Origin of the sequence: Terracoccus sp. 273MFTsu3.1, assembly GCF_000383675.1 — a bacterium.
GTDB lineage: Bacteria > Actinomycetota > Actinomycetes > Actinomycetales > Dermatophilaceae > Terrabacter.
The window spans coordinates 1-114151 of sequence record NZ_KB911828.1 but is presented as its reverse complement, the minus strand read 5'-3'; the positions used below and the strand labels follow the sequence as shown (position 1 = coordinate 114151).

At 70.9% G+C, this 114151-nt stretch carries 107 protein-coding genes and 3 tRNA genes; 59 read left to right on the top strand and 51 right to left on the bottom strand.

Features of this window, described 5'->3' with window-relative positions:
* The 4 genes from H283_RS28270 to H283_RS0121560 form a co-directional block, all read left to right on the top strand.
* Window positions 1-201, top strand: a 201-nt coding sequence (locus tag H283_RS28270; protein WP_028785562.1) for a hypothetical protein, incomplete at its 5' end; no start/stop codon positions are given.
* 288 nt (window positions 202-489) lie between these two features.
* Entirely contained in the window at window positions 490-1392 is a 903-nt protein-coding gene (locus H283_RS26970; protein ID WP_081633986.1) for a type 1 glutamine amidotransferase, read from the top strand.
* A gap of 237 nt (window positions 1393-1629) precedes the next feature.
* Entirely contained in the window at window positions 1630-1932 is a 303-nt protein-coding gene (locus tag H283_RS0121565; protein WP_231372343.1) for a PadR family transcriptional regulator, read from the top strand.
* A complete protein-coding gene (locus H283_RS0121560) occupies window positions 1929-2303 on the top strand; it encodes a hypothetical protein (protein WP_020145608.1) in 375 nt (124 codons plus the stop codon). Before H283_RS0121565 ends, H283_RS0121560 begins: the two co-directional genes overlap by 4 nt.
* Window positions 2304-2571: 268 nt before the next feature.
* Here H283_RS0121560 and H283_RS0121555 read toward each other — a convergent pair whose 3' ends face one another.
* A complete protein-coding gene (locus H283_RS0121555; RefSeq protein ID WP_020145607.1) occupies window positions 2572-2850 on the bottom strand; it encodes a hypothetical protein in 279 nt (92 codons plus the stop codon).
* 50 nt (window positions 2851-2900) lie between these two features.
* Here H283_RS0121555 and H283_RS0121550 point away from each other — a divergent pair, with 50 nt between their 5' ends.
* From H283_RS0121550 to H283_RS0121520, 6 genes are all read left to right on the top strand, one after another.
* Complete coding sequence (locus H283_RS0121550; protein WP_156023369.1) at window positions 2901-3467, top strand: AAA family ATPase; 567 nt, start codon at window positions 2901-2903, stop codon at window positions 3465-3467.
* A gap of 76 nt (window positions 3468-3543) precedes the next feature.
* A complete protein-coding gene (locus H283_RS0121545; RefSeq protein ID WP_020145605.1) occupies window positions 3544-3804 on the top strand; it encodes a hypothetical protein in 261 nt (86 codons plus the stop codon).
* 126 nt (window positions 3805-3930) lie between these two features.
* Complete coding sequence (locus tag H283_RS0121540; protein ID WP_020145604.1) at window positions 3931-4185, top strand: contact-dependent growth inhibition system immunity protein; 255 nt, start codon at window positions 3931-3933, stop codon at window positions 4183-4185.
* Window positions 4186-4380: 195 nt separating this feature from the next.
* Window positions 4381-4863: a hypothetical protein gene (locus tag H283_RS0121535; protein WP_020145603.1), complete on the top strand. Its 483-nt coding sequence runs from the start codon at window positions 4381-4383 to the stop codon at window positions 4861-4863.
* 163 nt (window positions 4864-5026) lie between these two features.
* Complete coding sequence (locus H283_RS0121530) at window positions 5027-6214, top strand: cytochrome P450 (RefSeq protein WP_020145602.1); 1188 nt, start codon at window positions 5027-5029, stop codon at window positions 6212-6214.
* 663 nt (window positions 6215-6877) lie between these two features.
* Window positions 6878-7378 carry an LURP-one-related/scramblase family protein gene (locus H283_RS0121520; protein ID WP_020145600.1) on the top strand — a complete coding sequence of 167 codons (501 nt, stop codon included), beginning with the start codon at window positions 6878-6880 and terminating at the stop codon, window positions 7376-7378.
* Between the two features lie 273 nt (window positions 7379-7651).
* Here the strand turns inward: H283_RS0121520 and H283_RS0121515 are convergent, their stop codons facing one another.
* A complete protein-coding gene (locus H283_RS0121515) occupies window positions 7652-8254 on the bottom strand; it encodes a DUF1269 domain-containing protein (RefSeq protein ID WP_020145599.1) in 603 nt (200 codons plus the stop codon).
* A gap of 637 nt (window positions 8255-8891) precedes the next feature.
* Here H283_RS0121515 and H283_RS0121510 point away from each other — a divergent pair.
* From H283_RS0121510 to H283_RS0121490, 5 genes are all read left to right on the top strand, one after another.
* A complete protein-coding gene (locus H283_RS0121510; RefSeq protein ID WP_028785814.1) occupies window positions 8892-9584 on the top strand; it encodes a hypothetical protein in 693 nt (230 codons plus the stop codon).
* Window positions 9585-9859: 275 nt separating this feature from the next.
* Window positions 9860-10696: a hypothetical protein gene (locus H283_RS0121505; RefSeq protein WP_020145597.1), complete on the top strand. Its 837-nt coding sequence runs from the start codon at window positions 9860-9862 to the stop codon at window positions 10694-10696.
* Window positions 10697-11031: 335 nt separating this feature from the next.
* A complete protein-coding gene (locus H283_RS26095) occupies window positions 11032-11658 on the top strand; it encodes an alpha/beta hydrolase-fold protein (RefSeq protein WP_020145596.1) in 627 nt (208 codons plus the stop codon).
* Window positions 11659-12198: 540 nt separating this feature from the next.
* Window positions 12199-12384: a hypothetical protein gene (locus H283_RS27955; protein ID WP_156023368.1), complete on the top strand. Its 186-nt coding sequence runs from the start codon at window positions 12199-12201 to the stop codon at window positions 12382-12384.
* Window positions 12385-12744: 360 nt separating this feature from the next.
* A complete protein-coding gene (locus H283_RS0121490; protein ID WP_028785812.1) occupies window positions 12745-13269 on the top strand; it encodes a GNAT family N-acetyltransferase in 525 nt (174 codons plus the stop codon).
* A gap of 107 nt (window positions 13270-13376) precedes the next feature.
* Here H283_RS0121490 and H283_RS0121485 read toward each other — a convergent pair whose 3' ends face one another.
* Window positions 13377-14984 (bottom strand): GntP family permease, encoded by a 1608-nt coding sequence (locus tag H283_RS0121485; protein WP_081633984.1) that lies wholly within the window; start codon window positions 14982-14984, stop codon window positions 13377-13379.
* Entirely contained in the window at window positions 14984-15523 is a 540-nt protein-coding gene (locus tag H283_RS0121480; protein ID WP_020145593.1) for a gluconokinase, read from the bottom strand. The genes H283_RS0121485 and H283_RS0121480 overlap by 1 nt, the downstream gene beginning before the upstream one ends.
* Window positions 15524-16039: 516 nt before the next feature.
* On the opposite strand from H283_RS0121480, the gene H283_RS27950 reads away from it, so the two are divergent.
* From H283_RS27950 to H283_RS0121470, 3 genes are all read left to right on the top strand, one after another.
* The gene (locus tag H283_RS27950) at window positions 16040-16219 is read left to right on the top strand and encodes a hypothetical protein (protein ID WP_020145592.1); all 180 of its coding nucleotides are present in this window, start codon (window positions 16040-16042) and stop codon (window positions 16217-16219) included.
* 136 nt (window positions 16220-16355) lie between these two features.
* On the top strand, window positions 16356-17297 hold the full coding sequence (locus H283_RS28650; protein ID WP_028785810.1) for a cold-shock protein: 942 nt from the start codon (window positions 16356-16358) through the stop codon (window positions 17295-17297).
* A gap of 227 nt (window positions 17298-17524) precedes the next feature.
* Window positions 17525-18493 carry an epimerase gene (locus H283_RS0121470; RefSeq protein WP_028785809.1) on the top strand — a complete coding sequence of 323 codons (969 nt, stop codon included), beginning with the start codon at window positions 17525-17527 and terminating at the stop codon, window positions 18491-18493.
* 857 nt (window positions 18494-19350) lie between these two features.
* Here H283_RS0121470 and H283_RS0121465 read toward each other — a convergent pair.
* Together H283_RS0121465 and H283_RS26090 are read right to left on the bottom strand one after the other, a co-directional pair.
* The gene (locus H283_RS0121465; RefSeq protein ID WP_020145590.1) at window positions 19351-19644 is read right to left on the bottom strand and encodes a hypothetical protein; all 294 of its coding nucleotides are present in this window, start codon (window positions 19642-19644) and stop codon (window positions 19351-19353) included.
* 75 nt (window positions 19645-19719) lie between these two features.
* Window positions 19720-19947 (bottom strand): three-helix bundle dimerization domain-containing protein, encoded by a 228-nt coding sequence (locus H283_RS26090; protein WP_020145589.1) that lies wholly within the window; start codon window positions 19945-19947, stop codon window positions 19720-19722.
* 501 nt (window positions 19948-20448) lie between these two features.
* Here H283_RS26090 and H283_RS27945 point away from each other — a divergent pair.
* From H283_RS27945 to H283_RS0121445, 3 genes are all read left to right on the top strand, one after another.
* Entirely contained in the window at window positions 20449-20766 is a 318-nt protein-coding gene (locus H283_RS27945) for a hypothetical protein (protein ID WP_156023367.1), read from the top strand.
* Window positions 20767-20919: 153 nt separating this feature from the next.
* Window positions 20920-22236, top strand: a complete 1317-nt coding sequence (locus tag H283_RS0121450) for an acyltransferase (protein ID WP_081633983.1) — start codon at window positions 20920-20922, stop codon at window positions 22234-22236.
* Window positions 22237-22333: 97 nt separating this feature from the next.
* Window positions 22334-22834 carry a GNAT family N-acetyltransferase gene (locus tag H283_RS0121445; protein ID WP_020145586.1) on the top strand — a complete coding sequence of 167 codons (501 nt, stop codon included), beginning with the start codon at window positions 22334-22336 and terminating at the stop codon, window positions 22832-22834.
* A 69-nt stretch (window positions 22835-22903) separates the two neighbouring features.
* Here the strand turns inward: H283_RS0121445 and H283_RS0121440 are convergent, their stop codons facing one another.
* The 5 genes from H283_RS0121440 to H283_RS26085 all read right to left on the bottom strand — a co-directional run bounded on the left by H283_RS0121440 (window position 22904) and on the right by H283_RS26085 (window position 25183).
* On the bottom strand, window positions 22904-23278 hold the full coding sequence (locus H283_RS0121440) for a DUF4333 domain-containing protein (protein ID WP_081633982.1): 375 nt from the start codon (window positions 23276-23278) through the stop codon (window positions 22904-22906).
* A gap of 310 nt (window positions 23279-23588) precedes the next feature.
* Window positions 23589-23663 (bottom strand) — tRNA-Val (locus tag H283_RS0121435).
* 34 nt (window positions 23664-23697) lie between these two features.
* Window positions 23698-23768: transfer RNA gene (locus tag H283_RS0121430), tRNA-Cys, on the bottom strand.
* Window positions 23769-23796: 28 nt separating this feature from the next.
* Window positions 23797-23869 (bottom strand) — tRNA-Gly (locus H283_RS0121425).
* Window positions 23870-23971: 102 nt separating this feature from the next.
* Window positions 23972-25183, bottom strand: a complete 1212-nt coding sequence (locus H283_RS26085) for a YihY/virulence factor BrkB family protein (RefSeq protein WP_231372344.1) — start codon at window positions 25181-25183, stop codon at window positions 23972-23974.
* A 121-nt stretch (window positions 25184-25304) separates the two neighbouring features.
* On the opposite strand from H283_RS26085, the gene H283_RS0121415 reads away from it, so the two are divergent.
* Complete coding sequence (locus H283_RS0121415) at window positions 25305-26945, top strand: acyl-CoA dehydrogenase family protein (protein ID WP_028785807.1); 1641 nt, start codon at window positions 25305-25307, stop codon at window positions 26943-26945.
* A 78-nt stretch (window positions 26946-27023) separates the two neighbouring features.
* Here the strand turns inward: H283_RS0121415 and H283_RS0121410 are convergent, their stop codons facing one another.
* Complete coding sequence (locus H283_RS0121410; protein ID WP_020145582.1) at window positions 27024-28010, bottom strand: polyphosphate kinase 2 family protein; 987 nt, start codon at window positions 28008-28010, stop codon at window positions 27024-27026.
* Window positions 28011-28100: 90 nt separating this feature from the next.
* Here H283_RS0121410 and H283_RS0121405 point away from each other — a divergent pair, with 90 nt between their 5' ends.
* Window positions 28101-28844, top strand: coding sequence for a dihydrofolate reductase family protein (locus tag H283_RS0121405; protein WP_020145581.1), 744 nt, complete (start codon window positions 28101-28103; stop codon window positions 28842-28844).
* Between the two features lie 10 nt (window positions 28845-28854).
* Here H283_RS0121405 and H283_RS0121400 read toward each other — a convergent pair whose 3' ends face one another.
* Window positions 28855-30036, bottom strand: coding sequence for a S9 family peptidase (locus H283_RS0121400; RefSeq protein ID WP_020145580.1), 1182 nt, complete (start codon window positions 30034-30036; stop codon window positions 28855-28857).
* A 289-nt stretch (window positions 30037-30325) separates the two neighbouring features.
* On the opposite strand from H283_RS0121400, the gene H283_RS26080 reads away from it, so the two are divergent.
* The 3 genes from H283_RS26080 to H283_RS0121380 all read left to right on the top strand — a co-directional run bounded on the left by H283_RS26080 (window position 30326) and on the right by H283_RS0121380 (window position 32676).
* The gene (locus H283_RS26080) at window positions 30326-31654 is read left to right on the top strand and encodes a vWA domain-containing protein (protein WP_020145579.1); all 1329 of its coding nucleotides are present in this window, start codon (window positions 30326-30328) and stop codon (window positions 31652-31654) included.
* A gap of 177 nt (window positions 31655-31831) precedes the next feature.
* The gene (msrB, locus tag H283_RS0121385; RefSeq protein ID WP_020145578.1) at window positions 31832-32275 is read left to right on the top strand and encodes a peptide-methionine (R)-S-oxide reductase MsrB; all 444 of its coding nucleotides are present in this window, start codon (window positions 31832-31834) and stop codon (window positions 32273-32275) included.
* 17 nt (window positions 32276-32292) lie between these two features.
* Window positions 32293-32676, top strand: a complete 384-nt coding sequence (locus tag H283_RS0121380; protein WP_020145577.1) for a DUF1707 domain-containing protein — start codon at window positions 32293-32295, stop codon at window positions 32674-32676.
* A gap of 75 nt (window positions 32677-32751) precedes the next feature.
* On the opposite strand, the gene hemQ is transcribed toward H283_RS0121380, so the two are convergent.
* Window positions 32752-33453, bottom strand: coding sequence for a hydrogen peroxide-dependent heme synthase (gene hemQ, locus H283_RS0121375; protein ID WP_020145576.1), 702 nt, complete (start codon window positions 33451-33453; stop codon window positions 32752-32754).
* A gap of 34 nt (window positions 33454-33487) precedes the next feature.
* Window positions 33488-34876 (bottom strand): protoporphyrinogen oxidase, encoded by a 1389-nt coding sequence (hemG, locus tag H283_RS0121370; protein WP_020145575.1) that lies wholly within the window; start codon window positions 34874-34876, stop codon window positions 33488-33490.
* 68 nt (window positions 34877-34944) lie between these two features.
* On the opposite strand from hemG, the gene H283_RS0121365 reads away from it, so the two are divergent.
* Together H283_RS0121365 and H283_RS0121360 are read left to right on the top strand one after the other, a co-directional pair.
* The gene (locus H283_RS0121365) at window positions 34945-35664 is read left to right on the top strand and encodes a DedA family protein (RefSeq protein WP_020145574.1); all 720 of its coding nucleotides are present in this window, start codon (window positions 34945-34947) and stop codon (window positions 35662-35664) included.
* A gap of 349 nt (window positions 35665-36013) precedes the next feature.
* Window positions 36014-36958, top strand: a complete 945-nt coding sequence (locus tag H283_RS0121360; protein ID WP_196806041.1) for a DUF4349 domain-containing protein — start codon at window positions 36014-36016, stop codon at window positions 36956-36958.
* Between the two features lie 41 nt (window positions 36959-36999).
* Here the strand turns inward: H283_RS0121360 and murJ are convergent, their stop codons facing one another.
* Window positions 37000-38685: a murein biosynthesis integral membrane protein MurJ gene (gene murJ / locus H283_RS0121355; RefSeq protein WP_043650485.1), complete on the bottom strand. Its 1686-nt coding sequence runs from the start codon at window positions 38683-38685 to the stop codon at window positions 37000-37002.
* The gene (gene hemE, locus H283_RS0121350) at window positions 38682-39734 is read right to left on the bottom strand and encodes a uroporphyrinogen decarboxylase (RefSeq protein ID WP_020145571.1); all 1053 of its coding nucleotides are present in this window, start codon (window positions 39732-39734) and stop codon (window positions 38682-38684) included. The genes murJ and hemE overlap by 4 nt, the downstream gene beginning before the upstream one ends.
* 95 nt (window positions 39735-39829) lie before the next feature.
* Here hemE and H283_RS27940 point away from each other — a divergent pair, with 95 nt between their 5' ends.
* From H283_RS27940 to H283_RS0121325, 5 genes are all read left to right on the top strand, one after another.
* Window positions 39830-40414, top strand: coding sequence for a DUF3000 domain-containing protein (locus H283_RS27940; protein WP_020145570.1), 585 nt, complete (start codon window positions 39830-39832; stop codon window positions 40412-40414).
* Window positions 40411-41700 (top strand): HRDC domain-containing protein, encoded by a 1290-nt coding sequence (locus H283_RS27935; RefSeq protein ID WP_020145569.1) that lies wholly within the window; start codon window positions 40411-40413, stop codon window positions 41698-41700. The genes H283_RS27940 and H283_RS27935 overlap by 4 nt, the downstream gene beginning before the upstream one ends.
* A gap of 180 nt (window positions 41701-41880) precedes the next feature.
* Window positions 41881-43110, top strand: coding sequence for a thiolase family protein (locus H283_RS26075; protein WP_043650482.1), 1230 nt, complete (start codon window positions 41881-41883; stop codon window positions 43108-43110).
* Window positions 43107-45236 (top strand): 3-hydroxyacyl-CoA dehydrogenase NAD-binding domain-containing protein, encoded by a 2130-nt coding sequence (locus tag H283_RS0121330; protein WP_020145567.1) that lies wholly within the window; start codon window positions 43107-43109, stop codon window positions 45234-45236. The genes H283_RS26075 and H283_RS0121330 overlap by 4 nt, the downstream gene beginning before the upstream one ends.
* A 120-nt stretch (window positions 45237-45356) precedes the next feature.
* The gene (locus tag H283_RS0121325; RefSeq protein WP_020145566.1) at window positions 45357-46886 is read left to right on the top strand and encodes a UDP-N-acetylglucosamine 1-carboxyvinyltransferase; all 1530 of its coding nucleotides are present in this window, start codon (window positions 45357-45359) and stop codon (window positions 46884-46886) included.
* 318 nt (window positions 46887-47204) lie between these two features.
* On the opposite strand, the gene H283_RS0121320 is transcribed toward H283_RS0121325, so the two are convergent.
* Complete coding sequence (locus H283_RS0121320) at window positions 47205-48272, bottom strand: SDR family oxidoreductase (protein WP_020145565.1); 1068 nt, start codon at window positions 48270-48272, stop codon at window positions 47205-47207.
* A gap of 372 nt (window positions 48273-48644) precedes the next feature.
* Between H283_RS0121320 and H283_RS0121315 the strand changes: the two genes are divergently transcribed.
* The 16 genes from H283_RS0121315 (at window position 48645) to H283_RS0121240 (ending at window position 67205) form a co-directional block, all read left to right on the top strand.
* The gene (locus tag H283_RS0121315) at window positions 48645-49346 is read left to right on the top strand and encodes a helix-turn-helix domain-containing protein (protein WP_020145564.1); all 702 of its coding nucleotides are present in this window, start codon (window positions 48645-48647) and stop codon (window positions 49344-49346) included.
* A 107-nt stretch (window positions 49347-49453) separates the two neighbouring features.
* Entirely contained in the window at window positions 49454-50434 is a 981-nt protein-coding gene (locus H283_RS0121310; protein ID WP_020145563.1) for a zinc-binding dehydrogenase, read from the top strand.
* A 19-nt stretch (window positions 50435-50453) separates the two neighbouring features.
* Complete coding sequence (locus H283_RS0121305) at window positions 50454-51518, top strand: zinc-binding dehydrogenase (protein ID WP_043650449.1); 1065 nt, start codon at window positions 50454-50456, stop codon at window positions 51516-51518.
* Window positions 51511-52419, top strand: a complete 909-nt coding sequence (locus H283_RS26070; protein ID WP_020145561.1) for an NAD(P)-dependent oxidoreductase — start codon at window positions 51511-51513, stop codon at window positions 52417-52419. The genes H283_RS0121305 and H283_RS26070 overlap by 8 nt, the downstream gene beginning before the upstream one ends.
* Before the next feature lie 183 nt (window positions 52420-52602).
* Window positions 52603-53613 (top strand): ABC transporter permease, encoded by a 1011-nt coding sequence (locus H283_RS0121295; RefSeq protein ID WP_020145560.1) that lies wholly within the window; start codon window positions 52603-52605, stop codon window positions 53611-53613.
* Window positions 53614-53668: 55 nt separating this feature from the next.
* Window positions 53669-54787 (top strand): substrate-binding domain-containing protein, encoded by a 1119-nt coding sequence (locus H283_RS0121290; RefSeq protein ID WP_020145559.1) that lies wholly within the window; start codon window positions 53669-53671, stop codon window positions 54785-54787.
* A gap of 113 nt (window positions 54788-54900) precedes the next feature.
* On the top strand, window positions 54901-57387 hold the full coding sequence (locus H283_RS0121285; RefSeq protein WP_028785806.1) for an ATP-binding cassette domain-containing protein: 2487 nt from the start codon (window positions 54901-54903) through the stop codon (window positions 57385-57387).
* Between the two features lie 98 nt (window positions 57388-57485).
* Complete coding sequence (locus H283_RS0121280; RefSeq protein WP_020145557.1) at window positions 57486-58562, top strand: 2,3-butanediol dehydrogenase; 1077 nt, start codon at window positions 57486-57488, stop codon at window positions 58560-58562.
* A gap of 14 nt (window positions 58563-58576) precedes the next feature.
* Entirely contained in the window at window positions 58577-59161 is a 585-nt protein-coding gene (locus H283_RS0121275) for a VOC family protein (RefSeq protein WP_051103716.1), read from the top strand.
* A 33-nt stretch (window positions 59162-59194) separates the two neighbouring features.
* Window positions 59195-60550, top strand: a complete 1356-nt coding sequence (locus H283_RS0121270) for a Xaa-Pro peptidase family protein (protein ID WP_020145555.1) — start codon at window positions 59195-59197, stop codon at window positions 60548-60550.
* Window positions 60547-61611, top strand: a complete 1065-nt coding sequence (locus tag H283_RS0121265; protein ID WP_020145554.1) for a thiamine pyrophosphate-dependent dehydrogenase E1 component subunit alpha — start codon at window positions 60547-60549, stop codon at window positions 61609-61611. The genes H283_RS0121270 and H283_RS0121265 overlap by 4 nt, the downstream gene beginning before the upstream one ends.
* Window positions 61599-62576 carry an alpha-ketoacid dehydrogenase subunit beta gene (locus H283_RS0121260; RefSeq protein ID WP_028785805.1) on the top strand — a complete coding sequence of 326 codons (978 nt, stop codon included), beginning with the start codon at window positions 61599-61601 and terminating at the stop codon, window positions 62574-62576. The genes H283_RS0121265 and H283_RS0121260 overlap by 13 nt, the downstream gene beginning before the upstream one ends.
* Entirely contained in the window at window positions 62573-63349 is a 777-nt protein-coding gene (locus H283_RS0121255; RefSeq protein WP_081633979.1) for an E3 binding domain-containing protein, read from the top strand. The genes H283_RS0121260 and H283_RS0121255 overlap by 4 nt, the downstream gene beginning before the upstream one ends.
* Window positions 63346-64566: a metabolite traffic protein EboE gene (eboE, locus tag H283_RS0121250; protein ID WP_020145551.1), complete on the top strand. Its 1221-nt coding sequence runs from the start codon at window positions 63346-63348 to the stop codon at window positions 64564-64566. Before H283_RS0121255 ends, eboE begins: the two co-directional genes overlap by 4 nt.
* On the top strand, window positions 64563-65582 hold the full coding sequence (locus H283_RS0121245; protein ID WP_020145550.1) for an alpha-hydroxy acid oxidase: 1020 nt from the start codon (window positions 64563-64565) through the stop codon (window positions 65580-65582). Before eboE ends, H283_RS0121245 begins: the two co-directional genes overlap by 4 nt.
* A gap of 105 nt (window positions 65583-65687) precedes the next feature.
* Complete coding sequence (locus H283_RS0121240) at window positions 65688-67205, top strand: NAD-dependent succinate-semialdehyde dehydrogenase (RefSeq protein WP_020145549.1); 1518 nt, start codon at window positions 65688-65690, stop codon at window positions 67203-67205.
* A gap of 421 nt (window positions 67206-67626) precedes the next feature.
* Here the strand turns inward: H283_RS0121240 and H283_RS0121235 are convergent, their stop codons facing one another.
* Together H283_RS0121235 and H283_RS0121230 are read right to left on the bottom strand one after the other, a co-directional pair.
* Complete coding sequence (locus H283_RS0121235) at window positions 67627-68496, bottom strand: 2-oxo acid dehydrogenase subunit E2 (protein WP_020145548.1); 870 nt, start codon at window positions 68494-68496, stop codon at window positions 67627-67629.
* Window positions 68493-70055 carry a carboxylesterase/lipase family protein gene (locus tag H283_RS0121230; RefSeq protein WP_231372341.1) on the bottom strand — a complete coding sequence of 521 codons (1563 nt, stop codon included), beginning with the start codon at window positions 70053-70055 and terminating at the stop codon, window positions 68493-68495. The genes H283_RS0121235 and H283_RS0121230 overlap by 4 nt, the downstream gene beginning before the upstream one ends.
* Before the next feature lie 210 nt (window positions 70056-70265).
* Between H283_RS0121230 and H283_RS0121225 the strand changes: the two genes are divergently transcribed.
* Entirely contained in the window at window positions 70266-71087 is an 822-nt protein-coding gene (locus H283_RS0121225) for a 3-hydroxybutyrate dehydrogenase (RefSeq protein ID WP_020145546.1), read from the top strand.
* A gap of 67 nt (window positions 71088-71154) precedes the next feature.
* A complete protein-coding gene (locus H283_RS0121220) occupies window positions 71155-73044 on the top strand; it encodes a helix-turn-helix domain-containing protein (RefSeq protein WP_020145545.1) in 1890 nt (629 codons plus the stop codon).
* A 160-nt stretch (window positions 73045-73204) separates the two neighbouring features.
* Here the strand turns inward: H283_RS0121220 and H283_RS0121210 are convergent, their stop codons facing one another.
* The 10 genes from H283_RS0121210 to H283_RS0121165 all read right to left on the bottom strand — a co-directional run bounded on the left by H283_RS0121210 (window position 73205) and on the right by H283_RS0121165 (window position 82762).
* Window positions 73205-74149: a DUF1254 domain-containing protein gene (locus tag H283_RS0121210; protein ID WP_020145543.1), complete on the bottom strand. Its 945-nt coding sequence runs from the start codon at window positions 74147-74149 to the stop codon at window positions 73205-73207.
* 70 nt (window positions 74150-74219) lie between these two features.
* Window positions 74220-75152: an alpha/beta fold hydrolase gene (locus tag H283_RS0121205; RefSeq protein WP_020145542.1), complete on the bottom strand. Its 933-nt coding sequence runs from the start codon at window positions 75150-75152 to the stop codon at window positions 74220-74222.
* On the bottom strand, window positions 75149-76291 hold the full coding sequence (locus H283_RS0121200) for a branched-chain amino acid ABC transporter permease (RefSeq protein WP_020145541.1): 1143 nt from the start codon (window positions 76289-76291) through the stop codon (window positions 75149-75151). The genes H283_RS0121205 and H283_RS0121200 overlap by 4 nt, the downstream gene beginning before the upstream one ends.
* Window positions 76288-77172, bottom strand: coding sequence for a branched-chain amino acid ABC transporter permease (locus H283_RS0121195; protein WP_020145540.1), 885 nt, complete (start codon window positions 77170-77172; stop codon window positions 76288-76290). Before H283_RS0121195 ends, H283_RS0121200 begins: the two co-directional genes overlap by 4 nt.
* Window positions 77169-77921 carry an ABC transporter ATP-binding protein gene (locus H283_RS0121190; RefSeq protein WP_020145539.1) on the bottom strand — a complete coding sequence of 251 codons (753 nt, stop codon included), beginning with the start codon at window positions 77919-77921 and terminating at the stop codon, window positions 77169-77171. The genes H283_RS0121195 and H283_RS0121190 overlap by 4 nt, the downstream gene beginning before the upstream one ends.
* Window positions 77918-78652 carry an ABC transporter ATP-binding protein gene (locus H283_RS0121185; RefSeq protein ID WP_020145538.1) on the bottom strand — a complete coding sequence of 245 codons (735 nt, stop codon included), beginning with the start codon at window positions 78650-78652 and terminating at the stop codon, window positions 77918-77920. Before H283_RS0121185 ends, H283_RS0121190 begins: the two co-directional genes overlap by 4 nt.
* Before the next feature lie 16 nt (window positions 78653-78668).
* On the bottom strand, window positions 78669-79889 hold the full coding sequence (locus H283_RS0121180; RefSeq protein ID WP_020145537.1) for a substrate-binding domain-containing protein: 1221 nt from the start codon (window positions 79887-79889) through the stop codon (window positions 78669-78671).
* A 139-nt stretch (window positions 79890-80028) separates the two neighbouring features.
* Window positions 80029-80358 (bottom strand): hypothetical protein, encoded by a 330-nt coding sequence (locus tag H283_RS0121175; protein ID WP_043650444.1) that lies wholly within the window; start codon window positions 80356-80358, stop codon window positions 80029-80031.
* Window position 80359: 1 nt separating this feature from the next.
* On the bottom strand, window positions 80360-82225 hold the full coding sequence (gene dxs / locus H283_RS0121170) for a 1-deoxy-D-xylulose-5-phosphate synthase (RefSeq protein WP_020145535.1): 1866 nt from the start codon (window positions 82223-82225) through the stop codon (window positions 80360-80362).
* Window positions 82226-82369: 144 nt separating this feature from the next.
* Window positions 82370-82762: a hypothetical protein gene (locus H283_RS0121165; RefSeq protein ID WP_156023365.1), complete on the bottom strand. Its 393-nt coding sequence runs from the start codon at window positions 82760-82762 to the stop codon at window positions 82370-82372.
* A gap of 31 nt (window positions 82763-82793) precedes the next feature.
* Between H283_RS0121165 and H283_RS0121160 the strand changes: the two genes are divergently transcribed.
* Window positions 82794-83561, top strand: coding sequence for a VOC family protein (locus tag H283_RS0121160; RefSeq protein ID WP_020145533.1), 768 nt, complete (start codon window positions 82794-82796; stop codon window positions 83559-83561).
* 31 nt (window positions 83562-83592) lie between these two features.
* On the opposite strand, the gene H283_RS0121155 is transcribed toward H283_RS0121160, so the two are convergent.
* The 7 genes from H283_RS0121155 to H283_RS28260 form a co-directional block, all read right to left on the bottom strand.
* Window positions 83593-84900, bottom strand: coding sequence for a peptidase C39 family protein (locus H283_RS0121155; protein ID WP_020145532.1), 1308 nt, complete (start codon window positions 84898-84900; stop codon window positions 83593-83595).
* A 115-nt stretch (window positions 84901-85015) separates the two neighbouring features.
* Window positions 85016-86167 (bottom strand): C39 family peptidase, encoded by a 1152-nt coding sequence (locus H283_RS26065; protein ID WP_020145531.1) that lies wholly within the window; start codon window positions 86165-86167, stop codon window positions 85016-85018.
* A gap of 124 nt (window positions 86168-86291) precedes the next feature.
* A complete protein-coding gene (acnA, locus tag H283_RS0121145) occupies window positions 86292-89096 on the bottom strand; it encodes an aconitate hydratase AcnA (protein WP_020145530.1) in 2805 nt (934 codons plus the stop codon).
* A gap of 97 nt (window positions 89097-89193) precedes the next feature.
* Window positions 89194-90558 (bottom strand): methyltransferase domain-containing protein, encoded by a 1365-nt coding sequence (locus H283_RS26060; protein WP_156023364.1) that lies wholly within the window; start codon window positions 90556-90558, stop codon window positions 89194-89196.
* Complete coding sequence (locus H283_RS26055; protein ID WP_020145528.1) at window positions 90528-90995, bottom strand: type VI secretion system tube protein Hcp; 468 nt, start codon at window positions 90993-90995, stop codon at window positions 90528-90530. Before H283_RS26055 ends, H283_RS26060 begins: the two co-directional genes overlap by 31 nt.
* Before the next feature lie 66 nt (window positions 90996-91061).
* Window positions 91062-91487, bottom strand: a complete 426-nt coding sequence (locus H283_RS28265) for a thioesterase family protein (RefSeq protein WP_020145527.1) — start codon at window positions 91485-91487, stop codon at window positions 91062-91064.
* Window positions 91488-91609: 122 nt separating this feature from the next.
* On the bottom strand, window positions 91610-93445 hold the full coding sequence (locus H283_RS28260) for an HNH endonuclease signature motif containing protein (protein ID WP_020145526.1): 1836 nt from the start codon (window positions 93443-93445) through the stop codon (window positions 91610-91612).
* A gap of 252 nt (window positions 93446-93697) precedes the next feature.
* Here H283_RS28260 and H283_RS27930 point away from each other — a divergent pair, with 252 nt between their 5' ends.
* Window positions 93698-93838, top strand: a complete 141-nt coding sequence (locus H283_RS27930) for a hypothetical protein (RefSeq protein WP_156023363.1) — start codon at window positions 93698-93700, stop codon at window positions 93836-93838.
* Between the two features lie 102 nt (window positions 93839-93940).
* Here H283_RS27930 and H283_RS0121115 read toward each other — a convergent pair whose 3' ends face one another.
* Entirely contained in the window at window positions 93941-95215 is a 1275-nt protein-coding gene (locus H283_RS0121115; RefSeq protein WP_020145524.1) for a class I SAM-dependent RNA methyltransferase, read from the bottom strand.
* Window positions 95212-97173: an APC family permease gene (locus H283_RS0121110; RefSeq protein ID WP_051103714.1), complete on the bottom strand. Its 1962-nt coding sequence runs from the start codon at window positions 97171-97173 to the stop codon at window positions 95212-95214. Before H283_RS0121110 ends, H283_RS0121115 begins: the two co-directional genes overlap by 4 nt.
* Before the next feature lie 204 nt (window positions 97174-97377).
* On the opposite strand from H283_RS0121110, the gene H283_RS0121105 reads away from it, so the two are divergent.
* Together H283_RS0121105 and H283_RS0121100 are read left to right on the top strand one after the other, a co-directional pair.
* A complete protein-coding gene (locus H283_RS0121105) occupies window positions 97378-98040 on the top strand; it encodes a TrkA family potassium uptake protein (protein ID WP_020145522.1) in 663 nt (220 codons plus the stop codon).
* A 23-nt stretch (window positions 98041-98063) separates the two neighbouring features.
* On the top strand, window positions 98064-98750 hold the full coding sequence (locus H283_RS0121100) for a TrkA family potassium uptake protein (RefSeq protein ID WP_020145521.1): 687 nt from the start codon (window positions 98064-98066) through the stop codon (window positions 98748-98750).
* A 23-nt stretch (window positions 98751-98773) separates the two neighbouring features.
* Here the strand turns inward: H283_RS0121100 and H283_RS0121095 are convergent, their stop codons facing one another.
* The 5 genes from H283_RS0121095 to H283_RS0121075 form a co-directional block, all read right to left on the bottom strand.
* Window positions 98774-99511, bottom strand: a complete 738-nt coding sequence (locus H283_RS0121095) for a DUF3159 domain-containing protein (RefSeq protein ID WP_020145520.1) — start codon at window positions 99509-99511, stop codon at window positions 98774-98776.
* Window positions 99504-99899 carry an OB-fold nucleic acid binding domain-containing protein gene (locus H283_RS0121090; protein WP_020145519.1) on the bottom strand — a complete coding sequence of 132 codons (396 nt, stop codon included), beginning with the start codon at window positions 99897-99899 and terminating at the stop codon, window positions 99504-99506. The genes H283_RS0121095 and H283_RS0121090 overlap by 8 nt, the downstream gene beginning before the upstream one ends.
* Window positions 99900-99942: 43 nt before the next feature.
* Window positions 99943-100701, bottom strand: a complete 759-nt coding sequence (locus H283_RS0121085) for a DUF3710 domain-containing protein (RefSeq protein WP_020145518.1) — start codon at window positions 100699-100701, stop codon at window positions 99943-99945.
* Window positions 100702-100796: 95 nt separating this feature from the next.
* Window positions 100797-101294, bottom strand: a complete 498-nt coding sequence (gene dut, locus H283_RS26045) for a dUTP diphosphatase (RefSeq protein WP_020145517.1) — start codon at window positions 101292-101294, stop codon at window positions 100797-100799.
* A gap of 53 nt (window positions 101295-101347) precedes the next feature.
* The gene (locus H283_RS0121075; RefSeq protein ID WP_020145516.1) at window positions 101348-101647 is read right to left on the bottom strand and encodes a DUF4193 domain-containing protein; all 300 of its coding nucleotides are present in this window, start codon (window positions 101645-101647) and stop codon (window positions 101348-101350) included.
* A gap of 347 nt (window positions 101648-101994) precedes the next feature.
* Between H283_RS0121075 and H283_RS0121070 the strand changes: the two genes are divergently transcribed.
* Entirely contained in the window at window positions 101995-102180 is a 186-nt protein-coding gene (locus tag H283_RS0121070; protein ID WP_020145515.1) for a hypothetical protein, read from the top strand.
* A 127-nt stretch (window positions 102181-102307) separates the two neighbouring features.
* On the opposite strand, the gene H283_RS0121065 is transcribed toward H283_RS0121070, so the two are convergent.
* The 3 genes from H283_RS0121065 to H283_RS0121055 are packed head-to-tail and all read right to left on the bottom strand — an operon-like array spanning window position 102308 to window position 105027.
* Window positions 102308-103195 (bottom strand): inositol monophosphatase family protein, encoded by an 888-nt coding sequence (locus H283_RS0121065; RefSeq protein ID WP_020145514.1) that lies wholly within the window; start codon window positions 103193-103195, stop codon window positions 102308-102310.
* Between the two features lie 10 nt (window positions 103196-103205).
* A complete protein-coding gene (locus tag H283_RS0121060) occupies window positions 103206-104333 on the bottom strand; it encodes a ferrochelatase (RefSeq protein ID WP_020145513.1) in 1128 nt (375 codons plus the stop codon).
* 58 nt (window positions 104334-104391) lie between these two features.
* A complete protein-coding gene (locus H283_RS0121055; RefSeq protein ID WP_020145512.1) occupies window positions 104392-105027 on the bottom strand; it encodes a trimeric intracellular cation channel family protein in 636 nt (211 codons plus the stop codon).
* 176 nt (window positions 105028-105203) lie between these two features.
* On the opposite strand from H283_RS0121055, the gene sepH reads away from it, so the two are divergent.
* On the top strand, window positions 105204-106787 hold the full coding sequence (gene sepH, locus H283_RS26965) for a septation protein SepH (RefSeq protein WP_020145511.1): 1584 nt from the start codon (window positions 105204-105206) through the stop codon (window positions 106785-106787).
* Window positions 106788-107154: 367 nt separating this feature from the next.
* Here the strand turns inward: sepH and H283_RS0121045 are convergent, their stop codons facing one another.
* The 4 genes from H283_RS0121045 to H283_RS0121030 are packed head-to-tail and all read right to left on the bottom strand — an operon-like array spanning window position 107155 to window position 112388.
* On the bottom strand, window positions 107155-107847 hold the full coding sequence (locus tag H283_RS0121045) for a thymidine kinase (RefSeq protein ID WP_020145510.1): 693 nt from the start codon (window positions 107845-107847) through the stop codon (window positions 107155-107157).
* A gap of 11 nt (window positions 107848-107858) precedes the next feature.
* On the bottom strand, window positions 107859-109019 hold the full coding sequence (locus H283_RS0121040) for an alkaline phosphatase family protein (protein ID WP_020145509.1): 1161 nt from the start codon (window positions 109017-109019) through the stop codon (window positions 107859-107861).
* A gap of 10 nt (window positions 109020-109029) precedes the next feature.
* Window positions 109030-109629 (bottom strand): DUF5998 family protein, encoded by a 600-nt coding sequence (locus H283_RS0121035; protein WP_020145508.1) that lies wholly within the window; start codon window positions 109627-109629, stop codon window positions 109030-109032.
* Between the two features lie 59 nt (window positions 109630-109688).
* Window positions 109689-112388: a bifunctional GNAT family N-acetyltransferase/acetate--CoA ligase family protein gene (locus H283_RS0121030; RefSeq protein ID WP_020145507.1), complete on the bottom strand. Its 2700-nt coding sequence runs from the start codon at window positions 112386-112388 to the stop codon at window positions 109689-109691.
* A gap of 55 nt (window positions 112389-112443) precedes the next feature.
* Here H283_RS0121030 and H283_RS0121025 point away from each other — a divergent pair, with 55 nt between their 5' ends.
* Complete coding sequence (locus tag H283_RS0121025) at window positions 112444-113064, top strand: nitroreductase family protein (protein ID WP_020145506.1); 621 nt, start codon at window positions 112444-112446, stop codon at window positions 113062-113064.
* Between the two features lie 56 nt (window positions 113065-113120).
* A partial coding sequence (locus tag H283_RS0121020; RefSeq protein WP_020145505.1) for a DNA gyrase subunit A occupies window positions 113121-114151 on the top strand: 1031 nt, incomplete at its 3' end.

Genomic DNA, 114151 nt, shown 5'->3' with positions numbered 1-114151 from the left:
GACATCAGCGCACCGGCCCTGGCCATCTACTCCCGCGGGGACGAGCGAGAGGGCCCCGAGGCGACGTGGCGGGCCGCCTGTCGTGACCGCTTCGCAGCCGAGACCGCACATGCTCACGTCATCGAGCTCCAGGCCAGCCACTACCTGTTCATCGACCGCCGCGACGACGTTCTCGCGGCATTGCGGGCGTTCCTGGCCTAGCCGTCCGGTCAGCACAGCTAGCCCCCACCCGCCCAGGTCTTGCGAACCTCTGTACCTGCCGGCGACGGCAGCACAGGAGGTGAACGTCTGCACAGCAACGTGAAGCGTTTACCGGATTTGCCGCGTTGAGCACGCTACGCCCGTCCGGTCATGCGAGCCACTGCGGCACGAGTACGGCCCCGCGGCTCGGGCCCGTCACACGTTGGGCCCGTGAATCGGCGTCGCCCTTCTAGCGTTGATCGGCGTCCCATGCTTGTACTCAAGCTAGGGGCTACGTAGAGTACAAGCATGGTGAATGCGCCCCGGATGACGATGGCGACCCAGTTGGCCCTTCGCGCGCCCCTCTCCCCTTCGGACCCGAACAGCTCAGCAACCAGGATTGGGCGCAAACCCGGCCGGCTGCTGGTGGTCCAGCACGTCTCCTTCGCGGTGCCCGGCCCGCTGCGCGCGCAGCTGGAGGCCGCCGGGCTCGTCCTTGACGTGATTGACGTCAGCACCGCCCCGGCTCTCCCCTCGACCCTCGAGCACTATGACGCACTGGTCGTCCTCGGCGGCCCCCAGTCGGTGCTCGACAGGCAGGGCTGGCCCACTCGCACCCAGGAAGCGGCGCTCGTGGCCGAGGCGCTCCGCAACGAGGTGCCCTACCTCGGCGTGTGCCTGGGTGCGCAGCTGCTGGGCGTCGCGGCCGGGGGCGTGGCCTATAGGGGCCCGGCGGCCGAAGTCGGATGGACCCCGGTCGCCACAACCGCGCAATGCGCCCTCGACCCCGTCTTCCGCGTGGTGCCGCGGCGCATACACGTGATGTCGTCACATGTCGACCACGTGAGCCTCCCCGGAGGAGCCACCCGCCTCATGTCCTCCAGCGCCTACCCGAACCAGGCCTTCCGGGTCGGCAGAATCGCGTGGGGCACGCAGTTCCACCCCGAGGCGGACGCCGCGTTCGCGGCGACCCGACGACGGCTCGTACCCGGTTGGGCAGAGGACGAGGTGCCGGCGAACGGCGAGGAGCGATTCTTCGAACGGCACGCCGGGGCCATCTTCGCAGCGGTCTTCTCGCGGTTCGCCGCCGTCGTCGTTGCCGCCGCCACCCGGCGCCGCGAGCCGAGTCCGGCGGGTCAGTTGGCAGCGCGAGGGCAGACGTGGCAGCGGATCGCCGATGAGCAACTTCGGTCATCCTGCGCGGTCCCGTGACCGCTCTGTGGGCTTACGCCGAGCACGAGGTCAGTGGCCAACGTCCAGGATGCCGTCTCGATCGTGCTGCGGTTCGGTTCTGGGGTCGCTGACGGAGTCGGGTCCCGCCACTAGATCTCGATCCAGGTCTTGACTGGCCGGTCGACCCGCAGCTTGGCGCCGCTGCGTGCCGGCGGTGGACTCTTGCGCCGGGCTGCCGACCCTAGGTAGAGTACGAGCATGCCACCACGGATGACCATGGCAACCCGATTGGTCCTCGACGTCCTGTTCAGCGACCTGGCGGCCGACTGGTACGGGTCGCAGATCGGCCGGCTCGCCGGGCTGCCGAGTGGCACGGTCCACCCGATCCTGGCCCGCCTGGAGAGAGTCGGCTGGCTGGAGTCCCGGTGGGAGGACATCGACCCGAGCAGGGAGGGCCGACCGGCGCGCAGGTACTACCGGCTCACGGAGTCGGGTGCCACGCAGGCGGGGAGGGCCTTGGCCTCCGCGCGCCGGCCGCGACCTGGCTTCGCTCCGATACCGCAGGAGGGCTGGTCATGAGAAGAAAGACTCAGAGGGCGTCGGTCCGCTTCGCGGCGTCGGCGATGGAGCGGGCCACCGTCGGCGTCCCCTCCGAGACCCGCGACCGCTACCACGATGAGCTGGTCGCCGAGATGCACGGGCTCGGCCGCCTGGCCGCGTGGCGGTATGCCGTCGGCGTAGCCCCATCGGCCTCGACGATGCACGCCGCCCTGACGGACGGCGGCCCGCAGCCGACGCCAGCCGTCCGACCGCCCCTTGGCTGCCGCATCAACACCCGCCACGTGTGGCAGACGACCCATACGCCGGACGGCGAGCTCTACCGTGCCTGCGCCCGGTGCGGCAAGGAGTACGTCCCCATGGGCCCAGGGGCCGGGTTCACCTGGGGCTGAGCTGGCTTTGGACGGCCCGGTCCGAGGTCGCCCTCGAAGAACTGGGCGCGGGCCTTCGGGTGAGCTCGTGACGAGAACGGTCTCCCGGTGCGATTGAACCCGAACCCGAGGCCGGTCTCGAGCCCGATGATCCGGCCCGCCGCCGACGACACGCACCGCGCAAGACGTCCCGGCCGACAGCTGGAGCGCTCACAGGCCAAGCTGGTTCTTGGCCAGATAGGTCCCCGGACCAGCCACCTCAGGACGCACGCTCATGCCGCGTTCGGCGCTACCCGGCGGACGCCCACGCCCGTTCGAACTCGTCCTCAGTGATGGACCACGATGCCCAGTCCTCGAACTCCTCGAGTCGAACTTGGCCGAGTCGGCCGTACTCGTCCTCCTCCCGCCCGGGGCCGTATCGCACGGTCGGACCGGCCTCGTAGTCCTCGATCTGACGAGTCGGCCACCCCTCGTCAGAAACCTCGAAGTAGTAGTCAGCTGCTCCCCAGGAGTCGAAGGCGTCGCCGCGGCCCTCGTCCCAGCGCCGTTTGAAGTACCGAGGTGACATGTGCGGCAGCCTGACAGAAGAAGCACGCTCATGCCGCTGGGAGTGCTGCCGTGGTTGGCACACGCTTGGATGAGCAGGTGAATGCCACACCGCCCCGGCCGCCCGAAGCGCTTGCCACCCTGACCGTCTTCGCTGGACGACCAGGCACTGGCAAGACCACGCTGGCCAAGGCTCTGGCCCAACGACTGCAGGCCTGCTACTTGCGCGTCGACGCGGTAGAGACAGCCCTTCAACGGACCGGCCGGCCCGTCGGCGTCGAGGCCTACGCCGTGATCCACGAGCTCGCGCTATCCAACCTCCTCCTCGGGCTTGATGTTGTCGTCGACGCCGTCAACCCCGTTCCCGAAGCTCGAGTGGGATGGCGTGAGACGGCCCTCCGCGGCAGGGCCCGACTGCTGCAGGTTGAGACCTGGCTTCCCGATCAGTCCGAGCATCGTCGACGCGTCGAAGCCCGGACACCCGACATCCCCGACCAGCGGGTCCCGTCCTGGCTCGAGGTCGAAAACCAAACCTGGGTGCCGTGGGAAACCGAGCGTGACGGACCCCGCACCCTCATCGAGACCAGCGACTCGGGCGAAGCCCTCACCACGCTTCTCGCGCTGCACGCGCCCGTCTAGCGGCGTCCGCTATTGCCGCAGACAGCAACGTGCACGTCGGGGTGCCCACGCCCGTGCGCTCCAGCATGATGAGCACGTGGACATCTCCCTTGCCCCGGTCGCTGCGAAGGCGTATGTCGCCTGGGTCGGTGACGGCGAGCGATGGAGCGCTCACGTCGAACGCAGCGAAGACGACCCAACCGGTGAGTCCAGCGAGCACGACACTGCAGCCGACGCTGTGGTCTGGGCACGCGAGCGCACGGACTGGGTGCTGGTCGTCACCGAGCCGCTGCTATGGGCAGGGGCACCAGAGAAGCAGCCATCCGATGTCGACCAGATCTGGCGACAGGGAACCTGATCGACGAGGGTAGGCAGGCAATCGCGAAGCGTCGTAGCCGGGCTGGCCTGCCCACTCTCATGGCCGCTCGTCGGACGTAGCGGTGAGCCCGCGTCGCCACTGACGTACTTGGGGCACGATGAGGGCGTGACCCATCAGCTGGAGCACCTTGCCAAGGCGTACTTCCATCAGGACTACGACCTGGACTCGGGATCAGTGAGCCTGGTCATCGACTCGTTACGGAAAGGCGAGGGCGAAGCCTCGGCGGCCGAGTTGGTCTCGGAGATCGATCGCCTGCTCGCCTCACACCAGTCCGACCGCAACCTGCGCGACCTGTGGTCGTCGAATGGGGCGCCGCCTACGATCCTCACGACGCCGGTAACAGCATGCGCGACTGGTTGACCCAAGTCCGAGATCGGCTTTCGCACGAGCCACTCTGACGTTCGGCCATAGCCGTCCGCACCTGCCGCGCACCGGACGTTGATGCGCGCGGAACTCGCGACGTGAACCAACGGCACCCGGCCGCCTCACCGGGCAGGATCAGGGGTGGATGACCTCCGTCCCCACCGACGCCACCGCACCAAACAGGAGCCGACAATGACCGACACCCCTTCGACGCAGCCCGTCGAGCTACCCGCGTCCGCTGAAGGCAGCACACCAACCTCGCCGGCCGAAACGCATGGCGCCACCGAGTTCACCGATGCTGAGCACAACACCCTGCGCTCGGCCGCGATGCTGGCAAGCGCATGGGTGTCACGCGCGGAGAAGGGCATGTTCGACAGCATCAAGGAGTCCTTCGCCGCCTCCAAGGCGATCGCGGGCTCACCCCCGGAAGTCGCCGCCCTAGTCGGCAAGGGCGGGTTCCCCGAGATGCCGAAGGGTACGTCCGCGGACGTCGAAGCCCGTACCTTGGCGCTACTAGGCGAAGCGGTGTCGCTGTTGAAAACAAAGGCTCCCCAGCTCGTCGACGGTTACCGCGCCATGGTCCTACAAAGCTGTCGCGACGCCGCGGCTGCAGCCGACGACACCTCACCCAACGAGACGGCTGTCATCGCCAAGGTAGAGGCCGCGCTGGCTTGACCACGCCAGCGGCCACTGGATGCAAAGATCCGATACGCCCAACGGTGGCCGTCGCAGCTCCTACCGAGACGCCATCTCGCCGTTCTCAGATGTTGATGCGCGAACGTCCGCTTTGCCGCGTTAGGTCATTGCGTCTGGCGGCTTAGGGTTCCACGATCGGAGCATGGAGCAGGACCGGGACGCTGGATCCGCGGCGCAGGAGCAGGCACTCATGACCGCTCTGTTCACTCCTGCCGGACGGGACGATCCTGCAGTAACAGCGCGCTCGACGCCTGTCGTGGGGTGCGGTTATGCCTTCGCGACCGCGGCCCTGCACGACCGGCGCCTGACGGCGACGCCGATCCCGCCGTCGGCCGACCTCATGTTCCAGGTCGTGGCGCGATTCCTGTCCCGCATGAACGACGAGCGCCACAGCCTCGTCCGCACGGCGTTCACCGGGCTGTTCTCGCCGCGACGGATCGAGCGCTACCGCGGCCAGATCGAGTCCACCTCCGCCATGCTGATCGACGCGTTGCCGTCGACGGGACCGCTGGACATCGTTCGCGCGTTCGCGCGACCGCTGCCGTTCACCGTCATCTGCAACGTGCTCGGCGTCCCCGCCGAGCGACAGCCATGGCTGGCCGAGCGCATGGAGGCCTTCGGCCGCGCCGTGGCAGGACAACGCGATCACACCAACGTGCAGGCCGGGAACACCGCCACCCGAGAGATGCTCGCCTTCTTCGATGACCTGCTGAGCAACCGTCAACACCGGCCACTCGATGACGTGGTGTCCCTCCTTGCCGCCAGCGGGCAGGCCCACGAGCATCGCGACGACCTGCTCGCCAACTGCATCTTCTTCATCCTGGCCGGTCACGCCACGACAACGACCCTCATAACAGCGGGAGTCCACCTGCTGTCCACTCACCCCGCCCAGCTCGCCAGCGTGCAACGCGACCCGAGCACCTGGCCCGACGCCGTCGAGGAACTGCTCCGACTCATTTCACCCGCCACCCTGACAGGGGTCACAGCCACCGAGGACACCAAGGTGGCGAACTGCCCTGTCCCTGAAGGCGCGACCCGCGCCATCGTCTTCGCCGCCGCCAACCGCGACCCCACGGTGTTCGCTGAGCCCGACACCTTCGATGTGACACGAACCCCAAACCCCCACTTGGCGTTCTCCGCCGGAGCCCGGTATTGCCTCGGCGCACCCCTGGCACGACTGCACGCCGAAGTCGCACTCACGATGCTCTTCACACGCCTTCCGGGACTTCACACCATCGGTGAACCGACATGGCTGGGCAGCGTCCCCATCCGTCAGGTTGCCAGACTCGACGTCGACTGGTCACCCCCGCGTGGTGACACGACGCAGTGATCCAACACTGAGGACGACGCGATCCGACCACAACGTCTAGCCCTGGCCGGGCAGGCGACGGTCCGTGGGATGTGTTTCTTGGGATGTGTTTCTTGGGATGTGTTTCTTGTGTGGCACGTACCTCGCTCGCACCGTTGACGGCTCGCCCACCGACCACCGTGACCGTGACGGCGACGTCCCCCGACGACGACTTCTACGATCTGAAGATCATCGGCGTCTAGCCGGATGAACCAACCGCTGAGGCTGCTGTTGCTTGAGCCCGGCGGCTTGGTTTCCGATACGAAGCAAAGTGCTTCATGGTCGACGGCTACACCGTGGGCGCAGACCGTTGGACTCACGGCTTTGTCAGCCATGCATGACGGGGTGTTCGCGAGCAGCCAAGAGGCCGGCCGCCCGGTGCGAATGTGGGACCGGGCGGCTGGGCTGTCGAGATTTCTCGTGGACCGATGAGAAGAGACGGGGCAGTGGGTCAGACTGAAACTGCTGGGTGATGCCTCAGCCGACCCGGAATGCCAGTACCTGATCACCGCGACTGGAGAGCGGGCGCGGAGCGAACCGCGAGCACGCTGTCGCGGGGACACCCACGACCGAGTCCTCAGCCCGTTATGACCCGGACAAATCAGTCGCACAGGTCGACAGGCCTGAGCTAGGAAAGGACACGCGATGGGACTGCGTCATCATGGCCTCGACGGCCCGACGTTCCAGATGCGCGAGAAGGTCTTCGCGATCGGGGACGACTTCTGGGTCGAGGACGACAACGGCAACCGAGCGTTCAAGGTCAACGGGAAGGCGGCGCGGCTGCGCGACACCTTCATTCTGGAAGACGCGCACGGCAACGAGCTCTTCAAGATCCAGGAGAAGAAGCTCAGCGTCCGCGACAAGATGACAATCGAGCGAGGGTCGACCGAGGCCACCGTCCACAAGCGGCTGATCGGCATTCGTGATCACTACGTCATCGACGTCGACGGCGGACACGACCTCAAAGCGCACGGGAACATCGTGGACCACGAGTACGAGATCGAGCGCGACGGCGAGAAGGTCGCCGAGGTCTCCAAGAAGTGGTTCCGCGTCCGGGACACCTACGGGGTGCACATGGCTCAAGGAGAGGACGTGCCTCTTATTCTTGCGATCACCGTCTGCGTGGACCACATGGCGCGCGGATAACCCGGAAAACCGTAGCCTGCGTCCCTGGCGCCGTTCGGCGCCTGGCAAGATCCTGCATGCTCGACCGTTCTGAACGCGCTCGTGCCGCGGAGCGGTTCTACCGACGGGCACCGAGGCAGCCTCGGTGCTGGGCTGGTCGCTGGCGCTTGGAACGGGACACCCGGAAATGCCGCGTTGAGGGCGAATGGTCCTCCACCCGTGCCGGAAGCGGGAAAGAGTCGCACGTGGAAGAGCGGCGATCGGCTCGCGCGCCGACTCCCGGTAGAGGCCCGCCTACTGCGCCGCGTTGCCGTTTGACTCGGCGGCTTGCTCTTCGGCCTCTTCGGCTTCCTTGGCGGCAGCCTTGACGTCCTTGGCGACGACATCGTCGATAGCGGTCATCACGATCGTGTTGGCCATCTCAAGGGCTCGTCGAAGTTCGACAGCTGCAGGGTCGGAGACCAGAGCCACGATGCCGGAGTGGCCCGGCTCGATCGCGGCCTCCAGCTCGTCCGCCAGTTCATGCCGATGCCGCAGCTGCCCCACCTTGCCGGCCGCAGCCCCTGCCGCTCCCAGCACCGCCGCGCTCCCGAGGATGGACGGGGGGAAGATGAGCCCCAGAGCCGCCCCGCCGACGATGCCCCAGGTGAGGCCGTGACGGGTCGTGTGGTCAGTGGCCCGCTGGACTTCGACCTTCCCGTCCGTCTCGCGTTTCACCACGATGACGCCCTCGATCTCGACATGTCTGCCGTCCACGGCCTCTTTCAGGGCGGCGTATGCCTCCTGCGCGCTCGTCGTGTCCGCGAAGTCCGCAACCAGCAAGGTGTACGCCCCGTCGGACACGGCTCCAACGACCGTGACCGCTGGCTCCGGGGCCTTGCTCGCATCTTCTGACATGGGCGTCTCCTCATCCGAAGGGGTTTCAGCTGCAGCGACCGAAGTCGCGATGCCCGGCCTCTCGCACGCTACTCCCCCGCTGGTGCACCCGAAGGCCTCTCGAGGACGGCACGTCTCAGCCGAGCCGCCCGGCGACACTGAGCACTCGCTTCGGACACTCGGCCTCCGGTGTTTCCACTCCCCGCCGGCCCGAACGGGACGTCCGACATGCCGCCGAGCGGTCGTGCCGAGTAGCGGACGTCCTCGGCTCCGCTGGGAATCGGCTTTCAGTGGGGACACAAGTCCCCCGCCTCTGGGCCCTGTTCCCTCCGGGCCCCTGACCACCTCACCGGCTCATACCGCGGTCGTACGCCGCCTCGCTTGAGAGTCGACCAGGGCCTGATGTGCCGGCCTGCCCCGCACGGCGAGGGTTGGTGCCGTGAGCTACGACCACCCCTCCCGTACGCCGGCGGCTGTCCACCGCGCGGACGCGAGGAGCAAGGGCCCGCTCGCCCTCCGCCACGTGGGGGCCGGGCACACCCAAGGAACAGTCGTCGTCACCGTCTGACGACGTGACCGACGAGCACGACCTGGCCCGTGCGCATGCACGCCCACACGTGGCCACTCCGGCCATCCGACCGAATCGAAGGAGTCAGAGGTGAGCTCACCGCAGGACACCGCCACCCCGCCAGCCCGTACGGGGGACGTTCGCCGGCTCGTCGGCGCCGCGGCGATCGTGTTCGCGGTGTTGGTGGTGACGGAGAACGCGTTGCTTGCAGTGACGGGCGCGCCAGGCTACGGCGCTCCGATCGGGGAGGTACTGGCCTACTACGCGGCCAACCGCGACGCGGTCGCGATCGCGTCCGGTCTGGTGGCCGTGTACCTGCCGCTGCTACTCCTGTTCGTGACGGGCCTGCATGGCCTCGTGGAGCGGCGCGGCGGGGCGGGCGCCGACTGGTCACGCCTCGCCGTGGCCGCTGGCGCGACGTTGTCGGCCATCTTCGTGCTCGTCAACGTCCTTCAGGTCGGGCTCGCGCTCTCCGCCGGCCCGCTCGCCGAGCCGACGCCCTCGTTCGAGCTCGTCTGGCAGGTTCACGCGGCGGCCTTCGCTCTGGCGCTGCCGATGCTCGGCAGCACCTGCATCGGCGCGGCCCTCGCCGCGCACGCGAGCGGGCTGACTGCGCCGTGGCAGCGCCTGCTGGGCCTCGTGGGCGGGAGCCTGCTGCTCGCCGCAGGGCTCTGCAACCTCGCGATCGTCGACGGCTCGGCGCTGATCTTCGTCGGGCTCCTGGGTTTCACCACCTGGCTGGTGTGGACGATCTCGACCGGCGTACGCCTCACCCGGTCGTGACCGATGCACGGTGCATGGCATCCGGCGCGTGGTGAAGGGGCTCCGCCTTCGGTCGCTGAGGAGACGTCGGGTGGATCCCGCGCCTGTCGCAGCATCCTTGTCCCGCTTGGGCGTCGATCCCATCCAGTGCCTGACCGACCCACAGACCGCCTGCCAGATCGATATTCCACAACCACCGGACGTGCGATGAGGCAGGCAGAAGGGCCCCTCGGGCCCACACCAACGGGGCCGCATTTCGACAACTACGCGCCCACCCACCATCGAGAGGTATCACTATGAACACCACCGCACCTGCTCTCACTGGCTCGGCTGGGCCGCGCCACCTGCGAGCGCTGACGGCGGCGACTGCGCTGCTCGTCACCCTCGTGGCTCTGGCGCCGTTTCCGCTGGCCTCGGCGCTGTCCGGGGGTCGCTATGGGGACCTGGGCGCGCTGCGCACCGGTGTCACCAACGGGTTCGTGCAGCTCTGGGCCATGGGTGACGGCCGGCTGGGCGAGCTCTCGGCGACAGCGGACTTCTGGGCGCGGTTCCACCTCGTGAAAGCGACGCTCTCGACGGTGCTTCTCGTCGTGCTCTGCGTCCTGCTCGCGAGGGTATGGCGAGCGAGCACGGATGCCGGCAGCCGTGGTCGGCGATGGGGCCTCGCGGGGCTCGGCCTAGGCGCCAGCGGGCTGGCCGTGGTGTCGCTGTTGGTGGTCGTCGCCAACCTGCAGGGTGCCGTGGCTCCGCTGTCATCGGTGCTGGGGGTGTTGTCGTTCGCGGACGCGGGTGGCCCGCTGGCACCGGTTGTAGAGCAGGCCCGGCAGGTGGTTGGAAGCGGTGCTTCGACGCCTGCAGCGCAGGTGCTGCGAGCTGACTTCGTGCGCTACCACGCGGTCATGGCGATGCTGGGGACGGCTGTGACCTTGGGTCTGATCGTGGGTGCGGTGGTGCTGTGGCGCCGGCGGCTTCGCACGGCCCGGACCCAGCGATCGTGGCGGCGGGTGCTCACCGCGGGAAGCATCGGCCTGCTGTTGCTCGCCTCAGCGTTCGCGGTCGTCACTGCGGCAAACACCTCGACCGCACTCCACCCCTCCGTCGCACTACTCGGCTTTCTCGCCGGGGGCGCCTGAAACCCGACCCCTGCGGCGGCCGTTGGGCGAGGCCGCTCCGAGGGGCCGGCCGGGAGGTGGGGCCGGACCACTCAGGAGGTCGCTCGTGGGCGTCCACGAGACGAGTCCTGCTGGTGAGGATCCGACACAAACATGGTTGACCGGCGCTCTTTCCCGTGGCTATCAGCTGTTGACGGATGACCAGTGCGCGATCGCGGGCTGCGACGTGGAACGGCGATCTTGGTGGGTCCGGGTGGCCCTGTGATTGGCGCGCGTCCTGTTGTGGCGGGCCATCCTGCCGATGTGCGGGGCGGGCAATGATCCGCGGGCTGACCTCTCGATGCGACGATCTGGGAGTGGAGCACCGATCACGCGCCGACGCAGCTTCGGGCGAGTTCATCACCGAGACGTTCGAATACGACGGTGGTCGACAAGCGACGGTATACGTCCCTCCCGACCGGCCCGAGGCGATCGTCTTCGCCGGGGACGGGGAGAGTCTCTCGCGTTGGGGCGCTGACCTGGCAGGGACCGGGCTCCCGGCCACGATGGTTGTGGGCGTCCACCGGCACGCCGATGAGACTCTGCGGATCCACGAATACTCACCAGGGTTCGACCCAGACCGGTTCGCGGCGCACGAGGCATTCCTCATGCAGGATGTGAGGGCTTGGGTGGCGACGCGGTGGGGACTGGCCATGCCCGCTGAGCGCACCGCGATGCTGGGCGTCTCTGCGAGCGGTGAGTTGGCCTTGGCCATGGGTCTGCGGCACCCCGACATCTTCGGCTCCGTGATGTGCGCCTCGCCGGGCGCGGGCTATCCACCACCGGAGAAGCTGCCGGCGCACGTGCCGCGTGCGTACCTGGTTGGAGGCACCCAAGAGCCGTTCTTTCTCAGGAACGCAACGCTGTGGGCAGCGGCGCTGGTGAAAGCGGGCGCGACCGTTGCCATGAAGGAGCGTTCTGGCTCACACGGCGACATCTTCTGACGGCGTGAGTTTCCCCTGATGGTGGCCTGGGCGTTCGGAGGATGAGGTGTGCGAAACGCACTAGTGCCGCTCTCCGATTCTGCCGCGGTGGTAAGGGTCCACCGTGCCGACAATCGGGCATCGCAGCGGACGTCTTCCGGCACGATGACGTGTCCGAGCGCGACCTGCTCGACCTGTGGGTTGGCTACCGGGGCGCGTCCTACGATCCCACATCGGCGGTCACGACATACGCGGTCGGTTCACCTCCCTTGGTATCGGCTATCGAACAGATAGCCGATACCAGAGCGAATGGACGTCCGCAGGCCCCCTTGAGGACGGCACGTCCGACCTTGCCGCTGTCAGGGCAGCCGCGGGCGCCGAGGAGGTCGCAATCGGGCACGTGTCACGACGGTGAGAGCACTGTCGGGGGACGGGCATCGACGGAAGGCCGCCGACGGGTGAAAGGGAACATCCTTCAGAGCGCCTGCGCGCGGCAGGCCTCGGAGGGACGATGGGGGTGCGACAGAGGATCAGCTCACCCCTTGAAAGGAGTGGCCCTCGATGACCACAACCACCGGACCGAACCCGGTTCAAGCACCAGCTGAAGACGACGTCCCGCCGCCGGCCACGGCGGAGAAGCGGCCATGGCTCATCCCCGTCGTGGTCGGCGTCGTCGCCTTCGGCGCCGGTGTCGGTGTCGGCTCGAAGCTGTCCTGGCGGTTCTCGACCTGGTGGAAGCCGACCTGACGGCAGGAACGTCAGCGTTCTGCAGCCTCCTGTCGAAGATGGTCGAAGCTCAGCGCGCTGCGACAGGCGCGCTAGGTCTACCGGACACGTGCACGCTCCCCCACGTGACCGCTGCTGTGGGCGTCTCGCGAGGTCAGTGCAGCGCCGGGTTGGCCTTGGGCGGTGGATCGCCCACACCCGCCCGGCCAAGGCGGTCTGCGCGATGACCGATGGGATGCTCGACCCCCATCACTGATCCGATCCACTCATCCGTTCATGCCGCGTTGAGGACGGGACGTCCGACCATGCCGCATGACGGTCGTACCGAGAAGCGGACGTCGCCTCAAGTGGTGGCGGGCGCGCCGCGAGTAGATTGCCGAGGTGCCCCGGCAACCCGTTCGCCTCGTGACCGCACGGTTGTCGTTACGACAGCCGGCGCAGGTGGATGCCGCAGCAATCCTCGGGATCCTGTCGAATCCGTCGGTCGTCCAGCACAACCCGTCGGATCTGGTCGAGGAGCTTCAGGACGTCGAGACGCTGGTGAGGCACTGGCAGGGACATTGGGAGCGGCACGGGTTCGGGAACTGTTGCGTCTTCGAGGAGAAGACCGGTCGACTGGTAGGCAACTGCGGTGTCCGGTGGATGACGATCCACGGGGACCGGGTTCTCAACCTCATGTACCGCTTTCATCCCTCGGCCTGGGGACAGGGCTACGCCACGGAGGCCGCGGAGGCCCTGTTGCAGTGGGCGCAGGAGTGGCTTCCTGCCGAGCTCGTCGTCGCCCGTATCCGTCCCACGAATCTGGCCAGTCAGAAGGTCGCCACGAAGATCGGCCTGCGACGACATCCCGCCTTCGACGACCAGGGCGAGGACGGCGTGGAATGGGCGTTCACCAAACGTTCGTGAACCCGATGGGAGCACCGTTCGCCAGTCCAGTGGAGGTGGCTCGGCGGACTCGCTCCTGACCGTCATGGAGCACCCGATCGGGTCCCTTCGCCACTCACCCCTGATGATCAGGTGACGATGACGCTGGCCATCATCACGAGGGCGAAGCCGAACACCGAGATGACGGTCTCCATCACCGACCAGGACTTGATCGTCTCGCCCACGGTCAGTCCGAAGTACTCCTTGACGAGCCAGAACCCCGCGTCGTTGACATGGGAGAAGAACAGCGACCCGCAGCCGATCGCCAGCACGAGCAGCGCGAGGTGGTTGGCTGACAGAGTCGGCGCGAGCGGCGCGACGATTCCGGCGGCGGTGATGGTGGCGACCGTGGCCGACCCGGTTCCGAGCCGAATGAGCACCGCGACGAGCCATCCGAGCAGCAGAACCGAGATGCTGACGCCCGTCGCCCAGTCCTTGATGACATTGCCGACCCCGGCGTCGATGAGCGTCTGCTTGAAACCACCGCCGGCGGCGACGATGAGGATGATGCTCGCGACCGCTGGTAGCGCGGACCCGACCGACTCGCTGACCTGGGTCTTGTTCAGGCCAGATCCGAGCCCCAGCGCGATGTAGCAGTAGAGCACCGCGATGAGCAGGGCGACGATGGGGGTGCCGATGAAGTCCATGACCGTGCGGACACCGGCCTTCTCGTCCGTGACGGCCAGTTTGGTGATCGCGTCGATCAGCATGAGGACGACCGGCAGGGTGATGCCGATGATGGCCGTCGCGAAGCCGATGCGCTTGCGCCCGGGCGCCAACGGTTCGTCGAAGGTGCCCAACCTGCTCGTGCTCTTGACGCCGGCACCGGGCTCAGCGGATTGAGGGCCCGCCGGGTCGACGCGACCATCGTCACCGCGAGGACCACCAACGCCGTCCCCGCGGATCTCGGTCCTGGCTCCGGCTGGCACCGTAGTGCGGGTCCGCGTCGCCGTGCCACCGGAGGTCGAGCCCAGCAGCACCAGGTCGTCAGCGGACTTCGGGACCCATCGATCGACGTAACGCGCGAGCAGCGGTCCGGCGACGGCGACCGTCGGGATGGCGATGATGATGCCGAAGATCAGGGTGCGGCCGAGGTCAGCGTCGAGAAGGCCGATCGCGGTGAGCGGACCGGGATGTGGCGGTACCAACCCATGCAGCACCGACAGTCCCGCTAGCGCAGGGATGCCGACCTTCATCAGCGACAACCCGGTGCGTTGGGCCACCAGGACCACCACCGGGACGAGCAGCACCACCCCGACCTCGAAGAACAACGGCAACCCGAGGATGGCAGCGATGGCCGCCATGACCCACGGCAGCCGACCTGGTCCGACTCGGCCCACCATCGTCCCGACGATCCGGTTTGCGCCGCCAGAGTCCTCGAGAAGCTTGCCGACCATCGCCCCGAGCGCAATGAGGATGCCGACCGCCCCGGCGGTCGTGCCGAACCCAGCCACGAAGCTCTTGACCGTGTCACCGGGTGGCATGGTCGCCACCGCACCCAGCACAGCCGAGCCAAGCATCAAGGACAGGAACGGGTGGACCTTGGCCCACGTGATGAGAACGACCACCGCGAGGATGCCGAGGATGCACGCCGCGACGAGCTGGGCGTTCCCGGCGTACACCGGGGGTGCGTCGGCGGTCGGCAGTTCGCCCGGAAAGGTGGTGGACGCGGCTATGGAAAGAGCGATCAGGGACATCAGGCGTGCTCCTTGCGGTGGCCGAGGGCGGCGAGCGCGCGGTCGAGGACCTGGGCGGCACTCCCCTCATTGGTGATGGTCACGCCAGGCTCGTCCGCTCCGAGCGGCTCGAGCGTGGCCAGCTGGCTGGGCAGCAATGACGGTGGCATGTAGTGGCCCGGACGGTGCTCCATCCGGTCGCGGATGACATCGGACTCAGCCGTGACGTGCAGGAAGCGCACGTGTGGCCTGCCCTCGCACAGCAGGTCGCGGTACACACGGCGCAATGCCGAACACGTCACCACCGCAGACTCGCCGCGGCCCTCCTTGTCCGAGATCCACGCCCCGATCGCCGCCAACCACGGCCAGCGGTCCTCGTCCGTAAGTGGTGTACCGCTGCGCATCTTCTCGACGTTGGCCTCGGGATGAAAGGCGTCACCCTCGGCGAACTCCCACCCGAGCACCGTCGCCAGACCTTTCGCGACCGTCGTCTTTCCGCTCCCGGACACTCCCATGACGACCACCACGTCGGGGTCGGGACCGCTTGCGCTGTCCAGCATTCTCCGAACGTAGCGCGCGTCGCCATCCCGGAAGGGCGTTGGGCAGCCGGCATTCAGGACGAGGTGTCAGCCACTCGGAGACGGAGATGGCGGGGCATCATCAGTCGGCGGCACCTACCGGCTCAAGCAGCTGACCAGCGCTGTCATCGCCGCCAGCGTCTGCTTCGGCATCCGCGTCGTCGGCATTCGCTCTGACCTCGACGCGCCGACACCGCGGGGCACGACGCATTGCGACCGGGGCTGGCTCCAGGGCTCTATGTGCTTTCCTGAAACATGGCAACCGATCCGGCGGCACGAAGCACAGCACCACGAATGGTCCACGTCGGCCACGTCCTGGTAGGTGGAGCTGCTCTTGTCTTTGCCGGGGCCATGATCGTTGCGGGGCTAGATCCAAACGCTGAACTGGGAGGAGTGCTTCTCCCGCTCGGACTTGTGCTGGCACTCGCCGCAGCAGGCTTTACGTACGCAGCAGTCACGGCCATGAGACGTGCACCAGAGGAACGTCACGGTCTCTCGATGGGCCTGAGCATCATCGAACTCCTCCTCGGAGGCGCCTTGGTGGCAGGGCTGATCGCCGCACTGCGCAGCTACGGAGAACCGTGGCGTTCTCCGCTGCTGCTGCCGGCAGCACTGCTTGTCGCTCTCGGGCTCGCCGGGCTCCGCCTCGAGCTGACTCGACGCGCGCCCACACCGTGAACGCGCTGGGCTGCGGCGATCAGCAGCAATCCGGTTGTCCCGACGGCGCGAGCGCTGTCGGGCGCCGGGCGACGTGTCGCAGTCCGGTCGGGGACACTAGGGGGACACCAACCGTAACTTCGACAAGGAGTGAGCCGTGACCGAGGGAACCGTCCGCTGGTTCGATGCCGACCGGGGGTTCGGCTTCATCGCCCTCGGGCAGGAGGCAGAGGACCTGTACGTGCATGCGTCCGAGATCGTCAGCGACGACGCGATGAAGCTGCTCCGGGAGGGGCAGGTGGTCGAGTTCGAGATCGGCGAGGGGGACCGCGGCCCGCAGGCGCGCCGCGTCCGGGTCACGGCCGACCACGCCGCCGATACACCGCTGGGCGTGCTCGGCACCGTCTCCTGGTACGAGCCTGCCAAGGGGTACGGCTTCATCACGCCCGACGGCGGTGGTGCCGAGATCTTCGTGCACAGTTCGGCCATCGTGGCGGGCGGCGTGGTCTCGGAGGGGCAGCGGGTGGCATTCCTCGTGGTCGACGGAGAGAAGGGACCGCAGGCTGACCATCTGCTTCCCTTGGGAGCCCTGGCCGCCCAGCAGGCCGTGGCATCCGACGGGGCGGACGGCACCGTGACCTGGTACGACCTCGACAAGGGCTTCGGGTTCATCACCCCCGAGTCGGGCGGCCCCGATGTCTTCGTCCACTTCCGGGCGCTGGCCGACGGGCTCCCCGAGCTGGACGAAGGAGACCGCGTGACGTTCGACGTCGTCGTGAGCGAGAAGGGCCCGCAGGCTCGCGACGTGCGCCTCGTACGCGGCTCGACCCCCCGGAGCGCACCCGCGCCGTCGAGCCGCGCTCGGTCGGGACACCGGGAGGCATCCGACGTCCCGGCGCGAGGCGGTGAGGGAGTGGTCGCGCGCTACGACGCGGAGCGGGGGTTCGGCTTCATCGCCCCGGACGCGGGAGGCGCGGACCTGTTCGTGCACGTGTCCGTTCTCAGAGGCGCCGAGGCGCTGCACCCGGGCGATCGGGTCCGATACCAGGTGCGACAGAGCGATCGAGGGCCGCAGGCCGACCGCGTCGAACGGGTCTGAGCCGGACGGCGGTCCGCGCGGAGCCAGCGCTGGCGTGTCCCGATCCCGCCAGCGCTCGAGCAGCGTCAGGCGCTGACCGCTCTTACCGCGCATCCCTCAGTCATGCCGAGTCGTCCGACTCGGCGGCCGCCACGCGAGGCGGCAACGGTGGCCGGGCGGCCTCGTCCTCGGGGTGGCCGATGGGTGTCGCTAGCGGCACGGTCCTGCCCCACGGGTAGCCTGCCGCCATGAGCGGGGGCACACGGGCTGTGGTAGCCGGCTGGAATGGGTTCATCGGACGTCGTCTCGTCGACGATCTCACCGCTCGCGGATACGTCGTCGCCTGCGTCGGACGCCATGGCCCGGATGGTCGGTGGAGCGATCGCACATCGCTTCGCCGCCTCGTCGACGGCTCCGCCCTGGTGGTCAACCTTGCCGGCAAGAGCGTGGGCTGCCGTTACACCCACGGCAATCGGGAGGAGATCCTGCGCTCCCGCGTGGACACGACACGACTGCTCCGCGAGGCCATCGCCGCCGCCGTGCAACCTCCGCGACTGTGGCTCAACGCCAGCACCGCGACCATCTATCGCTACGCCCTCGATCGCCCGCAGACCGAAGCCGACGGCGAACTGGGCATGGGATTCTCGGTCGATGTGGCGCGCAGCTGGGAGCGCGAGCTGTTCGCCGGCGAACTGCCCGGCACCCGCCGCGTGGCGTTGCGGATGGCCATCGTGCTCGGCGGACCGGCCTCCGACCTGCTCGCCCGTGTCGCCCGCCTGGGTGTCGGCGGGGCGCAGTACGACGGGTGGTGGTTCCAGCACCGTCGCTACCGTGGCATCGGTGCGGAGCCCACGGGCGGCCCGGTGCCGATCCACCACTCGCACGGGCGGCAGAAGTTCTCCTGGATCCACATCGACGACGTTCTGGACGCCATCCGCTTCCTCGAGCAGCGTCACGAGCTCGAGGGCCCCGTGAACCTCGCATCACCGAACCCGAGTGACAACCACACCTTGATGACCGAGCTGCGCCGAACGGTGGGCATGCCGATCGGCATCCCCGCTCCGCGGTGGCTGTTGGAGCCCGCGATGTGGGCCCTTCGCAATGAGTCGGAGCTCCTGCTGAAGAGTCGGTGGGTCCTGCCGGAACGCCTCACATCTGCCGGGTTCGAGTTTCGCTGGCCCATGCTCGGCCCAGCCCTTGGCGACACCGTCCGTTGATCGACTCGGCCAACGCACTGCGCACCCGACGCCCGCCTCGGGCGGGACCTCTGACCCGCCGGCTGTGCCCGCCGTCGTGTCACTGGTCCCGGGACGACGGCCGAGAGCCAGTACGACCCGGACGGCGCTCTCCAGCATCGACCTCAGTACTTCGTCCGCGTCCCCCTGCTCAAGCCCGGTGACGGCAAAGACGGCGAGATCCACTGTCCGATAAGCGGTGCCGTGGACATAGAGCCGGCGTCGTCGTGGGTCGTCCGGGTTCGCCCTGGCGACGGCGGTGGCGTCCAGGACCCGGAGCCACAAGGACGGGCTGCTCTTCAACGCTGTCCGGGTGCAAGCCCTCGCTATCTGGGCGTAGACGTACGCCCCGTGTGCGTTCGCCCGGACCAGTGCCGGAATGAACGAGATCAACGCGGAGCGCCCGTCCTCCGATGTGGCGTCGTTCACTCTCCTGGCGAGGTGGCCGAGAAGAGGGTGGGTGCACGCCGGCTTGTCTCCCCATCTCTCCTTCGCTGCAAGGGCCACCAGCTCCATGAGGCAGGTGCCGTCATCCGCGCTCAGGTGCAGGCCTGCCTGCAACGTCGGTCGGACGGACCCACCATCCATGGTTCGCCTCGCCGATGCGATGAACTGTGCATCCACTGGTACTCCAACGAAGACGGCCCCGATATCCACGCTGGACGTATCGGCTCTGCGCGAAGTTGAACTTTCGGTGAACTGCCCTCGCCGGGTCACGTGGCCTGTGCCGGCGTCGGGGGCGAGCGAGCCGTTGCCATCGTGACTGTCGCGCCCGCATCGAAGGCGTGCCACCAGTTGCCCTACCGGGCCACGTCGCCTCGGCGAGGGCCATCCCGCGACTACAGCGCAAAGGCCCATCGCGTCAGCAACCTGTGCGCGTCTCGCAGAGGCTGCGCGAGAGCCACCTCATGCGTGTCTGCGCTTCCGCGCCGCCGCTCTACCCGGAACGACCCGTCGGAGAGCCGAACAGCCTGCGCGTAGGTCTGACCTGAGGCGTCCACCACCTTTTCGACGATGAGCCACGAGCCCTCCCCCGCGGCAAGGTCCTCGAGCAGCAGGAGGAGGACGTCCTCGGACGGGTCGTCGTAGGTGTCGCCGTTTTCCATGACCGCTCTGAACGTGCGCGTGGGCATACCTGCACTCTCTCGCATCCCACCGCTAGACCCCACTTCCGGTCGACGTGGGCGGCACGTGGACGCCGACGGGACCTACGGCTCCCGTCCCCCGATCAGGTCGTCACGGTCTGCGATGGCCGCGAGTCTCTTGCGAGCCGAGTGCTCCACGAGCACTGGCACGAAGTCTCTGATGCCGCCCGTCAGCTCCGAGTGCGCCAGCCGCACCGCGGCCTCGACCACGTCCGCGTCCAGCTGCGGGTAACGCTCGCCCAGCCTGACCCGCACCTGCTCGATCTCGTGGGCTTCCGCCTTCGGGTCCATGACCAAGAGCGTCCCGCTGGTGGGCCTTCGTCGGCAAGAGGCCCGCACAGGGAGCTACCGCCGGCGGCCCGCCGGAACCAATCGGGCCTGACCCCCGCAACGGCGTCGAACGTGACACACCCTGGCCACGAGCACATGTCGCCGACAGGGGCCAACAGATCTCGGCACGGCCCCCAAGGTAGCTCGAAGGTCGGTCGCCGATACTGCGATCGAGGCGTCCTCGGGCCCTTCACGTTCGACCCTCGACAGGGAGATGCGCCAATGCCACAGGCACGAAGGGCTGGAACCCGAACGGTGCTGCTCGCCGCCGCCTTGGTGGTGGGACTGAGCTCGATGCTCGCCATCGCCGTCTGGGCCTCGGCTAAAGGGACACCGACCGGGCGAGTGGGCACGGCGCCCGCTCAGACACCCGCGCCCTTTGGAGCAGGCCTTCCTCCGCTGCGCGGCGGAAGCGTTCCCGTGGCCCCGACATCAGACGGCGTAGCCCAGCAGCTCCACACCATGGACCTGAAGTCCCTCGACAAGGCCGTCGCCAGCGAGGAGGCGGCCGTTCGACAAGCGTCATCCCCGTCAAGAGTCGCCGGGGGCACGTGGCTCATCGGTGAGGTCGGCGCCTACCTCGTGGGCCGGCGGGCCACCCCGGGCACGTATGAGTCCGCGGCGCCGGCCGCGGGCAAGACCTGCCGCTGGGCTGTGGCGGACATCAACGGCAACACCCTCAGATCTGGCTCGAGCAGGACGAGGACCAGTGTCGTGATCCGCAAGACCGACGGGTTCTTCCAGACCACCGGCTGCGCGAACTGGCACAAGATCTCCTGACCGCGGTCGCCGCCTGTCTCCGAGCGAGCCTTGAGCGTCACCACACAGGTGACTGAGCCGCGTGCCACCGCATCGACCTGAACCAACCGTGCCATCGCGTCGTATTCCTTACATCACCTGGATCACGCCGCGCCGCGTCAGGGACCTTCAGCGATGTCCGGAGGGAGGGAGCTCGGTTGCGAACGCCCACGCATCGGAGGCACCTGCTGGCCTCGGCCTCGAGTTTGGTCGGGGTCGCGACCGGAGCCGCTCCGCGCGGCTGGCACCGGTCCTGCTGGCCTGCGCGTCGCCTCGGGACTGACCGTGACTGCCGAGCCTCGTCTGGAGGTTCTGCTCGCAGATCCGGTCCGATGGCGTACGAGCGGGCGACGGCGCCTGTCTTTCCCAGAGCGACTCGTGCACGACAATGGTAAGTGGCCTGCACTGGACGGGGTCCGTGGCGTAGCCATTCTCCTGGTCCTCGGTCAGCACGCGCCCACTCGGCCGTTCATCAATGGTTTCGTCGGTGTGACCGTCTTCTTCTGCCTGTCGGGCTACCTCATCACCGGCCTGCTGGTCCGCGAACTCCAGACCGGCACCATCGACGTCCGGTCGTTCTATCGCCGACGCGCGGCGCGCCTCTACCCGGCACTGGTGGCCGTCGCAGCGGTGACCATCGTGGTGCTCCTCGTAGGTCGACACGATCTGAGCGTCGGGCAGGTTCTCGCACCTGCTGGGGCAGCCGCAACCTATACGACAAGCCTTTTCGACTGGGCCGGCCACCCGTTCGCCACTCAGGACTACTTCAACTACACCTGGACGCTCTCCGTCGAGGAGCAGTTCTACCTGTTGTGGCCGTTCGCTCTGCTCTGGGGCTATCGTCGCAGTCCCCGGCTGTTCGCCGCGCTCACCGTTTCGTTGATCGGGATCACCCTGGCCATCGATCTCGTCCTGGGCCTGGGTCAACAGATTCTTTTCGATCAGCACGAGTACGTCGGGACCGACACGAACGCGCTGCCGATCCTGGTCGGCTCACTGCTCGCGATGGTCGTCCAGAACGGCTGGCTGTCAGGAGCAGTAGGGCGTGTTGCGCCCTTTGCGATGCTGGCACTTGCTCTCCTGCTCGGCCTGGCATATCGCAACGACACCTACCACACCTCCTTGGTGATCGTCGCCGGGACCGTGCTGACGCTCGTGATGCTGACCGGTGCCGTGACGCAGCCAGGCTCGGCGGTTGGATCGCTGCTTGCGAGCGGTCCGATGCGGTGGCTCGGCGAGCGGTCGTACTCGATCTATCTCTGGAACGTGCTTGCGAGAATCGCGATACTCAACCTGTTCGGACACTCGGTGCTCGGTGATGTCGTCTGGGTCGCCGTCTTCGTCGCTCTGGCCGAGGCCAGCTTCAGGTTCGTCGAGCGCCCGCTACGCGTGAGACTTGCGCAGAGATCCGGTGCGCGTGGGCAGGCGACCTGCGTCGTCTCGCCGCGATAAGGAGCTCTTCGGCATTGACGCGGTGCGGAACTGGGGAAAGGGTTCTCGTTGTGGAAGCGAGGCATCTCGTGATTCTCCGGTGAGGAGGTGAGGGGCCGTGTCGACAGACTTCGAGGTGGTGGTGCCGCACCTCGCCGACGCTGAGGAACTGGCCTCGGTCCACGTTCAGGCGTGGCGGGAAGCCTACCGAGACCTGCTCCCGGAGCACTTCTACGATGACGCCGCGCTCGAGAGCCGGCGGGTGATGTGGTCAGGTCTGCTCGCGGAGGAGGATGCCGGGGAGCGGGTCCGTGTGGCCCGGCGCGACGGCCGAATCGTGGGGTTTGTCGCGCACGGCGCGGCCCGCGAGCACCAAGGACACCCGCCCGAGCGCGATGAGCAGCTGTTCGCGCTCTACGTGCTGTCCAGCTGCTACGGGCACGGGGTCGGTCAGGCTCTCCTCGACCAGGCTCTCAGCGAGCGGCCTGCACAACTGTGGGTGGCCAAGGACAACGCCCGCGCTCGACGGTTCTACGAGAAGAACCGGTTCACAGCCGACGGGACCGAGCAGGTCGATCCAGATCTCGACGGGCTGGTCGAGATACGCATGGTGCGGTAGTCCGACGCGGCCGCTCACACGACGACGCTGTCGACAGGGCCCGACGTCGGACGGACACGCAGCCCGCTCCTACGACGGGATGCGGGTCAGGACATAGTGCCCGTCGCGCTCGGTGAACGTCGCGCGCACCCCCACCTTCGCGCCGTTGATCGTGAGGTGGCAGTCCGTGTGCGTCCCGACCTTGAGGTCAGGGAAGTTCGCACAGCTGACGGCTCCGATCTTGTCGGCAGGCCGCTTGGCCTTTGCCGAGGCAGCGATGCGGGCTGCCAGCACCTTCCCACTCGTGGCCGGGTTGAACTCGAGGATCGACGGCGGTGCCGTCACCGTCTGCGTGACGGTGGTCGGGGCCGCGGGCGCACCCGTGGCGCAGCCGCCCAGAGCCAGCACGCCAAGTGCCGCCACCACGACACAGGGCGCGGCAGCGGTTCGCCTCCTCGTGCGCATCTACGCCTCCTCGCTGGCGCCCCTACGGGCGGCGCCCCTCCTGCCCAGTATCGTCACGGGGCGTTTCCGACGAAGCGAAATGGCCCAGCGCCGTGCGCTAAAGCACTCACCTCGCGGGCGCGGACTCGGAGGGCGCCGGGGCGACGGACCGCATCGTCGGCCAGGAGCCGTGACCGACGTGCTCCCACCGCCGGGGCGACGTTCTGGATCGATAGTCACTCACTTGGTCACTCGGAGATCGGCGCGCCCGAGCCCACACGACAGAACAGCCCCTGACCGGCGTCTCCGCTGGTCAGGGGCTGTCTCGTACTGGTGGGCGATACTGGGTTTGAACCAGTGACCTCTTCCGTGTCAAGGAAGCGCGCTACCGCTGCGCCAATCGCCCTGGGGTGTTGCTGGTACTGCGTGGTGTCTCACCGAGGTGGAGACGGGATTTGAACCCGTGTACGCGGCTTTGCAGGCCGCTGCCTCGCCTCTCGGCCACTCCACCGTGGAAGGCAAGTGGATCTTTGCCTCCGAGCGGACGACCGGGCTCGAACCGGCGACCTCAACCTTGGCAAGGTTGCGCTCTACCAACTGAGCTACGTCCGCGGGAACACCAGCGGTGTAACTTCCCCGCTCGGTGCTTGGTAGACATTAGCCGATCGATCCACGAGATACAAAACCGGCCGTCGTCGGATGGACGCCGGCACCTCAGCCCCTCCTCGAGGCCTGATCAGAGCCCCGATCCGAGCCCTCATCGGAGGTCCGGCCGGAGGCCCCGGTCGACGTGTCGACGACGCCGCTCGCCCCCTCCCCCACGCCCCGCTGGATGGCCTTCTTGATGGGTCCGTGGTCGCTGCTCACGAACTGCTGGTCACGCCCTCGGCGCGCGTGCGTCCCGACGTCGTCGGCCGGCACGTCGACGCCGCCGAACGTCGCGGGCGGGTCGGACTCCGCCGTCGGCCCCTCGCCATCCGCCTCGGAATCCGAGCGAGAGATCAGCCCTCCCGCGCCCTCCATCGCCCAGTTGACCAGCCGGACGTCGGCACCCTCGTGCAGGTCGACGGGCCAGAGGACGCGGACCGCAGCGTTGAGGCCCGCACCGATGAGGATGGCCACGGCCAGCGCATACAGCCAGATGAGCAGCACGATGGGCGTGCTCAACGGGCCGTAGATCGACGACCCGCCCATCGACGCCTCGACCGAGATGCGCACGACGTACGAGGCGCCGACCCAGATCGCCATGGCGAGAAGGGCACCCGGCACGTTGCGCCGCCACGGGCTCCGTCGGGGCGTCGACACGTGGTACATCGACGCGAGCAGCACCACGCTGAAGACGATGAGCGTCGGCCAGTAGAGCGCCTTGGTCACGGACGCCGCGGCATCCGGCAACCACGAGGCGAGCAGCCCCGGCCCGAGCAGCATGAGGGGCAGCACGAGGATCGCGGAGAGGATGCCGAGCGTGTAGAGCAGCAGGCTGAAAGCGCGCATGTGCACGATGCCGCGAGCGTCCTTCTGCCCGTACATGATCGAGACGGTGTCGACGAAGACGTTGAGCGCCCGCGACCCCGACCACAGCGACAGGATGAAGCCGACCGAGATGATGTCGACGCGCCCGCCCTTGAGCACGTCGTTGATCGTCGGCAGGAGCAGCTCGTTGATGCTCGACTCGGACAGGAAGCGCGAGGCGTAGACCTCGATGGCCGACACGACGCTGTTGATGGTGTCGGCACCGATCCAGCCGCCGACGAAGCCGAGGCCGCCGAAGAGCCCGAGGACGAGCGGGGGCAGGCTCAGCAGCATGAAGAACGCGCCCTCCGCCGCCAGCCCGGTGACGCGGTAACGCAGGCACACCCGGGTCGTCTCCAGGGTCAGTCGCGCGAGCGGGACGCCCCATGGCACTCGCTCCAGCACTGCCCGCATCCTCGTCCGCACGCTCATCGCCTCCGAGGCTAACGGCGGAGCGACCACACGTCGTACGCGTGACCGGCGCGACATGCGCCCGGCGGCTCGCGCCGGCCGGTCGGCGCCTAGTCTCGGCGGGGTGAGCACACACGAGGTGACCAACCAGGTGCCCCCCTTCGTCGGCGGCGACTTCCTCTCCGACGACGTCGCAGTGCGGGAGGCGGTGGAGCGCTGGGCCGGACCCGCAGCCGTCTCGGACCTCGCCGCGCTCGGAACCCTCGCCGGCACCCCGGAGGCCCAGGAGCACGGGCGGCTCGCCGACACCAACCCGCCGGTCCTGCGCACGCACGACGCGCGCGGCAACCGCATCGACGAGGTCGACTTCCACCCCTCCTGGCACTGGCTCATGACCCAGTCCGTCGGGGCCGGCCTCACGGCCGAGCCGTGGACCTCGCCCGCCGGTTCCGGGGCCCACGTGCGTCGCGCGGCCGGGTTCGTCCTCTGGTCACGTGTCGAGGCAGGACACGGCTGCCCCGTCTCGATGACGTATGCCGCCGGGTCGGCCCTGAGGCACGACGCCACCCTGGGTGCCCGCTGGCTCCCGGCCCTCGCGAGCCGCGACTACGACTTCGGCATCCGGCCCGTGTCGCAGAAGGCCGGCGCGATCTCGGGCATGGGCATGACGGAGAAGCAGGGTGGCTCCGACGTGCGCGCCAACACGACCCGAGCGGTCGCCACTCCGGGTGGGGCGCTCCCGGGCGAGACCTACCGGCTCACGGGCCACAAGTGGTTCTGCTCGGCCCCGATGAGCGACGTCTTCCTCGTGCTGGCCCAGGCGCCGGGCGGCCTCACCTGTTTCGTCGTGCCGCGCGCCCTCGACGACGGCACGCGCAACCCCTTCGCCCTCCAACGCCTCAAGGACAAGCTCGGCAACCACTCGAACGCCTCGAGCGAGGTCGAGCTCGAGGGCACGTGGGGCAGCCGTCTCGGCGACGAGGGCCGCGGCGTGCGCACCATCATCGACATGGTCGGCGCCACCCGCCTCGACTGCATCCTCGGCTCGACGGCGACGATGCGTGATGCGGTGACCCGGGCCGTGCACCACGCCCGGCACCGGAGCGCCTTCGGCGCGCTGCTCGTCGACCAACCCCTGATGCGCAACGTGCTGGCCGACCTCGCGCTCGAGGCCGAGGCCGCGACCGTCCTCGGCCTCCGCCTCGCCCACGCCGTCGACACCGGTGAGACCGAGCTCGCCCGGCTGGGCGTCGCGCTCGGCAAGTTCTGGGTGTGCAAGCGCACGGCGCCCCTGGTGGCCGAGGCGCTCGAGTGCCTCGGCGGCAACGGCTACGTCGAGGAGAACGGTCTCGCGCGCCTCTACCGCGAGGCGCCCCTCAACTCGATCTGGGAGGGCTCGGGCAACGTCAACGCCCTCGACGTGATGCGTGCCGTGACACGCGAGCCGACGACGCTCGAGGCCCTGACGAAGGAGCTGCACGAGGTCCGCGGGCACAGCCCCGAGCTCGACGCGCACGTGGATTCGTCTCTCGCACAGGCTCGCTCACTCGATCCTGCGTCGGCTGAGGCGTCGTTCGGTGCACGCGCCGTCGTCGAGCGCCTCGCCCTCGACCTCCAGGCGAGCCTGCTCGTCCGGCACTCCCCCGGCCCTGTCGCCGACGCCTTCGTCGCCAGCCGGATCGCGGGTCGGCGCGGGCACTCGTTCGGCTCGCTCGACGTCGACCTCGCCGGCGCGGCGTCGGCCATCATCGAACGAACCGGCTGACGACGCAGCACCCACGCGAAACCCGTTGGGCGGCATACGTCCTCGGGTCGGCGCGCTCGTCGAGCGCCGGGGGCGGCGTCAGCTCGCCGACAGGCGCTTCTTCTCCGCCTCGACGTCGAAGTCGGCCTGCGGCCACTGGAGGTTCATCCCGCGCAGGGCCTCGAGGATCAGCTGCTGCACCGCGAGGCGGGCGTACCACTTGCGGTCCGACGGCACGACGTGCCAGGGAGCGCCGACCGTCGAGGTCTTGTCGAGGACGGCTTGGTACGCCTCCATGTAGTCGCCCCAGTGGCTGCGCTCGTCGACGTCACCGGGGTTGTACTTGTAGTACTTGTCCGGACGGTCGAGACGCTCCATGAGGCGCGCCTTCTGCTCCTCCTTGGAGATGTGCGTCATCACCTTGATGACGGTCGTGCCCGCGGCGATCACCTTGCGCTCGAAGGCGTTGATCTGCGCGTAGCGCTTGGACCAGACGGCCTCGGGCACGATGTCGTGGACCCGCACGATGAGGACGTCCTCGTAGTGCGATCGGTCGAAGACCCCGAGCTGGCCGGCGCCGGGCAGGGCCTTCTCGATGCGCCAGAGGAAGTCGTGCGCGAGCTCCTCCTTCGTCGGCGCCTTGAAGCCGGTCGCCTTGACTCCCTGAGGGTTGACGGAGATGACGTGGCGCATGATGCCGCCCTTGCCCGACGTGTCCATCCCCTGCACGACGAGCAGGAGTGACCGCTTCGAGCCCGTTGTGGACTCGGCGAAGAGCCGCTCGAGCAGGTCGGACAGCTCGGCCTCGCAGGCCTTGAGCGCCGCCTTGCCCTCGAGCTTCTTCCCCGTGAAGCCGGGAGTCCCCGACGTGTCGACGTCGGCGAGGACGAAGCCCTTGCCGACGCGCAGCGCGTTGGCGACGTCCTGGATCTGCTCCACGGCCGCCTCCTCGTGCGCCGCGATGACCTCGTCCTCCGCGGCCTGTGCCTCGAGCTCCTCGGCGGCCTTCTTGCTCGAGACCTTGCCGGCCCCCTTGCCCGACGACTTCCCGGCCTTCTTGCTCTTGCCCTTCGCGCCCTTGCCCATGCCGTCATCCTGCCCGACCGGGGACCGGCGCGACGGGATGAGAGGCCACCGATCCGCGCGGCGTCACCGACCGTCGCCGATACTGGCCCCATGCGCCTGCTCGTGCCCGGTCACTCCGGACTTGCCGCCCAGTCCGACCTCGACGCGGCGGGGCTCTTCGCGGCCTATGCCGTCGAGCCGGAGCGCTGGGTCCGCTGCAACATGGTGACGAGCCTCGACGGGGCTGCGACGGGGGCGGACGGACGTTCGGGCTCGATCAACAACGACGCCGACCACGTCGTCTTCGAGGTGCTCCGGGCCCTGAGCCATGTCGTCGTGGTCGGGGCCGGGACGATCCGCGCCGAGGGCTATCCCCCGCTGTCCGTGGACGATCCACTCGTCGAGCTGCGGCGTGACCAGGGCCTCCCCGACGCGCTGCCCCTCGTCGCCGTGAGCAACCGGGGGCACGTGCCCCGGACGCTGAGCGGCTGTCGGGACGGCCGTGCGCTCATGGCCGTTCCGGCCTCCGCACAGGGGCTCGACGCGGCGCGGCGTGACCTCGGCGAGGACAACGTCCTCGTCTGTGGTGACGACGAGGTCGACGTCGCAGCCCTCGTGGACGCGCTGCACTCCCGTGGCTGGGACCACGTGCTCACCGAAGGTGGGCCGAGCCTCCTCGGCTCCTTCCTCGCGGCGGGCCGGCTCGACGAGCTGTGCTTCACCATCGCCCCGCACGTCGTCGGCGGCGAGCACCCGCGACCGGTCGGGCCCGCGGGCATCCCGGCAGATCTCGACCTCGAGGTGCTCGTCGAGCAGGACGCGACGCTGATGGGCCGTTGGTTCGTCCGACGCTGACGACGGGGGTTCAGCGCCGCTCGTCGAACCCGTGGACGAAGTCGCGCAGCACCCGCTCCCAGCGGTCGGGGTCGTAGTTCCACTCCCGGCAGTGTCGAGCGGTGTCCCACCGCTCGAGGCGCACGAGGTCGGGCCGGCGACCAGCGAGGGCCACCGCGGGTCCGATCGGCACGAAGTCGTCGCCGTCCGAGGCGATGAGGAGCATCGGGGTCCGGAGCTCGCTCGCGCGCGCGACCCAGTCGGTGCGGGCCACGTCGATCGGCTCGTGCACCCCGACGAGCCGCCGCGTGCGGCGTGAGCCCATGAGGTCGGTCGCGACGCGCACGAGCGGGCCCGGCACCCGGTGCAGCCGTCCGTGGTGACGCAGCACGACGCCCCAGTCGATGACCGGGGAGTCGAGCGCCACGCCGACGACGTAGTCGGACAACGGCGAGCGGTCGAGCGCCTGGAGCACGATGGCGCCGCCCATCGACCACCCGAGAAGGAGGATGCGTCGGGCACCGTGCGACACGGCATACCCCATGGCCGCCTCGACGTCGCGCCACTCGGACAGGCCGAGGTTGTAGCGCCCGTCCGGGCCTCGCGGGGCGTCGCGGTCGTTGCGGTAGGCGGCGACGAGGCTCGTCCACCCGGCTTCACGCAGCACCGGCACGGCCCGGAGCGTCTCCTCCTTGCGGGCGCCGCGTCCGTGCACGAGCACGGCCCAGTCGGACCCGGTCGTGCCGTCTTCCCGACGCACCACCCAGCCGGGCAGCGGACCGACGTCGGACACGATGGCGACGTCCTCGTCGGGCAGGCCCAGGCTCACCGACGGCCGGTCCCAGAAGTAGTACTGGTTCCAGCGGGCCGGCCCGGTCTCGACCGCGCCCCGGTCGACGGCCACGAGCCGGCGTGTCACCGACAGCGGGTCGGCCTCGACGATCTCGCCGACGCGTGCGTGGCCCGCTCCCCCGTCGAGCCAGACACCGTAGCGGCCGGGGACGACCGTCTCGGGAGTGACGGAGAAGGTGACGGTCTCGGCGTCGTGGCGCATGATCTCGACGTCGTCAGGCTGCAGCTCGTCGGGCGTGATGACTCGGCGGGCGAAGTAGGCGGCGGCCGCCACCGAGCCGCCGGCGGCGCCGAGCACCGAACCCGTGCCGGCGGCCGCGGCCACGAGCACCGGACGCGAGACGAGACGGCGCACCTGCACGGGCCCATCGTCGCAAACGACCGGCCCACGTCGTGGGAGGGCGTGCCGCTGCGGAGGCGGTATGCGGACCAGCCGTATCAAACCGGACGTTCGGGGCACCGTCCTTCGGGAGCCTCGGGGACCACGGGCGGCGAGCCGCACACCCCGACCGTTCCCCGGCCCGCCCGTCGGGCCGGTCGCGGTCGAGCGGTGCCGTTCGGGGTCACGGTCACCACCTGCCCGCCTCGGGGTGCGAGGACCAGCTCCGCGTGCCGCTTCTCACCGTCTCGTCCCACGAAAGGGGACATCCGTGTTCAGCACCATGCGCCGCGGCGCACTCAGCATCGCGGCGGCCGGGGCGCTCGTCGCCACGCCGGCCATCGCGATGGGGGCCGGCGTCAGCCCGGCCACCTACGACGCGTCCGTCAACCCGGGCGACACCGTCCACGTCACCAAGACCGTCAGCACGCCGGAGATCCCGCCGAAGCCCGACATCGTCCTCGTCGTCGACGAGACGGGCAGCATGGGTCCGGCGATCGCCAACGTGAAGTCCGAGATGGGCTCCATCGTCTCGACGGTCCAAGGAGCCCAGCCGCAGGCCCAGTTCGCCATCGCGTCGTACAAGGACGTGGGCGACGGCGCGGAGTTCTTCCAGGTCGAGACCGGCCTGACGGGCAGCCAGGCCGCAGCCCAGACCGCGATCGACAGCCTGTCGGCGTCGGGCGGCGGCGACACGCCCGAGGGCCAGCTCAACGCCCTGTGGCAGGTCGGCTCGGGCGGCAACGCCATCGCGTTCCGTCCCGACTCCTCACGCATCGTCGTCTGGTTCGGTGACGCGAGCGGGCACGACCCGAGCGGCGGGCACAGCGAGGCCGACGCCACGGCGTCCCTCACGGGCGTCGGCGCCCAGGTCATCGCCATCAACGTCGAGTCCGGAGGGGCCGACGGCCTCAACGCCACGGGTCAGGCGCAGCGCATCGCGGCTGCCACCTCGGGGACGTTCTTCCCGAGCGTGACGCCGGGCAATGTCGCGAGCACGATCCTCGCCGGGCTGGGCAACCTGCCCGCCGAGGTCACGGCGAACGTCTCGTGCACCACGGGCCTGTCGATCGCGTTCGCGCCGGCGCTGCCCCGGACCGTCACGAGCGGCAGCGACGTCGTCCTCGACGAGGCGATCACCGTCGCCGCGGACGCGCCCCAGGGCTCGACGCTGACGTGCACGACGACCTTCCTCGTCAATGGCGCCGAGGCCGGGCCGGAGTTCGTCCAGACCGTCACGATCAAGGTCAACGACGTCACCCCGCCGACCGTCTCGTGCGGTCCCGGCGTCAACCCGGCGGGACACACGCCCGGTGGGTGGCGCAACGCCGGCTTCTTCCAGATGGGGGCGGCCGACAACCTGCCCGGGGTCTCCGTCTCGATCGCCGACACCGCGACGGGCACGTCGTTCGGCCCGTACGCCTCCGGCACCTTCTTCAAGCTGACCCAGGCACCGGGCGTCGCGGCTTCCGGCGTCGCCCCGTTCCAGGGGGCGGTCGACTGGCACTTCACCTTCAAGGGCGACGCCACGCTGACGGCCACGGATGCGGCCGGCAACACGGCAACCGCGTCGTGCAGCGTCCCGCCGAAGCAGAAGTGACGCCCCTCCGACGATGAGGAACCTGCCCGGCCCGGACCATCCCCGGCCGAGCAGCACGAGGGCCCCGGCCACCACCGGGGCCCTCGTGGTCCGCGAGCACCCGGCCCGTAAGACCTCGTAAGGACGACGTGGTCGCAGGGCGGGCACAAACCCGGGTGACGTGGCGTTGGTCTGGACATGAGCCACCACAACACCTCCGACAAGCCGTATGCCGTCCAGCGCACCGACGAGGAGTGGCGCGCAGCCCTGACGCCCGCCGAGTACAAGGTCCTGCGACAGGCCGGGACCGAGCCGGCCTTCCGCGGTGAGTACACCGACACCAAGACGCAGGGCGTCTACTCGTGCCGGGCCTGCGGCAGCGAGCTCTTCCGCAGCGACACGAAGTTCGAGTCGCACTGCGGCTGGCCGTCCTTCTACTCCCCGCTCGCCGGCGACACGGTCGAGTACATCGAGGACCGCGCCTTCGGCATGAAGCGCGTCGAGGTCCGGTGCGCCAACTGCGGATCGCACCTCGGGCACGTCTTCGAGGGCGAGGGTTACGACACCCCGACCGACCAGCGCTACTGCATCAACTCCATCTCGCTGCGCCTCCAGCCGGACGAGGGACCGTCGCAGTCCTGAGCGCCTAGATTCGTCCCATGGTCGACGACGGCGACATCCGCATCGGCAGCGCCGAACGCGACGAGGCGCTGGCGGCGCTCGCCGAGCACCATGCCGCGGGACGGCTCGACGCGAACGAGTACGAGGACCGGCGGGGTCGGGCCGCCGACGCCGTCGTGCGCCGCGACCTGACCTCGCTCTTCGTCGACCTGCCCGAGCCGCATCCCCGGCTCACGCCGGCGCGCCCCGGCGCCGTGTCCCGTCCGTCGGGGCGCTACCAGGGGCCCCGCGGCACGGTCGCGCGCGTCCTCCTCAGCCTCGCCCCCTTCATCGCGCTCGCCGCGTTCCTGCGCACCGAGTCGTGGCTGGTGTTCCTGCTCATCCCGGTCATCGCGGCGATCGCCAAGGCGATCGACGACTGAGCCCCCGTCTGCACGTGCAGACGGGGGCTCGGTGGTGGTGCGGCCCTCGCGCGGGTCAGCGCGGGTCAGCGCAGGTCAGCGCAGGTTGGCGACGAGCTGGGCCGGCTCGACCTTCGGCCCGGTGAAGAACGGGATCTCCTCGCGCACGTGCATCCGGGCGCGGGACGCGCGCAGCTCGCGCATGAGGTCGACGATGCGGTGCAGCTCGTCGGCCTCGAAGGCGAGCAGCCACTCGTAGTCGCCGAGCGCGAAGGAGGCGATGGTGTTGGCCCGCACGTCCGGGAAGTCGCGTGCCATCTGCCCGTGCTCGCGCAGCAGGTCGCGGCGCTCGGCGTCCTCGAGGAGGTACCACTCGTAGGAGCGGACGAACGGATAGACGCAGACGTACTTGCGCGCGACCTCGTCGGCCATGAAGGCGGGGACGTGGCTCTTGTTGAACTCGGCCGGGCGGTGCAGCGCGGCGTTGCTCCAGACCGGCTCGAGGTGCGAGCCGAGCTCGGTGCGCAGCAGGCGGTGGTAGGCCGACTGGAGCTGCTCGATCGTCTCGGCGTGCCACCACACCATGAAGTCGGCGTCGCCGCGGAGCCCCGCGACGTCGTAGAGGCCCCGGACCACGACCCCCTCGCCGGCGATCTCGTCGAGGAACGCCTCGAGGTCCGCCGTGACCGCGTCGCGGTCGTCGCCGACCGGCGTGACGGTGCTGAACACCGACCACATGCAGTAGCGGATGGTGTCGTTGATCTCCCGCATCTCGGCCGGGGTCAGGCGCTCGCTCATGGCCCCATCATCCCAAGCGGCTCGGACCCCGACGTCAGCGGGTCAGGACCGGGCGGATCGACCGTGCGGCCGCACGCCCGGACGCGATGCAGGCGGGGATTCCGACGCCGTCGTATGCCGCCCCGCACAGCGCGAGCCCCGGCGGCAGGCGGCGCGTGGGCGCGAGGCGCGAACGGTGCCCGACGGCATACTGCGGCAGTCCCCCACCCCAGCGCTGCACGTGCGCGGCGACGGGAGCGGGCACGCCGGGTCCGAGCACCGTCCGGAGGTCGGCGAGGGCCACGGCCACGAGCTCGTCGTCGGAGCGCTGGAGCTCGGCCTCCTCGCGGTGGCGGCCGACGGATGCACGCAGGAACGTCCGCTCGGGGTGGGCGCCGGCGAGCCAGGGCCACTTGACCGAGCTGAAGGTCGACGCCTTGATCGTCAGCGACTCCGTGGGCGGGACGAGGAAGCCGCTGCCGTCGAGGACGGGCGGTGCGGCACCCTCGAGCGCGAACGTCACGATGGCCATGGACGCGTACTCGACGGCCGCGAGCGCGCCGGCGGCTCCGGGTGCGACCTCACGCAGCAGCCGGGAGGCGGGAGCTGCGGGGGCGGCGAGCACGACGGCGTCGAAGCGCTCCTCGACGACGTCGGTCGTCGGACCGGTCGACACGACCCACCCGTCCCCGTCGCGGCGCAGCCCGCGGGCCACGGCACCTCGGCGCACGCGGACACCCGCCGCGACGAGCTCACGCTCGAGCACCTCGGGCAAGGTGCCGAGGCCGCCGACGAGAGAGGCGAAGACGGGGCGACCGGCCATCGGCCCGGTGGCCGCCGCCTCGGCCGCGGCACGCGCCACGTCGAGCAGCGGGCGACCCTCGTGGGCGGCCGCGGCAAGGACCGGGACGGCCTGCTCGGCGGAGATCTCGCGGGCGTGCCCGGCGTACACGCCGGCCAGAAGGGGCTCGACGAGGCGGTCCGTCACGGCGCGACCCAGGCGGGCGTCCACGAGGTCGCCCACCGAGACGTCACCGACGACGCGGCCGTCGACCTGCTCGTGCGCCAGTCGCGCGACCTCGTCGTCGGTCAGCAGTCCGCGCACCGACTCCGGGTCGGCCGGCACGCCCATCACCGTGCCGCGCGGCATCGGCCAGCGCCGGCCCCTGGACACGATCGACGCGCCCGCGGGTCCGGGATGCGTGGTCAGCTCCGCGACTCCGAGCTCCTCGATGAGGGCGAGGGCCTCGGGGCGGCGCGCCAGCACCGACTCGGCCCCGACGTCGATGCGCGCCCCGCCGACGTCCTCGAGGCGCAGCTTCCCGCCGAGCCGGTCGGAGCCCTCGAGGACCGTGACGGACACGTCGGCGCCCGGGCGGCTGAGCTCCCAGGCGGCCGCCAGTCCGCTGATCCCACCGCCGATGACCGCGACCGTCCTGCCCATGGCGCCACTCTCCCATCCCGGCCCCGGCGGTTTGGCGGGGACCCGACCGGTGAGGGAACGTGGAACGCATGAGCACGCTCGCGCTGCCCGTCACCCAGCCCGTCGCCCAGCCAATCGCCCACGCCGCCGCTCAGCCCGTCGCCCACACCGCCGCCCAGCCCACCGCGGAGCTCTCCGGACTCGTCGGGATCGCCTACCGCGTCATCCAGGCCCTCGGTGAGTGGGGTGTCGGCGCCCTGGCGTTCCTCGAGACCGTCATCCCACCCCTCCCGAGCGAGGTCGTGCTCCCGCTCTCCGGCTTCATCGCCCGGCAGGGCCAGCTCGGTCTGGGGTTGCTGCTCGTCACGAGCACCCTCGGCTCCTACCTCGGCGCGCTGACGCTCTACCTCCTGGCTGCTCGGCTCGGCCAGGACCGGGCTGTCTCCGTCGTGGCCCGGCTGCCGCTCGTCGACCGTCACGACGTCGAGCGCGCGACGGCATGGTTCGCCGACCACGGTCGCCGGTCGATCTTCTTCGGGCGGCTCGTCCCGGGTGTCCGCAGCCTGGTCTCCCTGCCCGCCGGCGCGGTCCACATGCCACTGGCACGGTTCACCGCCTTCACCGTCGCGGGCAGTGCCCTGTGGAACGGTCTGCTCATCGGGCTCGGCTGGGTGCTCGGCTCGCGCTACGAGCTCGTCGACCGCTACTCGGCGGTCCTCGACTGGGTCGTCTACGTCGGTGTGGCGGTGCTCGTCGGGTGGCTCGTCGTGCGACGGGTCCGCCGTGGCCCCGGCCGCGAGCAGGTCTGACCCACGGCCGATCCCACCGGACGCGGCGCAACGATCGGCCCCGCCCGCGTGTCTCTGGTGACAAGGGACGTCGCCACACACCCCGTGCGCACCACAGCACCGCCACCAGGTACGGCACGGGAGGCGACCCGTCGAAAGGCTCGCCATGACCGCCACCCCACACCTGCCGCGTCTCGCTCAGCTCCCACCCGCCCGGCGACGACTCCTCGCCGTGGTCGTGGTGGCCCTCGCCGTGCTCGCACTGTCGATACCTCTGGGGCTCAGGGCCCTTCACAGCGCCTCATCCTCATCGTCCTCTTCCGCGACCTCCGGCGGGGAGTCGAGTCGCGGTGCCGTGACGGGCAACGGCGTGGTTGGCCAGGACCTCGCACCGCAGCCCGACGCCTCTGCCGGAGCCAAGGCTCCCGCCGCAGACACGGGCACGCTCGGGTCCGGCGTCGCCGGGTCGATAGCGGTCGTCGAGCCGAAGATCGCGCGCTCCGCGTGGCTCGGCATCAAGGTCACCGACCTCACCGGGTCAGCGGCTCGGGCCCGCGTCATCGCCACGGACGCCGGGGGCCAGGTGACCTCCGAGAACGTCGTGACCTCGGTCGACCCCACGGGTGGTCCGACCGGACCGGGCGGCGTCGATCCCCGCCTCGAGTCGGGATCCTCCCTACCGGCCGTCGGCGTCGACGAGGCGCGGATGGTGCTCAGCGTCCCGGCAAAGACCCTCGACGACGTGCTGACGCAGCTGTCGAAGATCGGGTCGGTGTCCTACCGCTCGTCGCAGTCCCAGGACGTCACCGACACGTATGTCGACACCAAGGCGCGCATCGAGCCGATGCAGGACGGGATCAACCGCGTGCGTGCCCTGCTCACCAAGACGACGGACCTCCAGCAGGTCATCACCCTCGAGGGCGAGCTGAGCCGTCGCCAGGCCGACCTGGACTCCCTGACCCAACGGCTGGCCCAGCTCGACGCGATGACGACGACGAGCGACGTCACCGTGACCCTGTGGACCGACGCGACGGCGCCCGTGCAGACCGGGAGCGGACTCGGCGGTGGGCTGCGCACCGCGTGGGAGAGCTTCCTCGGCTCCCTCACCGTCATCCTCACCGGGCTCGCGGCGCTGCTGCCCTGGCTCGTCGTGCTCGTGCCGCTGACGTTGCTCGGCCTGCGCCTGTGGCGTCGCCGCACCGCGGGCACGCCAGTCGCGGCCTCCCCCACCGGTGGCCCCGTCACCGCCGTCGGCCCGGCCCCGCAGCCCGCGGGGGCGCCGGTCTCGGCGTCCGCCTCCACGACGGACGACTGACGCACAGCGGCGAGAGCCGTGAGAGGCCGTCGGCGGCTCGGTCAGCGACCGAGCCGTCGACGGACCATGTCGCCGACCTGCCGCACCTCGCGCACGTGCATGGCGTGGGCGATGCCGAGGTAGATGACGAAGAAGACGAGACCGACGAGGCCGATCTCCAGCGCGCTGGCGAACATCCGCTTGACGGCCGAGGTCGACCCCTCGACCACGGATCCGGTGATCGGGTCGAGCACCTGGGTGACACCCCAGGCGACGACGCCGGCGACCGCGGCGGCGAGGCCGACGCGCGACGCCGTGATGAGCCCCGACCCGAGGCCGAGCCTCCCGATGCGCCGGCGCAGCAGGAAGAGGCCGACCATGGAGCTGACGACGTTGCCCACCGTCTGGCCCATCGCCATGACACCGATGGCCCAGACCGGGTTGATGAAGAGGGTCACGACGCCTGCCAGCGCGCTGATCCCGGTCAGGAGCACCTGCATGATGACGGTGGGCTTGCCGTCCTCGAGAGCGAAGAACATCCGGTAGCAGAGCAGGTCGAGCCCGAACGGGACGAGCCCGAGGATCATGATGATGAGGACGCTGGCGGAGACCTCGACCGAGCGGGGGTCGATGCCGGGGTTGAGCAGCGCCACGATGGGGTCGGCGAGCACGATGACCAACACCATGATCGGCACGTTGGCCACGAGCGGCATCGTCAGGCCGGTGCGGAAGTCCCGACGCAGGCTCGCCGTGTCGTCGGACGCTGCAGCCGCCGAGAAGCGCGGGAAGAGCGCGGTGATGATCGAGACCGTGATGAACGCGTGCGGCAGCATGAAGAGCGTGAACGCGATGGCGTATGCCGCCGGGCCGCGTGCCGCCTGCTCCAGCCCGAGCGTCGTGGCCGAGGCGGTCGCGTTGTTGAGGACACCCTGGCTGATGAAGAAGCCGATCTGCGACACCGCCAGCCCACCGAAGGCCCAGAGGGCGAGCCTGCTGACGCCGCCGAGGCCGACACCGCGCAGGCCCCAGCGCGGCCGGTAGCGGAACCCGGTGCGACGCAGTGCGGGCACGAGGGACAGCGCCTGGACGACGACGGAGAGCGTCGCCGACCCGGCGAAGAGCCAGATCATCGGGCCCGTCCACTCGGACGGGTCCCGCGGGCGGTCGCGCCCGGGGGCTCCGAGGGGTGCGTTCTTCGGGAAGACCACGAGGAAGAGCACGAGCCCGGAGACGGCCACGACGTTGGCGATGAACGGCGCCCACGCGAAGGCAGCGAACTGGCCGCGTGCGTTGAGGATCTGGCCGAGCAGGGCGAAGAGCCCGTAGAAGAAGATCTGCGGCAGGCAGATGAGCGAGAACGCGAGCGCGAGGTCCTTGAAGTCCGGTGACGAGTTGCGGGCCAGCAGCCAGACGAACCCCCCGGCGGCGGCCATGACGACGACCGTGATGACGGCCATCGCCGCGAGCGCCACCGTGATGACGCGGTCGGTGAACTCCTGGCCGCCGTCCTCGAGCTTCATCGCCCGCGCGAGCGACGGGATGAGCACCGCGTTGAGGATGCCGCCGGCCGCGAGGACGTAGAGCACGTTGGGCAGGGTGTTGGCCAGGGAGAAGGCGTCACCGGCCAGCTGGGCGCCGATGATCGCGGTGATGAGGCCATTGCGCACGACCCCGAGCACGCGCGATGCCACCGACCCACCGAGCATGGTGAGGCTGGAGCGAGCGACTGACGGTGCCGCCGTCGTCATCGGCGGCTCGAGCACTCGTGGACGAGCGCGGTCACCCGGGTCAGCACGTCGGGGTCCACGGTGGGCAGGACGCCGTGTCCGAGGTTGAAGATGTGGCCCGGCGCGCGGCGTCCCTCCTCGACGATCTCCCGGACGCGGCGTTCGAGGGCGTCCCACGGCGCGAAGAGCAGGGCGGGGTCGAGGTTGCCCTGGACGGCATACCTCGGCCCGAGGCGCTCCACGGCGTCGGTGAGCGACACGCGGTAGTCGACACCGACGACCTCGGCGCCGGCCTCTCCCATGAGTCCGAGCAGCTCGCCCGTGCCGACGCCGAAGTGGATGCGGGGGACGTCGAGGTCCACGACGGCCGCGAGCGCGACCGACGAGTGCGGCATGGCGCGCGCGGCGTAGTCGGCCTTCGACAGGGCGCCGGCCCACGAGTCGAAGAGCTGGACGGCGCTCGCGCCGGCCTGCGCCTGCACGCGGAGGAACTCGCCCGAGATCTGGGCGAGTCTGGCGCACAGGGCGTCCCACAGCTCGGGGTCGCCGTGCATGAGCGCCTTGGTCTTCTCGTGGTTCTTCGAGGGCCCACCCTCGACGAGGTAGGACGCGAGGGTGAAGGGCGCTCCTGCGAAGCCGATGAGCGGGACGTCACCGAGCTCACGGACGAGCTGGCCCACGGCCTCGGTGATGAAGGGCACGTGCTCGGGCGTCAGGGGGACGAGCTGGTCGAGATCGGCCGCGGTGCGGATCGGGCGCGCCACGACGGGCCCCACCCCGGGGACGATGTCGAGGTCGACGCCGATGGCCTTGAGCGGTACGACGATGTCGCTGAAGAAGATGGCGGCGTCGACGCCGTGCCGGCGGACGGGCTGGAGCGTGATCTCAGTGACGAGCTCGGGGCGCATGCACGACTCGAGCATCGGGATGCCCTCGCGGACGGCGCGGTACTCCGGCAGCGAGCGACCGGCCTGACGCATGAACCAGACCGGCGTACGGGTCACCGACTCGCGGCGCGCAGCGCGGACGAGATCGCTCTGGCGGGTGGCGGGCGGGGCAGTGGTCGGCACCGGTCAATCCTGCCACGGCAGGCGTGTGCCCCCGCGCCACGCGCTTCCGGCGCGCCCTGAGGACAGATCGCCCGACTCCGGCATACCCTCATCTGGTGCACACGCGAACGTTGCCGGGCAACCACGGCGCGGTCTTCGCCAGGACGCTCAGCGCCCTGCGAGACGTCCGTCTGCGCTCCGAGGTGCGGTTGACCGAGGTGCCGGCGCCGACGCGCATCGCCCCGTATGCCGCAGCCCTGACCGCCGACGTCATCGACGTCGCCGACCCCGACGACGACCTCGCGACCGGACGCTTCGTCCTCCTGCACGACCCGGCAGCCCCCGACACGTGGGACGGCCAGTGGCGCATCGTCACCTTCGCGCGGGCCGAGCTCGAGCCCGAGCTCGCCGGAGACCCCATGCTCGGGGCGGTCGGGTGGTCGTGGCTGACCGACTCGCTGGCCAACCGCAACCTCGGGTGGACCGCCGAGGCAGGCACGGTGACCCGCGTGGTCAGCGAGAGCTTCGCGGGTCTCGCCGACCGCGAGGCGAGCGTCGAGATGGAGATCCGCGCCTCGTGGACCCCGGTCGGCGGCGACGCCACGGACCACCTGCGAGCCTGGGCCGACATGCTCTGCACCATCGCCGGCATCCCGCCCCTGCCCGACGGCGTCGTCCCCCTGCCGGGGCAGCGCCGGTGACGGCAGAGCCGAACGAGCCCGCCGACGACCTCGACGACGACCAGGCCGCCGACCTCGCACCCGACGTCGTCCCCGAGCTCGTCCCACTGACCCACCCCCGCGACGGGGTGCCCGACGTCGTCGTCGACCAGCGCACCCTGATGCGCGCCGCCGAGGCCATCGCGAGCGGCACCGGGCCCGTCGGCATCGACGCCGAGCGGGCGTCGGGCTACCGCTACGGACAGCGTGCCTATCTCGTGCAGATCCGGCGCGAGGGGTCCGGGTCCTGGCTCATCGACCCCATCGCCTGCCCCGACCTCTCCCCCGTCGGTGAGGCCATCGGTGACGCCGAGTGGATCCTGCACGCGGCCACCCAGGACCTCCCGTGCCTCGCCGAGGTCGGGCTGCACCCGCAGACGCTCTTCGACACCGAGCTCGGCGGTCGGCTGGCCGGCCTCCCCCGGGTCGGGCTCGGCGCCATGGTCGAGCACTACCTCGGACTCCAGCTCGCCAAGGAGCACTCGGCCGTCGACTGGTCGGTGCGCCCCCTGCCCGAGCCGTGGCTGCGGTATGCCGCCCTCGACGTCGAGGTGCTCGTCGACCTCCGTGACGCGGTGGCCGCCGAGCTCGCCTCGCAGGGCAAGGCGGCCTGGGCCGCCGAGGAGTTCGACCACCTGCTCGACTTCACCGGCCCCGAGCCGCGCGTCGACCCGTGGCGGCGCACGTCGGGCATGCACAAGGTGCGTGGCCGACGTGGTCTGGCCATCGTGCGCGAGCTGTGGCTCTGGCGCGACGCCGTTGCCCAGCAGCGCGACACCTCCCCCGGACGGGTCCTGCCCGATGCCGCGATCAGCGAGATCGCCATCGCCAACCAGCGGGCGACGAAGCCACCGCGCACCGTGGGCTCCGCGGAGCCCCGCCTGGCGCGCTCGGTTCGCCGCCACCAGGAGGCGATCATCGAGGTCGTGGCGCGCGCTCTCGCGCTGCCCGAGGAGGACCTGCCCGTCCTGGCCCTCCCGCCGAGCGGCCCGCCGCCCCCCAAGGCGTGGGCCGACCGCGACCCCGTCGCCGCCGCCCGGCTGGCCCGCGCCCGGGAGCTGCTCGGGGCGATCTCCGAGGAGCTCGCCGTGCCGGTCGAGAACCTCCTGACCCCCGACCTGCTGCGGCGCTTCCTCTGGGAGGGCCCGGCCGCGCCGTCGACCGCCGAGGTCGCCGAGGCGCTCACGACCATGGGTGCCCGTCGCTGGCAGACGACGATCACCGCGCCGCTCATCTCCCTCGCCTGCACCGAGAACCCTCCCGCCTGAGGGGTGCGCCCTCGCAGTCGCGGGCCGTCGTGAGGATGGTCACCCGGAGGCCCGTTGGCCGGGAAGTTACCGAGAAGTAGTATCGAGGAGGCCGCGCGCTGCCGCGGCCCGACGCCGGTGTCCGAGCCGGCCACCGACCCCCGATCCATCGCGATCACCCTCGATCCACTGGGAGGCACCGTGCCCCGCGCACTCAATGAGGTCGTCTTCGTCGACGGCGTCCGGACGCCGTTCGGCAAGGCCGGAGACAAGGGCATGTACGCCCAGACCCGCGCCGACGACCTCGTCATCCGGTGCATCCGCGAGCTGCTGCACCGCAACCCCAACCTGCCCAAGGACAAGGTCGAGGAGGTCGCCATCGCCGCGACCACCCAGATCGGCGACCAGGGCCTCACCCTCGGCCGCACGGCGGCGCTGCTCTCGGGCCTGCCCGACACGACGCCCGGCTACTCCGTCGACCGCATGTGCGCCGGCGCGATGACGGCGGTGACGAACACCGCGAGCTCGATCGCGTTCGGTGCCTACGACATCGCCATCGCCGGCGGTGTCGAGCACATGGGCCGTCACCCCATGGGCGAGGGCGTCGACCCCAACCCGCGCATCGTGTCCGAGAAGATCGTCGACCCCGACGCCCTCGTCATGGGCAAGACGGCCGAGAACCTCCACGACCGCTTCCCGCAGCTGACGAAGCAGCGCTCCGACGCCTTCGCCGTGGGCAGCCAGGACAAGCTCGCCCGGGCGTACGCCGACGGCAAGATCCAGCGCGACCTCGTCACGGTCGCGACGCGCCACGCCGAGCTGGGCTGGGGCCTGGCCACCGCCGACGAGCCACCGCGTCCCGGCACGACCGTCGAGGACCTCGGCCAGCTCAAGACGCCGTTCCGCGCGCACGGCAACGTCACCGCGGGCAACGCGGCCGGGCTCAACGACGGTGCGACCGCGTGCCTGCTCGCCTCCGAGGCGGCCGCCACCGAGCTCGGCCTGCCGGTCCGGATGCGCCTCGTGTCCTTCTCGTTCGTCGGTGTCGAGCCCGAGGTCATGGGCGTCGGTCCGGTCCCGGCCACCGAGAAGGCTCTCGCCAAGGCGGGCCTCACCATCGGCGACATCGGCCTCTTCGAGCTCAACGAGGCGTTCGCCGTCCAGGTGCTCGCGTTCCTCGACCACTTCGGCATCGCCGACGACGACCCGCGCGTCAACGAGTACGGCGGAGCCATCGCCACGGGTCACCCGCTGGCCAGCTCGGGCGTGCGCCTCATGACCCAGCTCGCCCGCCAGTTCGAGGAGCACCCCGAGGTCCGCTACGGCCTGACCGCGATGTGCATCGGCATCGGCATGGGCGGTGCCGTCATCTGGGAGAACCCGCACCACGAGGACTACGTCGCCTCGATCGAGAAGGAGGACGTCGCGTGACCGCCACGACCGAGAAGCCCACGGCTGCAGCCGATTTCGCGTCCGAAGTCGTGACCCGGACGCCGGTCCACGACGTGGACCTCCCGGGCGGGAGCGGCACGCTCGCCCTCATCACGCTCGACAACGGCTTCGACCACACCAAGCCCAACACCTTCGGGCCCCAGTCGATCGCCGGACTGACCCAGACGATCGCGCGGCTGCGGGAGCGCGCCGATGCCGGCGAGATCGTCGCGGTCGCCGTCACCGGCAAGCCGTTCATCTTCGCCGTCGGCGCCGACCTCACCGGCGTGCCGTTCATCGGGTCGCGCGACCAGGCGCTCGAGATCGCCCGGGCCGGCCACGCGGCATACGCCGCCTTCTCCGACCTGCCGGTCCCGACGTTCGCCTTCGTCAACGGCGCTGCCATGGGCGGTGGCGTCGAGCTGGCACTGTCGGCGACGTACCGGACGATGAGCGCCGGAGTGCCCGCCGTCGCGCTGCCCGAGGTCTTCCTCGGCCTCGTCCCCGGCTGGGGCGGCTGCTGGATGCTGCCCAACCTCATCGGTGTCGAGAAGGCCGTCACCGTCGTCATCGACAACCCGCTGAGCCAGAACCGCATGCTCAAGGGGGTCGACGCGTACCGGCTCGGCATGGCCGACGCCCTCTTCGAGCCGGCCGACTTCCTCGAGGAGTCGATCGCCTGGGCTGCTCGCGTCCTCTCCGGTGACGTCACCGTCGAGCGTCCCGAGATCGACCGCGACGAGACGGCGTGGAACGCCGCCATCGCCAAGGGCAAGGGCCTCGCCGACGTCAAGACCGGCCGGCAGGCCAGGAGCCCGTATGCCGCCCTCGACCTGCTCGCGGCCGCTCGCACCGCGACCCGCGAGGAGGGCTTCTCCGCCGAGGACGAGGTGCTCGCCGACCTGCTCATGAGCGACGAGCTCCGCGCCGGCCTCTATGCCTTCGACCTCGTGCAGAAGCGCGCCAAGCGCCCTGCGGGGGCACCCGACAAGGAGCTCGCCCGGAAGGTCACGAAGGTAGGCATCGTCGGCGCCGGGCTCATGGCGAGCCAGCTCGCGCTCCTGTTCATCCAGCGCCTCCAGGTGCCGGTCGTGCTCACCGACATCGACGACGAGCGAGTCGCCAAGGGCGTCGGCTACGTCCACGCCGAGCTGGACAAGCTCGCCGGGAAGGGTCGGCTGAACCCCGACAGGCTGAACCGCTACAAGGCCCTCGTGTCCGGGTCGACGAGCAAGGACGGCTTCGCCGACGCCGACTTCGTCATCGAGGCGGTCTTCGAGGAGATGTCGGTCAAGCAGCAGGTCTTCGCCGAGGTCGAGGCCGTGGTGTCGGCCGAGTGCGTGCTCGCGACGAACACGTCGAGCCTGTCGATCGCCGAGATGGCCTCGACGCTCTCGCACCCGGAGCGCGTCGTCGGCTTCCACTTCTTCAACCCGGTGGCCGTCATGCCGCTGCTCGAGATCATCCCGGGCGAGCGCACCGACGACCCCACTCTCGCAACGGCCTTCGCCGTCGGGAAGGCGCTGAGGAAGACGTGCATCCGCGCCGCGGACCGCCCGTCGTTCATCGTCAACCGACTCCTCGGCCGGTTCATGGGCGAGGCCGCGAAGATCCTCGACGAGGGGACGCCGATCGACGTCGTCGACCGCGCCTTCGCCGGCCTGGCACCGATGCCGCCCTTCGTCCTCATCGGCCTCGTCGGGCCGGCCATCGCGCTGCACAACGGCGAGACGCTGGTCCGGGCGTTCCCCGACCGCTTCTACGCCTCGCCGACGCTCCAGCGGATCGTCGCCGCCGGCAAGCGCGGGTTCTACGACCTCAGCTCGGGCCGTCCGGTCCTCGACCCCGAGGTCGCGGAGCTCATCGAGAAGCCGGCCGAGCCGGTCGTGCTCGACCTCGCCCAGGTGCGCCAGCGCGTCCTGACCGTGCTCGCCGACGAGGCGCGACGGATGCTCGACGAGGGTGTCGCGCAGGCGCCGATGGACATCGACCTCGCGATGATCACCGGCGCCGGCTTCCAGTTCTGGAACGGCGGCATCACCCCGCTCCTCGACCGGACCGGCGTCGCGGAGGCCGTCACCGGTTCGCGCTTCCTGCCCGACGGCGTCGCCAACGCGCGCGGCTGACGCAGCCACACGGCATACGGCACGGCTCGTGCCGGGGGCCACGGACGGGACACCCCCGTCCGTGGCCCGAGCCATGTCCTCAGGTTTGCCGTAACTCATATATGAGTTAGCCTCGTCGTCGTGCCTCAGACCTACCTGACCCGGATCGGCGGACTCATCCGCGACGCGCGACGCCACAAGGGGATGACCCAGTCGGACCTCGCGGAGCTCCTCGGGACCTCCCAGGGTGCCGTGACGCGCATCGAGCAGGGCAAGCAGAACCTCAGCCTCGACATGCTCGCCAAGATCGGTGACGCGCTCGACTCCGAGTTCGTCTCGCTCGGCCATTCCGGCCCCCAGCACCTGCGCATCGTCGGCGGCCAGAAGCTCACCGGCTCCATCGACGTCAAGACCTCGAAGAACGCCGCGGTGGCCCTGCTCTGCGCCGCCCTGCTCAACCGGGGTCGCACCACGCTGCGCAACCTGGCCCGCATCGAGGAGGTCAACCGCATCCTCGAGGTGCTCGCCTCGATCGGCGTGCGCACCCGGTGGCTGCCCGACAGCAGCGACCTCGAGATCATCCCGCCGGCCGTGCTCAACCTCGACGACATCGACGTCGCGGCCGCCCGCCGCACCCGCACCGTCATCATGTTCCTCGGCCCGCTGCTCCACGAGCACGAGGCCTTCCAGCTGCCGTATGCCGGTGGCTGCGACCTCGGCACCCGCACCGTCGAGCCCCACATGGCCGCCCTGCGGTCCTTCGGGCTCGAGGTCACCGCGACCCACGGCTTCTACGAGGCGCGGTCCGACCGCTCCGTCGCCCCCGACCGGGCCATCGTGCTCACCGAGCGTGGTGACACCGTCACCGAGAACGTCCTCATGGCCGCGGCCCGCCACGCCGGCACCACCATCATCCGCAACGCGAGCCCGAACTACATGGTCCAGGACCTGTGCTTCTTCCTCGAGAAGCTCGGGGTCCGGATCGACGGCATCGGCACGACGACCCTGACGGTCCACGGTGTCGCCGAGATCGACGTCGACGTCGAGTACTCCCCCAGCGAGGACCCCATCGAGGCCATGAGCCTCATCGCCGCCGCCGTCGTCACCGACAGCGCCATCACGATCCGACGCGTGCCGATCGAGTTCATCGAGATCGAGCTCGCGACCCTCGACGGCATGGGGATGAAGTACGACCTCACGCCGGAGTACACGTCGGCCAACGGCAAGACCCGCCTCGTCGACCTCACGACGATCCCCGGTCCGCTCCACGCCCCGATCGACAAGATCCACCCCATGCCGTTCCCGGGCCTCAACATCGACAACCTGCCGTTCTTCGCCCTCATCGGCGCCGTCGCCGAGGGCAGCACGATGATCCACGACTGGGTCTACGAGAACCGCGCGATCTACCTCACCGAGCTGACTAAGGTGGGGGCCAAGGTGCAGCTGCTCGACCCGCACCGCGTCATCGTCGAAGGGCCGACGCGCTGGCGCGCGGCCGAGGTCGTGTGTCCGCCGGCGCTCCGTCCGGGGGTCGTCGTGCTGCTCGCCATGCTCGCGGCCCCCGGCACGTCGGTCCTGCGCAACGTCTACGTCATCAACCGTGGCTACGAGGACCTCGCCGAGCGCCTCAACGCCCTCGGCGCGACGATCGAGGTCTTCCGCGACATCTGAGCATTCGGCGGCCTGAACGCTTCCCGCGGCGCTGACCTGCGCAGACACCCAAGTCGGGAGTGACCGGGATTCGGTTTTCGCACCGCTTTCGCACGCAGGGCGGCCCCTGTGGGCGGGGCCGCCCCGTCTGGCACGTCGCCGCGGACGGTCCGACGATTCCGTCGAGCGGGGAACACGTGCTCATCCGGCGCGCCAGTCAGGGAGCCGCCACCGGCGGCGAGTCCGCCCTCTGCCCTGCCCTGCCCGAGCAGGCCGCGCGCCCGCGGCATCCAGACCCGTGCCACCGCCACTGACCGCTCCGACCGGCGTCGGCACGCGTCACAGTGGGGGGATGATCCTGCGCTCTCGAAGCGTGTCGAAAAGGGAGAGGAAAGAGCCGGCCGTGTCCTGGTAGTCGAGGAACCCAAGCCGTCGGCTCTTGCCCATGTCGGCGAAGGTCTCCACGGTCCGGCCCAGGTCGGCGTCCGTGTGCCACCAGGAAGCCAGCTCGTCGACGGAGTGGGGGGCGAGGTCGTGCTTGGCGACGATGTCGGACCACACGGCTCCGGCATGGGACATCCGCCCTTCCAAGGGCTGTGGCTCGCCAGGATAGTCGGCCGCTTCCACACCGAGCCCCTCGGCGACGCGACCCCACATCTGGCGCCACCGGAAGACCTCGCCGTTCACCGTGTTGAACGCCTGGTTCCGCCCGGCAGGGTCTGTCGCCGACCAGGCGACGTGCCTGCCAAGCAGCCTGGCGTCGGTGATGTCGGTGACGCCCGCCCACTGCTGGGGGCTGCCCGGGAACACGAACGGCTCCCCGGTGTCGCGACAGATGGTCCCGTAGACCGCCAGCGTCACCCCCATGTTCATGGCGTTGCCGAGGGCATAGCCGATCATCGTGTGGGGCCGGTGGACCGACCAGGTGAAGCCCTGGCGGTCGGCCTCGTCGAAGAGCACGTCCTCCTGGACGTAGTAGAAGTTCTCGAACGGCAGCCGTGGCTGGCTCTCGCGGAACGGCGTCTCGGCCGGCGCCTTGGCGTAGGCCTCGAACGGCCCGAGGTAGTGCTTGAGTCCGGTGACGAGGACGGCGTGCTCGAGGGTCGTCGTGCGCCCGAGCACCTCGAGGGTGTTGCGGAGCATGGCGCCGTTCACGCGGCAGTTCTCGGCCTCGGTCGCCTGGCGTTGCCACGTCGTGAACACCAGGTGGCTGATCTGCCGCCCTGCCACGGCACGCTCGATCGAGTCGACGTCGAGGACGTCGGCCGTCACGTGGTCGACACCGGGCACCGGCTCCCGGACCGAGCGGGACAGCCCGACGACGTCGAAACCCTTGTCCAGCAGGGCGTTCGCGCAGTTCTGGCCGCCGATCCCGGTGACCCCTACGACAAGTGCGGTGGGTGCCATGCGCGCTCCTTCGGGCGATGCGGACCGGAGCGGTGCGGAGGATCGCTGGTCCCCGGTGAGACACGCTGATGGTGCCCGGATCTGGACAGGGCGTCAAGTGGTGATTAACGTAGCCTCCACATCCGGGACGACCCAGCCGCCTCGACCCGATCGCTTCGACCAGCACGGAGAGGGCTCATGGCGGGACACGACCTCGACGACCGCGAAGGCGGCAGCGCATCCCCGGCGCGCTACGCCTCCAGTGCAACCGGCACGCCTGTTGCGCGTCGGCCGCGGTCCAAAGCCGGGGAGGACAGCGCCCGTGTCGGGCGTCGCACCTCGGCGGACGATACTGTCAGGGCAGACCGACGTCAGCGTGGAGGTGAGCCGAGGATGGTGGAGCAGGTGGAGAACCTCGGTGCCCGCCTCCGCAAGGTGCGGATGGCGACCGGCATGTCCCTCAGGGAGGTGGCACGCCAGCTCGGGGTCTCCCCGTCGTTCGTGTCCCAGCTCGAGAACGGCAAGTCGCAGCCGTCCGTCGCGACCCTCTACTCCCTGGCCCAGCTGCTGGGCGTCTCCATCGATGAGCTGTTCGCCGTCGATTCCGAAAATGCCTCGGCACCAAAGCAGCCCGCCGCCGAGACCGATCCGGCAGAGCATGCGGTACCCGAGTCCGCGAACGGGTCCGCGCTGCGCAAACGGTCCGAGATCAGCTCGCCGGTGGACGCCGTGCCACGCAGCGGCCGCGCCGAGCGGGTGTCCGTCACCCGGGCGGGCTCACGCTCACGTCTCGAGATGGACACCGGGGTTGTGTGGGAGCGCCTCGCCGACAACACCGGCGGCGACCTGGACTTCATCGAGATCGTCTATCCCCCGCACAGCAACTCGACCAACGACGGACGCCTGCTCCAGCACGCGGGATCCGAGTTCGGCTACCTCCTCGAGGGCGAGCTGGAGATCACGGTCGGCTTCGACGTGTTCACCCTGCACGCCGGCGAGGCGCTCGGCTTCGACTCCTCCCAGCCCCACATCTTCCGCAACCTGCACCCGCAGCCCGCCCGGGGCATCTGGTTCGTCGTTCATCCCACATCCTGACGCGGACTGCTTGACACACCCCGACGAACCGTTCACTCTGACTGAACTCATGTCGTTGGCTCTGTCCGGTGATTCACCCGCCCAGAGCCCTGTGCCGAGGACGTCACATGCGCGCATTGCAGTTCACCGGGCCGGACCAGTTCCGCGTCAACGAGATCGACATCCCTGAGCTGGCCCCGGACGAGGTGCTGGTGGCGAGTCGGAGCGTGGGCATCTGCCACTCCGACATCGAACTGCTCGGCGGTCGCTACATCATCCCGTTCGACTACCCCGTCATCCCCGGGCACGAGTGGTCCGGGGAGGTCGTGCGTGCCGGTCGTGATGTCCGGCGGCTCGGCGTCGGCGACCGGGTCGTCGGCGAGTGCGTCATCGGTGACGACCACTTCGGGTTCAGCATCAGCGGCGCCGCCGCCGAGTTCTTCGTGGCCAAGGAGTCGTGGCTGCACGTCCTGCCCGACAACCTGTCGTGGACGCAGGGCGCCCTCGTCGAGCCCTTCAGCTGCGGCTACTACGCCACGGTGCGTGCCGACAACCTCGACGCCAGCGACACCGTCGTCGTGCTCGGCGCCGGGCCCATCGGACTCGGGGTCGTGGCCGCAGCCGCCGGGCACGGGGCCAAGGTCGTGGTCGCCGAGCCGTCCACGGCACGAGGGGAGCTCGCACTCCAGCTCGGCGCCGACCAGGTCCTCGACCCGACGACCGACGGCTTCACCGAGCAGGTCCTGGACGCCACCGAGGGCGTCGGCGCTTCGGTCGTCTTCGAGGCCAGCGGCAAGCCGTCCGCGATGGCCACGGCCCTCGAGGTCGCGGCCTTCCGGGCCCGGATCGTCTACATCGGCATCGACGTGGGCGGCTCCGCGCCGGCCCGGCTCGGCCTTTTCCAGTCCAAGGAGCTCCAGGCGCGCGGCATCATCGGCTCGCCCGGTGTGTGGCCGCAGACCCTGCGGTTCCTGTCCCGCACCGGGACCGACCTGAGCCCGCTCGTGACCGCGAGCCACGACCTGGCCGACGCCGAGAAGGCGGTGTCCGCGGTGCTCGAGGACCGCTCACAGGTCAAGGTCCACCTCACCTCATCCGCCCGGCTCTGAGCGCAAAGGAGAAGCGACCATGCGCGCAGGAGTGCTCCACGCTCCCCACGACCTCCGGGTCGAGACCCGCCCAGACCCCCGGCCCCGCGCCGGCGAGGTCCTGATCGAGGTCACCCTCAACGGCCTGTGCGGCACCGACGCCACCGAGTACGCCAAGGGGCCCATGATGGTCCCACTCCACCGGCGTCACCCGGGGAGCGGACACGTGGGGCCGACCGTGCTGGGACACGAGTTCATCGGGACCGTGGTCGACGTGGGGCCCGGAGGCGACGCCGACCTCGGCTCCTGGGTCGGCCGCCGTGTCGCAAGCGGCGCGGGGGTCTCGTGCGGCAGCTGCCGCTGGTGCGCAGCGGGTCGGACCAACCTCTGCGCCGGCTACTACACGCTGGGTCTGTCCACGCACGGCGGCCTCGCCGAGCTCGTGGCCGCCCCCGTCAGCACGCTCGTGCCGGTCCCCGAGGGCTGCGACGACACGGAGGCGGTGCTCGCACAGCCCCTCGCCGTCGGGCTGCACGCCGTCGACCGGGCCGGCATCGCTCCCGACGACGACGTGCTGCTCCTCGGAGCCGGCGCGATCGGCTCCTTCATCCTCGCCGGGCTGCGCGACCACCGCGGCACGGTCACGGTCGTTGACGTCGATCCCGAGCGGCTCGACGTGGCAGAGCGGCTCGGGGCGACCCGGACCATAGCCGTGAGCCGCGACAGCACCGTGGAGGAGCTGCGCGACCTCGTCGGGGTCGACCCCCAGGTGGTCATCGAGAGCTCGGGCGCCCCGGGCGCCGCGGCCCGCTCGCTCGCGCTCTGCGCCCGAGGCGGCCGAACCTTGTTCGTCGGTCTGGTCAAGGCGCCCCAGGAGCTCGTCCTCTCCGATGTCGTGCTGCGCGAGGTCGACATCGCCACGACGGTCGCCCACATCTGTGCCACCGATCTCCCGCGCGCCCTCGCCCTGCTCGAGGGAAGCCCGCTCGGCGAGACCATCGGGACCACGACCGTGCCGCTGGACGACGTCGTCACGCGCGGTCTCGAGCCACTCATGGCCGGGACCGCCGGCGGCAAGATCCTCGTGGACCCCCGCCGTGGCTGAGGTCGCGCTCCTCGGGACCGGGCGCATGGGCGCCGCGATGGCCCTTCGCCTGGCCGGGGCCGGACACCACGTCCGCGTCTGGAACCGGACGACGGCCTCGGCCCGCGCCCTGGTGGACTCGAGCGGCGATGGCCTCGTCCTGGCCGAGACCGCAGAGGACGCAGTGACCGGTGTTGACGCCGTGCTGACCGTGCTCGCCGACGGCGGCGTCACCCGCTCGGTCCTGCTCGCCGACGCCGTTCAGCGCGGGTTGACGCCAGGCACCCTCGTCATCGACCTGGGTACCAGCGGCACCGACGCCGCGGCCACGCTGGGACGTCACCTGCGCGAGGCCGGTCACCGCTTCGTGGACGCCCCCGTGTCGGGGAGCGTGCCGGCGGTCGTCGCCGGCACGCTGCTCGTGATGGCGTCCGGCACGCCCGAGGACGTCGCGGCCGCACGCGTGGTGCTCAAGGCCTTCGCGGCCGAGGTGCTCCGAGTGGGCGACGTCGGCGCGGGACAGGCCATGAAGCTCGCGGTCAACCTCGTCGTGCACGACCTCAACGCCGCCCTCGCGGAGGCGCTCGACCTTGCCGAGCGCTCCGGCGTCCCTCGCGCCGAGGCCTACGACGTGCTCGAACGCAGTGTGGTGGCAGCGCCTTTCGTCCGATACAAGCGCTCCGCGTTCCTCGATCCCGAGACACCGACCGCGATGAGCTTGGCCCTCGTCGCCAAGGACCTCGGCCTCATCACCGCACAGGGCCGGACCACCGGCGCGGCGCTGCCGCTGACCGAGCAGGCGCTCGCGCGGGTCCAGGCCGCCGTCGACGCCGGCTGGGGTCCGCGTGACATGGCCGACCTGAGCCGGTTCCACGCGCCGGCCGCCGCGCACTCCCCCACGCAGCCCGAGACGCGCGGATAGGGGTTTCGTCCCCTTCGTGCGGGTGCCCCCTGGCTCCGCATCACGGTCCGGTCTCATCGACGAAGTCCGTCGCGTGAACCTCTTGTTAACGCCCACTGTCGTATGTACAGTCTCACCCAACACCACGGTCGACCGGGGATCCGGACGGCCGGCAGCGAAGCCCTCAGTGTCGAGGAGTTGGTCATGGACCCGAAGAACGAGACAGCCGCACCTTCGCGCCGCGCACCGCGGTCGCTGTCGCGCGGACTGCTCACCGTGGTCGCGGCCCTGGCCCTCCTCGTCGCCGCCGGCTTCGTCCTCGCCCCGAGCAGCGTCAGCTCCGGCGCGGTCCAGAGCATGCTGCCGTTCGCGGCGGTGCTCGCGATCGTCGCCCTCGGCCAGACGCTGGTCGTCATGCAGGGCGGCATCGACCTCTCGGTCGCCGGCTCGGTGTCGCTCGTCATCGTCATCGTGACCCACCAGGCCTACGGCGACGACTCCAAGGTGCTCCCGGCGGCCCTGTTGGCCCTGGGCGTCTCCCTCCTCACCGGGCTCGGCAACGGCCTGCTCATCGGGCGGCTCGGCCTCAACCCGATCGTCGCCACCCTCGGCACCAACGCCCTGCTGTACGCCGCGGTCCTGGGCGTGTCGGGCGGCACGCCGCGCCAGACCACCGACCTGCTCGCCCGCCTCGCCGGTGACAGCACACTCGGCGTCCCGCACGCTCTCGTCGTCGCCGTGGTGGCCACGGCCGTCGTCACGGTCGTCGTCAAGAAGACGGCGTCAGGACGTCGCTTCGAGGCCGTCGGGGCCAACGGCTCGGCGGCGTGGGCGGCGGGGTTGCGCGTGCAGGGCTTCAAGGCCGGCGGCTACGTCTTCGCGCAGGTCTTCTACTGGCTGGGAGCGCTCCTGCTCGCCGGCATCCTCAACAAGCCGACGGCATACCAGGGCGACAGCTACCTGCTCGCCTCGGTGGCGGCCGTGGTGCTCGGAGGCACCTCTCTGCTCGGTGGCCGGGGCAACCTCGTGGCCACCGCCGTCGCTGCCCTCTTCCTGACCCAGCTGGACCAGTTCGTTCTGGCCCTCGGCTTCGACTTCGCGGGCAAGACCCTCGTGCAGTCGGCTGCGTTCGCCATCGGCGTCGCGCTCTACACCATCAACTGGTCCCGGCTCCGCAGACGGTCAGACCGCCGCGCCGCCACCGTCGCGGCCTGACCCGCCTCTCCTCCTGCCACACCCGGCTCCTGACCACCAGAAAGGTCGATCTGCAATGTCCCGATCCACCACCGCCGTCCGCCTCCTCGCGATGTCCGGCGTCGCAGCCCTGGCTCTTGCCGCCTGCGGCAGCTCGTCCGAGGACGGTGCTCCCGGCGCCGGCGGCACTGCCGCAGGCAGCACCGTCGCCGGAGCCCCCTCCTGGTGCGGCTCCAACAAGATCACCCTCGGCCTGACCGACGGCTTCGGCGGCAACAGCTGGCGGCTCGTCACCACGGCCTCGGCCAAGGACGAGATCGCCAAGTGCCCGAGCGTCACGAGCTTCACGTACGCCGACGGACAGGGCGACACGCAGAAGGCCATCTCCGACATCCAGGGCCTGGTCGCCAAGGGCGTCAACGCCCTCGTCGTCTTCCCCGACGCGGGCAACGCCATGCTGCCGGCGCTCCAGAGCGCCAAGGAGGCCGGCGTCACCACCGTGCCCTACCGAGTCAACCCGGGCGGCGCCGACGGCAAGGACTACGACGTCTGGGTGGGTGCGGACTTCGTCACGGACGGCAAGAACTGGGCCGACTGGCTCGTCAAGACCCTGCCCGACGGCGGCAACATCCTGTTCCTGTCCGGTCCCGCCGGCAACAGCCAGGGCCTCGACGAGCTCAAGGGCATGAAGAGCGTCCTCGACCCCACCGGGAAGTACACCTTCATCGGGCAGGCGCCCTTCGAGGTCACCAACTGGGATCCGGCAAAGACGCAGCAGGTGCTGAGCGCCGCGATCGCGAAGTACCCGAAGATCGACGCGATCGTCTCCGACTTCGGCCCCTCCCTCGTCGGAGCCCTGCCGGAGTTCGAGAAGAGCGGGCGCTCGATCCCGGCTCTCGCGACCTCGGACGGCAACGTTCTGTCGTGCTTCTACGAGGCCCACAAGGCGCAGAACCCTGACTTCAAGCTCTTCACCGTCGCGACGGGCAACGACAACGCCCGCCTCGCCGTCCAGTGGGCCGTCGCCCTCGCGACGGGCGGCACGCCGCCGTCGTCGAAGCAGTTCAAGGCGCCGACCTTCGAGGACTCCGTCGGCAGCAAGCCCAACCCGGTGACGTGCAAGAAGGACCTCCCCGGTGACATCTACCTGTCTGCCCAGATGGACGGACAGGCCCAGGCGAAGCTGCTCAAGTGACGCCGCACGGGGCGGCCGGTGCCGTCACGACCGACGGCCCGGCCGACCCCGTACGGGAGCCTTCCGTCGTCGCCACCACGACCGAGAACCACAGGCCGACCGAAGGACGGGACATGAGCGAGGACACCGCAGTGATCGCCGAGTCGACGATGGTCCTCTCCGGCATCAGCAAGAACTACGACGGGGTCGCCGCTCTCACCGACGTCACGCTCGACATCCGGCGCGGAGAGGTGCACGCCCTGCTCGGCGAGAACGGCGCCGGCAAATCGACGCTCATGGGTGTGGCCTCCGGCGAGGTCACCCCAGACGGCGGCACCATCACCGGCGCGGGCCAGGTCATCGACCGGCTGACCCCCGCAGTCGCCGCCCAGCTCGGCATCGCCATCGTCCACCAGCATCCCGCCGTGCTGCCCGACCTCACCGTGTCCGAGAACATCCGGGTCGCCGTCCCCGCCTCGGTGCTCGGCGACGGCTCCGAGCAGACCCGGACGATGCAGCGCATGCTGGCCGACGTCGGGTCGAGCGCCCACCTCGAGGACCGCGTCGTCGGTCTCAGCGTGGCCCAGCGCCACCTCCTCGAGCTCGCCAAGGCCCTCGCGCTCGAGCCCCGGCTGCTCATCCTCGACGAGCCCACCGCCCCGCTCGGGGCGGACTCCGTCGACATGCTCTTCGAACGGGTGCGCCGCGCCGCGGCCTCCGGCACCGCCGTCGTCTACATCACCCACCGGCTCGCCGAGGTGCGCGAGCTCGCCGACCGGGTCACCGTCCTGCGCGACGGCAAGGTGCGCGGCGTCGCCGAGGTGGACGCCATTACCGACGACGAGTTGCTCGCGCTCATCGTCGGCCGTCAGTTCGAGTCGACCTTCCCGCCCAAGCCGCCGCAGGAGGAGCTCGGCGACGAGGTGCTCGTCGTCGACGGCATCTCCGGCGCGGGCTTCTCCGACGTCTCCTTCACGGCCCGCGCCGGAGAGATCATCGGCATCTCCGGGATCGTGGGCAACGGCCAGAGCGAGGTGCTTCGGGCCCTGTCCGGGCTCGGCTCCTTCTCCGGCTCCATCGTCGTCGGCCGGGACTCCCGGTCCTCCCGGAACCTGCGCAAGCAGTCGGCCTACCTTCCCGCCGACCGCCACGCCGAGGGCCTGATGATGTCCCTCTCGGTGCGCGAGAACGCCGCCCTCTCCGCCCTGGATCGCTTCCGCGGGCGCGTCCTGCTCGACCGCGGCCGCGAGGACTCCCTGGTCGGGGCCGAGCTCGACGCCCTCGAGGTCAAGACCGCCTCCCCCGAGACCGTCGTCTCGGCCCTCTCCGGTGGCAACCAGCAGAAGGTCGTGCTCGCCCGGGCCCTGCTCGCCCGTCCTGCGATCGTCCTCGCCGACGAGCCCACCCAGGGTGTCGACGTCGGAGCCCGCGCGGAGATCTACCGGATCCTGCGCGAGGTCTCCGCCTCCGGCGTGCCGGTCGTCGTCGCCTCGTCCGACGCGAAGGAGCTCGAGGGGCTCTGCGACCGCGTGCTCGTCATGTCGCGCGGAGCGGTGCTCGACGTCGTCGAGGGCGTCGACGTCACCGAGCAGCGCCTCATCCACTCCGCCGTCAGCGCCACGGTGCGCCAGGGCGGCGTCGCCCGGGCCGTCAGCTCCGCCTCCACCCGGCTGGGACGCTTTCTCACCGGCGACTACGCCCCCGTCGTCATCCTTGCGCTCGTCATGCTCCTGCTCGGTGCCTTCGTGCTGTCGCAGAACTCCCGCTACCTCGCACCCTTCAACCTGACGTCGGTCATGACCTCGTGCGCCGCCCTCGGCTTCATCGCCCTCGGGCAGACCATCGTCCTGATGACCGGAGGCATCGACCTGTCGGTCGGACCGCTCGCCGGCTTCCTCGTCGTCATCGGCTCGTTCTTCCTCACCGCAGAGAAGTCGGCAGCGGTCATGGTTCTGGGACTCCTCGTGATGCTCGCGGCGGCTGTCGGCACCGGGGCCGCCAACGGCAGCCTGATCCGTTTCGCCAAGTTCACCCCAGTGGCCGCCACGCTCGCGAGCTACATCGGGATCCAGGGCCTCAGCTACCTGCTGCGCGACTCGCCCGGTGGCAACATCGCCATCTCGGTGACGCGCCTGGTGAAGACGAAGGTCGGACCCGTACCGGTCGTCTTCCTCCTTCTCGTCGTCGTCGCCGTGGCGCTCGAGTACGGCCTCCGTCGGCGCCTGCCGGGCCTACGGCTGCGAGCGCTGGGCTCGAACGAGGACGCCTCCCGTCGGGTCGGGGTCAACGTCGACCGAACCGCTGTCCTTGCCTACGTCGCCGCGTCCTTCTTCGTCTTCCTCGGCGCGATCGTGCTGCTCGGCCAGCTCGGCATCGGCGATCCCGCGCAGGGCGTGGGTTACACGTTGAGCAGCATCACCGCCGTCGTCCTCGGGGGCACCAGCCTGCTGGGCGGCCGGGGCACCTTCATCGGGACGCTCCTCGGCGCTGGGCTCATCGTCCAGGTCTTCAACGCGATGGTCTTCCTCGACCTCTCCCAGACCTGGCAGTACTTCTTCCAAGGCGCCCTCATCGTGGCCGCCGCGGTCATCTACAGCCAGGTGCGCCGAGCCAGGGCCTGACGGCCGTCGCACCTCGCCCTAACCACGCCCGCGAACTGCGAACTGCGCTGCGAGACAGCGCCGTCCGTCCCACCACCGAAACCACCGAGGAGACTCCAGTGCGTGCAGCACGCTTCCACGGAAAGTCCGACATCCGCATCGAGGACGTCGCGATCCCGGAGATCAAGGCAGCCGACGACGTCCTCGTCGAGGTCCTCTGGTGCGGCATCTGCGGCACTGACCTCCACGAGTACGTCGTGGGCCCCATCGTCACCCCCACGTCCCCGCACCCCCTCACCGGCGCGACCCTCCCGCAGACGCTCGGGCACGAGTTCTCGGCGCGGGTCGTCGAGGTGGGCCCGCAGGTCACCGACGTGGCCGTTGGCGACCGCGTCGCGATCATGCCGGCCATCGTCTGCGGTCGCTGCACGTTCTGCCGCCAGGGGCTCGGTCACCTGTGCGTACGCTTCGCCTGCACCGGACTGTCCGCCGAGACAGGCGGACTCGCGCAGTATGCCGTGCTCAAGGAGTACCAGGTCTCGACCCTGCCGGACGAGGTCTCAGACGTCGAGGGAGCCGTCGTCGAGCCCGCGAGCGTGGCGGCATACGGTATCGACCGGGTCGGGATCCGCGGCGGCGACATCGTGCTCGTCACCGGCGCCGGCCCGATCGGCGTGCTCTCCGCGCTGTATGCCGATGCGCTCGGCGCGGCGACCGTGGTGATCGCCGAGCCCAACCCAAACCGGGCCGCCCTCGCAGCCGCGCTCGACGTCGGACCGGTGCTCGACCCCACCGCCGACGGTTTCGCCGAGTCGATCGCGCAACTGACACGAGGCGCGGGCGTCGACGTCGTGGCCGAGTGCTCGGGCAGCACGCCGGGCCTCACCACCGCGATGAACAGCGTCCGAACCCGGGGCTCGATCGTCCAGACCGGCCTGCACACCAAGCCGGCGACGATCGACGCGATGCGCCTGTCCGAGAAAGACATCAGCTATATCGGCAGCTGGTGCTACCTGATCACCGACTGGCCCCGAATCATCCGGCTCATCGCCTCGGGGAAGTACCCGGTCGCCAAGGCCGTCACCGCGCAGATCGGTCTCGAGCGCGTCGTCACCGATGGGTTCGACGTCCTCGTCAGCCCCTCGGGTGACCAGCTGAAGATCCTCGTCTCACCGACCAGCGCCGGTCCGGCGTGACGCGGGAGGCGGCCATGGGATCCCAGCTGCAGGCGGTGCACCACGTCGGTCTCGTCGTGACGGACCTCGACCGGTCGATCCGGTTCTACCACGACGTGCTCGGCCTGCCTTTCGCCAATGAACCCACTCCGTGGTTCGACGGACCGGACCTCGAGAAGGGCGTGGGCGTGCCCGGCGCCCGCCTGCGCCAAGTCTGCTTCTGGGCGGGTGAGCACTCGATGATGGAGCTCATCGAGTACGCGAACCGCCCGGTGACGAGCACCCGTCCGATACCGAACAACCACCTCGGCGCAGCCCACGTCTGCTTCCGCGTCGCGGACGTCCGCGCGACCAAGGCCGACCTCGAGGCGCGCGGCGTCACCTTCTACTCCGACGTCAATGTGGTCGACTCCGGCCCCCTCGCGGGCTGGCGTTGGGTCTACTTCAGCGACCCCGACGGGATGGCCCTCGAGCTCGTCGAGGTGGCCTACTACCTCGCCGAGGAGCGCGCGGCCGCCGCTGCGGCCTACCTGCTCACCCGGCCACCCCTCCCACCGCCCGCAGACGTCGAGGACCACCTCACCCCATCACCCCCCGTCCCAGCGCCACCGGCTCACTAGCAGCCGATCCACCCACGTTCCCGAGGAGTAGTCATGGTGTCACCGACGTACGGCACGAACGCGGTCGACTGGGAGAGTCGTCTCGACATGGACCGGCTGCGCCGCGACCGGCTCGCCCGGCTCAAGGCAGAGCTCGACCGGTCGGACCTGGGCGCCCTGCTGACCTTCGACTTCCACAACATCCGCTACATGACCGCGACCCACATCGGGACGTGGGCCATGGACAAGATGATCCGTTTCGCGATCCTGCCCCGCGGCGGCGACCCCGTCCTCTGGGACTTCGGCTCGGCCGCGCGGCACCACCAGCTCCAGTCGCGCTGGCTCGACGAGCCGCACGCGGCCGCAGGTCGGGGTGACCACTACGGCGCCCGTGCCGGCATCTCCACCCTCCGCGGCGCCATCTCCCCGGAGGCCGGCCGCGCAGCGGACGTCGCCGCCAAGGTCGCCCAGGTGATGCGCGACTTCGGCCTCGAAGGGCAGGACATCGGTGTCGACATCATCGAGCCGCCCGTTCTCTTCGCCCTCGAGGCGGCCGGCTTCCACGTCGTCGACGGGCAGCAGCAGTTCCTCGCGGCGAGGCGGATCAAGACCGGTGACGAGATCGGCCTGCTCACCCAGGCCGCCTCGATGGTGGACGCGGCCTACGAGAACCTCTACGAGTTCCTGCGGCCTGGGGTGCGTGAGAACGAGTGCGTCGGCCTGGTGAGCAAGACCCTCTACGACCTCGGCTCCGAGCACGTCGAGGGAGTCAATGCCATCTCGGGAGAACGCTGCTCGCCGCATCCGCACGTGTTCACCGACCGCCTCATCCGACCCGGGGACCCGGCGTTCTTCGACATCCTGCACAGCTTCATGGGCTACCGCACCTGCTACTACCGCACCTTCGCGGTGGGCAGCGCGTCGAGGGCGCAGCGTGACGCGTACACGATCTGCCGCGAGCTCATGGACCGGGCGATAGACATCATCAGGCCGGGCGTCACGACCGCCGACGTCGTCGCGCTGTGGCCGACGGCCCAGGAGTTCGGCTTCGCCAACGAGGAGGCTGCCTTCGCGCTGCAGTACGGCCACGGCATCGGCCTGTCGATCTGGGAGCGGCCGATCTTCAGTCGTCTGACCTCCTTCGACAGCCCCGAGACGCTCGAGGAGGGCATGGTCTTCGCCCTCGAGACCTACTGGCCCGCAGCCGACGGGTGGGGCGCCGCTCGGATCGAGGAGGAGGTCGTCGTGACGGCCACCGGCTGCGAGGTCATCACGAAGTTCCCGGCCGAGGAGTTGCTCGTGGCCGGAAAGCGCTACTTCACCACCGGTGGCTACCTGCCGACCATGCGCGACAGCCAGTCCCACCTCAACCGCGCCGGCAGTGCCACCCCGTCGGAGGTCCCCGCATGAAGCTTCCCCTGTCCGAGCACCGCTACGGCGAGCACGGCGTCGTGCTCCCCCCGGAGCGCAGCGACGCCAACGACGCCCTCGATGTCGACCTCGACCGCCGCCGGCAGCTCTACCGGTCGATGCGGGAGATGCGCACCTTCGAGAAGCGCGCCTACGACCTGTTCATGAAGCAGCTCGTCAAGGGCACGAGCCACCTGTCGCTCGGGATGGAGGCGATCGCAGCCGGCTTCGGCGCCGCGATGCGCGAGGACGACTACACCTTCGCGACCTACCGAGGGCACGCCCACACCCTGGCGCGCGGCGTGCCGATGACGCCCGTGCTCGCCGAGCTGCTCGGCCGGGCCAACGGCCTCATGGGCGGCAAGGGCGGTTCGATGCACCTCACGAGCGTCGAGCACGGGATGATGGGCTCCTACGCGATCATCGGGGCACACCTGACGATCGCCAACGGCGCCGCGTGGTCGGCGCAGTACCGCGGGTCGGGCCAGGTGGCCGTCTGCTTCTTCGGCGACGGCACCACCAACATCGGCGCGTTCCACGAGGCCCTCAACTATGCCGCCGTCTACCGCCTGCCGGTCGTCTTCGTCTGTGAGAACAACCTCTACATGGAGTACACCTCCATCCACGACATCACCGCGGTCCCGCACCCAGCCGCCGACCGGGCCCCTGCCTACGGGCTCGAGTCGATCGTCATCGACGGCAACGACGCGGACGAGGTCCACCTCGCCGCGGTGACGGCCCTCGACCGCGCCCGCTCGGGGCAGGGCCCCTCCCTCGTGGAGGCGCTGACCTACCGTCACGGCGGGCACTCGCGGGCCGATCCGGGCAAGTACCGCCCGAGCGAGGAGGTCGAGGCGTGGAAGGCGTACGACCCGCTCACGGTCTACCGCGAGCGCTTGGTGCGGCTGGGCGTGTCCGAGGACGAGCTCGACGCCATCGACGCGAGTGTGCTCGCCCTCGTCGACGCCGCCACCGAGGGAGCCATCGCTGGTGAACTTCCCTCTCCCGAGAGTGCTTTCACCGATGTCTGGGCTGATGGAGGATGGTCATGGCGCAACTGAGCTACCGAGATGCAGTGGCACGAGGCATCGCGCAGGAGATGCGTCGTGACGAGCGCGTCGTCGTCGTCGGCGAGGACATCGCCGGGGCGGGAGGCGTCTTCAAGACGACCGTCGGCCTGCTCGACGAGTTCGGCCCGAAGCGGGTCCTCGACACGCCCATCAGCGAGCAGGCCATCCTCGGGGCGGCCATGGGCGCCGCGATGACGGGGCTGCGGCCGGTGGCCGAGATCATGTTCTCCGACTTCTTCGCCGTGTGCTGGGACATCGTCGTGAACCAGATCGCCAAGACGCGCTACATGACCGACGGGCAGGTGAGCCTGCCCCTCGTCATCAAGACGGGCAACGGCGGTGGCCTGCGCTTCGGGGCGCAGCACTCGCAGTCGATCGAGAACTGGGCGATGGCCGTCCCCGGCCTCAAGGTCGTGACCCCCTCGACCGCCGAGGACGTCGTCGGCCTCATGGCCGCGGCCATCCGCGACGAGGACCCCGTGATCTTCTGCGAGCACAAGGGCCTCTATGCCTCCAAGGGCGAGGTCCCCGACGGCGAGATCGTCGACAGCCTCGGCACCGCCAAGATCCGGCGGCCCGGCCGTGACGCAACGATCCTCGCCCTAGGCATGATGGTCCCGCGGGCGCTGGCAGCGGCAGAGGACCTGGCCACGCGAGGCATCGACGCCGAGGTCATCGACGTGCGCTCGCTCGTGCCGCTCGACACCCGAACCATCCTGGGGTCGGTGGCGAGGACGGGTCGGCTCTTCACCGTCGAGGAGAACCCGCAGCTGCTGGGCTGGGGCGCCGAGATCGCCTCCATCGTCGCCGACGAGGCGTTCTGGGACCTCGACGGGCCGGTGCAGCGGATCACGACGCCCCACATCCCGCTGCCGTCGGCCGACTCCCTCGAGGACCTCGTCATGCCCTCGGCCGAGAGCGTCGCCAGCACCGTCGAGAAGGCGCTGCAGTCGTGAGCGTGCCCGCCGCGCTCGCCCCCTTCCTCCCCGGGGGGAGGCCGGCCGCCCCTCCCGGAGGCCGTCGCCCTCGTCACGTCCACTCCCCACGGGTGCGGCGCCTGGCGAGCGACCGAGGGGTGAGCCTCGACAGGATTGCCGGGACGGGCCCGCTCGGTCGGGTCACTGTGGCCGACGTGGGCCGTGCCGCGACGACCGCCGAATCCCCCTCTGCTGCAGTAGCCATCGAGTCCCGGAAGCTGCGCACCTCCGTCGCAGAGGTCGAGGTCACGAGACTCGCGAGGACGACGGACCTGCTCGCCAGCGTCGTCGAGTCCGCCGTCCAGGCGCTCCGCGCGGTCTCCGGTGCAGCCACCGCGGCGTCCCGCCCTGTCCTGAGGGTCCACGCCCCGGACGGGCCACACCGGGAGGTCGTGAACGCCCACGACCTCTCGGTGTCAGGGCTGCGACGGACTCTCGACGACGCATCCGCCGTCCCCGCGCACGAGGGCGAGCCATCCGGCGCGACGCTGGCCGTCCACGACCTGCGGGGCACCGGGCTGCTGTTCGACCTCCCCGTCCTCGCGGGCGGCGAGCTCGTGGCGCTCTCCGTCGGCGACGCCGTCGACCGACCGGCAGTCGTCGCCCTGCCCGACGGCGGCCGCGGGATCGGGATGGGCACGTTCGTCCACCTCGCCCTGACCGTCGACGAGCATGCGGCGGGCACCGACGCGGCCGTGTTGCTCACCCAGGTCCGTCAACGGCTCGAGGCCCACGATCGGAGGGCGTCGTGAAGCCCACCCCGGCCGTCCAGCACCTCGCCTACTCAACGCTCGTGCACCCCGGCGACACCTGGGACGAGATGAGTGACAGCCTCATGACGTACGCCCCGCTCGTGAAGGCCCGGATCGCGCCCGACGAGCCGTATGCCGTGTCGTTGCGGCTGTCGGCCTCCTCCGCCCAGACGCTGACCGAGGACGCAGCCGAGCGCGAGCGCCTTCGGGCGTGGTTGGCCGCCAACGACATGTACGTCTACACCGTCAACGCCTTTCCCTACGGCCCCTTCAAGGGCCGCGTCGTGATGGAGCAGGTCTACGAGCCGGACTGGTCGGGCCCGGACCGGGTGCGCTACACCTGCCAGGTTGCCGACATCCTCGCCGAGGTGACGCCGTCGCACGTATCACCATCGATCCAGACCTCGCCTCTCGCCTTCCGTCCCAAGGTGGTGACGGCGGCGGACCGGGCGCGGCTGACCGAGAACGTCCTCTCGGTCGTCGCCCACCTCGTCGAGCTCGAACGCCGGACGGGACGCCGGGTCAAGCTGGCCCTCGAGCCGGAGCCGGCGTGCTTCCTCGAGACGACCGAGGAGACCGTCGCGTGGTTCCGCGAGGACGTCTGGTCCGCTAGCGGCACCGACACGCTCTGCCGCCTCACTGGGCTACCGGTCAGCGAGGTCGTGGGACTGGTCCGTCGCCACCTCGGCGTCGTCTTCGACATCTGCCACCAGTCGGTGCAGTTCGAGGACATCGCCGCCTCGCTGCGGCTGCTCACCGAGGCGGGGGTCCCCGTATTCAAGCTGCAGGCGGCCGCCGCGCTGCGCGTTCCGGAGGTCACGGCCTCGACCGTCGACACCCTCGAGGCGTTCACCGACACGATCTACCTCAGCCAGACGACGGAGCGCCGCGACGGAGAGTTGACGCGCTTCCTCACGCTCGCCGACGCGATCGCAGCCTGGCGGGCCGACCCGAGCGGCGGACCGCGCGAGTGGCGCACCCACTTCCACGTGCCGATCTTCCTCGACGACCTGGGAGGTCTCAGCACGACCCGCTCCGGGATCACGGCCGCTCTCGAGGTGCACGCGCAGACCCCGCTCTCGGACCACCTCGAGATCGAGACCTACACCTGGGACGTGCTGCCCGCGCACCTGAAGGACGGCGACATCGTCGACTACGTCTCCCGCGAGCTCGAGTGGATCCGCGCCGAGACGCAGCGGCTGGTGACGGGGACGTGAGTGACCTCGCGTCGTCGCTGCGTCGGGCGGAGGAGGTCCTGCCACCCGACGTCTTCGCCTACTTCGCGGCCGGCGCCGGGGCCGAGCGGACGCTCGCGCGGCAGGAGCAGGCGTGGGACGACGTCCTGCTGCGTCCGAGGGTGCTGAGAGACGTCTCGGCCACGTCGCCGGCGACCCATGTGCTCGGGCAGCCCGTGGCCTCACCGGTGCTCGTCGCTCCTACGGCCGCCCACCGTCTCGCCCACCCCGACGGGGAGGTCGGGGTGGCCCGGGGAGCGAAGGCCGCCGGCAGTCTCCTCGTACTGTCGATGAGGGCGAGCACCCGGGTCGAGGAGGTGGCGGCCGCGGCCGGCCCCTTCTGGCAGCAGATCTACGTCCTCCAGGACCGGGGCGTCACCGACGAGATCGCTCGCCGTGCCGCTGCTGCCGGCGCGAAGGCGCTTGTCGTGACCGTGGACACCCCCCGCGTTGCCCGCAAGCGCGCCGGCTTCCCGGCGACGCTGCCGAGGACCGGCATCGTGGAGGCGCTCGACCACCGCGACGTCGCCGACCCGCGCCTCATGCAGGCGGCGGACGTGGGCCCTCGCGACCTCGAGCGGCTCGCCGAGTCCACCGGGCTGCCCATCGTCGCCAAGGGTGTGCTCACCGCTGAAGCCGCCAGGGACTGCGTCGCCGCCGGCGCCTCGGCCGTCATCGTGTCGACGCACGGTGGCCGCCAGCTCGACGGTGTCGTGCCAGCCCCGCTCGCTCTCCCGGAGGTCGCCACAGCGGTCGGTGCCCACGTGGAGGTCTACGTCGACGGCGGCGTGCGCACCGGTTCCCATGTCGTCAAGGCGCTCGCCCTCGGCGCCCGGGCCGTGCTCGTGGGGCGGCCGGTGATCTGGGCCCTCGCGACCGACGGATCCGACGGCGTACGAACGCTGCTCGATGCCCTGACCTCGGAGGTCGAGGAGTCGCTGGCGCTCGCCGGATGCCGCTCGTGCTCCGACGTGGGGCCCGACCTCGTGCGCCGCTAGGCCGAGCCGCTTGTTCCGATGGCGTAAGCCGTGGGCTGAGTCGCGCGGTCGACTCCCGCGCTCCCCTTCCACCCTCCACCGCATGCTCTGCCAGGAAGTGACGACATGACGACGACAGCGGTCACCGACGAGACCGAACGTGCCCTGCTGGCACGGACCCCCACCGGCCTCTACATCGACGGCCGATGGACGGCCTCCGAGAACGGGAGCCGCTTCGAGGTGGTCGACCCCTCGAACGAGTCCGTCCTCGCCTCCGTCGCGGATGCGCAGCCCGGTGACGGTCGGCGAGCGCTGGCCGCGGCCCATTCGGCCCAGCCGTCCTGGGCCGGGACACCGCCGCGCGTCCGGGCCGAGATCCTGCGTCAGGCCTTCGAGCTCGTCACCATCCGCGCCGACGATCTCGCGCTCCTGATGACCCTCGAGATGGGCAAGCCCCTGGCCGAGGCGCACGGCGAGGTCGCCTACGGCGCCGAGTTCCTGCGCTGGTTCGGAGAGGAGGCGCCGCGGATCTCCGGCCGCTACTCGATCGCACCCGATGGGGCCAACCGCCTTCTCGTGACGAAGCGGCCGGTCGGTCCGTGCCTCTTCATCACCCCGTGGAACTTCCCGCTCGCCATGGCCACCCGCAAGATCGCACCGGCTGTCGCCGCAGGGTGCACGATGGTCCTCAAGCCAGCCGAGCTCACCCCGCTCACGGCGCTGCTGCTAGCCGAGATCCTCCAGGACGCAGGGCTGCCCGCCGGCGTGCTCAACGTCATCCCCACGACCCGAGCGGCGGAGGTGACCGGGCCGCTGATCAAGGACGGCCGGCTGCGCAAGCTGTCGTTCACCGGCTCCACGGCGGTCGGGCAGCGACTCATCGCGGACTCCGCCGACCAGGTGCTCCGGGTGTCGATGGAGCTCGGCGGCAACGCGCCCTTCATCGTATTCGAGGACGCCGACCTCGACGCCGCCGTCGACGGAGCACTCGCCGCCAAGCTGCGCAACGGCGGCGAGGCCTGCGTGGCCGCGAACCGGTTCCTCGTGCACCGCAGGGTCGCCCCCGAGTTCGCACGCCGGCTCACCGAGCGGATGGCCGGCGTGACGGTCGGCCGGGGCACCGACCCTGCCACGCGGCTGGGTCCGCTCATCAACGAAGCAGCGGTGTCAAAGGTCAGCGGCCTGGTCGAAGGGGCGGTCGCCTCCGGCGCGACCCTCGCCCTGGGCGGGCGTCCGGTCGACGGGGCCGGATACTTCTTCCCTCCCACGGTGCTCACGGACGTGCCCGCCGGCGCGGCCATCCTCGACGAGGAGATCTTCGGTCCCGTCGCCCCCCTCGTGGCCTTCGACACCGAGGACGAGGCCGTCCGTCTCGCCAACGCGACGCCCTTCGGGCTCGTCTGCTTCGTCTACACCCGCGACCTCGACCGCGGCCTGCGCCTCAGCGAGCGCCTCGAGACCGGCATGCTCGGACTCAACACCGGCGTCGTGTCCAACCCCGCCGCACCGTTCGGCGGGGTCAAGCACTCGGGTCTGGGCCGCGAGGGCGGTCGTGAAGGCATCGAGGAGTACCTCGAGACGTGCTATGTCGGCTTCGCCGACCCCTTCGCCAGGGATGGCATCTGGTTCACATCCGAGACCTGATGAGAAGCAGGGACTCTGGGCGCCGCAGCGCGGAACCAGCCGGTTGAGGCGTTGACGATCTCGGGCGCGCGGGACCCCGCGCAACACGGCCCCCCATAGCCTCAGCCGGAGCCGGCCCAACCCGAACAGAGCACCGCGTGAGGCGGATCCGGCCGCTACGCCGCTCCTCCTTCGCCCGTCAGCTGCCGCGCCACGGAGCCTCAAGAACAGGGTCGAGACGTCCGCGGAAGCCTGAGCCATGCAGACCGCGACGGCAGGTTGTCGCGGCAGCGCAGCGCGCCTTGACGCCGACCTGATAGGTCCTGGCGCTCGTACGCAGGCGCTTCTTGGCACGCTGCCCGCACCACGGGGTGCCTATCGAGGGCCCATCCAGCGCCTAACGGTCGGGATGGCGTCGCACGTCGGCTCACGTTTGCGCAGGTCAGCACCCTGAGAGCCCTGGCCCAGTTGTCGTGGTCGGAGTATTCCGCGACATCGGATCCGGGTCCTCCGGAACGCCCTCGTTCGTCCCGTCCAGGGCGGCCGCCGTCTCCACCAGGTCACGCAACGTCTCGACGAAGCGGGCCGCCGGCGCACCGTCGACGACGGCGTGGTCGAAGGTCAGCGTGAGGGGCAGTCGCGGCCTCGCGACGACGGCCCCCGACTCGACGGCGGGACGTTCGGTGACGCTGCCCACGGTGACGATGACGGTGAGCGGGGCGACCGGGATCGCCCAGCCCCAGGTGTGCGCGAACATGCCCAGGGACGTGACGCCGATCGCGGGACCGAACTGCGCCGAGACTCCCGGTCGAGCCCCTGCGGCGCGGATCGCCGCCCGTCGTAGCGGACTCGGCAGTCGCAGCACCGCGGCCATCGGACGGGTGACCTCGTGTGCCGGAGGCGGCCCGACCTTGGCCCGGTGGAGCAGCGCCGTGACCTGGGTGCACGTGAGTCGGTCTGCTGCAGGGACGACGACGACATCAAGGGCAGGGCGGTCAGGGGTGCCGCGCTCGACCGTGGCACCGATGTCGACGCGGTCGAAGCAGACCAGACGACCGCCGGCCCTGCGGGCGTTCAGCTCCGGGTGCAACGACACCGCCCGCGCGACCGAGGCGATGACGAAGCCGGTCCACGAGACGTCGCTCTCCGGATGCGCCTGCATCGTCTCCGCAGCCCTCGTGACGTCGAGCTCGACGAGCGCGTGGACCTGGAACCGACGGCTGGCCCCGGCGAGCCGGTCGAGGACGGGCTGGCGTCCCCTCGGGATCCGACGGACGACGTAACCCGCCGGCCGGGTCGGGACTTCGCTCACCGCAGGCCCTCCCAGAACGCCTGCTCCCAGGCACGAGGGTCATCGACCACCGTGCTGGCGGTGTCGAAGCGCATCGTCCTCCGGTGGTCGGTCTCGTACGCCGCCCAGCCCGGGTCTCCCGACGAGGCGAACGCCACCCAGGCTCCGTGCATGGCCCGCGCCAGCTCCTGGGGCGGGTCCGTTCCGAGCAACGGCCCGAAGAGAGGCGTGTCGCTCCGCGCCGTGTCGAAGACGAAGGGGACCTCGAGGGCGTGCACCGCACCGAGTCCCGGCGAACCCCAGGCGAACTCGTACATGTAGGTGCCGGTGTGAGCGCCGGGGGAAGCCCCGTGTGAGCGTGCGGACGCGTGTGCCTCGGCGAGTCGGATGGCGGGGATCCGCATCCACCAGTCCGTCTGGACCGCCGCCAACAGGTCACCGGGAACCGCGCGCGGGTAGTGCGTCCGGTAGGCACGCAGCGCGACCTGCGGGTCGAGCCCGTAGGCCTCGAGACACTGGTAGCCGTGGGTGCTGACCGGGCCACACAGGATCTCATCCGTGATCCCGGCGAATGCGCCACTCACCACGAGCCACAGTCGCCAGTCCTCGGTGTTGGTGCCGACGAGGACGTCGACCTCCGCAGCCGAGCCCGCAGCGATCCGGTCGATCGGTCGCGCCGGGAGCACCGACCCGTCGACGACGGGCTGCCAGGGCATCGTGGTCGTCACCACCGCCGGGCCCCAGCGCTCCGGGTCCGGGTCGGCGAGCAGGTCACGCTTCAGGTCGGCCTGCGCCGTCAGCAGGCGCGCGACCCCGGTCCCCGCGATGGCCTCGCGCGTCGGGGGGACGCCGAGGCGGTGGGCGAGGTCGTGGGCGATGCGCAGGGCGTGCTCGGGCTCACTCACGTGGTGTGCCGCACCGCTCTGCAGCACGGCTCGACGGAAGAGTCCCGCGGCCTCCGGCATCGCGAGGAGGCAACCGATGCTCATCGCCCCGGCCGACTCCCCGAAGACGGTGACGCGGTCCGGGTCGCCGCCGAATGACGCGATGTTGTCGCGCACCCAGGCCAGGGCTGCGACCTGGTCGAGCAGACCGAGGTCGGCGATGCCGTCGTCGAGAAAGAGGAAGCCCTCCGCGCCGGGGCGCCAGTTGATGACGACGCACACGACCCCGTCACGGGCGAACCGTCGTCCGTCGTACGCCGCCGTCGAGCTGAGCTCGAACATGCCGCCCTGGATCCAGACCATCACCGGAAGACCGACCCGGCCGGGCTCGGGCGTCCAGATGTTGAGGTTGAGATAGTCCGAGGACGGGGCGGCACGTCGCACCTGCTCGAAGGCGCTGCTGACGTCGTCCCAGCTCTCCCCCGATCCAGCGGGCGGCCCACCGGACGATGGTGGCGCCACCTGAGGCGGCTCCGCGCCCGGCGTCGTCGCGTCGCGGACGCCCTGCCACGGGTCCGGGGGCTGGGGTGGCTGGAGCCGAGCGGCTCCGACCGGCGGCGCGGCGTACGGGATCCCGAGGAACGTGTGCACCCCGTCGTCCACGAAGCCCTGCACCGTCCCACACCTCGTGCTCACGACGGTCTCCACCCGTTCATCGTCCGGCGGACGGCGCGGCGCGGGCCAGAGGCGAAGGTCCCGGTGGGCAGGCCAGCGGCGACAGCGCCGGCGACAGCGGCGAGGCCCAGGCGCCCCGTGACCGAGGGTGAGCGGGACCCACATGGGTTGCCGGGTTTTGTGTCAGGTCACCACACAGGTGGCTCCGGATCACCTACCTAGTCTTCCCGCATGGCCGACGCCCGCAACGACGCACGCGACGACGCCCCGGACCGCCAGCAGCGCGGCTCCCTGGCGGTCAACGACCCCATCGACCTCACCGGCCGCACGGCCCTCGTGACCGGCGCTGCGAGCGGCATCGGGGCCAGCGTCGCGCAGGCCCTGGCGACCGCCGGCGCCAAGGTGCACGCCGTCGACCTCGACGAGGAGGGCCTCGCAGCCCTGGCCGAGGGCTCGGGCGTCGCGACGATCACGGCCGACCTCAGCGACCTCGACGCCCTGGCCGACCTGCCCACCGAGGTCGACATCCTCGTCAACAACGCCGGCATCCAGCACGTGAGCCCCATCGAGGACTTCCCGCTCGAGCGGTTCGACTTCATCCTCGACCTCATGCTCACCTCGCCGTTCCGGCTCATCCGGCAGAGCCTCCCGCACATGTACGACCGCGGCTGGGGTCGCGTCGTCAACATCTCGAGCGTCCACGGCCTCCGTGCCAGCGCCTTCAAGTCGGCCTACGTCACGGCCAAGCACGGGCTCGAGGGGCTGTCGAAGGTCGTCGCTCTCGAGGGAGCCCCGCACGGCGTCACGTCGACGTGCATCAACCCCGCCTACGTGCGGACGCCGCTGGTGGAGAAGCAGATCGCCGACCAGGCCAGGACCCACGGCATCCCCGAGTCCGAGGTCGTCGAGAAGGTCATGCTGGCGCCCGTGGCGGTCAAGCGCCTCGTCGAGCCCGACGAGGTCGCAGCGCTCACGCTCTTCCTGTGCGGACCGGCCTCCGGCTCGATCAGCGGCACGTCGTTCTCCATGGACGGCGGCTGGACGGCCCACTGAGCCGGCCCTCCCGCCGTCGCCCCGCTCACCCGACCCACCCGAGACCCGACCCGCCTAGGATCTGCCCGTGGCCACCCGCAGCGAGACGCAGCCGCCCGCCGAACAGGTGGGCGCCGAGCAGGCCGACCAGGTCGTCGCCCTGCTCGAGCTGCTCGCCGCCGACGCCACCGTCGCCGAGATCGCAGCAGCCGACGCCCCGGCGGAGGCCCGGGACCTGGCCCTGCGCATCACGAGCGCCCGCGAGGTGCATCAGCACCGCGAGGCCGGCCTCGCGGCACTGCTCGACACGGCCCGTGAGCTCGCGACCGAGAGCGACCCGGGCTCGGTGCTCGACGCGATCGTCCGCCGGGCCCGCCGTCTCGTCGGGACCGACCTCGCCTACCTCACGCTCTACGACCCCGAGGCGGGCGACACCTTCATGCGGGCCACCGACGGCTCCGTCTCGGCGGCGTTCCAGTCCGTGCGTCTGGCGCTCGGAGCCGGCCTCGGTGGTCTCGTCGCCTCGACCCACAAGCCCTACTGGACCGCCGACTACTGGGCCGACGAGCGCTTCCGCCACACCAACGCCATCGACGGAGCCGTGGGCGAGGAGGGGATCATCGCCATCTGCGGCACGCCACTCATCGTCGAGAAGCACTTCGTCGGCGTGCTCTTCGCCGCCAACCGCTCGTCGCGCCCGTTCACCCGCGAGGAGGTCGGACTCCTCGGCAACCTCGCCACCCTCGCCGCCGTGACCCTCGTGCAGACCCGCGCCCTCGCCGACGCCGAGAACGCGCTGGCCGCCCTCTCGGACGCCCACGAGACGGTGAGGCAGTATGCCGAGGGCGTCGAGAAGGCCGCCGCGGCCCACGACCGCTTCGCCTCCCTCGTGCTCGGCGGCGGTGGCGTCGACGACATCACGCACGCCCTCGCGGAGCTCCTCGGGGGGTGGGCCGTGCTCGTCGACGAGAACGGTCACCGCCACAGCTCGTCGGGTCCGGCACCCGCGCAGGACCCTGCCGGTGGCGACCCGTTCGCGGCGCTCAACGCGCTCCCCGGCCTGGGCGCCGGTCGCCTCGTCGAGCGGGACGGCGCCTACGCGGTCGCCGTCACCGCGGCCCGCGAGCGGCTCGGCACGATCTACGTCGGAGGCCCGACCCTCAGCGACTCGGACCAGCGCACGGTCGAGCGCGCCGGCGTCGTCACCGCCCTCGTCCTGCTCTTCGAGCGTCAGGCCGCCGACGCCCGGCAGTCCGCTCGCAACCGTCTCGTCAGCGACCTCGTCAGCTCCCGAGGCTCGCGCGAGGAGCGCCTCGCGCTCTCCCGAGCCGTCGGCTTCGACCCCCAGCGGCCGTTCTGCCTGCTCGTGCTCCGCGGCGACGAGCCGACCGGGCACCGCGCCCTGCTCATCTCCGCCAGCGCTGCCACCGGCGAGGCCTCGCTCGTCGGCTCCCACGACGGCGACGTCATCGCCCTCGTGCCCGGTACCGAGCCGGACGGACTCGCCCGCGCCGTGGCCGCCCGCATCGGCAAGCGCACGTGCGTCACCGTGGCCGGCGTCGGTCCGGTCACGGACGTCGACGGGATCAGCGAGGCGCACGAGGAGGGCCATCGCACCGTGGGGGCTCTCATCGCCCTCGGACACCGGGGCAAGGGCGCCGCGGCGACCCAGCTCGGCTTCGCCGGGCTCATCGTGGGCTCGTCGCCCGACGTCGACGAGTACGTCCGCAAGCTGCTCGGTCCCGTCCTCGACTACGACGAGCGGCGCGGCACCGACCTCGTGGGGACGCTCGCGGCCTACTTCGCCGCAGGCGGGAGCCCGCGCCACGCGGCCGGCACGCTCCACGTGCACGTCAACACCGTCTCGCAGCGGCTCGAGCGGATCGCCGCCCTGCTCGGGGAGTCCTGGCAGCACCCCGACCACGCGCTCGAGCTGCAGATCGCGCTGCGCCTCCGCGCGCTCCAGGCCCCGGCCTGACCGCCGCGGGAGCACGGTCAATGTCGACGGGCTCGACGGGCTCGACGGGCTCGACGGGCTCGACGGGCTCGACGGGCTCGACGGGCTCGACGGGCTCGACGGGCTCGACGCGGCCGAGCGCCGTCCTCGAGACCTCGCGACTCCGGCGGCCTCGTCGCGGTCAGCGGACGGGTGAGACCTCCGGGACGGTCCACGTGCCGTCGAGGACCTCGGGCCGCGGCCGGTAGAGGCGCACGAGGTAGTTCCACCCCTCCTTGATGCCGAGGCAGTTGGGCCGGCCGTCTGCGCAGCCGCCGAAGTGCACGGTCACGGAGCCGTCCGGATCCTTCTGCGCCGTCAGGTTGTTGAGGCTGACGCGGCTGCCGTCGTCGTCGAAGTACCCGTCGGCGGTGTAGAGGCTGACGGACCAGAACCCGTCGACGGGGACGTCGCGCACGGTCAGTCGGTACTCCCCCACGGGCAGCCCGGGGTCGACGTTGACGTACGTCGCCTCGTGCGCCGGGAGGCCGCCCCACCCCGCCGCCGTCCCGACCAGGTGGCGGACGGGATCGACCTCCTCACGGCTCCCGAAGGCACCGTCGAAGCCGGCGTACCCCTTCGCCAGCTGGAGCAGGGCCGAGCGCGTCCGGTCCAGGGACTCCGCGTCGTAGTCAGGTGTGGTGAACGGCCGTGCCGCTGCCGCCGTCAGGGAGACACCGTCCTGGAGTGCGTTGACCACGGCGACGTCCTCGGGATCCGCCGGGTCGACGAGGATCCGGACGGCCACGGCGACGTAGTCGGTGTCGAAGCGCTCGGTCGTCAGCTCGTGCTGGCCCGGGTCGTGGAGCACGGCGTTGACGTAGTGGTCGCGGTTGACGACCATCGCCGAGAGATAGCGTCCCCCGGCATCGGGCAGGGTGAGCACGGCACCGCCGCTGATGTCGACGACAGCGGCGCTGTAGAGCGTGTCGCGGTTCATCCTGATCACCGGTTGGTGGTCGAGTGGTGTCGGCGTCCGCGTGTGGCTGAGCAGGTTGACCCCGCCCGAGTCCGCGAGCACGGCGGCGAACATCCGGTCGGTCTCGGCGCGGGCGAACGTGTCTGCGTTGACGAGGAATCGGGTCATGACGGCAGGATCGACCGGCGTACCTCAGCCGGGCATCACCCACAGACGGTGAACGCGGTCCCGGTCGTCGTCACCCCGGGAGGAGGAGGCGGTCGACGGCGTCGGCGACAGCTGCGACGCCCACGTCCCCGAGGATGACGTCGTAGTGGTTGGCGTCGACCCGCGTCGTCCGCACGCCCTCCGGCAGGTGCAGGGCCTGGAGCCGTGACTCGTCGTAGAGCCCCTGCGGCTCGTCGAGCAGGCCTCGCTCGGCCCACACGAGCTCGGCCCGGACCCCCTCGCCGACCGCGGTCGCGAGGCCGGCGTGGGTCTCCCGATCTGCCATCACGTCGGCGCCGTCGGCTCGGACGGCCTCGAGCACGCACGTGCTGCGCCACTGACCGTCGGAGGCGTCCTGGACGAGGTCGTGCTCGACGTAGGCCCGGGCTGCGTCGCCACCGGGCCCCCGGAGCACGGGCCCGAGGGCGGGGTGCCCCGACCAGAAGCCGAGGTATGCCGCAGGGTCGGCGAAGCGCATCGACAGCCGGTCCATGGCCGGCCCGATCACGGACTTGATGGCTGCGTCGACGTCGAGGTCGTCGGGCACGGGGAAGGCGAGGCCGCCGTCGACGAGCACGGCCGCCGGGAACCGCTCGGGGTGCCGGGCCGCGGCGAGGGCGGCGATGAAGGCGCCCATCGAGTGGCCGAGGAGCACCGGGGCCGAGCCGAACACGGTGGCGATGGAGGTCAGGTCGTCCACGTGCGCGCCGAGACCGTAGGGTCCCGGCGCCGAGCGGCTGTCGCCCCGGCCGCGCAGGTCGGGGGCGAGGAAGCGCACGCTGCCGGGTCCGTGGCGACGACCGACCTCGTCGGCGACCCGGCGCCACGACAGGCCGTTGGCCGTGATGCCGTGCACCGCGAGCACGACGGGCGCGTCGGGCGCCGGCGTGCCCAGGCTGAGGTCGTGGATGGCGAGGCTTCCCTCGGGCAGCTCGATGACGAACGCGGACGGTGTGGTGCTCATCTGGACCCTGACCTCCTGATCAGTCTGCCGCCGAGCCCGGTGAGACCCGACGGAGCGAAGTAGACCACGACGACGAAGAAGGCGCCGAGGATGAAGAGAGGCTGTGACAGGACCTGGCGCACGACGACGGGCAGGTCCTGCAGGAACGCGGCGTTGCTGACCTCGACGAGCCGAGCATCGGCATACGTGTAGAGCACACCACCGACGAGGGCGCCCCAGCGGCTGCCTGCACCTCCCAGCACCACCATGACGAGGAGCGACAAGGTGAACTCCGAGGTCGTCAGGTGGGGGTTCGAGCCACCGAGCACGAGGGCGTGGACGACCCCGCCGAGGGCTCCGAGCAACGACCCGACGACGATCGCGAGCAGCTTGACGCGGTAGGTCCCGAGACCGAGGACCGAGGCGCGCTGCTCGTTCTCGCGGACGGCGGCCATCGCGTGCCCGGCTCGCGACCGCACGAGGAGCGTGACGACGACCCAGGCGACGACGACGAAGCACAGCGCCAGCCAGTAGCGGTACGGCGCGTTGGCGACGCCGACGAGCAGGTCCGGCACGGCGTCACGGTCGAGCGGGCGTCCCTCCTCACCGCCGGTCACGCCTCCCGGGTTGCGCATGACGATGATCGAGGCTGCCTGGGCGAACGCCAGGGTCACCATCGCGAAGGCGATGCCGCCGACACGCAGCGCGACCGCGCCGACGACGAGGGCGAGCACCGTGGACAGGGCCAGCGCGACGAGCACCGCGAACGGAAGGGGCAGCGCCCACGTCGAGAGCGAGATCGTCAGCAGATAGCTGCCGGCCGCGACGAAGAGGGCGTGCCCGAAGCTCAGCAGCCCGGTCCGGCCGAAGAAGACGTCGTAGCTCAGGGCGATGCCACCGATGACGAGACACGTCGCGAGGAGCTGCATCGATCCCGGCCCGTTGACCCGCCCCGGGAGGATGCCCGGCACCTCGACCGGCACGTAGGGCAGGAAGGCGAGCACGGCCAGCAGGACGACGGCCGGCACCGCCCTGAGGAGCCGGTGCGCGCCGTGGCGCTCCTCCCCCGGCGCCTCCGGCGTCATCGTCGCCTCGCCCTCGCCGTCCGGAGTGACCGAGGACGTATGCGTGTGCGTCAGGTGGTCCGTGGGCGACGTCATGCCATCGCTCCCTTCAGGGAGGTCGGTCGGAGCAGAAGCACGAGCGCGAGGAGCAGCACGACCGACAGGTCACCGACGCCGCTCGCCGCGTAGTAGTTGGCGAGCTGCTGGACGAGCCCGACGACGACGGCTGCGACCGCCGTGCCCGTGAGCGAGCCCATGCCACCGATGACGACGACGATGAAGGCGAAGATGAGCAACGAGCCGCCCTGCGCGGGCGACACGGCCCCGGCGTACTGCGAGTAGAGCACCCCGGCGAGACCTGCTGCTGCGCCGCCGAGGGCGAAGACCGTGGTGAAGGTCCGGTGCACGTTGATGCCGAGGGCCTCGACCATCGTCCGGTTCTCGACACCAGCCCGGATCACGAGACCGAGGCGGGTCAGGTGCAGGAGCGCGAGAAGTCCTGCGAAGAGGGCCACGGCGACGAGGAGGTACACGAAGCGATCGTTGGGCAGCCGCGCACCGAGGATGTCCGTCGTGCCGCTCATCCACTCGGGCCTCTCGACGGGTCGTGGGTCCGCGCCCCAGATCCCTTGTGCGGCAGCGACGCCCGCGAGGGACAGTCCTACCGTGACGAGGACCTGCTGGATGTGGTGGCGGTAGAGCGGCCGGATGAGGACGACCTCGACGACGAGACCGACAACCGCCCCGACCGCCACGGCGACGAGGACGCCGACCACGAGGCGGGCGGCCACCGGCCACCCGTCGGGGAGCGCACCCATCGTCAGCCAGGCGGCATACGCCCCCGCCGTCATGAAGACGCCGTGGGCGAAGTTGAGCACGCCCATGAGCCCGTAGATGAGGCTGAGCCCGCTCGCCGCGATGAAGTAGAGGGCGCCGAGGCCGACACCGGTGACGAGGAGCAGGACGAGGTCGCTCATGCCGCACCCTGCCGACGCATCGAGACCCCGAGCAGCTCGCGGGTCAGGTCCACGTCCGCGACGAGGTCGGCGGCGGCACCCCGGTGCACGACGGCTCCGGCGTCCAGCACGACGACCCGGTCCGCGATGCGACGCACGAGCGGGAGGTTCTGCTCGACGAGCAGGATGGGGGTCGTGCGGTGCACCTCGGCGAGCACGTCGGCGACCTCGGTCACGAGCTTGGGGGCGAGGCCCTTGGTGGGCTCGTCGATGAGCAGGAGGACGTTCTCGCGCAGCAGGACCCGGGCCAGCGAGACCATCTGCTGCTGGCCGCCCGAGAGGGTGCCGGCCCGCTGGCCGCGCCGGGACACGAGGTCCGGGAAGAGCCGGGCCACCACGGGGGCGTCGACCCCACGGTCAGGGTCGACGAGGCGCAGGTTCTCCTCGACCGTGAGGCCACCGAAGACCTCTCGGTCCTCGGGAACGTAGCCGATCCCTCCGCGAACGATGCGTGCGGTCGTCCGGTCCTGGATCTCCCTGCCCTCGAGCAGGATCCGGCCGGTGCGCGGCGCCAGCCCGATGATCGACCTGAGCGTCGTCGTCTTGCCGACGCCGTTGCGGCCGAGCAGCGCGGTGACCCCGGTGGCGGGCACGTCGAACGACACGCCCTGGAGGATGTGGGAGCCGCCGTAGCGGACGTGGACGTCGTCGAGCGTCAGCACGGGAGCTGCCGGCGACGACTCGTGTGCGGACGGGTTGCTCTCGGTCACAGCGCTTCTCCCAGGTAGGCCTGCTGGACACGCGCGTCGGCGGTCACCTCGGTCGGGGCGCCGACGGCGAGCAGCTGCCCGTGGTGCAGGACGGCGACGCGGTCGGCGAGTCCGAGCACGACGTGCATGTGGTGCTCGACCATGGCGACGGCGACCCCCGAGTCGCGCACCTCGCCGATGATCTCGCTCAGACCGTCGACGTCCTCCGCGGACACCCCTGCCATCGGCTCGTCGAGGAGCAGCACGGCAGGCTCGGACGCGAGGGCCATCGCGAGCTCGAGCTTGCGACGGTCGCCGTGCGACAGGTCACGCGCGAGCGTCTGCGCGCGACCCGGCATACGCACTCGGGCCAGGAGGTCCTCGATCGCTCCCGACGACGCCGACCCGGCAGCGCGAAACGGCGAGAACGCCGCCGGCCCGGCGGCCTGGATGGCGAGACGAACGTTCTCGCCCGCGCTCAGACCGTCGAAGAGCGCCGACGTCTGGAAGGAGCGCGCCAGTCCCAGACGGGCGCGCCGGGTGGCGCTCGCGCCGGTGACGTCCTTGTCCTGCAGAGTGATCCGGCCGGAGGACGGCTTGGTCACCCCACTGAGGATGTTGACGAACGACGACTTGCCCGCGCCGTTGGGGCCGATGATGCCGAGCAGCTCACCGGCCCCCACGGTCAGGGAGACGTCATCGAGGATCTGGGCGCCACCGACCTTCCAGCCGACGGCCTCTGCGCTGATCACGACGTCTGGTGTCCGCTCACTTGAAGGGGGTGACGGGCGGCGCGACGGTCGCCGCGTCGAGGGTGTCGACGAGCTGCGGCACGACGTTGCTGCCGTCCTTCTTCAGGGTGGCCGTGAACATCGGCTGCAGGAGCGCATGGTCCTCGGCGCGGATCTCGAGCGAGCCCTTCGGGCCGTCGAAGGTCCAGCCCTCGAGGGCGGTCACCATCTTGTCGACGTCGCCGCCGCCGGACTCGAGCGCGTGGACGATCATCTGGCCGGCGACGAAGCCGTCGTTGGTGAAGAGGTCGACGGTGGCGCCCTGCTTCTTCAGGCCGGTTTCGAGAGCCTGGTAGGCCGCGTTGTCCGCCGCGCCGTCGAAGAAGTGCGAGAGGAAGTTGATCTTCGTCGCGACCTCGCCGAAGAGGGCGTGCGTCGCCTTGATGTCGAGCCCGGTGACGACCTTCGTGGAGTCGAAGACCCCTTGCTGACCGAGGGTGGTCCACATCGCCGTGGCGTTGGCACCGGCCCAGGCGACGAAGAGCAGGTCGGGCGCGGCGCCCTTGACCTTGGTCGCGAACGGGGTCAGGTCGGTTGCGGCCGAGGGCACCTCGACGGCGCTCACCGTCGCCCCCTTGGCGCCGAGGATGGCCGTCACCGCGGCGACGTTGGCCTTGCCGAAGGCGCTGTCCTGCGCGAGCACCGTGACCTTCTTGCCCTTGACGTCACCGAGGATGCTGCCCGCGGTCGCGACGTCCTGGTAGGTCTGGCGACCCGAGCGGAAGGTGTAGCGGTTGGCACCGGTCACGGCGTCTGCGGCCGCCGGTCCCGAGATGAAGAGCACCTTGTTGTCCTTGGCCAGCGGCGCGACCTGCAGGGCCACGCCGCTCGACGTCGAGCCCGCGATGATCGTGTTGCCCTGCCCGATGAGGTCGGTCGCCGAGGCGACGGCCTTGGCCGGGTCGCCCGCATCGTCCTGCTCGGTGATCTGGATCGTGTGGCCGGCGACCGCGCCGGTGCCCTTGGTGGCGTAGTCGATGCCGGCCGTGAGGCCTTGGCGGTACTGCTCGCCGTAGCTGGCCAGCGGGCCCGACTTGGAGTAGACGAGGCCGACCTTGTACGGGGCGCCGACACCTCCGGAGGCAGCCCCCGTGCCGTTGCCGGCAGCCGGTGCGCCCGGCTGGCCGGGAGAGCCGCAGGCCGCGACCGACAGCGTGATCATGGCGCTCGCGAGCGCGAGACTCCACCGCTTGGACACCGATGTCCTCCACCTCTGGCGGGCGCTCGCGCCTTTGCTGCAACGAGATCCGTTGACGCCCAACCGTTTCGGCGAAAGTAGTTCAGTCTCGAACGGCCCACGGTGGGACCGGAGACCACAAAGCCGGTGTCGACATGTGTCAATCCGCCACTCGGCGAGGGCGGTCGGCGACGACCCACGATGCGGCAGCGCTGGCCGCCGCCACGGTGAGGACGGCGGGCCACGCGCCGATCTTCCTCGCCAGCACGTGCGAGGCCGCGAACCCGCCGAGGTAGACGGCCGCGAGACCTGTGGCGCCCGCGCCCCCGGCCTTGGCGACCCAGCTGCGTCCGGCGTAGAGGCCGGCCGCCGCGAGCACGACGCCTCCGAGGGGTCGGATGCCGCTCTCGCGCGCGACGACGTAGCCGCCGACGAGCCCGAGGGCCGCGATGGGGGCGGTCGTCACGTCAGCGGCGTTCCGGAGCTGCACGTCAGAGCCTCGGCTCGAGGTCGGCGACGACCTGGTCACCGGTCAGGCCGAGCTCCTCGAGGATCTGGCCGCGCGAGGCGTGGTCGAGGAAGCGCTTCGGGATGCCGTAGGTGTGGACGGGCACGTCGACGTCCGCCTCGCGCAGCGCGAGCACCACGGCCGCGCCGACGCCGCCGCTGACGAGGTTGTCCTCGATGACGGCCACGGCCTCGGCACGGCGTGCGAGCGCGACGACGTCGTCACTGACGGGCAGCACCCACCGCGGGTCGACGACGCGGACGGTGCGTCCGTGCGCGGCGATCTTCTCGCCAGCCTCGATGGCGAGCCCGGCGAAGGCGCCGACGCCCACGACGAGCAGGTCGACGTCGTCGCCGGCGTTCTCGAAGAGCACGTCGACGTCGCCGATCGTGCGGACCGCCGTCAGCGGGTCGGCGACGTCGCCCTTCGGGAAGCGGATCACGGTCGGGCCGTCGGTGACGTCGACGGCCTCACGCAGCTGGCGCCTGACCTGCTCGCCGTCACGGGGAGCGGCGAGGCGCAGTCCGGGCACGATCGAGGTGAGCGTCATGTCCCACATGCCGTTGTGCGAGGCGCCGTCACTGCCCGTGACGCCGGCCCGGTCGAGGATGAGGGTGATGCCCGCCCGGTGGAGCGCGCAGTCCATGAGGAGCTGGTCGAAGGCCCGGTTGAGGAACGTCGCATAGACCGCGACGACGGGGTGCAGGCCGGCGTAGGCGAGCCCGGACGCCATGGTGACGGCGTGCTGCTCCGCGATGCCGACGTCGAAGACGCGGTCGGGATACGCGGCGGCGAAGCCGTCGAGGCCGACCGGGATGAGCATGGCGGCGGTGAGGGCGACGACGTCGGGACGCTCTGCCCCGATCGCCACCATCTCCTCGTTGAACTCGTCGGTCCAGATGCGACCGGACACCTCGAAGGGCAGCCCGGTCTCGGGGTTGAACTTGCCGACGCCGTGGAACTGGTCGGCCTCGTCGTCGATGGCCGGCTGGTAGCCACGGCCCTTCTGGGTGATGACGTGCACGATGACAGGGCCGCCGAAGTCCTTGGCCTTGGCCAACGCCCGCTCGAGCGCCTGCTCGTCGTGGCCGTCGACGGGCCCGATGTACTTCAGGCCGAGGTCCTCGAACATGCCCTGCGGCGCGACGATGTCCTTGATGCCCTTCTTGACGCCGTGGAGCGTCTCGAACATCGCGCCGCCGACGACCGGCGTCCTGGCGAGCGACCGCTTGCCCCAGTCGAGGAACCGCTCGTAGCCACGAGTCGTGCGCAGCGTGGCCAGGTGGTCGGCGAGCCCGCCGATCGTCGGTGCGTAGGACCGCTCGTTGTCGTTGACGACGATGACGAGGGGCAGGGTCTTGTCGACGGCGATGTTGTTGATCGCCTCCCATGCCATGCCACCGGTCAGGGCGCCGTCACCGATGACGGCGACGGTGTGCCGGTCGCTCTCCCCCGAGAGTCGGCGGCCCTTGGCGATGCCGTCGGCCCACGAGAGTGCGGTCGAGGCGTGCGAGTTCTCGACGACGTCGTGCTCGGACTCGGCGCGACTCGGGTAGCCGGACAGTCCGCCCTGCTTCTTGAGCTTGCTGAAGTCGTGCCGCCCGGTGAGCAGCTTGTGCACGTAGGCCTGGTGGCCCGTGTCGAAGACGAGGGTGTCGCGGGGCGACTCGAAGACCCGGTGCAGCGCGATCGTCAGCTCGACGACGCCGAGGTTCGGGCCGAGGTGTCCACCGGTCTTGGAGACCTCGGTGACGAGGAAGGTGCGGATCTCCTCCGCCAGCGCGGGCAGCTGGGTCACCGGCAGCGCCTTGAGCGCCGCCGGGCTCGTGATCGTCTCCAGCAGGGCCACGCTGCCTCGTCCTCTCGGTGGTGTCTCGACCCACTCGGGTGGGTCGATCGAGTCTACGGGTCAACGTCCGGCGGCTCCCAACCGTGCGCACGAGGCCCTGTCGGTCTCGTCACACGACCCTCACACCACGGGCCCCGACGCCCTTCAGAGGCGGGGCGCGAAGACCTTGCCCTGGAGCGCCTCGTGGAGCAGCCGCGCCGAGCGCGAGGCCGCCAGCAGCCGGATCCCCTCCGCCTCGATCTGCCCGAGGATCTCCGTGAGGGCGTCGGCCGGCACGTGCGGCCCGATGGCGACACGCGCCTCGCGCCACGCGTCCCGCATCGCCACGACCTGCCCGTCGAGGTGCCGACCGGCCAGCCACGCGAGCGCGATCGGGTGACGCCGCCACCCGGCATACGCGCGGTAGTCGGGCGGGCACTGGTCGAGCAGCCACAGCACGGCACGGTCCTCCCAGCCGGGCGTGTGGGCCGGCGGGACGCCCGGCGGCCACCCCGGTGGGGTGTGGCCCCGGGACGCAGAGGAGGTCGGAGTCGGCATGCTCCCAGTCTGCCTCGCCTAGTCTCGGACCATGACGACGGTCAGCTGGGTCACCGCCTTCCTCGACCTCCCGCCCGACGTCCACGCCGCGGGCACCCGCTTCTGGTCGGCGGTGACGGGGTATGCCGCGTCGCCGGCTCGCGGGGACGACGCGGAGTTCACGACGTTGCTCCCCCCGGTCGGTGACCCCTACCTCAAGATCCAGCGCACCGCCGCAGGCGGCGCAGCCGGGCCCGGGACCCACCTCGACCTGCACGTCAGCTCGATCGCAGAGTCGGCGGCTCGGGCCGAGGGCCTCGGCGCCGAGGTCATCCACCGGTCGGAGCACGGCTACGTCGTCCTCCGCTCCCCCGGCGGCTTCGTCTTCTGCTTCGTCCACGAGCCGCTCGCCCAACGTCCCTGGCCGACCCGGTGGCCCCGGGGGCACGAGAGCGTCGTCGACCAGGTGTGCCTCGACATCCCGGGCGCCGCCTACGAGACCGAGTGCGCCTTCTGGTCCGACCTCACCGGCTGGCGGCTGCGCGGGTCGGTGGGCCGCCCGGAGTTCCGCCACCTCGTGCGCCCGGACGGCATCCCCCTGCGTCTGCTCCTGCAGCGGCTCGTCGAGCCGGCGACCGGGCCCGTCACCGGTCACCTCGACCTGGCCTGCGACGACCGACCGACCGAGGTCTCCCGACACGTGGGCCTCGGCGCGACCGTCGTGGCCGACCACGGCGGCGGGTGGACGACGCTGCTCGACCCGACCGGCGCGCTCTACTGCGTCACCGACCGCGACCCGAGGTCGGGCCTCGGTCGGTGACGCCGCGGCGACTCCGGCGCTGGGCGTCAGGTCACCAGTTGGGCTCGTGTGCCGGCGCCGGGGGCAGCGGGCGGTCGGCGGGCCGGATGACGTAGACGATGCCCCCGCTGTGCGGCGCCCAGACGTTCTCGAACTGCTCCCGGTCGTAGACGACGCGCACCTGGTCGTCGCTCGCGACGAGGTGCGAGGCGGGGTCGTTGCAGACGACGTCGCCGGACTCGGTGAAGCCGACGACGACCATGAGGTGGCCGTTGGTGCCGTAGCCCGCGCCCGTGAGCTCGCCCTTCTTGAACGACACCGACACGACGAGCGGGATGCCGGCGGCGATGAACGCCTCGGCCTCGGTCAGGGTGCGCAGCCGGGTCACGAAACCGCGGAGGTTCCCGCGCGTGGCGGCATACGCGGTGTTGAAGGGCCAGTTGCCCGCGCCGTCGTAGGTGTAGTCGAAGACGTTGCGCGCCGTGAAGTCGACCTGGGCGTCGACGGGCGGGTCGACCCAGGCGGTCTCGGACGCCGTCGGCCCGGCACCCCAGTAGGCGACGACCATCGACGTCGAGGTGGGTGAGCACCAGGCCTCGCCGCCGTTGTCCCACTGCGGGTAGTGCCCGACGTGGACCTCCTGCGAGTAGGTGGGGACGTCGAGGGTCGTGCCGCAGGCGGGTCCGTTCGGGCTGCGCGGCACCTTCTTGACAGCGGGCAGGGCCGAGGCCATCGCCCCGACGACGGAGACGGAGGGCGTGTCGGAGCTGCCGCGCGGCCGCAGGAGCCGCACCTCGAGCTGCCAGTCCGTGAGGGAGTAGCCGGTGCGGGTCGCGAGGGTGTCGGTGAGGACGGTCGCCACGGTGTCGCCCTGGCCGGCGACGGAGGTGCGGTGGATGCCACCGCCGTCGGCGGGGTCCTCGGCCGCCCAGCGGCCCAGCACGTAGTCCTTCGTCGTCGTGCCACCGCTGGTGCCCCGGACGCGCACCTCGACCCACGAACCGCCGGGCGTCGCGGCGTTCCACGAGGCGACGAGCTCGGTCAGGCCGAAGCCCGGGGTGACGACGGGAGAGGTCCAGGTCGCGACCTCGTAGGTGACCGGGGCGCCCCCCGTGGCGTGCGGGTCGGTGTAGTCGAGGGTGCGGTCGAACGGGCCGAACACGAGGTCGGCTCCGGACCACGAGGCGTAGTGGACGTGTCGGTCGGCCCCGCCCTTCTTGGTCTCCGCCGCGCGGGCCCGCGGCGCGTCCGAGACGCCGACGAGGGCGACACCGGCGGCGGCGCTGGCGGCGGCACCGGCGAGCAGCGAGCGACGGCTGGGCTGGAACGGAGCGGCTGAGACGGTGGAGCGACTGGGCATGGCACACCTTCCGGGAGGGGGATCGCGCGGCCAGTCAACACCCGGTCCTCGCTCCATGGGGTGTTGGCGTCGTAAATTCTCGCGATGAGGACCTGTCGCGGAGGAATATGACGCGTCAGCGCCAGTTCGGCTCGGGGGGCGGGGACGGCAGCGCGACGTCGCGCGGGTGCATGACGTAGGCCAGCCCTCCGTTGGTGCCGAGCCAGACCCGTTCGAACTGGTCGCGGCGGTAGACGCTGCGCACCTGCTCGTTGCTCGCGATGCGATGGGAGTTGGGGTCGTTGGACACGACGTCACCCTGGTCCGTGAAGCCGACGACGGTCAGCAGGTGGCCGTTCGTCTCGTAGCCGGCTCCGTCGAGCTCGTCCTCGCGGAAGCCCACCGACACGACGAGCGGGATGCCCGCCGCGACGAATGCCTCGACCTCGGTGAGGTCACGCAGGCGGGTCACGTAGGCCCGCAGCCCGCGCGCGCCGGCATACGCGGTGTTGAACGCCCAGTTGCCCGCGCCCTCGTAGGCCACGTCGTAGACGCGGCGCACGCCGTGCACGACCTCCGGGTCGGTGTCGTGTCCGACCCACGAGGCCTCGTCCCGCGACGGCGCTCTCCCCCAGTGCTCGAGGATCATCGTCGTCGACGTCGGCGAGCACCACGACTCGCCGCCGTTGTCCCACTGGGGGAACGACCCCACGTGCAGCCGCTGCGAGTGCGGCGGGACCGCGACCTCGTGACCGCGCCCCACTCCGGGTCGGCTCGTCGACTCGTCAGGCGTGACGGCGAAGCGTGAGGCCGCGCCGGCGACGAGCGTCACCGTGGGCCAGGCGATCTCGTCATCCGGAAGCGCCATGGCCGTGACGCGCAGCTGCCACCGATCGACGCCCCGGCCGGGCGCCGACAGCCACGTGTCCGTCGAGACCCTCCCGGTGTCGAAGGCCTGGTCCGGGACCGTGGTCCGGGTGATCGGTGACTCCCCCGCCGGGTCGTCCTCGCCCCACCGGGCGAAGGTGAACCACGGCGTCCAGCCTCCGTCGTCGGCCACCCTCCCCTCGACCCGGAGCCACGTGCCGGCCGGCGTGCGGGCGTTCCACGACGGGATGAGCTCCGTTGCGACGAAAGGGGACTCGACGACGGGCGACTCCCAGACCCGGGCGCGGTAGGTCACCGCCTCAGCACCGTCGACGTGGACGTCGGCGTAGTCGACGTCGGGGGCCGGGGACCAGTCGAATCCGGTCTCCCACACGGTCAGGACGGCGTGTCGCTCGTTCACGCGACGAGCATGCCATCCGAGCGCGTATGCCGTCCGGCCGGGTCCCCGAGCGCCCGCACGCGCGACGGGCCCGCCTGCCGTGGCGTACGGCATACGGGCCCGTCGGGCTGTGCTGGTCTGCGGGTCAGCTGTTGACGAGCGACCGCAGGACGTACTGGAGGATGCCGCCGTTGCGGTAGTAGTCCGCCTCACCCGGGGTGTCGATGCGCACGACGGCGTCGAACTCGACCGTCTCGCCCGACTCCTTGGTGGCGACGACCTTGACGGTCTTGGGCGTCGTGCCCTCGTTGAGGGCCGTGATGCCGGTGACCGAGAACGTCTCGGTGCCGTCGAGGCCGAGCGAGTCGGCGTTCTGACCTGCCGGGTACTGCAGCGGGATGACGCCCATGCCGATGAGGTTGGAGCGGTGGATGCGCTCGTAGCTCTCGGCGATGACGGCCTTGACGCCGAGCAGGCTCGTGCCCTTGGCGGCCCAGTCGCGCGAGGAGCCGGAGCCGTACTCCTTGCCCGACAGGATGACGAGCGGCGTGCCGGCGGCGGCGTAGCTCTGCGCGGCGTCGTAGATCGTCGACTGCTCGCCGCCGTTGGTGAAGTCCCGCGTGAAGCCGCCCTCGACGCCGTCGAGGAGGAGGTTCTTCAGGCGGATGTTGGCGAACGTGCCACGGATCATGACCTCGTGGTTGCCGCGACGCGAGCCGTAGGAGTTGAAGTCCTTGCGCTCGATGCCGTGGTCGGCGAGGTACTTGCCCGCGGGGCTGTCGTTCTTGATGGCACCGGCCGGGCTGATGTGGTCGGTCGTGACGGAGTCGCCGAGCTTGGCGAGCACGCGGGCGCCCTCGATGTCGGCGACCGGGGTCGTCTCCATCGACATGCCGTCGAAGTACGGGGGCTTGCGCACGTAGGTCGACTCACCGTCCCAGGCGAACGTGTCGCCCTCGGGGGTCGGCAGCGACTGCCAGCGCTCGTCGCCCGCGAAGACGTCGGCGTAGTCCTCCGTGAACATCTCCTGGCTGATCGAGCTCGCGATGGTGCGCTCGACGTCGGCGGGTGCCGGCCAGATGTCCTCGAGGAAGACGTCCTTGCCGTCCGTGTCCTGACCGAGGGGCTGCGATGCGAAGTCGAAGTCCATCGTGCCGGCGAGGGCGTAGGCGATGACGAGCGGCGGGCTCGCGAGGTAGTTCATCTTCACGTCGGGGTTGATGCGCCCCTCGAAGTTGCGGTTGCCCGAGAGGACCGACGTGACGGCGAGGTCGTTGTCGTTGATCGCCTTGGAGATCTCCTCGTTGAGCGGCCCGGAGTTGCCGATGCACGTCGTGCAGCCATAGCCGACGAGGTGGAAGCCGAGCTTCTCGAGGTAGGGCCACATGCCCGCCTTGTCGTAGTAGCCCGTCACGACCTTGGAGCCCGGTGCCATCGACGTCTTGACCCAGGGGGCGACCGAGAGGCCCTTCTCGACGGCGTTCTTGGCGAGCATCGCGGCCGCCATCATCACCGACGGGTTGGACGTGTTGGTGCAGCTCGTGATCGAGGCGATCGAGACGATGCCGTGGTCGATCTCGAACTCGCGGCCCTCGGCGTCGGTGACCGACACCTTCTTCGACGGGCGGCCGCTGACGCCACCGGAGTCGGCCGGTCGGTCGCCGCCGTTCGTGCCCTCGACGGTGCCCTGCGGGGTCGGGTCGCTGGCCGGGAAGGACGAGGCGGCACCCGCGTCACCCTCCTCGTGCGCGACGTAGGTCGGGAGCACCTTGCGGAAGGCGTCCTTGGCGTCGGTCAGCGCGATGCGGTCCTGCGGGCGCTTCGGGCCGGCGATCGAGGGGACGACCGTCGAGAGGTCGAGCTCGAGGTACTCGCTGTAGCGGGCCTCCGGCTGGTCGGGACCGGCCTTGAGCCACATGCCCTGCTCCTTGGCGTACGCCTCGACGAGGGCGACGCTCTCGTCGGAGCGACCGGTGAGGCGCAGGTAGTCGAGGGTGACCTCGTCGATCGGGAAGATCGCGCAGGTCGAGCCGAACTCGGGGCTCATGTTGCCGATGGTGGCGCGGTTGGCGAGCGGCACCTGCGAGACGCCCTCGCCGTAGAACTCGACGAACTTGCCGACGACGCCGTGCTTGCGCAGCATCTCGGTGATCGTGAGGACGACGTCGGTGGCCGTCGCGGCGACGGGGATCGAGCCGCTCAGCTTGAAGCCGACGACGCGCGGGATGAGCATCGAGACGGGCTGGCCGAGCATGGCCGCCTCGGCCTCGATGCCGCCGACGCCCCAGCCGAGCACGCCGAGGCCGTTGACCATCGTCGTGTGCGAGTCGGTGCCGACGCAGGTGTCGGGGTAGGCGACGCGCTCGCCGTCGATCTCGCGGACCATCACGGTGCGGGCGAGGTGCTCGATGTTGACCTGGTGGACGATGCCGGTGCCCGGGGGGACGACCTTGAAGTCGTCGAACGCGGTCTGGCCCCAGCGCAGGAACTGGTAGCGCTCGCGGTTGCGCTGGTACTCGATCTCGACGTTGCGCTCGAAGGCGTCGGCGCGGCCGAAGACGTCGATGATGACGGAGTGGTCGATGACGAGCTCGGCCGGGGCGAGCGGGTTGATCTTGGCCGGGTCGCCGCCGAGGTCGGCGACGGCCTCACGCATCGTGGCGAGGTCGACGACACAGGGGACGCCGGTGAAGTCCTGCATGATCACGCGCGCGGGCGTGAACTGGATCTCGGTGTCGGGCTCGGCGTTCTCGTCCCACGAGCCGACCGCGGTGATGTGGTCGGCGGTGATGTTCGCGCCGTCCTCGGTGCGCAGGAGGTTCTCGAGGAGGACCTTGAGGCTGTACGGCAGGGTCTCCTGCCCCTTCACCCCTGCGAGGCGGTAGATCTCGTAGGACTGGCCACCGACCTCGAGGGTCCCCTTGGCCTTGAAGCTGTCAACACTGCCCACGACGGGCTCCTTCCAGCAACTCTGATGTCACGGTGCTCGATTTATCTTGACGTCAAGATATATCTAACCACACGCGTTCGTCCTTGTCAGTCCACCCCTACCCGCCCATCCTTCCCTCCGCTCGCGCCGTTGTCGCCCCCTGACCGGGCGTCTCTGCCAGCCTCTCTTGCGCACCGGTGGGACCACTGCCCGTGACGGGTCGACGCGCCGACCAGAGCAGTCCCTCGACCGGGACACCCGCTTCGAGGCGGAGGTGCACCCGGGTCACCTCGACGTCCACGAGGCCGGCGGCGACACAGACCGACCGCAGGTACTCCTCCCCATGCGCGTAGCGCCCCGACGACGTGAGCCGCCAGTCCCCCACCGCGTCGACGAGCCGCTCGACGGTCACCACGAGGACACCGCCGGGCCGCAGCGCCCGCGCCGCCGCCGTGGTCGTCGGGCCGAGGTCCCCGAGGTAGCAGAGCGTGTCCGCGCCGACGACGAGGTCGTATGCCGTGGGCTCGGCTCGGAGGAACGCGCCGAGCTCGGCGCGCTGCAGGACGTCGTAGCAGCCGCGCGCCTGCGCCAGCCGGAGCATGTTGAGCGACAGGTCGCAGCCGGCCAGGGTGCGCGCCCACGGTCGGACGAGTGCCCCGACGAGGCCCGTGCCGCAGCCGAGGTCGGCCACGTCGAGCTCACCCGCGGGCCGGCCCAAGATCGCGGCGATTCGGTCGGCGACGAGTTCCGGCGCGCGGTAGCCGAGGCCGGCGAGGTGGGGGTCGAAGGCCTCGGCGGTCGCGTCGAAGAGCGTCTCGACGTAGTCGTCCGGCGCCCGGTCCGGCTGGGGCAGGCCGCCCAGCGCTGCGAGGCGGTGTCGGGCGCCGGGATGGTCGGGGTCGACACGCACCCACCGACGCACGAGCTCGAGTGCCCGCGTCTCCGCACCGTCGGCGGTCAGGGCCAGGACGGCCGCGGTCACGGCGGCTCGCCCGAGGGGGCTCTGTCGGTCGAGCTCGAGCGCCCTGAGCCCGGCGTCCCCGGCACGGGCCGGGTCCCCGGCCAGCCGCAGCGCGGTGGCGAGGTTGACCCACGTCGGGGCGTCGGTCGGGTGAACGGCGAGGCTGGACTCGTAGGCCGCGACGGCGGCCACCGGGTCCCCGGCCTCCAGACGCATGTTGCCGAGGTCGTTGTGCAGGCTCGCGAGCACCATCGGGTCCGTGGCCACCGAGACCGCCTCGGCGACGAGCCGCTCCGCGGCGGTGTCGTCTCGACGCAGGTGCGCTGCGACCGCGCGAAGGTGCAACACGCGTACGTCCTCCGGCGTCCGCGTCGCCGCGGTGAGCGCCGCCTCGGCGCCCGGCCCGTCGCCCTCACGCAAGCACGTCAGCGCCCGCTCGAGCACCTCGTCCAGCGGGACGTGGTGCAGGTTCGCGCCGTCGGGGCCGGAGGTCAGCCCATCTTGTTGGATCGGATGTCCCACGTGACACTGGACGTTCGCCCGGTCGCACCGCCGCCCGGACCGGGCTCCGCGTAGTCGAAGCGGATCCACGCGGGCTGGAGGGCGACCTCCTCGTCGACGTCGTCCTCGTCACCGGAGACGAGGACCTCGGTGACGACGAGGTCCTTCATCGTCACCGTGAGGAAGTCCTTGCGAGCGCCGGGATGGGCGACGTTGAGCGTCGCGTCCTTGAGGTGCTTGCCGGTCGCGGCGAACGACGCGAGGTGGGGCGAGGCGAGGTCGTAGCGGTGCACGATCCGGAACTCGTGGGCCCGCGGACGTCCGGACGCACCGCCGCTGCCGGAGCCGTTCGTCTGGGTCGTGACACCCCAGTTCCACGAGACCACGTCGATCGCACCCTTGTGGTCCTTGCTCTGGCTGCTGCCGTCGATGCCGTCGAACTTCATGAACGCGTCCATGTCGCCTCCACCCGATGCCGAGCACGTCCGTCGACGCTAGCACCGCGGGCCACGCGCCAGAAGGCTTCAGGCGAGCCGGTCCCCCGGGCCCTCACTCGTCAGGGCGTCCCGGAAATGGGGAACGAGCTCGGCCTTCGCGCCGGCCTCGGTGTCGAACCAGACGTAGGTGATGACGCACGTGGCCGTGAGGAGCGGGTGCTCGCCCCGGCGCCAGATCTCGTGTCGGAGGGTGAACGACGACGTGCCGATCCGGTCGACGACCACGCGGATGTCGGCGTGGTCGAGCGGCTTGAGACTCGCCGTCCAGTCGATCTCGGCGTGCCGGACGAGGGCGAGCCGGTGCTCGTCGGCGAAGCGGTAGGGCCCGTAGCCGAGGTGGTCGAGGAAGGCCATCTTCGCGTCCTCGCACCACGTCAGGTAGTGGGAGTTGAAGACGACGCCGGCGAGATCGATCTCGGAGAACTTCACGGCGACTGGGTAGCTGAACGACATGGCCCCATGGTCTCGTGACGGCCCGGCACCCTCGTCGTCAGGTCGGCAGAGCGCCCCGGGCGGTGACGGGAGCGGACTCGGCGAGCGCTCGCGACCCCACAGCCGCCTCGACCCGGCCCGCCTCAGGCAGCGTCGAGCCTGAGGTCTGCCGGTCGCGTCACGTAGGAGCGGCCTGTCGGCGCGGTCCAGGTGCAGCTGCCGTCCACCTCCGACGTCAGCGTCCAGCCGGCGTGGTGCTTGAAACCGTGGTGGGTCCGGCACAGGCAGACGAGGTTGTCCTCGGTGGTCGGACCGTCGGGGAAACGCACGACGTGGTCGAGGTCGCACCGGCGCGCGGCGACGCCGCATCCCGGGAACCGACACGTGCGGTCGCGGTCCCGAACCCGCTGTGCCAAAGCGGCGTTGGGCCGGTAGATCGCGGGGTCGCGGGCGACGGTGATTCCGGTGAGCACATCGGCTCGGGTCACGCGCAGCGCGACATCAGGGTCGGACAACAGCTCGGCCAGCGTCGCCGAGAGCATCCATCCGAACCGTGGATGGCGGACGCCGAGCTCCGGTGGCCGCCAGGCCGGACGTCCGACCAGGCCGGTTCGGGTCGGGTCCACCGCCGAGGCCGCCTCAGGTCCGGGCCTGGACACCGGATGGCCGCGGGCATGCACGTTGGTGTCCGCGCCCTCGTGGTGTCCGGCGGGCGACACCGCCACGAGACCGAAGAGCTCGGACGCGATCGCATGCTCCGGCGCGAGGCGAGGACCTGCGATGTGTGCGAGGTCGAAGAACAGGGCGTCGACCGATGCCACGGGGCTTGGGACGTGCCGCGGATCCTCCCGACCGGACGGGGCATCCGCACCCGTCTGAACGGCCGAGAGGTCTGCGAGATCGGGTGCGTGGATCTCGTGACGGCCTGGGAGCGCGGCACCGTTCGGGCCCGCCGGCGCGCCCCCGTTCGGGCTCAAGGGGGCGGCACCGTTCGCGCCCTCGAGCGCGGCACCGTTCGCGCCCACGGGCGCGGCACCGTTCGGGCCAGCGGGCGCGCCCCCGCGCCGGTGATCGGTCGCGCGTTCGGTGAAGGTGGGCACGACCAGCTCGACGGTCGTCGACACCTGGGCGCTGCCGAGCAGCAGGTCGAGGAAGGCGTCCGCTCTCGCTTGGTCGATCGACCGGGCCGGGTCAGCGCGCACGTACTCGTGGGCCAGCTCGTCGACGGCGCCCCAGGCCTGCATCGAGTCCCGGGCCGGCAGCGACGCCCTCCACCACGTCGTGCCCGGGTCGAGGCCCGGCCCCACCCGCACGAAGCGGTCACGCAGACCCTGCTCCGCCCGACGATGAGCGGCGTCCGGGTCGATCGCCATGGCGGCACGCTCGCACTGGCGTCGCAGCCGGGCAGGTGTCAGCAACTCGATCCCGTTCTCCGCCTCCATCACGACGGCATCGAAGGCCGGGCGAGCGTCGACTGCGACGAGTCCGGCCTGGTCCACCACGACGCCCGTCTGCCGCGGGGTGACCCGGCCGTCGAGCGCGGCCGCCAGAGCGCGCGGGAGGTCCTCGACGAGGCAGAGCGCGTCGGCGACCCGCGACTCGGCACCGCGCGGCGTGGAGCACAGGACCGGCGCGACGCTCGAGGCCACGATCTTCACCGACGAGGGCCGCCACTCCGAGCCGTCGGCCCAGTCACCGTCCAGATCTGCCAGGTCGAGCTCCTCGCGCCGGACACAGGCCGCCAGCGCAAGGTCCTGGACGGCGCTGAGGACGTTCATCGCCCGCTGCGCGACGGCGAGGACCGCCTCGGCGCTCGCCGTGTCGAGAGTGCGCAGCCGTTCCGGCACCACGCGTGCCACCACTGCCGCCTGGGCGACCGGTGGCAGCGCGTCGAAGACGTCAGCGGGGATCTGCGTCAGGAGGGCAAGCACGCCACCGGCAGCGGCCCCGGTGCTCTTCGCGGCGCTCCCCAACTCCATGCTCGAACACTAGTACGAGCCACCGACAGTGGCTTGTGCCCGGGCCAACCACTCGCGCGAGGGCGAGTGCGCGGTGCCGAGAGGTCCGCGTCGCAGGGAGCGCATACGCGCACGGCACTGTCTCCCGTGCGCCAGCACCGGGGTGTCATTGACCGCGCCTCGGTGCAGGCGCGCCGCGTCGCGATCGTGGTCACCACCTGTCCCACCTGCGGAGCGGTCGACGTCTACCACGCTGGCGTCAGGCTGGGACGCGTGAGTCTCAACGGCGCCACGACTGCCTACCGCCAGATCCGCTGGCTGCCCCTACAGACGGTCACCGGCACCGGCTCCGTCGTCATCCGCACGACGTCCACGAAGGCGGCCGGTGTCGACGGCCTCGCCGTCACGCACTGACGCGGGACCAGCCCAGACCCGCCGAGGTCCCTCATCGCCCGGTGGTCGCGCCGCTGCGCGGACAAGACCATCGCGCGCCGAGGTGCTGCGCACTGGAAGAGCTCAGGCGCTCGTCGACCCGTCTCGCGGCTCGAGCACGGCGATGCACTCGACGTGGTGGGTCATCGGGAAGGCGTCCCAGGCCTCGAGCGAGACGAGGTCGTAGCCGTGCGTCCCGGCGGCCTTGACGTCCCGCGCCAGGGCTGCCGGGTCGCACGCGACGTAGACGATGCGTCTGGGCGCCATCCGGGCCAGCAGGGCCATGACGTCCTTGCCTGCTCCGGTGCGAGGCGGGTCGAGGACGGCCAGGTCGGCCGTCACATCCTGGCCGACGAGCGATCGCAGCTCTCGGTCGACGCGGTTGGCACGCCACTCGACGTTCTGGAGGTGCTCGGTGTTGGACTCGCCGTTCTCGACCGCCCGGCGGTCGCCCTCGACGCCGAGGACGACACCGTCAGGTGCGACGAGCTCACCGAGACGCATCGTGAAGAGGCCCGAACCCGCGAAGAGGTCGAGGACGCGGTCCCCCGGCTCCGCCCCGAGCAGCGTCGACACGCGTGACAGGAACGTCGTGGCCGCGCCAGGGTGAACCTGCCAGAAGCCCCGCGCCGAGACGACGTACTCGCCTTCCCAGTCCCCGTCGCGAGCCAGCTCGCCGACGAGACCACCGCCGCCGGCACTCCCACCCTCGGGCGCGGGCAGCGGCACGAGGACCGGCTCGTCGGGGTGCACGGCGTCGACGACGTCGACGGACTCGACGTCGGGCCACTCGGTGTCGAGGACACCGGAGTCGATGACGGCGCGCGTCGCGATGAGGCAGTCCTCGACGGGGACGATGTCGTTCGAGCGGTGCGCGCGCAGGCCCGCGCGTCCGGCGCCGTCGATGGCGAACTCGACACGCGTACGCCAGCGCAGCCCCTGCTCGTCGCCCGGCACGGGCCGCACGTCGACGTCGACCTCGAGCCCCGCCACCCGGGCGAACTGCTCACGCACGACGGCACCCTTGAGCTCCCGCTGGGTGTCGAGCGACGCGTGCTGGAAGTCGCAGCCGCCACAGAGGCCCGGGGCGGCATACGGGCAGGGGGCGGGCACGCGTCCCGGTGAGGCCTCGAGCACCTCCACCGCGTCGGCGCGCACGAAGCTGTCGCCGACGCGGCCCTCGGTCACGCGTGCGACGACGCGCTCACCGGGAAGCGTGTGGCGCACGAAGACGACCTGACCGTCGTGCCGGGCCACGCAGTGGCCACCGTGGGCGACGGGCCCGACCTCGACCTCCCACTCCTGCCCGACGAGGGACTCGCCGCCGGCGGCCCGCTCGCGGTTCTGGCGACCGCTCACAGCGCTCCACCGCGCACCGAGCCGCTGATGGGCGGCTCGTCGATCCAGTCGCGCTCGGCGCCCTCGGAGGACTGCAGCTGCCACGGGACGCTGACGACCATGACACCGGGGGTGAAGAGCAGCCGGGCCTTGAGACGCAACGCGCTCTGGTTGTGCAGCACCTGCTCCCACCACTTCCCGAGGACGTACTCCGGCAGGTAGACCGTGACGATGTCGCGCGGGTTGCCGCTGCGGATCGACCGAACGTAGTCGAGAATCGGCTTCGTGATCTGGCGGTACGGCGAGGACAGCACCTTGAGCGGCACCGGGATCTCGCGCTTGTCCCACTCGTCGAGCAGCGCCTGCGTCTCGTCGGGGTCGACGTCGACCGTCACGGCCTCGAGGTAGGACGGACGGCTGGCCCGGGCGTAGGCCAGGGCACGCATCGTCGGCTTGTGCACCTTCGAGATGCAGACGATGGCGTGCACGTGACTCGGCAGCATCGGTCGCTCGACGTCCCAGTCGATGGCCAGCTCGTCGCGCACCCGGTTGTAGTGCTTCTTGATCCCGAGCATGAGCACGAACAGGACGACCATCGCGAGGATGGCGTACTTCGCCCCGGCCTGGAACTTCGTCAGGAGCACGACGACGAGGACCGTCGCCGACATCGCGGCGCCTACGGCGTTGATGACGCGCGAGCGCTGCATCCGGGCCCGCTCCTTGACGTTGCGCTCGAGCCTGAGGTGGCGCGTCCAGTGCCGGACCATGCCGACCTGCGAGGTGGTGAACGAGACGAACACCCCGACGATGTAGAGCTGGATCAGGGCGGTGACCTCGGCCTTGAAGACGATGACGAGGACGATGGCGGCGCCGGCCAGGATGAGGATGCCGTTGCTGAAGGCCAGCCGGTCGCCCCGGGTGTGCAGCTGGCGGGGCAGGTAGCCGTCGCGGGCGAGGATGGAGCCGAGCACCGGGAAGCCGTTGAACGCCGTGTTCGCGGCGAGGACGAGGATGAGGCCGGTGACGATCGAGACGAAGACGACACCGATCGGGAAGCTCGCGAACACCGACTCGGAGAGCTGGCCGATCGCGGTGTGCTGGACGTAGGAGTCGCCGACCGGCTGCCCGTTCCGAAGCAGCTGGGCGCCGGGGTCGTCGGCCATCTTGACGCCGGTCCACTGGCTCAGCGCGATGATCGACCCGAGCATGACGACGGACAGCGTGCCCATGAGCAGCAGCGTCGCGGCGGCGTTGGCGCTCTTGGGCTTCTTGAAGGCGGGCACGCCGTTGCTGATCGCCTCGACGCCGGTCAGGGCCGCACACCCGGACGAGAACGCCCGGAGCAGCAGGAAGGCAGCGGCCAGTCCCGTGAGCCCCTGACCCTCCTCCGGCTTCAGGGTCAGCGCGGCGCTCTCCGCCGGCGTGAGGGTCCCCGTGAAGTGCTGGATGAAGCCGTAGATGCCCATGCCGATGATGGCGAGCATGAAGGCGTAGACCGGCACGGCGAAGGCCTTGCCCGACTCGCGCACCCCACGCAGGTTCATCGCCGTGAGGAAGGCGATGAGGGCCACCGCGACGATGACCTCGTGCCCGCGCACGAAGCCGAGCACCGTGGCGGCGTTCTGCACACCGGACGAGATCGAGACGGCGACGGTGAGGACGTAGTCGACGAGGAGGGCGCTGGCGACGGTGAGGCCGGCCCGTGGGCCGAGGTTGACGGTCGCGACCTCGTAGTCGCCGCCGCCGGAGGGGTAGGCGTGCACGTTCTGGCGGTACGACGCCACCACGACGACCATGACGAGGACGACCGCGACGGTGACCTGCCAGCTGTGCGTCGCGACGAAAGCGCCGCCCGCCAGACCGAGCATGAGCAGGATCTCGTCGGGCGCGTAGGCCACGGACGAGAGGGCGTCGCTCGCGAAGATGGGCAGCGCGAGGCGCTTGGGCAGCAGGGTCTCCCCGAGCTTGTCGCTGCGCATCGCGCGGCCGAGGAGGAGGCGCTTGAACAGCGAACCGGTACCGGGCACGACGACACTGTATGACGGATCGTCCCGCCGCACTGACCCACTCGGGGCGCCGCCGACACGGCCCCGAGAACGTATGCCGTCCCGACCGTTTCGCTCCCCGTCCGGCCTGCGCGGCCTGCGGGGTGGGCGACGGCCTCACGGTGTAGCGTCGCGTCCGTGCACTTCGTCATCATGGGATGCGGCCGCGTCGGGTCGACCCTCGCCCGCACCCTGGGCCGCAACGGCCACGACGTCGCCATCATCGACGCGGACGCCTCCGCGTTCCGCCGGCTCGGCACCTCCTTCGAGGGCCAGACCGTCACGGGCATCGGTTTCGACCGTGACACCCTCGTCGCCGCCGGCATCCGTGACGCCTACGCCTTCGCGGCCGTGAGCAGCGGCGACAACTCCAACATCCTCGCCGCCCGCGTGGCCCGCGAGACGTTCGGGGTCGAGCACGTCGCCGCCCGCATCTACGACCCCCAGCGCGCCATGGTCTACCAGCGCCTCGGCATACCGACCGTCGCGACGGTGCGCTGGACTGCCGACCAGATGATCCAGCGGCTGCTGCCGCAGGGCGCCGTACCCGAGCTGACCGACCCGAGCGGCAAGATCGTCATCGCCGAGGTCCCCCTCGCGGAGGGCTGGGTCGGCCGGCACCTCACCGACCTCGAGGAGCAGACCGGCGCCCGCGTCGCCTACGTCACCCGGCTCGGCGAGGGCACGCTCCCCCGGCCCGACATGGTCGTCCAGCAGGGCGACCTCGTGCACCTCACCGTCCCGCGCGACGACCTCGCTCGCGTCGAGCGGCTCTGCGACCAGGCCCCGGCCGCCCACTGACCGGCACAGGAGACATCAACCCCATGCGCGTCGTCATCGCCGGAGCCGGAAGCGTCGGCCGCTCCATCGCCCGTGAGCTGCTCGGCAACGGGCACCAGGTGCTGCTCATCGACAAGGACGCCGACGACGTCCAGGCCTCGCGAGTGCCCGAGGCGTCGTGGTTGCTCGCCGACGCGTGCGAGCTCGCCGCCCTCGAGGAGGCCCGGCTCGAGGAGTCCGACGTCTGCGTCGCCGCCACCGGCGACGACAAGGCCAACCTCGTGCTCTCGCTCCTGGCCAAGACCGAGTTCGGCGTCCCGCGCACCGTCGCGCGCGTCAACAACCCCAAGAACGAGTGGATGTTCGACGAGTCGTGGGGCGTCGACGTCGCGGTCTCGACCCCACGCCTCATGACAGCGCTCATCGAGGAGGCCGTGAGCATCGGCGACCTCGTGCGCATCTTCGAGTTCCAGCAGGGACGCGCCTCGATGGTCGAGATCACCCTTCCCGAGGGCAGCCCCTTCGCGGGGCGCCGCGTCGGTGACGTCGACTGGCCGACCGACACCGTGCTCGTCGCGATCATCCGCGAGGAGCGTCCGCTCGCTCCGACGCCCGACGACGCGATCGAGGCCGGCGACGAGCTGCTCTTCATCACGACGACGGAGCAGGAGGACCGCCTCCAGGACCTCGTCGCGCCGGGAGAGCGTCACCACACGAACCTCGAGGACTGACCCGGGGTCGAGGGGCCCTGGCGTCAGGCGACCCGCGAGGGGTCGATCGGGGTGCGTCCGCGCAGCAGGATGGCGCCCATCGCCGTGATGGCGAGCAGGTAGGCCGGCCAGCCGAGGACGACCTTGGCCACGCCCAGCGCGGCCACCTGCTCGGCGAGGTAGAGCGGCACCATGATCGAGAGCCGCACGACGTTGAGGGCGATGAGCACCCAGGCGAGTCGTGCCGCGACGGTGACGATGCCGGCATGGCGACGCCACCACGTGGGGTTCTCGGCGAACGCCTCGGGCTCGGCGACGCCGACGACGAAGCCGAAGAGCGGCCACCGGGTCAGGTTCGTCACGAGCAGCAGGACGAGCAGCGCGGCGTTCTGGAGCATGCCCGGCAGGAAGGCGTCCTCCGCCCGACCCGACCGCAGCGCGAAGAAGGCCGAGATCCCGACGCCCGCGGCGGCATACGCGATGAAGCGGGGGTCCTGGCGCTGCGCGAGGCGTACGAGCAGGAGGACGGCCACGAGGACACCGGCGACCACGAGGGAGGTGCGGAGGTTCTCGGTGCGCGCCCACACGAGGGCGAACGCGAGGGTCGGGACGGCCGACTCGACGGCCCCGCGCCAACCGCCGAGGGCTTCGGACAGCTTGTCGCGGAGCAGCTCCTCGACCGTGTCGTAGCGGCGCAGGTCGGCCTCGGAGCGGACGACCCCGTCGCCCTCCCCCGTGCGCTCTCCGCCCGGGCCCACGGCGTTGCCGTCGGCGTCAGCCATGCGCCTGCCCCGCCCGGCCGATGAGCTCGTAGGCCGGGTTGAACATCGTCTTGACCTTCCGGCGGGTCGTGATGCGGCCCGTGGCACGGATCTTGACGCCGGGGACGATGCCGGCGATGCGCCGACGGCCGAGCCACACGAGGTGGAGCGACTCGGTGCCGTCCCAGACCTCGACGTCGAGGGCAGGAGTCTCCTCGCGCGGGCGCAGCGTCACGGAACGCACCTCACCGCACACGGTGACGGTGATGCGCTGGGGCGCGTCACCGATGTGCACGACGCCGTCGAGGTCCGAGGACTCACGGCGCAGCTCGGCCGCCTCGATCTCGTGCGACGAGCGCGTGAGGCGGTCGGTGAGCCGGCGCAGGGCGCCGGGGTGGCCCGTGGTCACGGGTGCGTCCGGCCGGGCTGCGGTGCGGGACACGGGCCGGCCATCAACGGACCTCGGTGATCTCGGGTCCGCGCTCGAACGGGTGGAGGTCGGGGCCGCCCTCGGCAGCGCCCTCCTCGGCCTGGACGGCGCCGTCCGCGTCGGGCAGGCGCAGCGGGAGCAGCTCGCGGGGAGGCATGGCCTCCTCGCCGCGGTCGATGACCGTCGTCCGGATGACGTCGTGCACGGCCTCGGCGGCAGCCGGCTCGATCGCGGCGCGGCCGGAGACCACGGCGCGGAGGAACCAGCGGGGCCCGTCGACGCCGACGAAGCGGGCCGGCATGAAGACGGTGCGGCCGTCGGGTCCGGCCTGCGGCATCCGGGTCAGGAGCTCCTCGCCGAACTCGCCGGTGACCACCTCGGCGGTGCCGCCGGCATCGACGATGCTCGCGGCGATCTCGTTGCGGATGTCGATCCAGACGCCCTCGGTGCGCGGGGCCGCGAAGGCCTGCAGCTGCACCGCCGACTCACCGATGACGGCGGTCACGCCCGTGATCTGCTGCTCCTGCTCGTTGACCTCGAGGCGCAGCTCCATGCCCTGCTGACCACGCAGCCAGATGGCGCCGAGGTTGAGGTAGTCGGCGTCGTCCTCGACCTCGCTGCGGTCGAGCGGTCGGGACGTTGCCGAAGCGGCGGTGTCACCGTCCGCGTCGCCGTCGAGCGCGCCGTCCTCGGCGAGCTCGTCCTGCTCGAGGTCGTCGGCACGGTCCACGGCATCGGTGTCCGGGCGGTCCTTCGACTTGCCCCGGCTGAAGAGTCCCACGTCATTCCGTCCTTAGAGTCCTGCTGCGCGGTGGGCACGATGCCCGCCCGCGGTCGTCGGCGCTGACGCAGCGCCCGGCGAACCGTATCCGATGATCACGCCCCGGTGGGCGTCTCCCCCGGTGTCGGCGAGGCGGCGCCGCCGGTGGCGAACCCACCGGTGGATCCGTGTCCAGTGTCCCCCCGACTGGTCTCGTCGAGCGAATCCACCTCGACGAAGTGCACGCGCTCCACGCGCTGGACGACCAGCTGGGCGATGCGGTCACCGCGCCGGACCGTGAACGGCTCGCGCGGGTCGAGGTTGACGAGGTTGACGAGGATCTCGCCCCGGTACCCCTCGTCGACCGTCCCGGGCGCGTTGACGATGGAGATGCCGTGGCGTGCCGCGAGGCCGGAGCGGGGGTGCACGAAGCCCGCGTGACCGGCCGGCAGGGCCAGGGCCACACCGGTCGGGACGAGGACGCGCTCGCCCGGCTGGATCGTCACATCGACGCGGGAGCAGAGGTCGGCACCGGCGTCACCGGGGTGCGCGTAGCCGGGCAGGGCCAGGTCGGGGTCGAGCCTCCGGACCGGGACAGCACAAGGGTCGGTCACGAGGACCGACCCTACTTGCTCCTGGCCGTGCGGCTGCCCGGTGTGGAATGCGCTCAGGCGGCGCACTCCGTGCAGATCATCATGCCGTTACTCTCCTTGGCGAGCTGGCTGCGGTGGTGGACGAGGAAACAACGCCCACAGGTGAACTCGTCGGCCTGCTTGGGCAGGACGCGCACCGACAGCTCCTCACCGGAGAGGTCGGCGCCCGGGAGCTCGAAGCCCTCGGCCTGCTCGGTCTCGTCGACGTCCACGCTGGACGACGTCTTGTCGACCCGACGGGACTTCAGCTCCTCGATGGAGTCTTCGCTCAGATCGTCGTCAGTCTTGCGTGGCGCGTCGTAATCGGTTGCCATCTCGTTGTCTCACTTCTACTCGTCTGCGCCTTGCGGTCTGTGACGCGGAGAACGCTCGTGGGCCCGTGCTTGTTCCCGAGAACCCGCGCGGTCAACGACGTTGTTAACAGCGACGAAACATGTCCGCGTGCGCGTATGGTGCCCGATCCCCACGGCGTTGTCACGTCGGCCGAGCCAAGGCCTGAGACGCGGGCCCGCCCACACCACTCACGCCTACCCTTTTCGGACGAACAGTTCACCTGGGCTTTGCCATTCACCGACCATCGCGGGTGCACATTGGTGGTCCTACGGCGCGGTAGGGTCTCCGGACTCGACCGATCGACAACCCAGGCCCGGAGGTGGCACCCATGACCGAGTTCGTCGACCAGATCAGGCAACGTGTCAACGACGCGCTGGGCGACCTCGCCGAAGCGCGACAGGCGGGTGACGACTACCGCGTGCAGGTGCACACCGGCGAGCTGGAGTCGTTCGCCCGGCTCGCCACGGAGAACGGCATCCGCGTCCCCGAGCTCGAGCCGTTCCAGGCGGCCTGAGCGGCGTCCCAGCGACACACCACGACACGAGCGGGCGTATGCCGTCCGCTCCCCCAGGACGACAGACGCCCCACCCGGCACGGCCGGGTGGGGCGTCGTCGTGTGTCCTCGCGCACGCGCGCGACGGTCAGCCTGCTGCGCCCTCCGGGGCGACGAAGAGGGTGCGGACCTGCTCGACGAGGGCGGGCCCCGCGGCGACGGTGAGGGCGGTGCCGGGCGCCGAGCCGGGCTCCGCTCCCGCGCCGACGACCACGCCACCGGCCTCCTCGACGACGAGCCAGCCCGCCGCGAGGTCCCAGGCGTTGAGCCCGGTCTCGGCGTAGGCGTCCACGGACCCCTCGGCCACCCGCACGAGGTCGAGGGCGGCGCTGCCGATGCGCCGGATGTCGCGGACGAGGGGCAGGACCCGCAGCAGCACCTCGGCCTGCCGGGCGCGCACCTCGGGGGCGTAGCCGAAGCCGGTCGCGAGCAGGGTGCGGGCGAGACGGTCCTCGCCCGAGACGGACAGACGCGCCGGCGCCACGGAGTCCGTCGGGTCCTCGGGGCTCGTCCAGGCGCCGGTGCCCCGACCGGCGTGGTGCACGAGACGCCGGCACGGGTCGGCGACCGCGCCCGCGACCGGGGTCCACCCGCCCTGGGAGTGGGCGTCCCCGACGACGACGGCCACGGACACGGCATACGCAGGGATCTCGTAGAGGTAGTTGACGGTGCCGTCGATCGGGTCGACGACCCACGTCAGGCCCGACGTCCCGGTGACGTCGACACCCTCTTCGCCGAGGATGCCGTCGTCGGGGCGAGCGGCCCGGATGAGCCGGTGCAGCAGCTCCTCGGAGCGACGGTCCATGACGGTCACGACGTCGGTCTCGGTCGACTTCGTCGCGGCGACCCCCATCCGGGGCGGGCGCTCGTCGCGGATGAAGCGCGAGGCCTCGACGGCGACCTCGACGCAGAGCCGCTCGAGCTCCTCGACGGTGACACCGTCGGGCAGCGCGGGAACGGGACGTGTGGTGGTCATCGCGTCGCCCTCAGTCACTGCCGCACAGTGCCGGACGGGCCTGGCGCAGGTTGGGGCAGCAGCCGGGCGCGCACACCGACGGCATCCGTCCCTCGAACTGCGGGACGTCCTCTCCGCGGGCCTCCGCCGCGCGTTCGAGCAGGGCGTCGACGAGATCGCGCACGAAGACCGCGTCGGTGCCGACCGTCGGGACGCGCACGTGGGTGAGGCCCAGCTCATCGGCCGTCGCCTGCGCCTCCGTGTCGAGGTCGTAGACGACCTCCATGTGGTCGCTGACGAAGCCGATCGGGGCCGTGACCACCGTGCGAACGCCCGCGGCCGCGAGCTCCCGCATCCGGTCGTTGACGTCGGGCTCGAGCCACGGCTGGGTCGGCGGACCCGAGCGCGAGCAGAAGACGAGCTCGCCCGTCAGGTCGCGGCCGAGGACGCGGTTGACCTCCTCGGTCAGCTGCGATGCGAGCGCCAGGTGCTGGCGCTGGTAGAGGTTGCCCTCGCCGTCGCCCGGTCCGGACGTGTCGTCCATCGCGTCGGGGATCGAGTGCGTGACGAAGAGCAGCGCGATCTCCGCGTCCGGCGCACCGTCGAGCGCGCGCAGCGACCGGACGAGCTCGCCCGCGTTGGCGGCCGCGAACCCGGGACGGCGGGCGTACTGCGACACCTTGTCGATCTGCAGCTCGATGCCGTCCTCGGCCACCGTGGCCGCGGCGTCCGCGAGGTTCTCGCGGTACTGGCGACAGGAGGAGTAGCACGAGTAGGCGCTCGTCGTCAGGGCGACGACACGGCGGTGTCCGGCCGCGTGGCTCGCGCGCAGGGCGTCGTCGATGAAGGGCTCGCTGTTGCGGTTGCCCCAGACGATGGGCGTGCTGATGTCGCGCGCGTCGAGCTCGGCGCGCAGGGCCGCGATGAGCGCGCGGTTCTGGTCGTTGATCGGACTGCGGCCACCGAAGTGGTGGTAGTGCTCACCGACGGCCTCGAGACGCTCGTCCGGGATGCCCCGTCCGGCCGTGACTCGCCGCAGGAAGGGCATCACCTCGTCGGGAGCCTCGGGACCGCCGAAGCCGAGGAGGATCACGGCGTCGTAGGGTTCGAGCGGCGAGGTCTGGGGCTCGTCGGGCGTCGGTGCTGCGTCAGGTGTCATGTCTCCGCCATCGGTGGGTGAAAGGGCTCGTTGGACGGTCGGCGGTGGTGCGCCGTCGTCAGGTCGGGTTGGAGCGCAACGGGGTCGGGGCATTGAGGTCGAGGCGGACGGCAAGGATCCGGAGGGCGAAGACCAGACCCGCGGCGGTCCAGAGCACCCAGTCCTGGAGGGAGCCGAGCTGGGCGGCCACGACGACGAGGATCGACCCGAGCATGGCCGGGACGGCATACAGCTCGCGGCGCAGCACCTCGGGGACCTGGCCCGCCAGCAGGTCGCGCACGACCCCGCCCCCGACCGCCGTGATGACGCCGACGAGGACGGCCGCGATCGGCGAGACCCCGAGCGTCGTCACGGCCTTGAGACTGCCTGCGACCGCGAAGGCCCCGAGGCCGGCGGCGTCGAGGACCCGGACGAACCGGGTGATGCGCTCGACACCCGGGTGGAAGAGGAACGTGACGAGACCGCCGAGCGCCGCGGCGGTCAGCAGCCGCCAGTCGCTGATGCCGACGGGCGGGATGTCGCCGATGAGCAGGTCGCGCACGATGCCGCCGCCGAGGGCCGCGGCACAGGCCAGCACGAGCACTCCGAAGAGGTCGAAGCGCTTCTTGACGGCCACGAGGCCACCGGACAGCGCGAAGACGAACACGCCGACGAGGTCGAGGGCGAGCTGCGCGGACGCGAAAGAGGTAGGCATGCCAGAGCAAACGGTACCCGTGCGGCGTGGTCGCTTTGGTGGGCACCCGGGCCGGTGGCATGCTCGACAGCACGGCGCACGGCCGGCCCCCGGGACGCGACATCACGTCGCGCGACGCGGGCCACCGGACACCATCACGGCAGGACCACGCAGACTCGGTACCGGGAGACCCACCCATGCAGCACCTCAGGCTCGTCGGCGTCCACGAGGACGGATTGCACCTGCTGCTGGCCGACGACGAGGGCCACCGCTTCTCCGTCCCCCTCGACGACTCGCTCCGTGCCGCGGTGCGGCGGGACCGACCGCGGCTCGGCCAGCTCCAGATCGAGATCTCGGGCGGACTGCGGCCCAAGGACGTCCAGGCGATGATCCGGGCCGGTCACACCGCCGAGGAGGTCGCCGAGCGCGCCGGCTGGCCCGTCGAGAAGGTGCACCGCTACGAGGGTCCGATCCTCGCCGAGCGCGAGCACGTGGCCGGTCTCGCCCGTCAGGTCCGGCTGCGCCCGCGCGGTGGCTCCCACGGCGCGGCACCCACCCTCGACGCGCGCGTCACCGAGCGGCTGCGCACCCGCGAGATCGACTCCGTCACGGCGCGCTGGGACTCCCGTCGCACCGACAAGGGCGCCTGGACCGTCCTGCTGCTCTTCACCGCCGGTGGGCGCGAGCGGGAGGCCGCCTGGCAGTTCGACCCGCTCGCCCGCACCGTCTCGGCCGTCGACGACGAGGCCCGTTGGCTCAGCGAGGACGAGGACCAGCAGGCTCCCGGTCCGATCCCGGCGCCACACCTCAGCGCCTCGAACCGTCCGAGCCGCGTCTACGACGTCGAGGCAGAGGGCGGGGTCGGCGCCTCGACGATGCGCCGCCGCGAGGGCGAGACCGTCGACCTCATGGCGGCCATGCGCGAGCGCAGCGCCCAGCGCGGTCGTCGCCGCCGCCCCAAGTCCACCGAGGTCCCCGGACTCGACGAGGCGCCCGAGGAGGCCCTGCCGCTCGAGGAGCTCGCCGGCGACCCTCGCGACGAGCTGCCTCCCCCGGCGCACACGCACCCGGAGGACGACCCCGAGGTCGTCAAGACCGGTTCCGTCGCGCAGCGCGTCGGGGTCGACGCCGCCCGCCGCAAGGCACGCCGCACCGAGCCGACCCAGCCGGTGCGGCAGGCACCGGAGCAGCAGCCGACTGCCACGGCACCGACCGAGCGTGCCGACGATGCAGAGCCGGCAGCCGAGGCTGAGCGAGGCGACGAGCTCGCAGCTCCCACCTCGGCCGGATCAGTGCACGACGCCGCTCGCAAGGACGTCGCCGAGGAGGTTGCCGAGGATGTTGTCGACGAGGCCGCCGAGGATGCTCTCGACCACGACCACGACGACGACCACGACGACGACCACGACGACGACCACGACCAGGACGACATCGACATCGACCTCGACGGCGAGGCTGAGGGTGCCGACGACGGGGCCCCGACGGACGAGCCGGCGGACGGCCCGCTTGCGGTCGAGCAGCCGCTGCGTCCGGCCACCCGCCGACGCGACGAGGCCCGACGACTGTCCCGCGTGCCCGCTGCGCAGTCCGACCCCTCCCCCGAGGCCGAGGACCGGGACGTGTCCGCCGAGCCCGACGACGACGGCTACGACGTCGTCGAGCAGAGAGCGGCGGCCCCGGCCGCTAAGCCCGTGCCCCGCCCTGCGCCGCCGGCCCGCAAGTCGGGACGACCCAGCGTGCCGAGCTGGGACGACATCATGTTCGGCCGCAAGAACGACTGACGGTCCGCCGACCCCGACGAGCCCGACGGTTCGGGGGCCACGGCGCCCATACCGCGGCCTCGTCACACCCTGGCCCGACGGTTCGGGGGCCACGGCGCCCATACCGCGGCATCGTCACACCCTGCCCGCAGGTTCGGGGGCCGCGGCGCCCCTAACGCGGCCTCGTCACACCCTGGCCCGCAGGTTCGGGGGCCACGGCGCCCCTAACGCGGCTTCGTCACACCCTGGCCCGACGGTTCCGGGGCCACGGCGCCCCTACCGCGGCATCGTCACAGCCTGGCGCGACGGTTCGGGGGCCGCGGCGCGGGGGTGAGCGGTCGAAGGGAGCCCGCGGGACGGCATACGCCGTCGGTCGACGGCGGGGACGCTAGTCGGCCTGGGTGATCGGCAGCGGCGGCAGTGGGCACACATCGAGGTCGAAGGGCAGCACCTCGGGCGAGATCGCGGCGGCCCGCGCGGCGTGCGAGGTCATCCGGCGCATGTAGTGCCGACGGCAGAGCACCTCGTACTCGACGAGCCCGGTCGTGCCGGGCTTCGTGTCGCCGACGACGACCTGCTCGCCCTCGACGACCATGACGCCGTCCATGACGCGGGCGTTGGTCGTGGCGCGACGGCCACACCAGCACAGCGCCTCCACCTGGAGCACCTGCACCTTGTCGGCGAGCTCGATGAGCCGCTTGCTGCCCGGGAAGAGCTCGGTGCGGAAGTCCGCGGTGATGCCGAAGGCGAAGACGTCGACGTCCATCTCGTCGACGATCCGCGCCAGCTGCTCCACCTGGTCGCTGGTGTAGAACTGGGCCTCGTCGCAGATGAGGTAGTCGATGCGGGTGCCCGCCGTGGCCCGGTCGACGATCGCCTCCCAGAAGTCGAGGTCGTCGCGGACCTCGAGCGCCCCGGTCGAGAGACCGAGCCGCGAGCTGAGGACGTTGGTGCCGGCGCGGTCCATCTTGGTGAAGATCAGACCGACGCGACCCCGTGCGCCGTGGTTGTGGTCCATCTGGAGGGCGAGGGTCGACTTGCCGCAGTCCATGGTCCCGGAGAAGAAGACGAGCTCAGCCACGAGGCACCACCCTAGGCGCCGCGGCGGGGTGGCACCACGACCACCGGCACGGCGAGTTCCGCGTCGCTCGTCGAACCGTGCAGCCCGAGCAGCGCGACCACCTCGCGGCGCATCAGCCCCGAGTGCACGACCGCGAAGGACCCCTCCGTCACGACGAGCAGGTCGCCGATGCGGCCCTCGACCCCTGCTCGCACCGGGCCGAACCACCCCTCGTCGACGGCGCGCTCCCGGGTGAGGATCCGGGCGCGGTCGCCGAGCCGGGCCACCCACGCCTGCTCGACGTCGGCGGCGGCGCCGGGCTCGGCATAGAGCTGGAGGTTGCGCGGCTCGCCGCCGAGGTGCCGCACGCCGGCCATGAGACCGGGCTCGTGCACGAGGTCGATGCGGTCGTGGAAGGGCACGTCGACCATGCCGTGGTCGGCCGTGACGACGATCGAGGTGTCGTCCGGCACGCGCGCGGCGAGCTGTCGCAGCGCGGCGTCGACCGACTCCACCTCGTCGCCCCACTGCCACGACTGGCAGCCGTGGACGTGGCCGATCTTGTCGACGTCGCCCCAGTAGAGGTAGACGAGGGCTCGCGGGGTGGCCCGCACCGCCGACGCAGCGGCGGACACGCGGTCGTCGAGGGTGCGTCCGACCCGGAAGCGGCCGCCCCGCAGCGCCGCGGTGGTCAGCCCCGAACCGTCGAAGTAGTGCGGACCCACCATGGTCACCGAGACGCCGGCGTTCTCGGCGGCCTCGAAGACGGTCTCGTTCGGCTGCCAGGCGCGCGGGTCGGGACCGTCCTCCCAGGACAGCTCGTTGAGCAGCCGGTCGGTGGCCGGATCGAGCACCTGCATGCCGACCAGCCCGTGCGACCCCGGGGGCAGGCCGGTGCCGAAGGTCCCCATCGAGGTCGCGGTCGTCGTCGGGAAGCCGCACGGCACCCGGTGCGCGGTGCCGAGGTGGCTGCGCAGGAAGGGTGCGTGGCCGCTGCGCTGGCGCAGCAGGTCGTGACCGAGCCCGTCGACGAGCACGACGACGGTGCGCGGGACGGTGGGCAGGTCGAAGACGTCGCGGCCGGCATACACGGGCACGCCGAGTCGGTCGGCGACCGACGGGAGCACGGAGGCCAGGGTGCCCGCCGACCAGTCGGTCGGCGTCGGCGCGTGGGCGGTCAGGTCGTCGGGCACGGTGTGCTGGTCAGCGAGCCGTGCCGCCGCCGATGCTCGCGGAGAGCACCCGGGCGAAGCTCATGGCCCGGCCCACGGCGTCCTCGCCGTCGGCGGCCGAGCTGACGCGCAGCGAGATGTCGTCGGAGGCGATGGTGCCCTCGAAGCCGTGGTCGGACGTGCAGTCCGGGTCGCCACAGGCAGCGGGGATCATGTCGAGCCGGCTCACCGCGCCCCACCCGAGCGTCAGCGTGAGGTCACGACCGTGCGTGCCGGGCGCGAAGGTGTCGGGCTGCGCCACGACGTGGGTCAGCATGACGCCCCGGACGGCGGCGAGCGGCACCGTCTCGGTCGTGGCCGTCGCCATGAGCTTGTCCTCGGACTCGGCATGGTCGTCGGCATGGGCGATGACGAGCCGCTGCGGGGTGACGACGAGCACGGTCACGTGTCGGCGCACCGTCTCGTGGTCGAAGGTCGTCTCCTGGTGCACGAGGTGCGAGACGACCTCGTCGTCGGCGATCGCCGACTCGACGACGTCGCAGACGAGCGAGGGGTAGTAGCCGGCACGGGTGATCGCCTCGGTGAGGTCTTCGGGAAGGACTCGGCCGGTGCCCGGGGTGACGCGTCGCATACCCCCATCCTTGCACCAGCGCGGGCGTGACCTCTCCGAGCGGTCCACACCGTGCTGCGTCAGGTCATCCGGCGGCGGCCCGGGTCCTTGCGCACGAGGGCCGGTCGCACGACGACCTCGGCGCCGAGCACGTCGACCCCGCCGGTCCAGGCGTTGACGGGGTTGAGCTCGACCGAGGACAGCTCGGGGTGGTCGTCGGCGAGGACCGAGAGCCGCGCGATGAGGTCGGCGAGCGCCGCCCGGTGCACGGGCGCCGCGCCGCGGTGGCCGCTGAGGAGCGGCGCCGCCTTGACGCTGTCGATGAGGTCGGTGACGTCGACGTCGGTGAGCGGCGGGATGCGGTGCGCGACGTCACCGAGCAGCTCGGTGGGCGGCCCGGCGACGGAGAAGCTGACCACCGGACCGAAGAGCGGGTCCTCGGTGGCGCGGATGACGCAGGACACGCCGGGGACGGCCATCCGCTGGACGACGAACCGATCGGCCCCGAGCGGACCCAGACGCTGGGTCAGCGACGTGTGCGCGTCACGGACGGCCTCGGCGTCGACGAGGTCGCCACGCACCCCGACGAGGCCGGGCTGGTGGCGCACGACGGGCGAGGTCGACTTGAGGATGACGGGGTAGGTCAGCTCGTCGGCCGCGGCCACCGCCGCGTCGACGCCCGCGACCTCCACCGCGGGCCAGACGCGTATGCCGTAGGCGCCGAGCAGGTCTCGCGCCTCCTCGCGTGTCAGCGCGCGTCCGTCGGGACTGTCTGCCAGGTAGCCGTCGAGCAGCGACTCCGCACGGAGCCGGTCGATGCCCACCGGGGCGACCTGGGTGCCGCGGTCGCGCTGGCGCCAGAGCGCGTAGCGCGTGACGGCGTTGAGCGCCCGGATGCCGTCCTCGGGCATCGAGTACGCCGGCACGGACCGCCGGGTGCCGTTCTGCTCGTAGGAGAGTCCGTCACCGACACCGCGCATGCCGAGGAACGTCGCGACACAAGGCTTCTCGTGGTCAGCGACGATGGTGCGGACGGCCATGTGCACCTCCTCGTCCTGCGTCACGAGGGGCGGGATGAAGGCGGCGACGACGCTGTCGACCTCGGGGTCCGCGAAGGCCGCATCGAGCGCGGCGGCGAACTCCTCGGCCGAGGCCTGCGGGGGCAGCGAGACGGGGCCGTGCGTCACGCGCAGCCCCCAGCTGACGCACGCGCTCGCACTCAGCGCGCCCAAGGCGTCGGAGTTGCCGACGATGGCGACACGGTCGCCCTTCGGGAGCGGCTGGTGGAGCGTCAGCTGGGCGACGTCGAAGAGCTGGTGGACGTTCTCGACCCGGATGACGCCGGCCTGGCGCAGCAGCGCGTCGAACGCCTGTGGGGGCACGTTGGTGACGCGGGTCCGGTGGCCGGGTGGGGCGGCGAAGCTCGACACCCCTGAGCTCACGACGACGACGGGCTTGACCGCCGCGAGCGCCCGGGCGATGCGCGAGAACTTGCGCGGGTTGCCCATCGACTCGAGGTAGAGGCCGACGGTGTCGGTCTCCTGGTCGTCGATCCAGTACTGCATGAGGTCGTTGCCCGAGACGTCGACGCGGTTGCCGGCCGACGCGAACACCGAGATGCCGAGGCCGCGGCGGGCCGCGGAGGCGAGCACCGCGACGCCGAGCGCGCCGCTCTGGGCGAAGAGTCCGAGGCGACCGGACTCGGGGATCACCGAGGCGAGCGTGGCGTTGAGGCGGACCGACGGGTCGTTGTTGATGAGGCCGAAGCTGTTGGGCCCGACGATGCGCATGCCGGCACGGCGCACTCGACGACGGAGCTTCTCCTGCAGGCGGACTCCCTCCTCCCCCGCCTCGGCAAAACCGGCCGACATGACGAGGAGCGCCTTGACGCCCGCCTTGCCGCAGTCCTTGACGACCTCGATGGCCTGCGCCGCCGGGACGACGACGATGGCGAGGTCGACGGGTTCGGGCACGTCGTGGATGCTCGGGTAGGCCGTGAGGCCCTGGATCCGGTCGGCCACCCGGTGGATGGGGTAGAGCTGCCCCCGGTAGCCGGCGGCGAGGATGTTGCGCACGACGAGAGCGCCGATCGACTCCTCGCGCCGGCTCGCGCCGATGATCGCGACGCGCTCCGGGAAGAGGATCGTGTGCATGCTGCGGGACTCGGCGCGGTGCTCGCGCGAGAGCTGGACGGCCTTGCTCTGCTCGGTCGGCGAGATGTCGAAGGAGACCTCGACGACGCCGTCCTCGATGTGGTGCGTGACCTCGTAGCCCGCCTCCTTGAAGACGGTGAGCATCTTGCGGTTCTGCGGCAGGACCTCGGCGACGAACCGGTTGATGCCCATCTCCTGCGCGATGGCGGCGAGGTGCTCGAGCATGACCGAGCCGATGCCCTTGCCCTGGTAGTGGTCCGAGATGTTGAAGGCGACCTCGGCCGACGTCGGGTCGATGCGGTCGTAGCGGCCGATCCCGATGATCTCGCCGTCGAGGGTCGCGACGAGGGCGACCCGGTCATGGTGGTCGACGTGCGTGAAGCGGTGGAGGTCCCGGGCGCTCAGCTCGCGCAACGGGGCGAAGAAGCGCAGGTAGATCGACTCCTCCGACTGGAGGCTGTGGAAGTGGCGGATGCCGTCTGCGTCGTCGGGCGTGATCGGCCGGACGTGCGCCACGGTGCCGTCCCGGAGCACGACGTCCGCCTCCCACTCGACGGGGGCACCCGTGGCCTGCGCCGAGACCCGCTCGATCGCACCGGTGTCGTCGCTGAGCTCGCCACCCTCCATGCCCTCATCGTGTCACGTCGGGCTGCACGGCCCCGGGAGATGGGAGTGTGGTCGCATGGAGTTCACCGACGTCGTCCGCTCCCGGCGCATGGTCCGCCGTTACGACCCCGACCGGGAGGTCCCGCGCGAGGTCGTGGAGCGCTGCCTCGCCAACGCGGTGCGCTCCCCGAGCGCCGGGTTCAGCCAGGGCTGGGACTTCGTCGTGCTCACCGCACCGCCCGAGCGCGACGCCTTCTGGGCGGCCACGACGGAGCCCGCCGGTGCGAGCGACCCCTGGCTCGACGGCATACGCGCGGCTCCGGTGCTCGTGCTGTGTCTGTCGCACAAGGACGCCTACCTCGACCGCTACGCGGCGCCCGACAAGGGGTGGACCGACCGGGACGAGGCGCGCTGGCCCGTGCCCTACTGGGACGTCGACACGGGCATGGCCTCGCTCCTCATCCTGCTCACCGCCACCGACGAGGGCCTCGGCAGCCTCTTCTTCGGGGTGCCGCCGGAGCGCCACGACGCCGTCCACGAGGCGTTCGGCATCCCCTCGACGCGCAGCATCGTGGGCGTCGTGTCCATCGGGTATGCCCTCCCGGGACCCAGGAGCCCGAGCCTCCGACGGCACCGGCGCACCGGCCGCGAAGTGGCCCACTGGGGCCGTTTCGGCGTGGCAGGTGAGAAGCCGTGACCACCCTGCGCGAAGATGGGGTGTTCACCCGCTAGCGGCAAGGAGCACCACCCGGCATGGCCCGTGGAAAGACCCCCCCGCCTCCACCGGAGGACTTCGAGGAGAAGATCGTCGGCATCGACGTCGAGGAGGAGATGCAGAACGCCTTCCTCGAGTACTCCTACAGCGTCATCTACAGCCGGGCCCTGCCCGACGCCCGGGACGGGCTCAAGCCCGTCCAGCGACGCATCCTCTACGGGGCCAACGAGCTCGGGCTGCGGCCCGACCGCGGCCACGTCAAGAGCCAGCGCGTCGTCGGCGAGGTGATGGGCAAGTACCACCCGCACGGCGACCAGGCGATCTACGACGCCCTCGTGCGCATGGCCCAGCCCTTCACGCTGCGCCTGCCCCTCGTCGACGGGCACGGCAACTTCGGCTCCCTCGACGACGGACCGGCCGCCGCGCGGTACACCGAGGCGCGCATGGCCAACGCCGCGCTCCTCATGGTCGCGGGCCTCGACGAGGACACCGTCGACTTCGTCCCCAACTACGACGACACCCAGCTCCAGCCCGGGGTCATGCCCGCGGCCTACCCCAACCTCCTCGTCAACGGCGCCGCCGGCATCGCGGTCGGCATGGCCACGAACATGCCCCCGCACAACCTCGTCGAGGTCATCGGAGCCGCGCGGCACCTCATCGCCAACCCGACGTGCTCGCTCGAGGACCTCATGAAGTTCGTCCCGGGGCCCGACCTGCCCTGTGGCGGCAAGATCGTCGGCCTCGAGGGCATCCGCGACGCCTACCTCACCGGGCGCGGCAGCTTCCGCACCCGGGCCACGGCACGCATCGAGTCGATCACGCCGCGCCGCAAGGGCATCGTCGTCACCGAGCTGCCCTACCTCGTCGGACCCGAGAAGGTCATCGACAAGGTCAAGGACCTCGTCCAGGGCAAGAAGCTGCAGGGCATCGCCGACCTCAAGGACCTCTCCGACCGGCAGCACGGCCTGCGCCTCGTCATCGAGATCAAGAACGGCTTCAACCCCGACGCCGTCCTCGAGCAGCTCTACAAGCTGACGCCGATGGAGGAGAACTTCGGCATCAACAACGT

Bases quoted from the DNA above. Each gene is read 5' to 3' on its own strand.
- H283_RS0121265 (WP_020145554.1), top strand. From the start codon at position 60,547: ATGAAGCTTCCCCTGTCCGAGCACCGCTACGGCGAGCACGGCGTCGTG.
- H283_RS0121060 (WP_020145513.1), bottom strand. From the start codon at position 104,333: ATGACACCTGACGCAGCACCGACGCCCGACGAGCCCCAGACCTCGCCG.
- H283_RS0121485 (WP_081633984.1), bottom strand. From the start codon at position 14,984: ATGTCCCTGATCGCTCTTTCCATAGCCGCGTCCACCACCTTTCCGGGC.
- H283_RS0121260 (WP_028785805.1), top strand. From the start codon at position 61,599: ATGGCGCAACTGAGCTACCGAGATGCAGTGGCACGAGGCATCGCGCAG.
- H283_RS26055 (WP_020145528.1), bottom strand. From the start codon at position 90,995: ATGGACGCGTTCATGAAGTTCGACGGCATCGACGGCAGCAGCCAGAGC.
- H283_RS0121470 (WP_028785809.1), top strand. From the start codon at position 17,525: ATGAGCGGGGGCACACGGGCTGTGGTAGCCGGCTGGAATGGGTTCATC.
- H283_RS0121295 (WP_020145560.1), top strand. From the start codon at position 52,603: ATGGACCCGAAGAACGAGACAGCCGCACCTTCGCGCCGCGCACCGCGG.
- H283_RS28260 (WP_020145526.1), bottom strand. From the start codon at position 93,445: ATGGAGTTGGGGAGCGCCGCGAAGAGCACCGGGGCCGCTGCCGGTGGC.
- H283_RS0121035 (WP_020145508.1), bottom strand. From the start codon at position 109,629: ATGCGACGCGTCACCCCGGGCACCGGCCGAGTCCTTCCCGAAGACCTC.
- H283_RS0121200 (WP_020145541.1), bottom strand. From the start codon at position 76,291: ATGACGTCGCCCACGGACCACCTGACGCACACGCATACGTCCTCGGTC.
- H283_RS0121155 (WP_020145532.1), bottom strand. From the start codon at position 84,900: ATGCCCAGTCGCTCCACCGTCTCAGCCGCTCCGTTCCAGCCCAGCCGT.
- H283_RS0121030 (WP_020145507.1), bottom strand. From the start codon at position 112,388: ATGGAGGGTGGCGAGCTCAGCGACGACACCGGTGCGATCGAGCGGGTC.
- hemQ (WP_020145576.1), bottom strand. From the start codon at position 33,453: ATGAGCGAGCGCCTGACCCCGGCCGAGATGCGGGAGATCAACGACACC.
- H283_RS0121160 (WP_020145533.1), top strand. From the start codon at position 82,794: ATGACGACGGTCAGCTGGGTCACCGCCTTCCTCGACCTCCCGCCCGAC.
- H283_RS27955 (WP_156023368.1), top strand. From the start codon at position 12,199: ATGACCACAACCACCGGACCGAACCCGGTTCAAGCACCAGCTGAAGAC.
- H283_RS0121520 (WP_020145600.1), top strand. From the start codon at position 6,878: ATGGGACTGCGTCATCATGGCCTCGACGGCCCGACGTTCCAGATGCGC.
- sepH (WP_020145511.1), top strand. From the start codon at position 105,204: ATGCAGCACCTCAGGCTCGTCGGCGTCCACGAGGACGGATTGCACCTG.
- H283_RS0121380 (WP_020145577.1), top strand. From the start codon at position 32,293: ATGGTCGACGACGGCGACATCCGCATCGGCAGCGCCGAACGCGACGAG.
- H283_RS0121025 (WP_020145506.1), top strand. From the start codon at position 112,444: ATGGAGTTCACCGACGTCGTCCGCTCCCGGCGCATGGTCCGCCGTTAC.
- H283_RS0121365 (WP_020145574.1), top strand. From the start codon at position 34,945: ATGAGCACGCTCGCGCTGCCCGTCACCCAGCCCGTCGCCCAGCCAATC.
- H283_RS0121560 (WP_020145608.1), top strand. From the start codon at position 1,929: ATGAGAAGAAAGACTCAGAGGGCGTCGGTCCGCTTCGCGGCGTCGGCG.
- H283_RS0121320 (WP_020145565.1), bottom strand. From the start codon at position 48,272: ATGGCACCCACCGCACTTGTCGTAGGGGTCACCGGGATCGGCGGCCAG.
- H283_RS0121290 (WP_020145559.1), top strand. From the start codon at position 53,669: ATGTCCCGATCCACCACCGCCGTCCGCCTCCTCGCGATGTCCGGCGTC.
- H283_RS0121240 (WP_020145549.1), top strand. From the start codon at position 65,688: ATGACGACGACAGCGGTCACCGACGAGACCGAACGTGCCCTGCTGGCA.
- H283_RS0121515 (WP_020145599.1), bottom strand. From the start codon at position 8,254: ATGTCAGAAGATGCGAGCAAGGCCCCGGAGCCAGCGGTCACGGTCGTT.
- murJ (WP_043650485.1), bottom strand. From the start codon at position 38,685: ATGACGACGGCGGCACCGTCAGTCGCTCGCTCCAGCCTCACCATGCTC.
- H283_RS0121465 (WP_020145590.1), bottom strand. From the start codon at position 19,644: ATGCCCACGCGCACGTTCAGAGCGGTCATGGAAAACGGCGACACCTAC.
- H283_RS0121225 (WP_020145546.1), top strand. From the start codon at position 70,266: ATGGCCGACGCCCGCAACGACGCACGCGACGACGCCCCGGACCGCCAG.
- hemG (WP_020145575.1), bottom strand. From the start codon at position 34,876: ATGGGCAGGACGGTCGCGGTCATCGGCGGTGGGATCAGCGGACTGGCG.
- H283_RS26085 (WP_231372344.1), bottom strand. From the start codon at position 25,183: ATGCGGGCAGTGCTGGAGCGAGTGCCATGGGGCGTCCCGCTCGCGCGA.
- H283_RS0121100 (WP_020145521.1), top strand. From the start codon at position 98,064: ATGCGCGTCGTCATCGCCGGAGCCGGAAGCGTCGGCCGCTCCATCGCC.
- H283_RS28265 (WP_020145527.1), bottom strand. From the start codon at position 91,487: ATGTCGTTCAGCTACCCAGTCGCCGTGAAGTTCTCCGAGATCGATCTC.
- H283_RS0121565 (WP_231372343.1), top strand. From the start codon at position 1,630: ATGGCAACCCGATTGGTCCTCGACGTCCTGTTCAGCGACCTGGCGGCC.
- msrB (WP_020145578.1), top strand. From the start codon at position 31,832: ATGAGCCACCACAACACCTCCGACAAGCCGTATGCCGTCCAGCGCACC.
- H283_RS26970 (WP_081633986.1), top strand. From the start codon at position 490: ATGGTGAATGCGCCCCGGATGACGATGGCGACCCAGTTGGCCCTTCGC.
- H283_RS0121410 (WP_020145582.1), bottom strand. From the start codon at position 28,010: ATGGGCAAGGGCGCGAAGGGCAAGAGCAAGAAGGCCGGGAAGTCGTCG.
- H283_RS0121450 (WP_081633983.1), top strand. From the start codon at position 20,920: ATGTCCGGAGGGAGGGAGCTCGGTTGCGAACGCCCACGCATCGGAGGC.
- H283_RS0121315 (WP_020145564.1), top strand. From the start codon at position 48,645: ATGGTGGAGCAGGTGGAGAACCTCGGTGCCCGCCTCCGCAAGGTGCGG.
- H283_RS0121075 (WP_020145516.1), bottom strand. From the start codon at position 101,647: ATGGCAACCGATTACGACGCGCCACGCAAGACTGACGACGATCTGAGC.
- H283_RS0121205 (WP_020145542.1), bottom strand. From the start codon at position 75,152: ATGAGCACCACACCGTCCGCGTTCGTCATCGAGCTGCCCGAGGGAAGC.
- H283_RS0121070 (WP_020145515.1), top strand. From the start codon at position 101,995: ATGACCGAGTTCGTCGACCAGATCAGGCAACGTGTCAACGACGCGCTG.
- H283_RS27945 (WP_156023367.1), top strand. From the start codon at position 20,449: ATGGACCTGAAGTCCCTCGACAAGGCCGTCGCCAGCGAGGAGGCGGCC.
- H283_RS0121530 (WP_020145602.1), top strand. From the start codon at position 5,027: ATGGAGCAGGACCGGGACGCTGGATCCGCGGCGCAGGAGCAGGCACTC.
- H283_RS0121480 (WP_020145593.1), bottom strand. From the start codon at position 15,523: ATGCTGGACAGCGCAAGCGGTCCCGACCCCGACGTGGTGGTCGTCATG.
- H283_RS27950 (WP_020145592.1), top strand. From the start codon at position 16,040: ATGGGCCTGAGCATCATCGAACTCCTCCTCGGAGGCGCCTTGGTGGCA.
- H283_RS0121555 (WP_020145607.1), bottom strand. From the start codon at position 2,850: ATGTCACCTCGGTACTTCAAACGGCGCTGGGACGAGGGCCGCGGCGAC.
- H283_RS26090 (WP_020145589.1), bottom strand. From the start codon at position 19,947: ATGGACCCGAAGGCGGAAGCCCACGAGATCGAGCAGGTGCGGGTCAGG.
- H283_RS0121110 (WP_051103714.1), bottom strand. From the start codon at position 97,173: ATGCGCAGCGACAAGCTCGGGGAGACCCTGCTGCCCAAGCGCCTCGCG.
- H283_RS0121195 (WP_020145540.1), bottom strand. From the start codon at position 77,172: ATGAGCGACCTCGTCCTGCTCCTCGTCACCGGTGTCGGCCTCGGCGCC.
- H283_RS0121305 (WP_043650449.1), top strand. From the start codon at position 50,454: ATGCGCGCAGGAGTGCTCCACGCTCCCCACGACCTCCGGGTCGAGACC.
- H283_RS0121055 (WP_020145512.1), bottom strand. From the start codon at position 105,027: ATGCCTACCTCTTTCGCGTCCGCGCAGCTCGCCCTCGACCTCGTCGGC.
- H283_RS0121275 (WP_051103716.1), top strand. From the start codon at position 58,577: ATGGGATCCCAGCTGCAGGCGGTGCACCACGTCGGTCTCGTCGTGACG.
- H283_RS0121165 (WP_156023365.1), bottom strand. From the start codon at position 82,762: ATGCCGACTCCGACCTCCTCTGCGTCCCGGGGCCACACCCCACCGGGG.
- H283_RS0121310 (WP_020145563.1), top strand. From the start codon at position 49,454: ATGCGCGCATTGCAGTTCACCGGGCCGGACCAGTTCCGCGTCAACGAG.
- H283_RS0121440 (WP_081633982.1), bottom strand. From the start codon at position 23,278: ATGCGCACGAGGAGGCGAACCGCTGCCGCGCCCTGTGTCGTGGTGGCG.
- H283_RS0121405 (WP_020145581.1), top strand. From the start codon at position 28,101: ATGCGCCTGCTCGTGCCCGGTCACTCCGGACTTGCCGCCCAGTCCGAC.
- H283_RS0121505 (WP_020145597.1), top strand. From the start codon at position 9,860: ATGAACACCACCGCACCTGCTCTCACTGGCTCGGCTGGGCCGCGCCAC.
- H283_RS0121095 (WP_020145520.1), bottom strand. From the start codon at position 99,511: ATGGCTGACGCCGACGGCAACGCCGTGGGCCCGGGCGGAGAGCGCACG.
- H283_RS0121270 (WP_020145555.1), top strand. From the start codon at position 59,195: ATGGTGTCACCGACGTACGGCACGAACGCGGTCGACTGGGAGAGTCGT.
- H283_RS0121210 (WP_020145543.1), bottom strand. From the start codon at position 74,149: ATGACCCGATTCCTCGTCAACGCAGACACGTTCGCCCGCGCCGAGACC.
- H283_RS0121065 (WP_020145514.1), bottom strand. From the start codon at position 103,195: ATGACCACCACACGTCCCGTTCCCGCGCTGCCCGACGGTGTCACCGTC.
- H283_RS0121285 (WP_028785806.1), top strand. From the start codon at position 54,901: ATGAGCGAGGACACCGCAGTGATCGCCGAGTCGACGATGGTCCTCTCC.
- H283_RS0121535 (WP_020145603.1), top strand. From the start codon at position 4,381: ATGACCGACACCCCTTCGACGCAGCCCGTCGAGCTACCCGCGTCCGCT.